This is a genomic window from Streptomyces sp. NPDC111606 (assembly GCF_055656945.1).
In genome coordinates, this window is the sequence record NZ_JBVKBY010000002.1 from 734,503 (window position 1) to 848,751 (window position 114,249).

Annotated in this window: 105 protein-coding genes and 1 tRNA gene (2 of these 106 cut by a window edge); 63 read left to right on the forward strand and 43 right to left on the reverse strand. The window is 70.2% G+C overall.

Features of this window, described 5'->3' with window-relative positions; all coding sequences use genetic code 11:
* The 6 genes in view from ACZ7M7_RS11205 to ACZ7M7_RS11230 are tightly spaced (at most 34 nt apart) and all read right to left on the reverse strand, a layout consistent with a single transcriptional unit that may run on beyond the window.
* Positions 1–2,386, reverse strand: partial view of a non-ribosomal peptide synthetase gene (locus tag ACZ7M7_RS11205; protein ID WP_472115023.1) — the 5' portion only. It extends 1,484 nt beyond the left edge of the window; only the first 2,386 of its 3,870 coding nucleotides appear in the window; the start codon lies at positions 2,384–2,386; its stop codon lies off the left edge, out of view.
* On the reverse strand, positions 2,386–7,098 hold the full coding sequence (locus ACZ7M7_RS11210) for an amino acid adenylation domain-containing protein (protein WP_472115026.1): 4,713 nt from the start codon (positions 7,096–7,098) through the stop codon (positions 2,386–2,388). Before ACZ7M7_RS11210 ends, ACZ7M7_RS11205 begins: the two co-directional genes overlap by 1 nt.
* A gap of 34 nt (positions 7,099–7,132) precedes the next feature.
* Entirely contained in the window at positions 7,133–8,200 is a 1,068-nt protein-coding gene (locus tag ACZ7M7_RS11215; protein WP_472115029.1) for a MupA/Atu3671 family FMN-dependent luciferase-like monooxygenase, read from the reverse strand.
* A complete protein-coding gene (locus ACZ7M7_RS11220; protein ID WP_472115032.1) occupies positions 8,191–11,748 on the reverse strand; it encodes an amino acid adenylation domain-containing protein in 3,558 nt (1,185 codons plus the stop codon). The genes ACZ7M7_RS11215 and ACZ7M7_RS11220 overlap by 10 nt, the downstream gene beginning before the upstream one ends.
* Positions 11,749–11,776: 28 nt before the next feature.
* A complete protein-coding gene (locus ACZ7M7_RS11225; RefSeq protein WP_383602703.1) occupies positions 11,777–11,983 on the reverse strand; it encodes an MbtH family protein in 207 nt (68 codons plus the stop codon).
* A gap of 2 nt (positions 11,984–11,985) precedes the next feature.
* Complete coding sequence (locus ACZ7M7_RS11230) at positions 11,986–13,488, reverse strand: MFS transporter (protein ID WP_451169515.1); 1,503 nt, start codon at positions 13,486–13,488, stop codon at positions 11,986–11,988.
* 414 nt (positions 13,489–13,902) lie between these two features.
* Here ACZ7M7_RS11230 and ACZ7M7_RS11235 point away from each other — a divergent pair, with 414 nt between their 5' ends.
* Positions 13,903–14,721 carry an SAM-dependent methyltransferase gene (locus tag ACZ7M7_RS11235; protein WP_383602698.1) on the forward strand — a complete coding sequence of 273 codons (819 nt, stop codon included), beginning with the start codon at positions 13,903–13,905 and terminating at the stop codon, positions 14,719–14,721.
* A gap of 47 nt (positions 14,722–14,768) precedes the next feature.
* On the opposite strand, the gene ACZ7M7_RS11240 is transcribed toward ACZ7M7_RS11235, so the two are convergent.
* Positions 14,769–15,689, reverse strand: coding sequence for a helix-turn-helix domain-containing protein (locus tag ACZ7M7_RS11240; RefSeq protein WP_383602695.1), 921 nt, complete (start codon positions 15,687–15,689; stop codon positions 14,769–14,771).
* A 139-nt stretch (positions 15,690–15,828) separates the two neighbouring features.
* Entirely contained in the window at positions 15,829–16,059 is a 231-nt protein-coding gene (locus ACZ7M7_RS11245; RefSeq protein ID WP_369273402.1) for a DUF397 domain-containing protein, read from the reverse strand.
* Positions 16,060–16,256: 197 nt separating this feature from the next.
* On the opposite strand from ACZ7M7_RS11245, the gene ACZ7M7_RS11250 reads away from it, so the two are divergent.
* Together ACZ7M7_RS11250 and ACZ7M7_RS11255 are read left to right on the forward strand one after the other, a co-directional pair.
* Complete coding sequence (locus tag ACZ7M7_RS11250) at positions 16,257–16,832, forward strand: ATP-binding protein (RefSeq protein WP_472115038.1); 576 nt, start codon at positions 16,257–16,259, stop codon at positions 16,830–16,832.
* Positions 16,833–17,090: 258 nt separating this feature from the next.
* A complete protein-coding gene (locus ACZ7M7_RS11255) occupies positions 17,091–17,441 on the forward strand; it encodes a hypothetical protein (RefSeq protein ID WP_383602689.1) in 351 nt (116 codons plus the stop codon).
* Between the two features lie 559 nt (positions 17,442–18,000).
* Here the strand turns inward: ACZ7M7_RS11255 and ACZ7M7_RS11260 are convergent.
* A tRNA-Arg gene (locus ACZ7M7_RS11260) sits at positions 18,001–18,072 on the reverse strand.
* A 103-nt stretch (positions 18,073–18,175) separates the two neighbouring features.
* Between ACZ7M7_RS11260 and ACZ7M7_RS11265 the strand changes: the two genes are divergently transcribed.
* The 9 genes from ACZ7M7_RS11265 to ACZ7M7_RS11305 all read left to right on the forward strand — a co-directional run bounded on the left by ACZ7M7_RS11265 (position 18,176) and on the right by ACZ7M7_RS11305 (position 30,848).
* Positions 18,176–18,745: a response regulator gene (locus tag ACZ7M7_RS11265; RefSeq protein WP_472115042.1), complete on the forward strand. Its 570-nt coding sequence runs from the start codon at positions 18,176–18,178 to the stop codon at positions 18,743–18,745.
* A 183-nt stretch (positions 18,746–18,928) separates the two neighbouring features.
* Positions 18,929–20,017, forward strand: coding sequence for an ArgS-related anticodon-binding protein NrtL (nrtL, locus tag ACZ7M7_RS11270; protein WP_472115045.1), 1,089 nt, complete (start codon positions 18,929–18,931; stop codon positions 20,015–20,017).
* Positions 20,018–20,034: 17 nt separating this feature from the next.
* Positions 20,035–21,426: a diaminopimelate decarboxylase gene (gene lysA / locus ACZ7M7_RS11275; protein WP_383602619.1), complete on the forward strand. Its 1,392-nt coding sequence runs from the start codon at positions 20,035–20,037 to the stop codon at positions 21,424–21,426.
* A gap of 148 nt (positions 21,427–21,574) precedes the next feature.
* Positions 21,575–22,867 (forward strand): homoserine dehydrogenase, encoded by a 1,293-nt coding sequence (locus ACZ7M7_RS11280; RefSeq protein ID WP_383602617.1) that lies wholly within the window; start codon positions 21,575–21,577, stop codon positions 22,865–22,867.
* A gap of 6 nt (positions 22,868–22,873) precedes the next feature.
* Positions 22,874–23,932 (forward strand): threonine synthase, encoded by a 1,059-nt coding sequence (thrC, locus tag ACZ7M7_RS11285; RefSeq protein ID WP_383602614.1) that lies wholly within the window; start codon positions 22,874–22,876, stop codon positions 23,930–23,932.
* A 307-nt stretch (positions 23,933–24,239) separates the two neighbouring features.
* Entirely contained in the window at positions 24,240–25,157 is a 918-nt protein-coding gene (gene thrB / locus ACZ7M7_RS11290) for a homoserine kinase (protein WP_383602611.1), read from the forward strand.
* A 408-nt stretch (positions 25,158–25,565) separates the two neighbouring features.
* Positions 25,566–27,566, forward strand: coding sequence for a transcription termination factor Rho (gene rho, locus ACZ7M7_RS11295; protein WP_383602607.1), 2,001 nt, complete (start codon positions 25,566–25,568; stop codon positions 27,564–27,566).
* A 133-nt stretch (positions 27,567–27,699) separates the two neighbouring features.
* A complete protein-coding gene (locus ACZ7M7_RS11300; protein ID WP_383603727.1) occupies positions 27,700–29,508 on the forward strand; it encodes a trypsin-like serine protease in 1,809 nt (602 codons plus the stop codon).
* Positions 29,509–29,714: 206 nt separating this feature from the next.
* A complete protein-coding gene (locus ACZ7M7_RS11305) occupies positions 29,715–30,848 on the forward strand; it encodes an LCP family protein (RefSeq protein WP_451169527.1) in 1,134 nt (377 codons plus the stop codon).
* Between the two features lie 22 nt (positions 30,849–30,870).
* Here the strand turns inward: ACZ7M7_RS11305 and ACZ7M7_RS11310 are convergent, their stop codons facing one another.
* Positions 30,871–31,338, reverse strand: a complete 468-nt coding sequence (locus tag ACZ7M7_RS11310; protein ID WP_383628341.1) for a hypothetical protein — start codon at positions 31,336–31,338, stop codon at positions 30,871–30,873.
* Positions 31,339–31,495: 157 nt separating this feature from the next.
* Here ACZ7M7_RS11310 and rpmE point away from each other — a divergent pair, with 157 nt between their 5' ends.
* The 17 genes from rpmE to ACZ7M7_RS11395 all read left to right on the forward strand — a co-directional run bounded on the left by rpmE (position 31,496) and on the right by ACZ7M7_RS11395 (position 46,755).
* Positions 31,496–31,720: a 50S ribosomal protein L31 gene (rpmE, locus tag ACZ7M7_RS11315; protein WP_093906598.1), complete on the forward strand. Its 225-nt coding sequence runs from the start codon at positions 31,496–31,498 to the stop codon at positions 31,718–31,720.
* Between the two features lie 104 nt (positions 31,721–31,824).
* Positions 31,825–32,901, forward strand: a complete 1,077-nt coding sequence (gene prfA, locus ACZ7M7_RS11320; RefSeq protein ID WP_383602601.1) for a peptide chain release factor 1 — start codon at positions 31,825–31,827, stop codon at positions 32,899–32,901.
* 84 nt (positions 32,902–32,985) lie between these two features.
* Positions 32,986–33,825 carry a peptide chain release factor N(5)-glutamine methyltransferase gene (gene prmC, locus ACZ7M7_RS11325; RefSeq protein ID WP_383603724.1) on the forward strand — a complete coding sequence of 280 codons (840 nt, stop codon included), beginning with the start codon at positions 32,986–32,988 and terminating at the stop codon, positions 33,823–33,825.
* Positions 33,826–33,886: 61 nt separating this feature from the next.
* A complete protein-coding gene (locus tag ACZ7M7_RS11330) occupies positions 33,887–34,534 on the forward strand; it encodes an L-threonylcarbamoyladenylate synthase (RefSeq protein ID WP_031485833.1) in 648 nt (215 codons plus the stop codon).
* Positions 34,531–35,211, forward strand: coding sequence for an arsenate reductase/protein-tyrosine-phosphatase family protein (locus ACZ7M7_RS11335; protein ID WP_383602598.1), 681 nt, complete (start codon positions 34,531–34,533; stop codon positions 35,209–35,211). Before ACZ7M7_RS11330 ends, ACZ7M7_RS11335 begins: the two co-directional genes overlap by 4 nt.
* A 74-nt stretch (positions 35,212–35,285) precedes the next feature.
* On the forward strand, positions 35,286–36,524 hold the full coding sequence (locus ACZ7M7_RS11340) for a serine hydroxymethyltransferase (RefSeq protein ID WP_472115053.1): 1,239 nt from the start codon (positions 35,286–35,288) through the stop codon (positions 36,522–36,524).
* Between the two features lie 140 nt (positions 36,525–36,664).
* On the forward strand, positions 36,665–38,008 hold the full coding sequence (locus ACZ7M7_RS11345; RefSeq protein ID WP_472115056.1) for an MraY family glycosyltransferase: 1,344 nt from the start codon (positions 36,665–36,667) through the stop codon (positions 38,006–38,008).
* 327 nt (positions 38,009–38,335) lie between these two features.
* Complete coding sequence (locus ACZ7M7_RS11350) at positions 38,336–38,782, forward strand: hypothetical protein (protein WP_389449952.1); 447 nt, start codon at positions 38,336–38,338, stop codon at positions 38,780–38,782.
* 210 nt (positions 38,783–38,992) lie between these two features.
* Positions 38,993–39,838 carry a F0F1 ATP synthase subunit A gene (atpB, locus tag ACZ7M7_RS11355; protein ID WP_472115059.1) on the forward strand — a complete coding sequence of 282 codons (846 nt, stop codon included), beginning with the start codon at positions 38,993–38,995 and terminating at the stop codon, positions 39,836–39,838.
* Positions 39,839–39,913: 75 nt separating this feature from the next.
* The gene (gene atpE, locus ACZ7M7_RS11360; protein ID WP_004925497.1) at positions 39,914–40,135 is read left to right on the forward strand and encodes an ATP synthase F0 subunit C; all 222 of its coding nucleotides are present in this window, start codon (positions 39,914–39,916) and stop codon (positions 40,133–40,135) included.
* A 53-nt stretch (positions 40,136–40,188) separates the two neighbouring features.
* Positions 40,189–40,725, forward strand: a complete 537-nt coding sequence (locus ACZ7M7_RS11365; protein ID WP_383603721.1) for a F0F1 ATP synthase subunit B — start codon at positions 40,189–40,191, stop codon at positions 40,723–40,725.
* Positions 40,722–41,537, forward strand: coding sequence for a F0F1 ATP synthase subunit delta (locus ACZ7M7_RS11370; protein ID WP_472115062.1), 816 nt, complete (start codon positions 40,722–40,724; stop codon positions 41,535–41,537). Before ACZ7M7_RS11365 ends, ACZ7M7_RS11370 begins: the two co-directional genes overlap by 4 nt.
* A 139-nt stretch (positions 41,538–41,676) precedes the next feature.
* Complete coding sequence (gene atpA, locus ACZ7M7_RS11375) at positions 41,677–43,266, forward strand: F0F1 ATP synthase subunit alpha (protein ID WP_472115065.1); 1,590 nt, start codon at positions 41,677–41,679, stop codon at positions 43,264–43,266.
* A 21-nt stretch (positions 43,267–43,287) separates the two neighbouring features.
* Positions 43,288–44,205: a F0F1 ATP synthase subunit gamma gene (locus ACZ7M7_RS11380; RefSeq protein ID WP_383602578.1), complete on the forward strand. Its 918-nt coding sequence runs from the start codon at positions 43,288–43,290 to the stop codon at positions 44,203–44,205.
* Positions 44,205–45,641 (forward strand): F0F1 ATP synthase subunit beta, encoded by a 1,437-nt coding sequence (gene atpD, locus ACZ7M7_RS11385; protein ID WP_389449939.1) that lies wholly within the window; start codon positions 44,205–44,207, stop codon positions 45,639–45,641. Before ACZ7M7_RS11380 ends, atpD begins: the two co-directional genes overlap by 1 nt.
* 129 nt (positions 45,642–45,770) lie before the next feature.
* The gene (locus ACZ7M7_RS11390; RefSeq protein ID WP_328423388.1) at positions 45,771–46,145 is read left to right on the forward strand and encodes a F0F1 ATP synthase subunit epsilon; all 375 of its coding nucleotides are present in this window, start codon (positions 45,771–45,773) and stop codon (positions 46,143–46,145) included.
* A gap of 163 nt (positions 46,146–46,308) precedes the next feature.
* Entirely contained in the window at positions 46,309–46,755 is a 447-nt protein-coding gene (locus ACZ7M7_RS11395) for a DUF2550 domain-containing protein (RefSeq protein WP_062709764.1), read from the forward strand.
* 4 nt (positions 46,756–46,759) lie between these two features.
* Here ACZ7M7_RS11395 and ACZ7M7_RS11400 read toward each other — a convergent pair whose 3' ends face one another.
* From ACZ7M7_RS11400 to ACZ7M7_RS11410, 3 genes are all read right to left on the reverse strand, one after another.
* Positions 46,760–48,580, reverse strand: coding sequence for a glycosyl hydrolase family 18 protein (locus ACZ7M7_RS11400; RefSeq protein ID WP_383602572.1), 1,821 nt, complete (start codon positions 48,578–48,580; stop codon positions 46,760–46,762).
* A gap of 124 nt (positions 48,581–48,704) precedes the next feature.
* The gene (locus ACZ7M7_RS11405; RefSeq protein WP_472115071.1) at positions 48,705–49,346 is read right to left on the reverse strand and encodes a response regulator; all 642 of its coding nucleotides are present in this window, start codon (positions 49,344–49,346) and stop codon (positions 48,705–48,707) included.
* Positions 49,343–50,593 carry a sensor histidine kinase gene (locus ACZ7M7_RS11410; protein ID WP_472115074.1) on the reverse strand — a complete coding sequence of 417 codons (1,251 nt, stop codon included), beginning with the start codon at positions 50,591–50,593 and terminating at the stop codon, positions 49,343–49,345. Before ACZ7M7_RS11410 ends, ACZ7M7_RS11405 begins: the two co-directional genes overlap by 4 nt.
* Before the next feature lie 89 nt (positions 50,594–50,682).
* On the opposite strand from ACZ7M7_RS11410, the gene ACZ7M7_RS11415 reads away from it, so the two are divergent.
* Positions 50,683–51,276, forward strand: a complete 594-nt coding sequence (locus tag ACZ7M7_RS11415; protein ID WP_362380514.1) for a hypothetical protein — start codon at positions 50,683–50,685, stop codon at positions 51,274–51,276.
* Entirely contained in the window at positions 51,273–51,461 is a 189-nt protein-coding gene (locus ACZ7M7_RS11420; RefSeq protein WP_383602563.1) for a DUF5708 family protein, read from the forward strand. The genes ACZ7M7_RS11415 and ACZ7M7_RS11420 overlap by 4 nt, the downstream gene beginning before the upstream one ends.
* Here the strand turns inward: ACZ7M7_RS11420 and ACZ7M7_RS11425 are convergent.
* Genes ACZ7M7_RS11425 through ACZ7M7_RS11435 form a run of 3 tightly spaced genes read right to left on the reverse strand, consistent with a single transcriptional unit; the run spans position 51,458 to position 53,587 of the window.
* Positions 51,458–52,030: a cob(I)yrinic acid a,c-diamide adenosyltransferase gene (locus tag ACZ7M7_RS11425; RefSeq protein ID WP_383602560.1), complete on the reverse strand. Its 573-nt coding sequence runs from the start codon at positions 52,028–52,030 to the stop codon at positions 51,458–51,460. The two genes, ACZ7M7_RS11420 and ACZ7M7_RS11425, sit on opposite strands and share 4 nt — an antisense overlap.
* Positions 52,031–52,043: 13 nt before the next feature.
* On the reverse strand, positions 52,044–52,793 hold the full coding sequence (locus tag ACZ7M7_RS11430) for an ABC transporter permease (protein WP_383602557.1): 750 nt from the start codon (positions 52,791–52,793) through the stop codon (positions 52,044–52,046).
* Between the two features lie 11 nt (positions 52,794–52,804).
* On the reverse strand, positions 52,805–53,587 hold the full coding sequence (locus ACZ7M7_RS11435) for an ABC transporter ATP-binding protein (RefSeq protein ID WP_472115079.1): 783 nt from the start codon (positions 53,585–53,587) through the stop codon (positions 52,805–52,807).
* A gap of 79 nt (positions 53,588–53,666) precedes the next feature.
* On the opposite strand from ACZ7M7_RS11435, the gene ACZ7M7_RS11440 reads away from it, so the two are divergent.
* The 4 genes from ACZ7M7_RS11440 (at position 53,667) to ACZ7M7_RS11455 (ending at position 58,663) form a co-directional block, all read left to right on the forward strand.
* The gene (locus tag ACZ7M7_RS11440; RefSeq protein ID WP_383633158.1) at positions 53,667–54,305 is read left to right on the forward strand and encodes a TetR/AcrR family transcriptional regulator; all 639 of its coding nucleotides are present in this window, start codon (positions 53,667–53,669) and stop codon (positions 54,303–54,305) included.
* Positions 54,306–54,444: 139 nt separating this feature from the next.
* A complete protein-coding gene (locus ACZ7M7_RS11445; protein ID WP_427839899.1) occupies positions 54,445–55,293 on the forward strand; it encodes a 3-hydroxyacyl-CoA dehydrogenase family protein in 849 nt (282 codons plus the stop codon).
* Between the two features lie 207 nt (positions 55,294–55,500).
* Positions 55,501–55,824 carry an STAS domain-containing protein gene (locus tag ACZ7M7_RS11450; protein WP_062717671.1) on the forward strand — a complete coding sequence of 108 codons (324 nt, stop codon included), beginning with the start codon at positions 55,501–55,503 and terminating at the stop codon, positions 55,822–55,824.
* Positions 55,825–56,083: 259 nt separating this feature from the next.
* A complete protein-coding gene (locus ACZ7M7_RS11455; RefSeq protein ID WP_472115083.1) occupies positions 56,084–58,663 on the forward strand; it encodes an ATP-binding protein in 2,580 nt (859 codons plus the stop codon).
* Positions 58,664–58,742: 79 nt separating this feature from the next.
* On the opposite strand, the gene nucS is transcribed toward ACZ7M7_RS11455, so the two are convergent.
* Complete coding sequence (nucS, locus tag ACZ7M7_RS11460) at positions 58,743–59,414, reverse strand: endonuclease NucS (RefSeq protein WP_369273432.1); 672 nt, start codon at positions 59,412–59,414, stop codon at positions 58,743–58,745.
* A 266-nt stretch (positions 59,415–59,680) separates the two neighbouring features.
* On the opposite strand from nucS, the gene ACZ7M7_RS11465 reads away from it, so the two are divergent.
* Positions 59,681–60,073, forward strand: a complete 393-nt coding sequence (locus ACZ7M7_RS11465; RefSeq protein ID WP_383602543.1) for an SCO5389 family protein — start codon at positions 59,681–59,683, stop codon at positions 60,071–60,073.
* Between the two features lie 102 nt (positions 60,074–60,175).
* On the opposite strand, the gene ACZ7M7_RS11470 is transcribed toward ACZ7M7_RS11465, so the two are convergent.
* A complete protein-coding gene (locus ACZ7M7_RS11470; protein WP_383602540.1) occupies positions 60,176–61,204 on the reverse strand; it encodes an LLM class flavin-dependent oxidoreductase in 1,029 nt (342 codons plus the stop codon).
* 223 nt (positions 61,205–61,427) lie between these two features.
* Here ACZ7M7_RS11470 and ACZ7M7_RS11475 point away from each other — a divergent pair, with 223 nt between their 5' ends.
* Complete coding sequence (locus ACZ7M7_RS11475) at positions 61,428–61,760, forward strand: ATP/GTP-binding protein (RefSeq protein WP_472115088.1); 333 nt, start codon at positions 61,428–61,430, stop codon at positions 61,758–61,760.
* A gap of 7 nt (positions 61,761–61,767) precedes the next feature.
* Here ACZ7M7_RS11475 and ACZ7M7_RS11480 read toward each other — a convergent pair whose 3' ends face one another.
* The 7 genes from ACZ7M7_RS11480 to mce all read right to left on the reverse strand — a co-directional run bounded on the left by ACZ7M7_RS11480 (position 61,768) and on the right by mce (position 71,520).
* On the reverse strand, positions 61,768–62,637 hold the full coding sequence (locus ACZ7M7_RS11480) for an ABC-2 transporter permease (protein ID WP_383602534.1): 870 nt from the start codon (positions 62,635–62,637) through the stop codon (positions 61,768–61,770).
* The gene (locus ACZ7M7_RS11485) at positions 62,634–63,935 is read right to left on the reverse strand and encodes an ABC transporter ATP-binding protein (protein WP_472115091.1); all 1,302 of its coding nucleotides are present in this window, start codon (positions 63,933–63,935) and stop codon (positions 62,634–62,636) included. Before ACZ7M7_RS11485 ends, ACZ7M7_RS11480 begins: the two co-directional genes overlap by 4 nt.
* A gap of 121 nt (positions 63,936–64,056) precedes the next feature.
* Positions 64,057–64,827 (reverse strand): ABC transporter permease, encoded by a 771-nt coding sequence (locus ACZ7M7_RS11490; protein WP_383602528.1) that lies wholly within the window; start codon positions 64,825–64,827, stop codon positions 64,057–64,059.
* Positions 64,828–64,829: 2 nt separating this feature from the next.
* Positions 64,830–65,792: an ATP-binding cassette domain-containing protein gene (locus ACZ7M7_RS11495; RefSeq protein WP_472115094.1), complete on the reverse strand. Its 963-nt coding sequence runs from the start codon at positions 65,790–65,792 to the stop codon at positions 64,830–64,832.
* Between the two features lie 86 nt (positions 65,793–65,878).
* The gene (locus ACZ7M7_RS11500; RefSeq protein ID WP_328879272.1) at positions 65,879–66,814 is read right to left on the reverse strand and encodes a coiled-coil domain-containing protein; all 936 of its coding nucleotides are present in this window, start codon (positions 66,812–66,814) and stop codon (positions 65,879–65,881) included.
* A gap of 183 nt (positions 66,815–66,997) precedes the next feature.
* On the reverse strand, positions 66,998–70,846 hold the full coding sequence (gene scy / locus ACZ7M7_RS11505) for a polarized growth protein Scy (RefSeq protein ID WP_472115097.1): 3,849 nt from the start codon (positions 70,844–70,846) through the stop codon (positions 66,998–67,000).
* Between the two features lie 233 nt (positions 70,847–71,079).
* A complete protein-coding gene (gene mce / locus ACZ7M7_RS11510; RefSeq protein WP_472115100.1) occupies positions 71,080–71,520 on the reverse strand; it encodes a methylmalonyl-CoA epimerase in 441 nt (146 codons plus the stop codon).
* Positions 71,521–71,667: 147 nt separating this feature from the next.
* Between mce and ACZ7M7_RS11515 the strand changes: the two genes are divergently transcribed.
* The 3 genes from ACZ7M7_RS11515 (at position 71,668) to ACZ7M7_RS11525 (ending at position 75,318) form a co-directional block, all read left to right on the forward strand.
* Positions 71,668–72,870, forward strand: coding sequence for an acetyl-CoA C-acetyltransferase (locus ACZ7M7_RS11515; protein WP_383602513.1), 1,203 nt, complete (start codon positions 71,668–71,670; stop codon positions 72,868–72,870).
* 34 nt (positions 72,871–72,904) lie between these two features.
* Positions 72,905–73,861, forward strand: coding sequence for a methylmalonyl Co-A mutase-associated GTPase MeaB (gene meaB / locus ACZ7M7_RS11520; RefSeq protein WP_363046224.1), 957 nt, complete (start codon positions 72,905–72,907; stop codon positions 73,859–73,861).
* Between the two features lie 179 nt (positions 73,862–74,040).
* The gene (locus tag ACZ7M7_RS11525; protein ID WP_472115103.1) at positions 74,041–75,318 is read left to right on the forward strand and encodes an MFS transporter; all 1,278 of its coding nucleotides are present in this window, start codon (positions 74,041–74,043) and stop codon (positions 75,316–75,318) included.
* Here the strand turns inward: ACZ7M7_RS11525 and ACZ7M7_RS11530 are convergent.
* Complete coding sequence (locus ACZ7M7_RS11530; protein WP_472115106.1) at positions 75,288–75,992, reverse strand: PepSY domain-containing protein; 705 nt, start codon at positions 75,990–75,992, stop codon at positions 75,288–75,290. The genes ACZ7M7_RS11525 and ACZ7M7_RS11530 overlap by 31 nt on opposite strands.
* Before the next feature lie 149 nt (positions 75,993–76,141).
* On the opposite strand from ACZ7M7_RS11530, the gene ACZ7M7_RS11535 reads away from it, so the two are divergent.
* Both ACZ7M7_RS11535 and ACZ7M7_RS11540 read left to right on the forward strand, forming a co-directional pair.
* Positions 76,142–76,810: a response regulator transcription factor gene (locus tag ACZ7M7_RS11535; RefSeq protein ID WP_451169568.1), complete on the forward strand. Its 669-nt coding sequence runs from the start codon at positions 76,142–76,144 to the stop codon at positions 76,808–76,810.
* A complete protein-coding gene (locus ACZ7M7_RS11540; RefSeq protein WP_472115109.1) occupies positions 76,807–78,276 on the forward strand; it encodes a sensor histidine kinase in 1,470 nt (489 codons plus the stop codon). The genes ACZ7M7_RS11535 and ACZ7M7_RS11540 overlap by 4 nt, the downstream gene beginning before the upstream one ends.
* Positions 78,277–78,291: 15 nt before the next feature.
* On the opposite strand, the gene ACZ7M7_RS11545 is transcribed toward ACZ7M7_RS11540, so the two are convergent.
* From ACZ7M7_RS11545 to ACZ7M7_RS11565, 5 genes are all read right to left on the reverse strand, one after another.
* Entirely contained in the window at positions 78,292–78,768 is a 477-nt protein-coding gene (locus ACZ7M7_RS11545) for a MarR family winged helix-turn-helix transcriptional regulator (RefSeq protein WP_383602498.1), read from the reverse strand.
* Between the two features lie 101 nt (positions 78,769–78,869).
* Entirely contained in the window at positions 78,870–79,625 is a 756-nt protein-coding gene (locus ACZ7M7_RS11550; protein WP_383603718.1) for an AIM24 family protein, read from the reverse strand.
* A gap of 44 nt (positions 79,626–79,669) precedes the next feature.
* Entirely contained in the window at positions 79,670–80,320 is a 651-nt protein-coding gene (locus tag ACZ7M7_RS11555) for an AIM24 family protein (protein WP_369276332.1), read from the reverse strand.
* Position 80,321: 1 nt separating this feature from the next.
* Positions 80,322–80,954: an AIM24 family protein gene (locus tag ACZ7M7_RS11560; protein ID WP_383603714.1), complete on the reverse strand. Its 633-nt coding sequence runs from the start codon at positions 80,952–80,954 to the stop codon at positions 80,322–80,324.
* An 83-nt stretch (positions 80,955–81,037) separates the two neighbouring features.
* Complete coding sequence (locus ACZ7M7_RS11565) at positions 81,038–81,352, reverse strand: DUF6191 domain-containing protein (RefSeq protein WP_451169572.1); 315 nt, start codon at positions 81,350–81,352, stop codon at positions 81,038–81,040.
* Positions 81,353–81,528: 176 nt separating this feature from the next.
* Between ACZ7M7_RS11565 and ACZ7M7_RS11570 the strand changes: the two genes are divergently transcribed.
* The 9 genes from ACZ7M7_RS11570 to ACZ7M7_RS11610 all read left to right on the forward strand — a co-directional run bounded on the left by ACZ7M7_RS11570 (position 81,529) and on the right by ACZ7M7_RS11610 (position 87,882).
* A complete protein-coding gene (locus ACZ7M7_RS11570; protein ID WP_383602493.1) occupies positions 81,529–81,873 on the forward strand; it encodes a DUF3817 domain-containing protein in 345 nt (114 codons plus the stop codon).
* On the forward strand, positions 81,870–82,163 hold the full coding sequence (locus tag ACZ7M7_RS11575) for an MTH1187 family thiamine-binding protein (RefSeq protein ID WP_383633185.1): 294 nt from the start codon (positions 81,870–81,872) through the stop codon (positions 82,161–82,163). The genes ACZ7M7_RS11570 and ACZ7M7_RS11575 overlap by 4 nt, the downstream gene beginning before the upstream one ends.
* Before the next feature lie 534 nt (positions 82,164–82,697).
* Positions 82,698–83,810, forward strand: coding sequence for a SchA/CurD-like domain-containing protein (locus ACZ7M7_RS11580; protein WP_472115113.1), 1,113 nt, complete (start codon positions 82,698–82,700; stop codon positions 83,808–83,810).
* Positions 83,811–83,854: 44 nt separating this feature from the next.
* Positions 83,855–84,319, forward strand: coding sequence for a cupin domain-containing protein (locus tag ACZ7M7_RS11585; RefSeq protein ID WP_383615622.1), 465 nt, complete (start codon positions 83,855–83,857; stop codon positions 84,317–84,319).
* Entirely contained in the window at positions 84,316–85,587 is a 1,272-nt protein-coding gene (locus ACZ7M7_RS11590; RefSeq protein ID WP_383615620.1) for a beta-ketoacyl-[acyl-carrier-protein] synthase family protein, read from the forward strand. Before ACZ7M7_RS11585 ends, ACZ7M7_RS11590 begins: the two co-directional genes overlap by 4 nt.
* Positions 85,584–86,831: a ketosynthase chain-length factor gene (locus tag ACZ7M7_RS11595; protein WP_472115116.1), complete on the forward strand. Its 1,248-nt coding sequence runs from the start codon at positions 85,584–85,586 to the stop codon at positions 86,829–86,831. Before ACZ7M7_RS11590 ends, ACZ7M7_RS11595 begins: the two co-directional genes overlap by 4 nt.
* A gap of 19 nt (positions 86,832–86,850) precedes the next feature.
* Positions 86,851–87,117, forward strand: coding sequence for an acyl carrier protein (locus tag ACZ7M7_RS11600; protein ID WP_383615614.1), 267 nt, complete (start codon positions 86,851–86,853; stop codon positions 87,115–87,117).
* A 1-nt stretch (position 87,118) separates the two neighbouring features.
* On the forward strand, positions 87,119–87,574 hold the full coding sequence (locus tag ACZ7M7_RS11605) for an SRPBCC family protein (protein WP_328423314.1): 456 nt from the start codon (positions 87,119–87,121) through the stop codon (positions 87,572–87,574).
* Entirely contained in the window at positions 87,559–87,882 is a 324-nt protein-coding gene (locus tag ACZ7M7_RS11610; RefSeq protein ID WP_383615611.1) for a TcmI family type II polyketide cyclase, read from the forward strand. The genes ACZ7M7_RS11605 and ACZ7M7_RS11610 overlap by 16 nt, the downstream gene beginning before the upstream one ends.
* A 90-nt stretch (positions 87,883–87,972) precedes the next feature.
* Here the strand turns inward: ACZ7M7_RS11610 and ACZ7M7_RS11615 are convergent, their stop codons facing one another.
* On the reverse strand, positions 87,973–88,938 hold the full coding sequence (locus ACZ7M7_RS11615; protein ID WP_472115120.1) for an amidohydrolase family protein: 966 nt from the start codon (positions 88,936–88,938) through the stop codon (positions 87,973–87,975).
* 41 nt (positions 88,939–88,979) lie between these two features.
* A complete protein-coding gene (locus ACZ7M7_RS11620; RefSeq protein ID WP_383615605.1) occupies positions 88,980–90,611 on the reverse strand; it encodes an FAD-dependent oxidoreductase in 1,632 nt (543 codons plus the stop codon).
* 157 nt (positions 90,612–90,768) lie between these two features.
* On the opposite strand from ACZ7M7_RS11620, the gene ACZ7M7_RS11625 reads away from it, so the two are divergent.
* The 5 genes from ACZ7M7_RS11625 to ACZ7M7_RS11645 all read left to right on the forward strand — a co-directional run bounded on the left by ACZ7M7_RS11625 (position 90,769) and on the right by ACZ7M7_RS11645 (position 95,090).
* On the forward strand, positions 90,769–92,037 hold the full coding sequence (locus ACZ7M7_RS11625) for a cytochrome P450 family protein (RefSeq protein WP_472115123.1): 1,269 nt from the start codon (positions 90,769–90,771) through the stop codon (positions 92,035–92,037).
* Positions 92,038–92,051: 14 nt separating this feature from the next.
* A complete protein-coding gene (locus ACZ7M7_RS11630; RefSeq protein ID WP_383615599.1) occupies positions 92,052–92,357 on the forward strand; it encodes an antibiotic biosynthesis monooxygenase family protein in 306 nt (101 codons plus the stop codon).
* A 74-nt stretch (positions 92,358–92,431) separates the two neighbouring features.
* The gene (locus ACZ7M7_RS11635) at positions 92,432–92,941 is read left to right on the forward strand and encodes a MarR family winged helix-turn-helix transcriptional regulator (protein WP_383615596.1); all 510 of its coding nucleotides are present in this window, start codon (positions 92,432–92,434) and stop codon (positions 92,939–92,941) included.
* Positions 92,942–92,984: 43 nt separating this feature from the next.
* Positions 92,985–93,317, forward strand: a complete 333-nt coding sequence (locus ACZ7M7_RS11640) for a DUF3817 domain-containing protein (protein WP_383615593.1) — start codon at positions 92,985–92,987, stop codon at positions 93,315–93,317.
* Between the two features lie 72 nt (positions 93,318–93,389).
* Positions 93,390–95,090: an acyl-CoA mutase large subunit family protein gene (locus ACZ7M7_RS11645; RefSeq protein ID WP_427839877.1), complete on the forward strand. Its 1,701-nt coding sequence runs from the start codon at positions 93,390–93,392 to the stop codon at positions 95,088–95,090.
* Positions 95,091–95,102: 12 nt separating this feature from the next.
* On the opposite strand, the gene ACZ7M7_RS11650 is transcribed toward ACZ7M7_RS11645, so the two are convergent.
* Complete coding sequence (locus tag ACZ7M7_RS11650; protein ID WP_383615587.1) at positions 95,103–95,720, reverse strand: TetR/AcrR family transcriptional regulator; 618 nt, start codon at positions 95,718–95,720, stop codon at positions 95,103–95,105.
* A 211-nt stretch (positions 95,721–95,931) separates the two neighbouring features.
* On the opposite strand from ACZ7M7_RS11650, the gene ACZ7M7_RS11655 reads away from it, so the two are divergent.
* From ACZ7M7_RS11655 to ACZ7M7_RS11675, 5 genes are all read left to right on the forward strand, one after another.
* A complete protein-coding gene (locus tag ACZ7M7_RS11655) occupies positions 95,932–96,906 on the forward strand; it encodes a tetratricopeptide repeat protein (protein ID WP_472115128.1) in 975 nt (324 codons plus the stop codon).
* 663 nt (positions 96,907–97,569) lie between these two features.
* Positions 97,570–98,208 (forward strand): DUF6230 family protein, encoded by a 639-nt coding sequence (locus ACZ7M7_RS11660; RefSeq protein WP_451169582.1) that lies wholly within the window; start codon positions 97,570–97,572, stop codon positions 98,206–98,208.
* A 141-nt stretch (positions 98,209–98,349) separates the two neighbouring features.
* The gene (locus tag ACZ7M7_RS11665) at positions 98,350–98,907 is read left to right on the forward strand and encodes a DUF6114 domain-containing protein (RefSeq protein ID WP_383615578.1); all 558 of its coding nucleotides are present in this window, start codon (positions 98,350–98,352) and stop codon (positions 98,905–98,907) included.
* The gene (locus tag ACZ7M7_RS11670) at positions 98,897–100,264 is read left to right on the forward strand and encodes a hypothetical protein (RefSeq protein WP_472115131.1); all 1,368 of its coding nucleotides are present in this window, start codon (positions 98,897–98,899) and stop codon (positions 100,262–100,264) included. The genes ACZ7M7_RS11665 and ACZ7M7_RS11670 overlap by 11 nt, the downstream gene beginning before the upstream one ends.
* A gap of 154 nt (positions 100,265–100,418) precedes the next feature.
* Positions 100,419–100,790 carry a hypothetical protein gene (locus ACZ7M7_RS11675; protein WP_451169586.1) on the forward strand — a complete coding sequence of 124 codons (372 nt, stop codon included), beginning with the start codon at positions 100,419–100,421 and terminating at the stop codon, positions 100,788–100,790.
* A 99-nt stretch (positions 100,791–100,889) separates the two neighbouring features.
* On the opposite strand, the gene pyk is transcribed toward ACZ7M7_RS11675, so the two are convergent.
* The 3 genes from pyk to pta all read right to left on the reverse strand — a co-directional run bounded on the left by pyk (position 100,890) and on the right by pta (position 105,743).
* Positions 100,890–102,320 carry a pyruvate kinase gene (pyk, locus tag ACZ7M7_RS11680; RefSeq protein WP_472115135.1) on the reverse strand — a complete coding sequence of 477 codons (1,431 nt, stop codon included), beginning with the start codon at positions 102,318–102,320 and terminating at the stop codon, positions 100,890–100,892.
* A gap of 82 nt (positions 102,321–102,402) precedes the next feature.
* A complete protein-coding gene (locus tag ACZ7M7_RS11685; protein WP_472115138.1) occupies positions 102,403–103,644 on the reverse strand; it encodes an acetate kinase in 1,242 nt (413 codons plus the stop codon).
* Positions 103,641–105,743, reverse strand: a complete 2,103-nt coding sequence (gene pta, locus ACZ7M7_RS11690; RefSeq protein WP_383615563.1) for a phosphate acetyltransferase — start codon at positions 105,741–105,743, stop codon at positions 103,641–103,643. Before pta ends, ACZ7M7_RS11685 begins: the two co-directional genes overlap by 4 nt.
* A 242-nt stretch (positions 105,744–105,985) precedes the next feature.
* Here pta and ACZ7M7_RS11695 point away from each other — a divergent pair, with 242 nt between their 5' ends.
* Together ACZ7M7_RS11695 and ACZ7M7_RS11700 are read left to right on the forward strand one after the other, a co-directional pair.
* Entirely contained in the window at positions 105,986–107,011 is a 1,026-nt protein-coding gene (locus ACZ7M7_RS11695; protein ID WP_369273476.1) for an ATP-dependent 6-phosphofructokinase, read from the forward strand.
* An 84-nt stretch (positions 107,012–107,095) separates the two neighbouring features.
* Positions 107,096–108,421, forward strand: coding sequence for a DUF3500 domain-containing protein (locus tag ACZ7M7_RS11700; protein WP_472115141.1), 1,326 nt, complete (start codon positions 107,096–107,098; stop codon positions 108,419–108,421).
* Between the two features lie 28 nt (positions 108,422–108,449).
* Here the strand turns inward: ACZ7M7_RS11700 and ACZ7M7_RS11705 are convergent, their stop codons facing one another.
* From ACZ7M7_RS11705 to ACZ7M7_RS11730, 6 genes are all read right to left on the reverse strand, one after another.
* Positions 108,450–109,187 (reverse strand): helix-turn-helix domain-containing protein, encoded by a 738-nt coding sequence (locus tag ACZ7M7_RS11705; protein WP_383628658.1) that lies wholly within the window; start codon positions 109,185–109,187, stop codon positions 108,450–108,452.
* 373 nt (positions 109,188–109,560) lie between these two features.
* Positions 109,561–110,400: a carbohydrate ABC transporter permease gene (locus ACZ7M7_RS11710; RefSeq protein WP_472115145.1), complete on the reverse strand. Its 840-nt coding sequence runs from the start codon at positions 110,398–110,400 to the stop codon at positions 109,561–109,563.
* A 6-nt stretch (positions 110,401–110,406) separates the two neighbouring features.
* Positions 110,407–111,342, reverse strand: coding sequence for a carbohydrate ABC transporter permease (locus tag ACZ7M7_RS11715; RefSeq protein ID WP_472115148.1), 936 nt, complete (start codon positions 111,340–111,342; stop codon positions 110,407–110,409).
* A 10-nt stretch (positions 111,343–111,352) separates the two neighbouring features.
* Positions 111,353–112,771, reverse strand: a complete 1,419-nt coding sequence (locus ACZ7M7_RS11720; protein WP_383628652.1) for an extracellular solute-binding protein — start codon at positions 112,769–112,771, stop codon at positions 111,353–111,355.
* Positions 112,772–112,907: 136 nt separating this feature from the next.
* A complete protein-coding gene (locus ACZ7M7_RS11725) occupies positions 112,908–113,612 on the reverse strand; it encodes a response regulator (protein WP_383615548.1) in 705 nt (234 codons plus the stop codon).
* A protein-coding gene (locus tag ACZ7M7_RS11730) for a sensor histidine kinase (protein ID WP_472115151.1) crosses the window boundary here: on the reverse strand, positions 113,609–114,249 show its end. The gene runs 1,663 nt beyond the window's last position; 641 of the gene's 2,304 nt are visible here — the last part of the coding sequence; its start codon lies off the right edge, out of view; it ends in the stop codon at positions 113,609–113,611. The genes ACZ7M7_RS11725 and ACZ7M7_RS11730 overlap by 4 nt, the downstream gene beginning before the upstream one ends.

The following is a 114,249-nucleotide window of genomic DNA, read 5'->3' on the forward strand; positions in this document are numbered from 1 at the left end:
CGGCGACGAAACGCTCGGCGGTCCGGCCGGGGCGGTTCAGGTATCCGTGGGCGAGCCCGGCACCGGCGACGTACAGCTCGCCGACCGTTCCCACCGGTACCGGGCGCAGGAGGTGGTCGAGGACGTGGGCGCGGGTGTTGTCGAGGGGCCGGCCGATCGGCACGGACGCGCCGACGTCACCGGTCACACCGTGGGCCGTGGCGAACACCGTGGTCTCGGTGGGGCCGTAGCCGTTGACGACCCGGGTGCCGGGGCACAGTTCACGCACCCGGCGCACCGCCTCGGGCGCGAGGACGTCCCCGCCCGCCCACACCTCACGCACACTGCCGAGCACCTCGGGTGCGATCTCCGCGACGGTGCGCAGGAGTTCGGCGGTGAGCCACACGGCCGTGACGCGCGCTTCGGGCAGCAGCCTCTTGAGCAGGTCAGGGGTGACCGGGCCGGGCGGGGCGACCACCACGGTGCCGCCGTTCAGCAGGGGCACCCACGTCTCGTAGGTCGCGGCGTCGAAGGTGTGCGGGCTGTGCAGGAGGACGCGCTCGTGCGCGCCGCCCGTGAAGCGGGAGTCGGCGGCGAGTTCGACGACGGCCAGGTGCGGGGTGACGATGCCCTTCGGTTCGCCCGTCGAGCCGGAGGTGTACATCACGCAGGCCGGAGACTCGGGCTGTACGGGGGGCGTCGGCGGGTGGGCGGTGGTGTCGGGTTCGCGAAGGTCCAACGTCCGTACGCCATCCGGGAGGTTCACCGCCGTGCCCACCATCGCCACCCGAGCGTCCGCCGCCTTCACCAGCGCCGCCAACCGTCCCGCCGGAGCCTCCGGATCCAGCGGCAGACAGCACGCGCCCGCCTTCAGCACGGCCAGCTGCGCGACGACCATGGACACGGACCGTGCCAGCGGCAGGGCCACGGTGTCGCCGGGACGTACCCCCGCCGCCCGGAGCCGACCCGCCAGCGCGTGGGACGCCGCGTCGAGACCGCCGTACGTCAGCACCTCGTCGTCGGACTCGACGGCGGGTGCGTCGGGCGTACGGGCCACCTGCTCGGCGAAGCGCCCGGGGATGCTCAACGTCTCGGGCGCCGGACGTACCGGCCCGTCGGAGAGGGCGAGCAGCTGCCGCCGCTCCTGTGGCGGGAGGACGTCGAGCCGGTCGGCCGGTGTCCCGTGCGCGCAGGTCAGCGCCTCCAGGGCGTGCGCCAGGCGGGCGCCGATCGTGGGCGCAGAGATGCCCCGGCGGCAGCTGACCCGCAGCAGCATCCGTTCGCCGGCGACGACGGCGACGGTCACCGGGTAGTGCGTCGCGTCCCGTGTCTCGACCAGCTCGACAGCTGGGGCGTGCCCTTCGGTACGCGGGAAGTTCTCGAACGCCAGGACCGTGTCGAAGAGTTCGCCCGCGCCGGCCGCCCGCTGCACCTGCGAGAGCCGCACGTGGTGGTACGGCGCCAGCCGCAGCTGCTCGTCCTGGACGCGGGCCAGCAGTCCGTCGACGTCTTCGCCGGTGCGCAGCCCGATCCGTACGGGCAGCGTGTTGATGAACAGCCCCACCATCCGCTCGACACCGGGCAGATCGTGCGGCCGCCCGGAGACGACCGCGCCGAACACCAGGTCCTCGGCGCCGGTCATCCGGGCCAGCACCAGGGCCCAGGCGGTCTGCGCGACGGTGTTGACGGTGACACCGGCGTCCGCGGCACGTCGGGTGACGGCCGCCGTCAGCTCGGGTGTCAGCTCGATGTCGACCGTGTCCTCGCGGCCGTCGGGCCCCTGCGGCGACAGCAACGCGGGCCGCGTCGGGCCGCCCAGTGCCTCGCGCCAGGCAGCCTCCGCGCGGACCTGGTCCTGACCGTTCAGCCAGACCAGGTACTGCTTGAAGGGAGCGACGGGCGAGAGCTCCCCGGTACCCGCCACCAGTGCCTCCAGATCCTGCGCGAGCAACGGCAACGACCAGCCGTCCAGCAGGATGTGGTGGAAGGTCAGCAGCAGATCCGCACCCTCGTCGTGCCGCACCAGGGTGGCCCGCACCAAGGGCGGCCGGGCCGGATCGAAGCGCCGGTGCCGGTCCTCGGCCATGAGGCGGGCAAGCTCCGCCTCCGTCTCCTCCGGTGTGCGCCCGGTGTGGTCGGTCTGCGTCCAGGGCAGCTTCACCGCACGCGGGATCACCTGCACCGGCCGGTCGACGTGCTCGTGCCTGAAGCACGCCCGCAGATTCGGATACCGCTCCAGCAGCCCGGCCACCCCGGCCCGCACCGCCTCGGCCGTGACACCGGGGGCGATCCGGAACCGCGCCTGCACCAGATACGGGTCGGGGCCCTCCGGATCACGCAGGGCGTGGAAGAGCAGCCCCTCCTGCGCGGGGGACAGCGGCAGCACGTCCGCGATACGGCCGCCCATCAGTCGTCCCCCTCGCTGTCCTCGTCGGCCGGCTCGAACTCCAAGTCGTCCTCCAGCAGGGCGAGTTGATCGGGGGACAGGTCGACGAGCGGGAAGTCGGAGCTGGTGTGGCCGCCCGTGCCGTCCCGGCGCGTGTGCTCGACCAGCACCTCGATCGCCTCGCACCACAGCCGGGCCAGCTCCAGGACCTCGTCCTCGCCGAGCTCGCCACGCGCGTACGAGAACCCGGCGCTGAGACACAGCCGCCCGGAATCCCGTTCCGTGACCAGCGCGTCGACTTCCACCGCGTGCCCGAGCGGCAGCGCCTCCGTGGCCATGCCGAGCAGCTCGCCGTCGGCCGTGTCGTCGCCGGAGAACCGGCCCAGGTAGTTGAAGCGCAGGTCGGGGACGGGCAGTGCGGCCAGCTTCGGGGCCGTGTCCGGGTTGAGGTGGCGCAGCAGACCCCAGCCGAGGCCGCCCGAGGGGACCGCCCGCAACTGCTCCTTGATCTGCTTGAGCGCCTCGCCGGCCGCGTCCCGCACGGGCTGCCAGAAGTCCGGGCCGAGCGCGCTGCCCGCGTCCACCCGGATCGGGTACTGGGTGGTGAACCAGCCGACCGTACGAGAGATGTCGGCCTGCGTGGAGAGTGGCTCACGGCCGTGGCCCTCCAGGTGGACCAGCAGACCGGAGCCCGCGCCCCGTCGCCGTACCGCGGCCGCGGCCAGCGCCGTCAGCAGCACGGCGTCCGGGCCGCAGTGGAAGGCCGCGGTCACCTCGGCCAGGACAGCCTCGGTGACCTCGGGGGTCAGCTCGACGGTGAGCACGGCACGGCTTGCCCCGACACCGCGCCCGCCGGCGATCCGTGCATCCGGGCCGGTCAGCATCCGCTCCCACCAGGCGGACTCCACATCGGCAAGCTCGGGCCGCACCGCCTCCTGCGCCAGCAGGCGGGCCCAGCGCGCGAAGGAGGTGCCCGTGCTCTCCGGCAGCCGCTCCCCGGCCAGCCCGGCGGCCAGTTCGGGACCCAGCAGCCGCCAGGACACCCCGTCCACCGCCAGATGGTGCACCGTCAGCAGGAGCAACCCCGACTGCCCGGCGGGAGCGGCCAGCCAGGTCGCCCGCAGCATCTCGCCCCGCTCCGGGTCGAGCCGCACCGACGCCGCCAACTCCTCGGCCGTTTCCCGCAGATCGGCACCGGCCGGCACTCCGACACGGTCGACGGCCGGCCCGGGAATGTCCTCGGGAACCTCCAACTCCCCGTCCACGAGCCGCATCCGCAGCACACCGTGCCGCTCGACCAGCCCGCGCACCGCCGCCTCGACACGCTCCGGGGTCACGTCCCGCGGCACCGGGAACACCATCGACTGCGTGAACGCCGCCGCGTCCCCGCCGCCCTGCTCGCGCCACCAGCGCATGACCGGCGTGAGCGGGAAACGCCCGGTGCCGGAGTCCGGGCCCGCATCGGTGCCGAGGCCCGTCACCTCCCGCGCCGTCACCGCCAGCGCGGCCGGCGTACGGGCCGTGAAGACGTCACGCGGCGTGATGCCGAGTCCCGCCCCCGAAGCCCGTCCGGCCAGCTGGATCGCCATGATGCTGTCGCCGCCGAGCCGGAAGAAGTCGTCATCCGCACCGACCCGTTCGACACCGAGCACGTCCTCGAACAGGGCGCACAGGGTGACTTCGCGAACGCCTTCCGGCGCCCGCCCGGCACCGTCGGGCCGGGTTCCCGGCGCGGGCAGCGCCCCCCGGTCCAGCTTGCCGTTGGGCGCCAGCGGCAGCGACTGAAGCACCACCACGTCGGCCGGCACCATGGCGGCGGGCAACCGCCCGGCGGCGTACGCCAGCAGGGCGTCCGGCGCCGGTTCCGTGCCGGCTGCGCCGACGACGTACGCGACGAGCCGCGGCCTGCCCGGCCGGTCCTCCCGTACGACGGCCACGGCCTGCTCCACCGACGGGTGCCCGGCGAGGACGGCCGCGATCTCGCCCGGCTCGATGCGCTGACCCCGGATCTTCACCTGGTCGTCGGACCGGCCCAGGTACTCCAGCTGCCCGTCGTCGCGCCGTCGGGCCAGGTCCCCGGTGCGGTACATGCGCGCGCCGGGCCCCCCGTACGGGTCGGCGACGAACCGCTCGGCGGTCGCCCCCGGCCGGCCCAGATAGCCGTACGCCACCCCCGGGCCCGCCAGATACAGCTCGCCGCTCACCCCGGGCGGCACCGGCCGCAGCCGCCCGTCGAGCACGTACGCCCGCGTGCCCGGCAGCGGGGCGCCGATGGGCGGGGGCGTGCCGTCGCCGGTCAGCGGGCCCGAGACGGTGGCCGCGACGGTGAACTCGGTGGGCCCGTAGGCGTTGTGGAACCGGCGTCCGCCGACCGCCCAGCGGGCCACCAGCTCCGGCGGGCACGCCTCCGCGCCCACGGCCAGCGACCGCAGCTGCGGGTACTTCCCGGTGGGCAGGGTCGCCAGCACCGACGGCGGCAGCATCGCGGCGCTGATCCGCAGCCCGGTCAGCACATCGGCCAGTCCTTGCCCGGCGAGCGGCCCCTCGGGCGGCACGACCAGCGTCCCGCCCGAGCCGAATGCCATGCACATCTCGGCCACGGAGATGTCGAACGCGGGCGACCCGAGCTGCAGGACCCGGCTCCCCAGGGGCAGCGCCAGCGAGTCCACGAGTCCTTGAGCGAGGGCGGCTAGACCGGTGTGGGGGACGACGACGCCCTTGGGACGCCCAGTGGACCCGGAGGTGTGTATGACATACGCCGGCGTCAGCGCCCCATGGGGGCGCGGGGAACTGCGCGACCAGCCACAATGGCGCGGCAGACGATTCACGACATGCCGCGGCACTTCCAGCAAATCGCTCAACACCAACGTCGGCACACCCGTGTCGACTGCGACCCCCCGCTCACCCACCACGACCAGCATCGGCTTCGCGTCCTCCAGCGCCCCCCGGATCCGCTCGCTCGGATAGTCCGGATCCACCGGCAGATAGGCGGCGCCGACCCGCTGCACGGCCAACAACGCAGGGACCATCGCCGCGGTGCGCCCCAGCGCAAGGGCCACGACCGCACCGGCCCCCACCCCGTGCTCGGCGAACACCGCGGCCAACCTGTCAACCCGGTCCATGAGTTCGGCGTAGGTCAGCGCCAGCGCCCCGTCCTCCAGCGCAGGCGCGTCCGGCGTACGGACCGCCTGCCGTGCCACCAGGTCGGGTAGCGACACCGGCTCGGGTGCGTCAGGGCCGACGCCGAGCCCCAGCAGCCGCGTCCGGTCGGCCTCCGGCACCAGGCCGACCTCGGCGAGCGGCACCTCGGGGTCGGCGGTGAAGCGGCGCAGCAGCTCCAGGTAGGCGTCCGTCCAGTGCCGTACGGTGTCGGCGCCGAAGAGGGCCGTACGGATCTCGAAGCTGCCGTCCATCGCGCCGTCGTCGGCGTCGCGGACGATGCCCACGAGGTCGTGCTCGCCGCCGGTGTGGATCCGCTCCGGCTCGCTGAACTCCCGCAGCGCGGCCACACTGCGCTGCTGGGTGAGGTGCATGAACACCCACTGGAACAGCGGGGAGCGCCCGGCGCTGCGGTCGGGGGCGACCGTCGAGACGATCCGGCCCACGGGCACGTCGGCGTTGGCCATCAGCTCGGGGAAGTCCGTGGCGAACCGGGACAGCACGTCGGCGAAGGAGTCCCCGGGCCGGATCCGCCAGCGGGTCGGGATGGCGTTCATGACATACCCGATGACCCGCTCCAGGCCCTTGGCGGCCCGGTTGGCGGTCGGGGTGCCGAGCACCATGTCATCGGCGCCGGTCAGGCGGTGCGCGAGGACCGCGAAGGCCGCCATCAGGACGACGTAGACGGAGGCGCCGCGCTCCCGGGCCAGGGCCCGAATCGCCCGGGCGGTCGGGGCGTCGACGCGGAAGGGGATCTGCGCGATGTCGTCGCCGGTGTCGTTGCGGCTGCCCGGCACGGTGAGCGGGCCCGGCGGCTCCGCCAGGTAGCGGCGCCAGAAGTCCAGCCGTGCCGCGAAGACGCCGGCCTCCTCCAACTCGCCCTGCCAGGACGCGAAGTCGGCGTACTGGATGAGGGGACGGGACGTGGTCGTACCGTCGCCGCTGCCGGTGGCGTGGTGGGCCTCGGCGAACTCGGCCTGGAGCACGTCGAAGGACCACCAGTCGGCGATGACGTGGTGCAGGCCCAGCATCAGCGTGGTGCGCCGCTCGTCGACGGTGACGAGGCGGGCCCGCATCAGCGGTCCGCCGGCCAGGTCGAAGGAGCGGCGCCGGAAGGTCTCGAAGGCCTCCGCGATGCTGGTGCCGGTGCCGCGTAGGTCCTCCCGCTCCAGGACGAAACGGTCCTCGGGCGGGAAGGTGACGTACAGGGCGCCAGGCTCGCCGCCGAGGCGCGCCCGCAGGATGTCGTGCTGGGACCGGACCAGGGTGAGCGCGGTCTCCAGCCGGTCCGGGTCGACCGGCTCGACCGTCTCGTCGAAGTGGTAGGCGCTGCACAGGTTGAGCGCGGGAGTGCCGGGATACAGCGACTCGTACACCCACAGGTCCTCCTGCGCGGGGCTGAGCCGCACCGGACCGTCCCCGTCCCGGCGCGGCACGACCGCCGGGATCAGACCCAGCTGCCCGGACTCCACGAGCCGGCGCATCAGCCGGACGCGCTGCTCACCGCTGAGCGCGCCGAACCGCTCGGCCATCGAGGCACCGGTCGCCCTGGCCGCCCCCGTTGTCCCCGTCACGCCACGTCCTCCCGGAGTCTCGCGAAATCCCCTGTCACGCCACGTCCTCCCGGAGTTCGGCCAGCCGGTGCAGCCCGGCCAGCACTTCGTCGCGGCCGAGGCCGAAGTCCACGAAGCAGGCGACCTCGTCGCAGCCCAGCTCGCGCAGATCGGCGAGCATCTTCCGGCAGGTCCCGGCGGAGCCGAGCAGGCTGCCCCAGGTCAGATAGCGGTGGAAGGCGAACTCGGCGAGCAGCGCGGTCTGCTCCTCGGTGAGCTCCGCCGTCGCCTTGTCCGCCGTGCGGTTGGCGGTCGTCTGGCGGACGTACGACTGCAGATACCGCTGCAGCGGTACGCCGGCCAGCCGCCGCGCCTCCTCGTCGTCCGCGCCGACGAACGTGTGCGCCATCAGCGTCACCCGGCCGTGCGCGTCGGTGCCGCCCTGGTCGGGGGCGGCGGCGCAGGCCGCGCGATAGCGGGCGATCTTCTCGGCCAGCTCGTCCCGGCTCTGCCCGACGGTCGCCCCGAGCACGCCGGTTCGCAGGCTTCCGGCGGCCTCCCAGGTCGCGGGGTTGCCGGAGCTGGTCAGCCACAGGGGCAGGGTCTCCTGGACGGGGCGGGGCTGCGGCAGGACGGCGACCGAGGTGCCGGTGCCGTCGGTGAACTCGGCGGCCTCGCCGGCCCACAGCCGCCGCAGCAGCGGGATGTCCCGGAGCGTCTGCTCGCGCCGGCCCTCGTAGTTGTCCGGGGCCAGCACGAAGTCGGTCGAGTGCCAGCCCGTGGCCGCCGACAGCCCGATCCGGCCGTGCGAGAGGTTGTCGACGACGGCCCAGTCCTCCGCGATCTGCAGCGGATGGTGCAGCGGCAGGATCACGCTGCCCGCCCGGATGTTGATCCGCTCGGTGGCCACCGCGAGCGCCGCGCTGAGCACCGGCGGGCTCGGGAACACCTGGCCCACCTGCTGGAAGTGCCGCTCGGGCGTCCAGATCGCGTGGAAGCCGAGCCGGTCCGCGGTGCGGGCGACCGTGAGGATGTCGTCGTAGGCCTCGCTGTGCCGCGGCACGCCGCCGGTCGGGCTGTCGGCGGGTGTGTCGGCGCCGAAGAACATCACACTCAGGTCCATGGCACCTCCTTCTGACTCGGGTCGTCGGTACGGCCTGTACCGGGGACGTCGGTACGGCTGCCGCGGCCCGGCTGCCGGGGGATGCGCGGTCGGCGCGGGATGGGCGCCGGGGCGGCGGGTGCCTCGGCCGGTGCCCGCTCCAGCTCGGCGGCGAGGGCGGCGACCGTGGGTGCGGTGAACAGCTGGCCGGCCGTCACCGGGCGCCCGGCGCTGGTGAGGCGGGCCGCGACCCGCACCGCACGCAGGGAGTTGCCGCCGAGCCGGAAGAAGTCGTCATCCGGACCGATGTGCTCGACTCCGAGCACGTCGGACCAGACGGCGGCGATCTCCCGGTGCAGCGCGGAGTCCGTCGGGACGCCTGCCGGGGGTGCGGGGGCGACGACAGCGTCCCGCGCCGCGTCCGCCCGCCGGAGCGGCTCCGGCAGCTCCAGCCGGGACAGCGGTACGTCCGGCTCGGCGGCCCCCGCCCGCAGCACCTCGACGAACGCGTCCGCCAGCCACTCGACGAACTCCGGCTCCAGACACGAGGTCCGGTACTCGAAGACCAGCGTCATGCCGTCCGGCCCGCCCGACGCCCCGTGGTCGTCGGTGACGTCGACCAGCAGCTCGAAGCGCGCGGTGCCGGTGCGCAGCGGCTCCACGCCGGACTCGGCGCCGGGCAGGTCCACCTCGGCCCGGGCGTTGTTCTGCAACGCCAGCACGACCTCGGTGAACGGCTGCCGCCCCGGGGGCCGTACGGGGTTGAGCGCTCCCACGACCTCCTCGAACGGCACGTCCTGGTGGGCGAAGGCGTCCAGCGCCGTCTCCCGGGTACGCGCGAGCAGCTGCCGGGCCGTGGGGTCGCCGGAGGCGTCGTTGCGCAGCACCAGCATGTTGACGAAGAACCCGACGACGTCGTCGACCGTGCCGTCGTGCCCCCGCCCGGCGATCGGCGAGCCGACCGCCAGATCCTCGCCGGCCCCCGCACGCACCAGCACGGCGGCGAGGGCGGCGTGCAACGCCATGAAGAGAGTGGCGCCCTCCGCCCGGGCCCCGTCGACGATCAGCGCATGCGCTCGGGCGTCCAGCCGCCGTACGACCGTGGCGGCTTCCCGGCCCGGCACGGCGGGCCTTCCTGGGCGCCGCGGGAGCAGGGGGCCACCGGTCGGAAGACCGGCCAAGGCCTTGCGCCAGAAGGTGAGGTGGGCCGCGGCGAGCGATCCCGGATCGTCCGCCGAGCCCAGCCGCCCCTGCTGCCGGCGGGCGAAATCGGCGTACGGCACCGGCAGCGGGGCGAGCTCCGCCGCGGAGCCGGAGACCCGGGCGGCGTAGGCGCGCGACAGGTCCCGGAAGAGCGGGGGCAGCGACCAGCCGTCACCCGCGACGTGGTGCAGCACAAGCAGCAGCGCGTGCTCGCCCGGCCGGTCCTGGATGCCGAACAGCACGGCATGCAGGGGAAGTTCGGCGGTGAGGTCGAAACGGTGCCGGGTGGCCTCCGTGACGGCCTTGTCCAACTCACCGGATGTCACGTCGACTTGCCGAAGCCGAGGCAGGGCATCGGCGCCGACCCGTACCCGCTGCCACGGCTCACCGTCGCGCTCCTCGAAGACCGTACGCAGCGCCGTCTGCCGGGCGGCCACGTCCCCGAGAGCGGCCCGAAGAGCCTCCGGATCGACCGTGCCGCGCAGCCGCACCAGCACCGGAAGCGTGTAGGCGTTACCCGCGTCGACCTGGTCGAGGAACCACAGGCGGCGCTGGGCGTACGACAGGGGCAGCGCATCCCCTTCCGCGACTGCGGGCTCCTCGACCCTCCCTGCCTCCGCCTTGCCGGCCTGCTCCACACACGGCACCAGCGCCGCCGGCGTCCGGCACTCGAACAGCGTCCGTACGCCGATCTGGGCGCCCAGCGTCGACTGGATCCGCCCCAGCAGCCGCGCCACCGTCAGCGAGTTGCCGCCGAGCGCGAAGAAGTCGTCCTCGGGGCCGATCGACGCCACCCCCAGCACCTCGGAGAACAGCCCGCACAGCGCCCCCTCGACCGGGCCGGACGGCTGTCGTGCCGACGCCGACGCGAGGGAGCCGGTGATGGGGCCGGGCTCCGGCAGGGCGGCGCGGTCCAGCTTGCCGTTGGGGGTGAGGGGCAGGGCGTCGAGGACCACGAAGGCGGCCGGGACGAGATAGTCGGCCAGTACACGCGTCGCGTGGTCCCGCAGTTCCGCTGCCGGCAACTGTTGCCGATGCCCTTCCCGAGGGACGACGTACGCGATCAGCCGCTTGTCACCCGTGGCGTCGGGACGGGCGACCACGGCGGCCCGGACCACGCCCGGATGGCCGGTCAGCACCGTCTCCACCTCGCCGGGCTCCACCCGGAACCCGCGGATCTTCACCTGCGCGTCGGCCCGCCCCAGATACTCCAGCACTCCGTCGGCCCGGCGCCGCACCAGGTCACCGGTGCGGTACATCCGGCCACCGGCGGGCCCGTACGGGTCGGCCACGAACCGCTCGGCGGTCAGCTCGGAACGACCGCGGTAGCCGAGGGCCACGCCCGCCCCGGCGGCGTACAGCTCACCCGTCTCACCGTCCGCGACCGGCCGCAGCCGCTCGTCGAGCACCCGGAGCCGCTTGCTGGCCAGCGGGCGGCCGATCGGCACCGGGCTGCCGTCCCGTACCTCCTCGGCGGTGACCGGATGGACGGTCAGGAAGACCATGCCCTCGACCGGGCCGTAGCCGTTGCTCAGCCGCAGCGCGGGGTGGCGCTCCAGGGCGCGGGCCGCGTGCGCGGGCGACAACGGTTCGCCTCCGACGATCAGTTCGCGTACACCGGCGAGGGCCCGCGGGTACTCGTCGACGATCACGTGGAAGAGGGAGGCGGAGAGGTACAGGGAGGTGACGGCGTGCCGCTCGACCAGACCGGCCATCACCACCGGGTCGGGGCGCCGGCCCGGGTGCAGTACGCACAGGCCGCCGTTCAGCAGCGGACCCCACAGCTCCATCGCGAACGCGTCCCAGGACACGGGGGAGCACTGCAGCCACACCGCGCCGGGCCCGAACGACGCGAAGTCCTGCCCGGTCAGCGTCCCGGTGATCGCGGCGTGGGAGGCGACGATGCCCTTCGGGCGGCCGGTGGAGCCGGAGGTGAACATCACGCAGGCCGGGTCCTGCGGCCGTACCTCCACGGTGCCGCGCCGAAGCGGCTCGGCCTGTTCGGCGTCCTCCACGGTCACCGACCCGACTGCGGATAAGGGCTGTTGGGAGCCACGCCGGGACACGACCAGCGCGACGCCCGCGTCGGCCGCCATGCCGCGCAGCCGTTCCGCCGGTAAGCCCGGGTCGAGCATCGCGTAGCCGGCGCCGGCCTTGAGCGTGCCGAGCAGTGCCACCACCATCTCGGCGGACCGCTCCAGATAGACGCCCACCAGGGCCCCCGGCCGTACACCGTGGCCCCGCAGCAGCCCGGCCAACCGGTCGGCCCGCGCGTCGAGTTCGCCGTAGCTCAGCCGCTCGTCGCCCGACACCAGCGCGGTCGCCGCCGGTGTCCGCCGGGCCTGTTCCTCGAAGAGTTCATGCACGCCGTGCAACGCCCCCGTTGCGTCCGTATCAGGCATCGGAGGCCGTGCGGGTGGGACATATGTCCGTCCAGCGGTCCTCGACGTAGGCGAGGCAGTCCGCGCGGCTGCTCGCGGTCAGGGCCACGTCCCACCCGTCCGGCACGGTGATCCCGTCGGGCCACAGCGAGAACTGACCCTCGGCGTTGGTGAGTACGAGATAGGTGCCGCTCTCGTCCTCGAACGGATTGGTGGTCATGGTCAGCCCTCCACGAGTTCTTTGTTCCCGGGGTTGTCGGGGTGGTCGGGGTTCTCCGGGTCCTCGGGATCGCCGGGGCGTCCGGAGCTGCCGGTGGCATCGATGTCGGTGGTGTCGATGTCGGCCGTGTCGGGGGAGTCGTCGGTGACATCGGGCAGCAGCGTGTCGATCTCCCGCACCGTGCGCCGCGTCATGCTCAGCACCCCGACGGCGATGCCGCACAGGCCGGCGATGAGCAGCATCGCGGCCATGCCGCTGCCCGGCCCGTCGCCCACGAGCGGCCCCAGCACCACGAAGATCCCGGTGCCCTCCGCGGCCTGCGGTTCGAAGACCTCGTCGGCGAGCGGCCCGGAGACGGCGGTCGCCAGCGGGACGGAGATCTGCGACAGGAACATCACGGCGCCGAAGACCCGGCCGTGCCACTCCTGAGGCACCTTGGTCTGCACGATCGCCTGCATCACGCCGTTGATCATCGGCATCAGCGCCGCGCCCACCAGAATGGCCGCGCACCAGCCGACCACGCCCCCCACGAGTGCCATCGCCACCTGGGCGGACAGACACATGCCGATGATCCCGAGCAGCATGCCCCGGGCCCGGTTCTTCGGCCCGCTCCACGCCGCCATCAGCAGCCCGCCCGCGACCCCGCCGACGCCGATCGCGGTGTTGACGCTCGCCAGCGCCGCGGTCTCACCGCCGGACCGGGCCAGAACCATGGGCTGTACGGCGGCGAAGCCGAAGACCATGACCAGGTTGACCACGCAGAAGGCCAGCATCAGATCGCGCAGGCTCGGATACCGGAAGAGGAATCGCATCCCCTCCATGGCCTCCGCGGTGAGCTTCTTGCGCGGCCCGCCCGCCGGTTTGCTCGCGGGACCGGTGTCCCCCCGCATCCGCACGACCCGGATGGCGACCAGCGCGAGAGCGAAGCTCACCAGGTCGGCGACGAGGATGAAACCGAGCCCGGAGAACGCCACCAGGAGCCCGCCCAGAGCGGGACCGCCGACGTCCGCCGTGCTCTTGGCGCTGGCCAGCAGACTGTTGGCCCGCTGCAGTTGGGCCTTGTCCACGAGCAGCGGCACCGAGGCGCCCAGCGCCGGGAACTGGAAGGCGGCGGCCGAGCCGAGCAGCATGACCGCCGCGTAGACCTCCCAGGTGTGCAGCCCGCCGGTGAAGTGCAGGACGCCGAGCAGCGCCACGATCAACAGCCCGCCGCCGTCCGCGACCTGCAGCGCAGTACGTCGCCTGACCCGGTCGACGAAGGCCCCGGCGAGCGGGCTCAGCAGTACCTGGGGGAGGAGGGCACACAGCGACAGCGTGGTCAGCGCCGTCGCGCGGCCGGTGGCCGACCAGGTCTCGAAGACGAAGGCGAAACGAAGGACGGAATTACCGACCAGCGATATCGCCTGCCCGCTCCAGACGAGCATGAAGGGGCCCATGCCGGTGAACCGGCCCGGCTTTCCCCCGTCCTGCGCGGTGTCGTCGAGCGAGCGCGCCGAATCGGCCACGTGCGTACCCCCGTCGAATGTGGCTTCCGACCGAGAACCCTAGTTCGAAGTGGCGCGCCGCACAGCCCCGATCTTGAAAGGCGTCCGAGAAGCCCTCACGGATGCGGCTCCATGACGGTGAGGGCGCGCTCTGACTGGCATCGAACTGGAGTGCCTCGTATACATCTACGAACCTTTGACGACACAACGACATCCGGGACGAGAGATGCTCTCTCCGGACAATTCCGTTGCCTCGCAGCCGGGTTGAGTCGCCCTCCGTCCGCCGCTTCCGCCGGCGGCCACTCGCCCGCCGCTCGCCGAGGGGGTCATTTCTCCGGCCATTGACCGATGGACTGGCCCCACCAACTGCCGCCTCCCTAGGATGTGTTGTCGGCGAGGTGATCTCCTCGGCCGGCCCTGTGACTGGGGGAAACGATGGAGCCTGGAAAGCAGCTGTCCACGTCGATCGATGCCGCGATCCCGACAGCCGCGCGCATGTACGACTACTACCTCGGCGGCAAGGACAACTACGCCTCCGACCGAGCCGCCTGCGAGGAGCTGGACAAGGTCGTCCCCAGCACCCGCGCCCTCGCCCTGAACAACCGCCGCTTCCTGCAGCGCGTGGTCAGGACGCTGGCCGAGGACCACGGCATCCGGCAGTTCCTCGACCACGGCTCAGGTCTGCCCACCCAGAACAACGTCCACCAGGTAGCGCAGTCCATCGACCCGTCCTCGCGTGTGGTCTACGTCGACAACGACCCGATGGTCCTGGTCCACGGCCGCGCCCTGCTGGAGCAGAACGAGAACACGGCCGTCATCCACGCCGACATGCGTGAGACCGACGCGATCTTCTCCCACACCGACACCGAGCGCCTGATCGACTTCTCGCAGCCGGTGGCGGTGCTGTTCAACTCCGTCTTCCACTGCATCCCCGACAGCGACACCGACGGGCCCCTCGCCGTGGCCCGCCGGGTGCGCGAGCACCTCGCGCCCGGCAGCTTCATGCTGATGTGCCAGCTGGTCAGCGAGGACCCCAAGGTCCGTGATTTCGTCACCGACTTCATGGACCAGGCGACCCAGGGGCACTGGGGCCGGGTGCGCCAGGAGAAGGACGTCGCGGAGTACTTCGAGGGTCTGGAGATTCTCGACCCCGGCCTGGTGGAGGTCTCCACCTGGCGCCCCGACACCGAGGTGGCGCCGCGTCAACTCACTCAGGAGTGGATCGAGTTCGGCGGCGTGGGCCGCCTGCCGTAACGAGGCCTCGCCGACGGGGCAGCAGTGCCCTACGGGGGTGCAGTGCCCTACGGGGCAGGGGAGTAGCGGGCCATCGTCTCGCGCAGCCGCTCCAGCGACTCGCGCGGGTTGAGGGCCTCGTCGCCGAGACGGTCCAGGGCGATCCGGTACTCCTCCGTCTCGTCCTGGTCCTCCAGGAACGCGGCGCTCTTGATGTGCTCCAGATAGACGATGTCGGCCAGATCGACGCCGCCGAAGCGCAGATAGGTGACGGGAATGGCCGGCGCGGACGCGTTGGTCACGTCCAGGGGCACGATCTGCAGGGTCACATGGGGGAGCTGCGCCATCTCCTCCAGGTACTCGAGCTGCTCGCGCATCACCTCGCGGCTGCCCAGCATCCGCAGCAGCACCGACTCGTCGACGATCGCCCACAGCTGAGGCGGGTCCGCGCGGTGCAGAAGCTGGCGCCGCCGCATCCGCAGCTCCACACGCCGCTCCACCTCACGGCCGGGCGCCGACGGCAGCCCGCGCTCCACCACGGCCCGTGCGTACGCCTCGGTCTGCAACAGGCCGGGCACGTACTGGATCTCGAAGGTACGGATGGCCGTCGCGGCCTCCTGCAGCCCGACCAGCCGGTCGAACCACTCGGGCATCAGCCGCTTGTCATAGCGCTGCCACCACCCCGGCTCACCGGCACGCTTCAGCAACTGCAGCAGCACCGAGGCCTCGTACTCCTCGGTCCGGTACTCGTTCAGCAGCAGGCGGACGTCGGCCTCCGTCGGCGGTCGACGCCCCTTGCCCGCCTCGATGCGCGACAGCTTCGCCGGACTGAAACCCACGGCACGCGCCGCCTGGTCCTGGGAGAGGCCCGCGTCGTCGCGGATACCCGCCAACTGGACGCCGACCAGCATTTTCAGCAGGGTCGGCGCGGGTTCGGTCCGGCTCAGGTACGGCTCGAGGCGGGAGATGCGAGGTGACTCGGCGGACATCCTGACTCCCCGTAGGCCGGCATACGACAGACCGCATTATCGCATCCCGCCGCCTCCTGCCGCCGGAACCGCAGCAATTAGAAGGCTCAACTTCCGCTTCCCGGCGGTGTTTCGCCTCCCGCCCGGTCCTCCGTCCAGGTCACACGAGGTGGTCGAACTCTCCCTCCTTGGCGCCCGCCAGGAACGCGGTGATCTCGGCCGGGGTGTACACCAGCGCCGGCCCCTCGGGGTCGCGGGAGTTGCGCATCGCGATGCTGCCGTCGCCCAGGCTCGCCACCTCGACGCAGTTGCCCTCGGCATTGCTGTGCCGGCTCTTGATCCAGCGGACGCCCAACGAGCTTGCCCGTACGCCGTTCTGTGCTGTTGGCACTGCACTCTCCTTGCTCACGTTCGGCCACGCGCGCACCCCGACGCCCCGCCGGACACCGGCCGCACCACGTGCTCTGCGTCGACACCTTCGCGCAATTTCCCGTGAAATTGCACGGAGGAGCCGTCGGCGTGGATAATAGTCCGTGGCGTCAACGGCAGTGCGGACGCCCCGTCCTGACCGTGTATCAGGGAGACGTTGTGTCCTTACCTGCGTACGAAGGGCTCCAACTGCCCGGCAGCGCTGCGCCACATGCGGGGCTGACGGTGACGCCGGAAGCACAGCGCGGCACCTCGGGCCTCCGTCGGCTCAGCAGCCCCGAGCCCCCGCGCACCTCGCCTCGTTCCGCCGCCCTGCGCCTGGTCGGTGCCGAACAGGGCTGCGGCCGAGCCCGCGACTTCGTCCGTCGCACGCTCGACGACTGGGCACTGGACCACTGCAGCGCCGACGCCCTCACGGTGGTCACCGAACTGCTCGCCAACGCCGTGCTGCACGCCGTAGCGCCGCCCTCGCCCTCCTCGGCCGACGCAGCCCCGTCGCGCCCCGAGACCGAGATCTGGCTGAGGCTCAGCCTCCGGCGCCCGGCCCACCTCGTCTGCGCCGTCGTCGACCCGAGCGACAACCTCCCTGTTTACCCGCACACCAGCGACCCCTTCGACGAGCACGGCCGGGGGCTGCGCATCATCGACGCCCTGTCCGAACACTGGGGCTGGACAAGACGCCAGCCGGCGGGCAAAACGGTCTGGGCGATGCTCCCGACGGCCAGGCAGGCCTGACCCGCCCTCCGGGATCCGGCGGTTCCGGTGCATGCGCAAATGTGCAGTAAATGTACGGCCGCACGCGCCTATTGAGGCAAGTACCCGAATAGGCCGCCATATTGCCGCTGTTTGGGGACGATCAGGGCAGCGGTGTAACACGGTCGCGTCCGCATGACGCAGAACCAGGCAGAAGCAGGTCATCCTCGACGTCCGATTCCGGTTTCGCGGGATGGCTTACACCTCTCCGCCCGGCAACGCGTCAGAACGGATTTCCTCGTGAACACCGACCCGATTCCCGGCTACCAGCCCTACGACCAGCCCCCACCCCCCGACCGCCCCCGGCGCAACCCGGACACCGCACGCAGAGCGGCCCTGACAATCTGCACGATCGCCGACGTCTCGGCAGGTCTGCTCGGTCTGTGGATAGTGCTGTACCTGCTCGACGCGAACCAAGGGAACGCGTTCGTGGAATTCGTGCACGGATCGGCGGACTGGCTGTCCGGATGGGCACAGGACATTTTCACGATGGACACAGAGGGCCTCCGAGTCCTCCTCAATTACGGCCTCCCGGCCGTCCTCTATCTGCTCCTCGGGCACGGAATTGCCGCCCGACTCAACAGGGCCTGACGGCATTACCCAGCGAAGGACCAGCTTTATGGCACCCACTCCCCGCACTCCCACCGGAAGCGATCACCTGCCGATCTATGAAGACCTGGTGCGCGAACGCGGAGACGCCGTGACGGAAGCGCAAATAGCAGCCGCACACACCCAGCACCAAGCGGCCGAACTACTGACCCCCGCGGAGCCTCCCCACCGGGACCACCACCACTTCGGCTGAACGATGACGGCGGGCCGGCCGGACCGAGGCTCGAACGGGTGGCAGCCACGCAGGAACACAAGCAGCGCACTGGCACCCCATTCGGAGACGCCGACGCCCGAGCAGGCACACCACGCGGCTCGCCACGGCCAGCCCCGGGCCGAGCCTCGGCGAGGTGCCGGCCACCCTCGGCGGGAGCTGCGGGTGGCCGGCACCGCGCGACGATCGTCCCGGTGGCCGCCTGGCGCCGGTGCGGGCCCTTGTCCCCGACATCGGGCCGCTCCGGGTGGCAAAACGCCTGCAGATACGCGAAGACCCCGTCCTCAGCGAACACGCTGATGGCGGGGTCTTTGGGCACCTCATGCAGGGTGCCCCCGGCAGGATTCGAACCTGCGCACACGGCTCCGGAGGCCGTTGCTCTATCCCCTGAGCTACGGGGGCGTGTCGGGCGCCTTGCTTGGCGGCGACGGGTAGAACCCTACCAGCTTCGGTGGGGTGTTCATGAACGGGTTTATGGGGTCGCGGCACGGGGTGTGACCTGGGGGTGGCTCGCTCGCAGGGGGCGGAAGTGGGGAAAACCCGGACGCGGTGGCCGGTCCGGACCTACTCTCGAGTTGTGCCAGGCGCGTCGGGCCGGGTGCTTGTTGTGGACGACAACAAGGTCATCCGGCAGCTGATCAGGGTCAATCTCGAGCTGGAGGGGCTTGAGGTGGTGACCGCGGCCGATGGTGCCGAGTGTCTGGAAGTCGTTCATCAGGTGCGGCCCGATGTGGTCACCCTGGACGTCGTCATGCCGCGCCTCGACGGGTTGCGCACCGCCGCTCGGCTGCGCGCCGATCCCCGTACCCGTGATCTTCCCGTCGCCATCATCAGCGCCTGTACGCAGTACGAGGTCGACACCGGCCTCGACGTCGGCGTCGACGCCTTCCTCGCCAAGCCCTTCGAGCCCGCCGAACTCGTCAGCCTCGTAGGGAGGTTGATCGAGGTGAGGAGGAACGCGGAACGGGCTCTGGAAAGGGGCGCGGAACGCGACGGCGGGAGCGAGGACACGGCCGTGTTCGGGGGCGTCCTGGGGGCAGCCGGCGAGGCCGCGGCCGGGCGCACCGGAAGCTGACGCCGAGGGGCGTTCCGGACCGGCATCCCGGTCGGGCAGACGCATCCCCGGGTGTACCCGACCCATGTCGGCAGCCCACCGGCACCCGCACCCACCCGTCGCCCCACCCCCCACCCGTCCACATCCCGGACCCTCCCCAAACCCATTCGCATACCCACCCCCCTCCTCCCATACGCTTGTCCCGTGACCCCCGTCGAGCTCTCCCGTACCGTGCTGCGCGCGGTGCGTCGTGCTGTCGATGACGGGGAGCTGCGGGTCGCCGTGCCGGAGCGCGTCGTGGTCACAGCCCCGGGGCCCGGGGGCTGTGGGGACTACGCCACCAACATCGCGCTTCAGCTCGCGCGCCCGGCCGGGCGGCCGCCGAGGGAGGTTGCCGAGATCCTGCAGGCCCTCCTGCTCAGCTGTGACGGCGTCAGCAGCGGCATCACCGGTGGCGCAACCGGCGGCATCACCGGCGGCATCATCGACGTCGTCATCACCGGCCCCGGTTTCCTGAACATCAGCCTCGGCGCCACCGCCTCCGCCGCCGTCGTCGAGGAGATCTTGCGGCGCGGCACGCGGTACGGGCACGTCAACGGCCCCTCGGCGGACTTCATCCCGCTGTACTGCCCCCACGAGGTACGGGCCGTCGTGGTGATGGACGCCCTCGCTCGGATTCTGCAGTCCCAGGGGGCCGCCGTCCGCACCGGATGCGAGGCGCCCCTCGATCCGCGCTGGGTCGACATCCTCGGCGTACGGGTCGACGGGCGTCGTATGCAGGACTCGCCCGCGCTGCCCTACTACGCCGTGCGTCCGGTGCCCGCCCCCGTCGACCCCCTCCCGCTCGGCCGTGACGCCGCACGCTGGGCCCTGCTTCACCCCGCCGGTCACGACCGGCCCCGTATGACGGACGAGCACCTCGTCCAGCGTGAGAGCAACCCTCTCTTCCGCGTCCGGTACGCCCACGCCCGCACCCGGGCTCTCAGCCGTAACGCCGCCGACCTGGGGTTCGACGCCGAACCCGGGGACGTACGGCACGACGTCGCCGTCCTGCTCGCGGATCACCCCCGCGTTCTGGCCCAGGCGGCAGCACACCGTGCCCCCGACCGTGTCGCCCGGCACCTCGTCACCGTCGCCGATGCCGTCCTGCCCCTGCTGCCCGCCGTCCTTCCCCGCGGTGCGGAGAAACCCTCGGCCACCCACCGCGCCCGGCTCGCGCTCGCCGAAGCCGCCGGGACGGTGCTGGCCGGTGGCCTGTCCCTGCTCGGCATCGACGCACCCGACCATCTCTGAGAGAGCCCACGAAAGTCATGAGCCGTTCCGCACACCCCGCCGGGCCCCGCCACGCCGACGTTTTTCCCGAGGGCCACTACTCCGCCCCGCCCGCCGACCTCAACACCCTCGACCCGAAGGTGTGGGCCGAGACCGTCGGCCGCAACGCCGACGGCGTCGTCACCGTCGGCGGTATCGACGTGAAGACCCTCGCCGAACAGCACGGCACCCCGGCCTACTTCATGGACGAGGCCGACTTCCGGTCCCGGGCCCGCGCCTGGCGCAGCGCCTTCGGGACCGACGCCGACGTCTTCTACGCCGGCAAGGCGTTCCTGTCCCGTGCCGTCGTGCGGTGGCTGCACGAGGAAGGGCTCAACCTGGATGTGTGCTCCGGGGGTGAGCTCGCCACCGCCCTCTCCGCCGGCATGCCCGCCGACCGCATCGCCTTCCACGGCAACAACAAGTCCGTCGAGGAGATCCGCCGCGCGATCACCGCAGGCGTCGGGCGTATCGTCCTCGACTCCTTCCAGGAGATCGTCCGCGTCGCGCATATCGCGCAGGAGCTCGGCAAGCGGCAGCGCGTCCAGATCCGTATCACCGTGGGCGTGGAAGCACACACCCACGAGTTCATCGCGACCGCCCACGAGGACCAGAAGTTCGGGATTCCGCTGGCCGGTGGGCAGGCCGCCGAGGCCGTGCGGCGGGCGCTCCAGCTCGAGGGGCTGGACGTCATCGGGATCCACTCGCACATCGGGTCGCAGATCTTCGACATGTCGGGCTTCGAAGTCGCCGCCCACCGGGTGGTCTCGCTTCTCAAGGACATCCGTGACGAGCACGGCGTGGAGCTGCCCGAGATCGACCTCGGCGGCGGGCTCGGGATCGCCTACACAAGTGACGACGACCCCCGTGAGCCGCACGAGATCGCCAAGGCGCTGACCGAGATCGTCACCCGTGAGTGCGAGGCCGCCCGCCTGCGGACCCCCCGTATCTCCGTCGAGCCGGGGCGCGCCATCGTCGGGCCGACCGCCTTCACGCTCTACGAGGTCGGCACCATCAAGCCGCTCGACGGGCTGCGGACGTACGTCTCCGTCGACGGCGGCATGTCGGACAACATCCGTACGGCGCTGTACGACGCCGAGTACAGCGTCGCCCTCGTGTCCCGGACGAGCGACGCCGAGCCGATGCTCGCCCGTGTCGTCGGCAAGCACTGCGAGAGCGGGGACATCGTGGTCAAGGACGCGTTCCTGCCGGCCGACCTGGCACCGGGTGACCTCATCGCCGTACCGGCGACGGGTGCGTACTGCCGGTCCATGGCCAGCAACTACAACCATGTCCTGCGGCCGCCCGTCGTCGCCGTGAACGACGGCGAGTCCCGGGTGATCGTCCGCCGGGAGACGGAGGAGGACCTCCTTCGTCTCGACGTCGGGTAACCCCGCAAAGACACCGGGGTGGAAGATCTCCTGTCTTCCGCCCCGGTAGAAATGAAATAGATATCTCACGATCCGGACGAAGGGCAGAAAGTCCCGTCCGGTGAGTGAGACTGGTGCAACCGTAGACGGTAAGAGGAAACGAGGTCGGATGATGCGTACGCGTCCGCTGAAGGTGGCGCTGCTGGGCTGTGGAGTGGTCGGCTCAGAGGTGGCGCGCATCATGACGACGCACGCCGACGACCTCGCCGCCCGGATCGGGGCGCCCGTGGAGCTCGCGGGCGTGGCCGTACGGCGGCCCTCCAAGGTCCGTGAGGGCATCGACCCGTCGCTGATCACCACCGATGCCACCGCCCTCGTCAAGCGCGGCGACATCGACGTCGTGGTCGAGGTCATCGGCGGCATCGAGCCCGCCCGTACCCTCATCACCACCGCCTTCGAGCACGGCGCGTCCGTCGTCTCCGCCAACAAGGCGCTCCTCGCCCAGGACGGGGCCACCCTGCACGCGGCGGCGGAAGCGAAGAGCAAGGACCTCTACTACGAGGCCGCCGTCGCCGGCGCCATCCCGCTGATCCGCCCGCTGCGCGAGTCCCTCGCCGGCGACAAGGTCAACCGGGTCCTCGGCATCGTCAACGGCACCACTAACTTCATCCTCGACAAGATGGACTCGACCGGCGCCGGGTATCAGGAGGCCCTCGACGAGGCCACCGCCCTGGGGTACGCGGAGGCCGACCCCACCGCCGACGTCGAAGGATTCGACGCCGCCGCCAAGGCCGCGATCCTCGCCGGTATCGCCTTCCACACGCGCGTGCGCCTCGACGACGTCTACCGCGAGGGCATGAACGAGGTGACCGCGGCCGACTTCGCCTCCGCCAAGGAGATGGGCTGCACCATCAAGCTGCTCGCGATCTGCGAGCGGGCCGAGGACGGCGCGTCCGTCACCGCGCGCGTGCACCCCGCGATGATCCCGCTGAGCCACCCGCTGGCCTCCGTGCGCGGCGCGTACAACGCCGTGTTCGTCGAGTCCGACGCCTCCGGCCAGCTCATGTTCTACGGCCCCGGCGCGGGCGGTTCTCCGACCGCCTCGGCCGTGCTCGGCGACCTCGTCGCCGTCTGCCGCAACCGGCTCAGCGGGGCAACGGGGCCCGGCGAGTCGGCGTACGCCGCCCTGCCCGTGTCGGGGATGGGTGAGGTTGTCACCCGCTACCACATCAGCCTCGACGTGGCGGACAAACCGGGTGTTCTCGCTCAGGTGGCGACCGTGTTCGCAGAGCACGGTGTCTCGATCGATACGGTTCGCCAGCAGGGCAAGGACGGCGAGGCCTCTCTCGTCGTCGTCACCCACCGTGCGTCCGACGCGGCCCTGGTCGGGACCGTCGAGGCGCTGCGCAAGCTCGACACCGTGCGGGGTGTCGCCAGCATCATGCGGGTTGAAGGAGAGTAACCAGCAATGACCCACCAGTGGCGCGGAATCATCGAGGAGTACCGGGACCGGCTGCCCGTCTCCGACACCACGCCGGTCGTGACGCTCCGCGAGGGCGGCACGCCCCTCGTGCCCGCGCAGGTGCTCTCCGAGCGCACGGGCTGCGAGGTCCACCTCAAGGTGGAGGGTGCGAACCCGACCGGCTCCTTCAAGGACCGCGGCATGACCATGGCCATCACGCGGGCCAAGGAGGAGGGCGCGAAGGCCGTCATCTGCGCCTCCACCGGCAACACGTCGGCCTCGGCCGCCGCCTACGCCGTCCGCGCGGGCATGGTTTCGGCCGTTCTCGTCCCGCAGGGCAAGATCGCGCTCGGCAAGATGGGCCAGGCCCTCGTGCACGGCGCGAAGATCCTCCAGGTGGACGGCAACTTCGACGACTGCCTCACGCTCGCCCGAGCCCTGAGCGACAACTACCCCGTGGCGCTGGTCAATTCGGTCAACCCGGTGCGTATCGAAGGGCAGAAGACGGCCGCCTTCGAGATCGTGGACATGCTGGGCGACGCCCCCGACATCCACGTCCTGCCGGTCGGCAACGCGGGCAACATCACCGCGTACTGGAAGGGCTACAAGGAGTACGCCGCCGACGGTGTCTCGAAGCGGACCCCCCGCATGTGGGGTTTCCAGGCCTCCGGCTCCGCGCCCATCGTGCGCGGCGAGATCGTCAAGGACCCGTCGACCATCGCCACCGCCATCCGCATCGGCAACCCGGCGTCCTGGCAGTACGCGCTCGCCGCGCGGGACGAGTCCGGCGGGTCCATCGACGAGGTGACGGACCGTGAAATCCTGCGCGCCTACCGGCTGTTGGCCGCGCAGGAGGGCGTCTTCGTCGAGCCCGCGTCCGCCGCGTCCGTCGCCGGTCTGCTGAAGGCCGCCGAGCAGGGCAAGGTCGACCCGGGCCAGCGCATCGTCTGCACCGTCACCGGCAACGGCCTCAAGGACCCCGACTGGGCCGTCGCCGGCGCCCCGCAGCCCGTCACCGTCCCGGTCGACGCGGCCACGGCGGCCGAGCGGCTCGGGCTGGCGTAAGCGCAGGCGTAAGCGGGCCACACCCCGTCGTACGGGGCTCGCGTCCGCGAGTACGAGGGCGCTTACCTGGGGAACTTCCCTACAGGGGGTGCACAGGGGGCATACGACACGCATCGTGCGCCTCCTGTGCGCCCTATGTCGCCACAGAACCTACCTTCGATAGGCTGTACCGAACCCGCCCGCCGCATATGCCTCCGCATGGGGTGCGGTGCCGCGCCGTCTCCGCGGCCCGGAAGCGGCCCCAGGGGTGTTCGTACGTCATCGAATGTCTTCGACAATCACGCAGTTCAAGGAGAGTCATCAAGCGATGGCCGGTCCAGCGTTCCGCGCCGCCGCCGTCCGGGTGCGCGTCCCCGCCACCAGCGCCAATCTCGGCCCGGGCTTCGATGCCCTGGGCCTGTCGCTGGGGCTCTACGACGACGTTGTCGTCCGGGTGGCCGACGCCGGGCTGCACATCGACATCGCGGGTGAGGGCAGCGAGACGCTGCCGCGTGACGAAAGCCACCTTCTCGTACGTTCCCTGCGTACCGCCTTCGATCTGCTCGGCGGCCAGCCGCGCGGCCTCGAGATCGTCTGCGCCAACCGCATCCCGCACGGCAGGGGCCTCGGTTCCTCTTCGGCCGCCATCTGCGCCGGCATCGTCGCCGCGCGCGCCGTGACCATAGGCGGCGAGGCCAAGCTCGACGACACGGCCCTGCTGGAGCTCGCCACCGAGATCGAGGGCCACCCCGACAACGTGGCGGCGTGTCTGCTCGGCGGGTTCACCCTCTCCTGGATGGAGGCGGGTGCCGCGCGAGCGATCAGGATGGAGCCGGCCGATTCCATCGTTCCGGTGGTTTTCGTGCCCGGGAAGCCGGTGCTCACCGAGACCGCGCGCGGCCTGCTCCCGCGCACCGTGCCGCATGTCGACGCCGCCACCAACGCCGGCCGTGCCGCCCTGCTCGTAGAGGCCCTGACCAGGCGCCCCGAGCTGCTGCTGCCGGCCACCGAGGACCGTCTCCACCAGGAGTACCGCGCGCCCGCCATGCCGGAGAGTGCGGCGCTGGTGGAGCGGCTGCGGGCCGACGGAGTGCCGGCGGTCATCTCCGGCGCGGGTCCCACCGTTCTGGCGCTGGCGGATCACGACAGCGCCGACAAGGTGGCTCATCTGGCAGGCGACGGCTGGGCCGCGAACCGGCTCGAGCTGGATGCCCAGGGAGCGAGCGTGCTGCCGCTTGCGACCTGACACTCGGTTGCCGGATTTCGAGAGGGGGAATGTTTGTTGGATCCGGTAGTGTTAACCTCAAGTCTGCACCCGACCCCACCATGGCGAGGTGCTTGTTGTCCCCGTCAGGGACAGACATTCTTCCGGGAGCCTCCCAAGCCGCACTGTGTTCCGTACGACGTACGCGGGCAGTACCTCGTACGCGGGCGCTGAGCGACTTGCCGGGCACGCTCCGGAACCGGCGATACCGAGCCGAGTGACACAGACACTCCGTGCCACGGCTCTGGGAACCGCCATCACCAGATATTTCTTCCGCCGCTTTGGCGGACCACCGCCCCGGCACGGTCCACACACCAGGGACCGAAGCCGGACAGCACAACCGGTCGCCGAGCCAGACAGGCCGACGTCCGCTCCAGGGAAGGACCCTTCGTGAGCGACACCACCGATCTGATGGGCGCACGTGTCGAGGAGACCGCTGCCGCGCCCGCCACGGACGCCTCCGCGCCTGCCAGCGGTGCCGGCTCCCGGCGGCGCCGCGGTACCGGCCTCGAGGGCATGGTGCTGGCCGAGCTTCAGCAGGTCGCATCCGGCCTCGGCATCAGGGGCACGGCGCGCATGCGCAAGAGCCAGCTGATCGAGGTCATCAAGGAGGCGCAGGCCGGGGGAGGTGCCGCGGCTCCGAAGGCGGAGGCCGCCACCGAGACCAAGCCCAAGCGCCGCGCCACCTCCAAGGCCCGTACCGGCGACGACGCCGAGAAGAAGGCGGAGAAGGCGGCTGAGGCCCCCGCCGAGAAGGCCGTGGCCCAGCAGCAGATCGAGATTCCCGGCCAGCCGGCCAGCGACGACGCCCCGGCCGAGCGCCGCCGTCGCCGTGCCACCGCCGATGCCGGTGCCCCCGCGGCCGCCCCCGAGACGGTCGCCTCCGAGGCGAAGAGCGAGCCGAAGGCCGAGACGCCCGCGCAGTCGCAGGGCGACGCCAAGGGCGACGCCGGTGAGGGCGGCGAGGGCCGTCGTCGTGACCGCCGTGAGCGCGGCCGCGACCGTGACCGTGGCGACCGCGGTGACCGCGGTGACCGCCGCAAGGGCGACGACCAGCAGGGCGGTGGCCGTCAGGACCGTGGCCAGCAGCAGAACCAGCAGCAGGGCGGCGGTCGTCAGGACCGTGGCCAGCAGCAGCAGGACGACGACGACTTCGAGGGTGGCCGCCGTGGCCGTCGCGGGCGCTACCGCGACCGTCGTGGCCGTCGCGGCCGTGACGAGATGGCCTCGGAGCCGCAGATCAACGAGGACGACGTCCTGATCCCGGTCGCGGGCATCCTGGACATCCTCGACAACTACGCCTTCATCCGTACGTCGGGCTACCTGCCGGGCCCCAACGACGTGTACGTCTCCCTCGCCCAGGTCCGCAAGAACGGCCTGCGCAAGGGCGACCACATCACCGGTGCGGTCCGTCAGCCCAAGGAAGGCGAGCGGCGCGAGAAGTTCAACGCGCTGGTCCGCCTCGACTCCGTCAACGGCATGGCGCCCGAACACGGCCGCGGCCGCCCGGAGTTCAACAAGCTCACCCCGCTGTACCCGCAGGACCGGCTCCGTCTGGAGACCGACCCGGGCGTGCTGACCACCCGCATCATCGACCTCGTGTCGCCGATCGGTAAGGGCCAGCGCGGTCTGATCGTGGCCCCGCCGAAGACCGGTAAGACCATGATCATGCAGGCGATCGCCAACGCGATCACGCACAACAACCCCGAGTGCCACCTGATGGTCGTCCTCGTCGACGAGCGTCCGGAAGAGGTCACCGACATGCAGCGGTCGGTGAAGGGCGAGGTCATCTCCTCGACCTTCGACCGTCCGGCCGAGGACCACACCACGGTCGCCGAGCTCGCCATCGAGCGGGCGAAGCGCCTGGTGGAGCTGGGTCACGACGTCGTCGTGCTGCTCGACTCCATCACGCGTCTGGGCCGTGCGTACAACCTCGCCGCCCCGGCCTCCGGCCGCATCCTGTCCGGTGGTGTCGACTCGACCGCGCTGTACCCGCCGAAGCGCTTCTTCGGTGCCGCGCGCAACATCGAGGACGGCGGCTCGCTGACCATCCTCGCCACCGCGCTGGTGGACACCGGGTCCCGCATGGACGAGGTGATCTTCGAGGAGTTCAAGGGCACCGGCAACGCCGAGCTCAAGCTCGACCGGAAGCTCGCCGACAAGCGCATCTTCCCGGCGGTGGACGTCGACGCGTCCGGTACCCGTAAGGAAGAGATCCTGCTGGCTCCCGACGAGCTTGCCATCGTCTGGAAGCTGCGCCGGGTGCTGCACGCCCTCGACCAGCAGCAGGCGGTCGAGCTGCTCCTCGACAAGATGAAGCAGACGAAGTCGAACGCCGAGTTCCTGATGCAGATTCAGAAGACGACGCCGACCCCCGGCAACGGAGACTGAGCACAGCGATCCCACAAGGCCGCTTCCCGTCAATCAGTGACGGGAAGCGGCCTTTTGGCGCTGATAGGGACGGGCGTATCAGTACGCCCCTTCCTACTCTTGTGTCTCTGGGGGGACCTACTTGAGCACCACCATGTCCGGCAGTGGTCGTCACAGACGCCGGATACGTTTCGGGCTGCCCGTCGCCGCCGCCGGTGTCGCCGCTGCCGTTGCCGCCGCGCTGCTGACCTCGTCCGCCGGGGCCGCGACCGCGCTGCCCAAGCCCACCGTGAAGCCCGCCACCAGCTCCGCCTCGCTCGCCGAGCTGGAGCGGCGGGTCGCGGGTGCCGTGGTCGGTGACGACACCGCGGGGGAGACGACAGGGAAGTCGTCGTTCGGCGCGAGCAGCAGCTCTTCCGATGACTCCACCGTGAGTCCCATGGTCATCGGCGGCACCACGACCGGCATCACCTCGGCGCCCTGGATGGCGCAGCTCTGGTACTACGACGACCAGGGCACCGCCGACGAGGCCGACGACCTCGGGTTCTTCTGCGGCGGCGCCGTCGTCGCGCCGACGAAGATCCTCACCGCCGCGCACTGCGTCAAGGGCTACGACTGGCACAACTTCGGCGCCGTCATCACCGGCACCGCCCAGCTGCCGACCACCGACGATGCCGGCAACAGCGACCTGCACGGCGGCACCGTCACACTGCCGCACCGGCAGTGGTACCACCCGTCGTACAACTCGACGACGATCGACAACGACATGGCCGTCATCACGCTGGCGAACGCGGTCAAGGCGACGCCGATCCGCATGACGACCGCCGGTGACACCGCCTCGTACGCCGCCGGGACCAGCGCCAAGGTCTACGGCTGGGGCCGTACCAGCTCCACCAGCTCGGACATCTCCCAGACGCTGAAGACGGCCACGCTGCCCATCCAGTCCGACACCACCTGCGCCGGCTATTACGGCGGCGGGTTCGTCAAGGGCCACATGGTCTGCGCGGGCAAGCCGGCGAGCGGCGCCGACAGCGGCACCACCTCCGCCTGCAACGGGGACTCCGGCGGGCCGCTCGTCGTGAACGGGCGGATCGTCGGCGTCGTCTCCTGGGGCGTGCGGGACTGCGTCGCCCAGGGCGCGTACAGCGTGTTCGCCAAGGTGACGAGCTATGTCGGTGCCGCCTACCCGCGCGTCGACGACACCAACCTCAGCGGGGACCACCGGGCCGACCTGTGGCTGCGCAACGCCTCCACCAGGACGGGCTACTCGAAGGACTCGACCGGCACCTCGTTCGGGGCGCGCGAGTCCTGGGGCAACTGGGACGGCGTCAACGTCGTCCTGCAGACCGACCTCGACCGGGACGGCTACGAAGACCTGGTCTACCGGCGCAGCTCCGACGGCGACCTGTTCTGGTCGCACTTCGTGCCCTCCAGCGGCAGTTGGGCCACCAAGCAGCTCGCCGACAACTGGAAGACCCGCACCCGCATCGTCACCCCGGGCGACGTCACCGGCGACTACCTGCCCGACCTGCTGTCGGTCGACTCCGGCGGCTATCTGTGGATCTACCCGGGCAAGGGCAACGGCACCTTCGGCTCCCGAGTGAAGGTCGGCTCCGGCTGGAACCAGTACAACTCCCTGCGCGGCCACGGCGACTTCACCGGCGACGGCAGAACCGACCTGATCGCGCGCAGCAAGACCGGCGGCCACGTCTACCTGTTCAAGGGCACCGGCAAGGCCGGCACCGGCGCCTTCGCGGGCCGCGTCAAGGTGCGCACCTGGGAGAGCTACACGGCCTTCGACGCCGTCGGTGACGTGACCGGCGACGGCAAGGCGGACTTCCTGGCCCGCAACTCCTCCGGAACGCTCTATCTGTACCCGGGTTCCGGCAAGGCCACGAGCGAGATCTTTACCACAGCAAGATCCGTAGGAACCGATTTCAAGCAGTACGACATCTTCGGCTGAAATCGCAGGTGAGGCCGGTTTGCCCGGTCTCTCCGACTACGGACCGTGCCCATCGCCTGTGAGCGGTGGGCACGGTCCGTTGTGCAACCCTTCTCCGAGTTTCCCCGTCTGACCGGACGGGGTGACGATGGTGTGGTACGGGCCAAATGGCCACGCCTGACCCTGAAAGCAGGGGGTAAGCGACCGGACGAGAACCGAGGAGCACAGTGTCTGCCGAGAGCACGCCGGAGCCTGCCATACCAGGCGAAACCGGCACCAAGGGTCCGAGTGGCCGCGCCAAGGGCCGCCGACGCAAGCCGCGCGACAAGCGCAAGGGCCTGCTGATCATGGCCTGGACGGCCGCCGGGATCGTGGTCCTGGGCGGCACCGGCGCGGGGTACCTGTACTTCAAGCTCAACGGCAACATCAAGAGCGTCGACATCGACCAGGCTCTCGGCACCGACCGGCCGGAGAAGGCCGACAACGGCTCGGAGAACATCCTCGTCCTCGGCTCGGACACCCGCTCCGGCAACAACAAGAAGCTCGGCGGCGGCGCCGACGACGGCAGCGCGCGCTCGGACACGGCGATGATCCTGCACGTCTACGAGGGCCACAAGAAGGCGAGCGTCGTCTCCATCCCGCGCGACACGCTCATCGACCGGCCCGACTGCACCGACACCGACGGCAAGACGTACCCGGCCGACTCCGACGTGATGTTCAACTCGGCGTACACGACGGGCGGTGCGGCCTGTGCGGTGAAGACGGTGGAGTCCATCTCCGGTATCCGCATGGACCACTACCTGGAGGTCGACTTCTCCGGCTTCCAGAAGCTGGTCGACAAGCTCGGCGGCGTCGAGGTCACCACCACCAAGGCCATCAACGACCCCGACAGCCACCTCAACCTCGAGGCCGGCACCCACCAGCTCACCGGCAAGCAGGCCCTCGGCCTGGTCCGCACCCGGCACGGCGTCGGCGACGGCTCCGACCTCGGCCGCATCCAGCTCCAGCAGGCCTTCATCAAGGCACTGATCAACCAGGTCAAGGACATCAACCTCTTCGGCAACCCGAAGAAGCTCTACGACCTGGCCAACACCGCCACCAAGACAGTGACCACCGACTCCGACCTGGGCTCGGTCAATTCCCTGATGTCGTTCGCAGGCGGCCTCAAGAGCATCGACTCCAAGAACATGACCATGGTCACGATGCCGGTCCAGTACGACCCGGCGGACCCGAACCGCGTGATCGTGGCCGAGTCGCAGGCCCAGCAGGTGTGGACGGCCCTGAAGAACGACAAGCCGATCCCGAAGTCCGCCACGAAGGGCACGGCGAAGGGCGACGCCAACAGTGTGGTGACGCCCTGAGGGGCGCGGGTTCGCGGCGGGGTCAGCCCACCCAGCGGGCGCTGTGACGATGTCGGCCCAGCCCCACGGCCGAGAACTCGTCGCCGCCGGCCCGTGCCACCGCACCCAGCCGGCGAAGAGCCTGGGAGATCGGGCTGCCGGCCACCGGGAAGCCCTGGTCCTCCCCGATGCCCAGCGGCCCCAGCACCAGGGCACCGTCGTCCCACACGGCCGCGCGCTGCTCGCCCACGCCACCGAAGTACTCGGCCTCCACGAAGGCGACCGGCCCCTCGGCCGACCAAGCGGCGAGGCGGCCCTCGAACCCCCCGGGCAGCCCCCGGAACCCCAGGGCCCGGGTGGTGTCGCCGTTCGTGGCGGAGTCGAAGAGGTCGCCCGTTATCGGCATCAGCGCCAGGCCCTGCTCAAGAGACGCCCGGGCGGCGGGCACATCCCTCGTCACCGTGCACAGCAGCTCCTCGCCGGCGATCACCGCCCGCAACTCGTAACTCATCCCCGCACCCCTCGCTCCCGGCCCCCGGGAATAGATCGCACCGCCCCCCGGTTTTGGGGGATGGCCCCAGTCCTGGCAGACTGGTACGTCGGCTCCGGTTCACGCTCTCGTATCCCGCGGCAGCGACCCGGCGCCCTCCCGAAACTAGGAGACACCCTTGAAGCGCGACATCCACCCCGAGTACGTCGAGACGCAGGTCAGCTGCACCTGTGGCGCGTCGTTCACCACCCGCAGCACGATCTCCAGCGGCACCATCCGTGCCGAGGTCTGCTCCGAGTGCCACCCGTTCTACACGGGTAAGCAGAAGATCCTCGACACCGGTGGCCGTGTGGCCCGCTTCGAGGCCCGCTTCGGCAAGGCTTCTGCCGGCTCCAAGAAGTAGCGAGCTCCCATTCGCCGGTCCACGGTCGCGCCCTACTCAGGCGCGCCGGGACCGGCGTTTTTGGTCGCCCGCCCTTCACAGACGTACCTACACAGGAGCCAAAGATGTTCGAGGCCGTCGAGGAGCTCGTCGCAGAGCACGCCGACCTGGAGACGAAGCTCGCCGATCCGTCGGTCCACGCGGACCAGGCGAACGCGCGCAAGCTGAACAAGCGCTACGCCGAGCTCACCCCGATCGTCGCCACGTACCGCTCCTGGAAGCAGACCGGCGACGACATCGAGACGGCGAAGGAATTCGCCGCCGACGACCCGGACTTCGCGGCCGAGGTCAAGGAGCTCGACAAGCAGCGCGAGGGGCTGACCGAGAAGCTGCGCCTGCTGCTCGTCCCGCGTGACCCGAGTGACGACAAGGACGTCATTCTGGAGATCAAGGCCGGGGCCGGCGGGGACGAGTCCGCGCTGTTCGCGGGCGACCTGCTGCGCATGTACCTCCGGTACGCCGAGCGCGTCGGCTGGAAGACCGAGATCATCGACTCGACCGAGTCCGAGCTCGGCGGCTACAAGGACGTCCAGGTCGCCGTGAAGACCAAGGGCGGCAACGGCGCCACCGAGCCCGGGCAGGGCGTCTGGGCCCGGATGAAGTACGAGGGCGGCGTGCACCGCGTGCAGCGTGTGCCGGCGACCGAGTCGCAGGGCCGTATCCACACGTCGGCGGCCGGTGTGCTCGTGACGCCCGAGGCCGAGGAAGTCGACGTCGAGATCAACCCCAACGACCTCCGCATCGACGTCTACCGGTCCTCCGGACCCGGTGGTCAGTCCGTCAACACCACCGACTCCGCCGTGCGCATCACGCACATTCCCACCGGAGTCGTCGCCTCCTGCCAGAACGAGAAGAGCCAGCTGCAGAACAAGGAGCAGGCACTGCGTATCCTGCGCTCCAGGCTGCTCGCAGCGGCGCAGGAGGAAGCGGAGAAGGAAGCAGCCGACGCCCGCCGCAGCCAGGTCCGCACCGTCGACCGCTCCGAGAAGATCCGCACCTACAACTTCCCGGAGAATCGCATCTCGGACCACCGCGTCGGCTTCAAGGCGTACAACCTGGACCAGGTCCTGGACGGCGAACTCGACGCGGTGATCCAGGCCTGCGTCGACGCGGACTCGGCAGCGAAGCTGGCGGCTGCGTAACGACGTACGTACGCACGTACGAGTACGACACGGAGGACTTGCGTGCAGCAATTCATTGGGGGGCGACCCTCAAGCCCCCGCAGCGTGCTGCTCGCGGAGGTGGCACAGGCCACCCAGCGGCTGGCCGACGCCGGCGTGCCCTCGCCGCGCACCGACGCGGAGGAGCTCGCCGCGTTCGTGCACGGCGTGAAGCGGGGCGAGCTGCACTCCGTGAAGGACTCGGACTTCGACGCCCGCTACTGGGAGGTCATCGCCCGCCGTGAGCAGCGCGAGCCGCTGCAGCACATCACCGGGCGGGCCTACTTCCGCTACCTCGAACTCCAAGTCGGGCCCGGGGTGTTCGTGCCCCGCCCCGAGACCGAGTCGGTGGTCGGGTGGGCCATAGACGCAGTGCGCGCGATGGACGTCGTCGAACCCTGCATCGTCGACCTGTGCACCGGCTCCGGCGCCATCGCGCTCGCCCTCGCCCAGGAGGTCCCGCGCTCGCGCGTGCACGCCGTGGAGCTGTCTGAGGACGCCCTGCACTGGACGCGCAAGAACGTCGAGGGGTCCAGGGTCGACCTGCGCCAGGGCAATGCCCTGGACGCCTTCCCCGACCTCGACGGCCAGGTCGACCTGGTCATCTCCAACCCGCCCTACATCCCGCTCACCGAATGGGAGTACGTCGCTCCCGAGGCGCGGGACTACGATCCCGAACTCGCCCTGTTCTCGGGCGAGGACGGCCTGGAGCTGATCCGCGGCCTGGAACGCACCGCACACCGTCTCCTGCGTCCCGGCGGCGTCGTCGTCATCGAGCACGCCGACACCCAGGGCGGCCAGGTGCCGTGGATCTTCACCGAGGAGCGGGGCTGGGCCGACGCGGCCGACCACCCCGACCTCAACAACCGCCCGAGGTTCGCGACCGCCCGCAAGGCACTGCCGTGACCGCCCCCGAGACTCTTTCCCCGCGTTACGTGTACTTCGTGTACGAGGAGGCCCGCTAGATATGGCACGGCGATACGACACCAACGACGCGACCGACCGCACGACCGGTCTGCGTGAAGCCGCGTCCGCCGTCCGCCGTGGCGAGCTCGTGGTCCTCCCGACCGACACGGTGTACGGCATCGGCGCGGACGCGTTCGCCAAGGAGGCCGTCGGCGATCTGCTGGAGGCCAAGGGCCGGGGCCGCAACATGCCCACCCCTGTCCTGATCGGCTCCCCGAACACGCTCCATGGTCTCGTCACGGACTTCTCCGAGCTGGCGTGGGAGCTGGTCGACGCCTTCTGGCCGGGCGCGCTGACGCTCGTCGCCAAGCACCAGCCGTCGCTGCAGTGGGACCTGGGTGACACCCGGGGCACGGTTGCCGTGCGCATGCCACTGCACCCGATCGCCATCGAACTGCTGACAGAGGTCGGCCCGATGGCGGTGTCCTCGGCGAACCTGACGGGCCACCCCGCCCCCGAGGACTGCGACGCGGCACAGGAGATGCTCGGCGACTCGGTGTCCGTGTACCTGGACGGTGGCCCGACCCCCGGCAACGTCCCGTCGTCGATCGTCGACGTGACGCGTGAAGTGCCCCTCCTCCTGCGTGCGGGCGCGATCTCCGCGGACGAGCTGCGGAAGGTCGTACCCGACCTCGAGGTGGCCAATTGACAGCCCCTGAAGCGGGGCGTGGCATAGGCAACGGGGAAAGCGCGGCGGAGATCACGACGACGTTCGTCGGCCTCCCGCGTGACAGCTTCCGCATCCTCCACGTCAGCACCGGAAATGTGTGCCGCTCGCCGATCACCGAGCGGCTGACCCGTCATTTCGTGGCGCAGCGACTCGGTGTGCTCGGCGGCGGGCTGATCGTGGAGAGCGCGGGCACCTGGGGCCACGAGGGCGCGCCCATGGAATCCAACGCGGAGACCGTCCTCGCCGACTTCGGCGCGGACGCCTCCGGCTTCGTCGGCCGTGAGCTCCTCGACGAGCACGTCATCCGGGCCGACCTGGTCCTGACGGCCACCCGTGACCACCGCGCCCAGGTCATCTCCATGGGCCATTCGGCGGGCCTGCGCACCTTCACCCTCAAGGAGTTCACCCGCCTGGTGAAGGCCATAGACCCGGCCACACTCCCTCCGCTGGAGGAAGGCGTGGTCCTCCGCGCCCGTGCCCTGGTCCGTGCGGCGGCCGCTCTACGCGGGTGGCTGCTCGCGCCGACGGCGGAGGCGGACGAGGTGTACGACCCGTACGGGGCACCGCTGACGTTCTTCCGGTCGGTGGGGGACGAGATACACGAGGCACTGGATCCGGTGGTGACGGCGTTGACGGGGGTTCGTGCGCGCGCGTGACAACACCGGGCGCGGCTGACGTCCCCGGCCTACATTGGACGTACGTCACCGTCGACGCACGCCCGGAGCCCACCATGTCGGTCACCCATACCCTCGAGGCCGATGTCCTGCGCCGACAGGACCCGCAGCTCGCCGACATCCTGCTCGGGGAGCTCGAGCGGCAGTCGACGACGCTTCAGCTCATCGCCGCCGAGAACTACACCTCGCCGGCCGTGCTGGCGGCGCTCGGGTCGCCGCTCGCCAACAAGTACGCGGAGGGGTACCCGGGCGCCCGCTACCACGGCGGGTGCGAGATGGTCGATGTCGCCGAGCGCCTCGCCGTCGAGCGGGCCAAGGCGCTGTTCGGCGCCGAGCACGCCAACGTCCAGTCGCACTCGGGGTCTTCGGCCGTCCTCGCCGCGTACGCCGCCCTGCTGCGCCCCGGCGACACCGTCCTCGCCCTCGGGCTGCCGTACGGCGGACACCTCACGCACGGTTCGCCCGCCAACTTCTCCGGCCGCTGGTTCGACTTCGTCGGCTACGGGGTGGACGCCGAGACCGGACTCATCGACTACGACCAGGTGCGCACGCTGGCCCGCAACCACCGGCCCAAGGCCGTCGTGTGCGGGTCCATCGCCTATCCGCGCCACATCGACTACGCCCTCTTCCGTGACATCGCGGACGAGGTGGGTGCGTATCTCATCGCCGACGCCGCCCACCCGATGGGGCTCGTCGCCGGGGGAGCGGCGCCGAACCCGGTGCCGTACGCCGATGTGGTGTGCGCCACCACCCACAAGGTGCTGCGCGGTCCGCGCGGCGGCATGATCCTGTGCGGCTCGGACCTGGCCGAGCGGATCGACCGCGCTGTGTTTCCCTTCACACAGGGCGGCGCCCAGATGCACACCATCGCCGCCAAGGCCGTCGCGTTCGGCGAGGCGGCAACCCCGGCGTTCGCGGTGTACACCCATCAGGTGGTCGCCAATGCCAGGACGCTGGCCGCCGGGCTGGCCGCGGAGGGGCTGGTCGTCACCACGGGCGGCACCGACACGCACCTCATCACCGCCGACCCGGCGCCCCTCGGCGGCGACGGCCGGGACGCGCGCGGACGGCTCGCGGCGGCCGGGATGGTGCTGGACTGCTGCGCCCTGCCGCACGGCGACGCCCGCGGCCTGCGCCTGGGCACGGCGGCCGTGACCACGCAGGGCATGGGGGAGGCGGACATGGTGTGGCTCTCCGCACTGCTGGCCAGTGTGCTGCGGGGGGAGACCGAAAGTCACAAGGCACGTGAAGAAGTGCGGGAGCTGGCCGCTAGATTTCTGCCGTATCCCGGCTGAGACAGGGTAGACGCACCTGCGCACACAGCCACACGTGCAACCATCGTCGCTACCCGGAAGTCCCCACACATATGCGTCGCGTATCTGTACGTCGCTAGGGTGTGGGGCTGAGATGGCCAGCGAGACTTGTGGGGAAGCCCGTGCGTGAATACCTGCTGACGCTCTGCATCACGGCCGCGGTGACGTATCTGCTGACAGGGCCGGTGCGTAAGTTCGCGATCGTGGCCGGAGCGATGCCGGAGATCCGGGCACGTGACGTGCACCGGGAACCCACTCCGCGGCTCGGCGGTATCGCGATGTTCTTCGGCCTGTGCGCGGGCCTGCTGGTCGCGGACCACCTGACCAACCTCAGTACGGTCTTCGAGAAGTCCAACGAACCGCGGGCGCTGCTCTCCGGAGCGGCGCTCATCTGGCTGATCGGCGTCCTGGACGACAAGTTCGAGATCGACGCCCTGATCAAGCTGGGCGGCCAGATGATCGCCGCCGGCGTCATGGTCATGCAGGGTCTGACGATCCTGTGGCTGCCGATCCCGACCGTCGGCAATGTCGCGCTGACCCAGTGGCAGGGCACCCTGCTCACCGTCGCCCTGGTCGTGATCACCATCAACGCGGTCAACTTCGTCGACGGCCTCGACGGTCTCGCAGCAGGCATGGTCTGCATCGCGTCGGCCGCGTTCTTCCTCTACGCCTACCGCGTCTGGGTGTCGTACGGCATCGAGGCCGCCGCCCCCGCCACGCTGTTCTCGGCGATCCTGATGGGCATGTGCCTGGGCTTCCTGCCGCACAACATGCACCCGGCGCGGATCTTCATGGGTGACTCCGGCTCGATGCTGATCGGGCTCGTCCTCGCCGCGGGCGCGATCTCCATCACCGGCCAGGTCGACCCGGATGCGCTGAAGCTGTTCGCCGGCTCCGAGAAGGCGGCGGTGCACCAGACGGTGCCGGTCTACATCCCTCTCCTGCTGCCTCTGACGATCATCGCGATCCCGGCCGCCGACCTGGTGCTGGCGATCGTCCGCCGCACCTGGAAGGGCCAGTCGCCGTTCGCCGCCGACCGCGGGCACCTCCATCACCGCCTGCTGGAGATCGGCCACTCGCACAGCCGCGCGGTGATGATCATGTACTTCTGGTCCGCCCTGATCGGCTTCGGAGCGCTCGCCTACTCGGTGAACTCGGCGTCCATGTGGATCGTGCTGAGCGTGGTCTTCCTGAGCGCCATCGGCCTGGCCCTGCTGCTGCTTCCCCGCTTCACACCGCGCGCCCCGCGTTGGGCCGAGGCCTTCGTGCCGCCGCGCTACCGCCGGGGCGGCACCATCGCGGAGCCGGCGGCCACCACACCGCAGTCCGGCGGCGCGGGAGAGGCCGGGTCCGAGCAGGAGCCGCGCACTCCGGTCGCCGCCGGCGCCTCGCGCGTCAACGGGGCGACCGCGATCGGCGCCCGTTCGCGGCTCCTGGACCGGCGGAAGGCCGGAACGTCGCGCTGACGGTCCGACCGTCAAGGCAAGGGCTGCTGGGCAAGGTAAGAATCTGACTAGAGCATTGCCAAGTCATGGGGGAGCGAAGCGCCCCAATACCAGACAAGTCGACCGAGGTCCCGCACAGACGCGCACCATCACTCTCATGTGTGACTCTGAGCACGCCCCCAGGTAAAGACCTCATCAAATAGTTTGTGATACGGTTCACGAGAACCCCCCGGACAGAGCCGAAGGGCCGTAGTGCGACGGTCCATTGGTGTGAGGTTCTCTCTCAGCCCGGGACTACGCTCGTCCATGACGACACCCTGCCCCCACCGTGAAAGCGGAGTTGCCGCCATGCCGTCCAATGACGCCCGGATCCTGCTCCAGGCTGCTGTGCCCACAGCCGCCGCCGGAGCTGTCGCAGCCGTGGTCAGTGGGGTGGTCGCCGGTGGCGATGGGGCTGTCGGGGCGGTTGTCGCGACACTGGTCGTGATCCTGTTCATGGGAATCGGTCTCTACGTTCTGCAGCGCACTGCCAAATCGCTTCCGCACCTGTTTCAGGCGATGGGCCTGATGCTCTACGCGGCCCAGATCCTGCTGCTGTTCGTCTTCCTCTCCATTTTCAAGAACACGACGCTGTTCAACCCCCGGGCCTTCGCGATCACGCTCGTGGTCGGCACTCTCGTGTGGATCGCCGCGCAGACGCGCGCCCACATGAAGGCCAAGATCCTCTATGTCGAACCCGATTCGGGCACCTCCTCGAAGGGTGATAAGCCCGAAAAGACGGGGCCCTCGTCGTGAGGGGTAGGGCCGGGATAAAGCCGCTTGAGAAGTCCTGCTATCGTCCGGTGCCAACTGCGGCATCGCGGGCGCGGGCATCTGAGCTGACGCCTGCTCAATCGCGAGGCGAGATGCCCCACAGCCGCCCCCCAATCCGTAACACCAGTCCCGTGCCGAACTGCGGCTGCACGCCGCGCCGACACAACGAGGTTGCCGTACCTATGCGCCACGATGAAGGAGCCCGCGGTGAGTGCTGACCCGACGCAGGTGCTCGCCTTCGACACGAACTGCCACCTCTTCGACGGATGTGGCTTCGACTCTGTCGCCCCGGGCCTGCACTCGTTCATGTTCGAGCCGCTCATGGGCGACGCGGACGGCAACGCCTTCTACTTCAACAAGCCGATGCTGCTCGCGCTGCTCGGTTCGATCATCGTGGTGGGCGTCTTCTGGGCCGCGTTCCGTAAGCCGACCGTCGTCCCGGGCAAGCTCCAGATGGTCGTCGAGGCCGGCTACGACTTCGTCCGCCGCGGCATCGTCTACGAGACGATCGGCAAGAAGGAGGGCGAGAAGTACGTCCCGCTCGCCGTCTCGCTGTTCTTCTTCATCTGGATGATGAACGTCTGGTCGATCGTCCCTGTCGCCGCCTTCCCGGTGACGTCGATCATCGCCTACCCGCTGGTCCTGGCCCTCATCGTCTACGTCCTGTGGGTCTCGCTGACCTTCAAGCGGCACGGATTCGTCGGCGCCTTCAAGAACTTCAGCGGCTACGACAAGTCGCTGGGCGCGGTGCTCCCGCTGTCCATGACGATCGAGCTCGCCTCGAACCTGCTGGTCCGTCCGTTCACGCACGCGGTGCGACTCTTCGCGAACATGTTCGCCGGTCACACCCTGCTGCTGCTGTTCACGATCGCCAGCTGGTACATGCTCAACGGCATCGGCATCGCGTACTCCGCCGTCTCGTTCGTGATGGTCATCGTGATGACGGCCTTTGAGCTCTTCATCCAGGCTGTTCAGGCGTACGTCTTCGTCCTCCTGACCTGCACCTTCATCCAGGGCGCGCTCGCCGAGCACCACTGAGCACCCCGATTTTCGAATCCCAGAGTCGTCCGGTGGCCAACCCCCGCCGGTCCGTTAAGAGAAGGAAGAACTGGCATGTCCAACCTCGCTGCTGTCACCGGTGACCTCGGCTCCGTCGGCTACGGTCTCGCCGCTATCGGCCCGGGCGTCGGCGTCGGCATCATCTTCGGTAACGGCACCCAGGCGCTGGCCCGTCAGCCCGAGGCTGCCGGTCTGATCCGTGCCAACCAGATCCTCGGCTTCGCCTTCTGTGAGGCGCTCGCCCTCATCGGTCTGGTCATGCCGTTCGTCTACTAAGACGAGCCTGACGACCGACTTTTTCGACGAAAGGCACTGACGTGAACGTCGCCATGATCCTGGCGCAGGAGGGGCACAAGGAGAACCCCCTCATTCCGCCGTGGCCGGAAGTTGTCATCGGCCTGATCGCCTTCGTCATCGTCTTCGGCTTCCTCGCCAAGAAGCTCCTCCCGAACATCAACAAGGTTCTGGAAGAGCGTCGCGAGGCCATCGAGGGCGGTATCGAGAAGGCGGAAGCCGCCCAGACCGAGGCCCAGAGCGTGCTGGAGCAGTACAAGGCCCAGCTCGCCGAGGCCCGGCACGAGGCCGCGCGTCTGCGCCAGGAGGCGCAGGAGCAGGGCGCCACGCTCATCGCCGAGATGCGCGCGGAAGGCCAGCGGCAGCGTGAGGAGATCGTCGCCGCCGGTCACGCCCAGATCGAGGCCGACCGCAAGGCTGCGTCCTCCGCGCTGCGCCAGGACGTCGGCAAGCTCGCCACCGAACTGGCAGGCAAGCTCGTCGGCGAGTCCCTCGAGGACCACGCCCGGCAGAGCCGTGTCATCGACCGCTTCCTCGAGGACCTCGAGGAGAAGGCCGAGGCCGCGCGATGAACGGAGCGAGCCGCGAGGCCCTGGCAGCCGCACGTGAGCGTCTCGACGCGCTGACGGACAACACGTCCGTCGACGCGGCCAAGCTCGCCGACGAGCTGGCCGCCGTCACCGCGCTGCTCGACCGCGAGGTGTCGCTGCGTCGGGTCCTCACCGACCCGGCGCAGGCCGGCGAGGCCAAGGCCGAGCTGGCTCAGCGCCTGCTCGGCGGCCAGGTCGGCGGCGAGGCCACCGACCTGCTGGCCGGCATGGTGCGTTCCCGCTGGTCGCAGTCCCGCGACCTGGTGGACGCGCTGGAGGAGCTGGCGAACACCGCCGACCTCACCGCCGCGCAGCGCACGGGCAAGCTCGACGATGTCGAGGACGAACTGTTCCGGTTCGGCCGGATCGTCGCCTCGAGCACCGAGCTGCGTGCCGCGCTGACCAACCGCGCCGCCACGGTGTCGGCCAAGAGCGAGCTGCTGCGCAGCCTGCTCGGCGGCCGGGCCAAGGCGACCACCGAGCGTCTGGTGACGCGTCTTGTGACCGCGCCGCGTGGACGTAGCCTGGAGTCGGGACTGGAGTCCCTGTCCAAGCTCGCCGCTGAGCGCCGGGACCGCATGGTGGCCATCGTCACCTCGGCGGTGCCGCTGAGCGACCCGCAGAAGCAGCGCCTGGGTGCCGCCCTCGCGAAGCTCTACGGCCGCCAGATGCACCTCAACCTCGACGTGGACCCCGAGGTCGTCGGCGGAATCCGGGTGCAGGTCGGTGACGAGGTCATCAACGGCTCCCTCGCGGATCGCATCGAGGACGCCGGCCGCCGACTGGCGAGCTAGCAGCAACTTCATAGCAAGAGCAGTACGTACTTACGACGGCCCATGTTGGGCCGTGCAGAGGATTCACCTCTTTTACGGGGGGAGTCCCCATCCCCCCAAAGTGAAACTTCGGGCCCAACAAGGAGAGCAGGGAACCCAGATGGCGGAGCTCACGATCCGGCCGGAGGAGATCCGGGACGCGCTGGAGAACTTCGTCCAGTCGTACAAGCCGGACGCGGCCTCGCGCGAGGAGGTCGGTACGGTCACCCTTGCCGGCGACGGCATCGCGAAGGTCGAGGGCCTGCCCTCGGCCATGGCCAACGAACTGCTGAAGTTCGAGGACGGCACCCTCGGACTCGCGCTCAACCTGGAAGAGCGCGAGATCGGCGCCGTCATCCTCGGTGAGTTCAGCGGCATCGAGGAGGGTCAGCCGGTCTCCCGTACCGGTGAGGTCCTCTCCGTGGCTGTCGGCGAGGGTTACCTCGGCCGCGTCGTCGACCCGCTCGGCAACCCGATCGACGGCCTCGGCGAGATCGAGACGTCCGGCCGCCGCGCCCTCGAGCTGCAGGCTCCGGGCGTCATGGCCCGTAAGTCGGTGCACGAGCCGATGGAGACCGGCTACAAGGCCGTCGACGCGATGACCCCGATCGGCCGTGGTCAGCGTCAGCTGGTCATCGGTGACCGCCAGACCGGCAAGACCGCCCTGGCCGTCGACACGATCATCAACCAGCGCGACAACTGGCGCTCGGGCGACGTGAACAAGCAGGTCCGCTGCATCTACGTCGCCATCGGCCAGAAGGGCTCGACCATCGCGTCGGTCCGCCGCGCGCTGGAGGAGAACGGCGCGCTGGAGTACACGACCATCGTCGCCGCCCCGGCGTCCGACCCGGCCGGCTTCAAGTACCTGGCGCCGTACACCGGTTCGGCCATCGGCCAGCAGTGGATGTACGAGGGCAAGCACGTCCTCATCATCTTCGACGACCTCTCGAAGCAGGCCGACGCCTACCGCGCCGTGTCCCTGCTGCTGCGCCGCCCGCCGGGCCGTGAGGCCTACCCGGGTGACGTCTTCTACCTGCACTCCCGTCTGCTGGAGCGCTGCGCGAAGCTCTCCGACGACATGGGCGCCGGTTCGATGACGGGTCTGCCGATCGTCGAGACCAAGGCCAACGACGTCTCGGCGTTCATCCCGACCAACGTCATCTCCATCACCGACGGCCAGTGCTTCCTGGAGTCGGACCTGTTCAACGCCGGTCAGCGCCCCGCGCTGAACGTCGGTATCTCCGTCTCCCGAGTCGGTGGTTCCGCGCAGCACAAGGCGATGAAGCAGGTCTCCGGCCGTCTCCGTCTGGACCTGGCCCAGTACCGCGAGCTGGAGGCGTTCGCCGCCTTCGGTTCCGACCTGGACGCTGCGTCGAAGGCGCAGCTGGAGCGTGGTTCGCGTCTGGTCGAGCTGCTCAAGCAGGCTCAGTACCAGCCGATGGCCACCGAGGACCAGGTCGTCTCGGTCTGGGGTGCCACCACCGGCAAGATGGACGACGTTCCGGTCAACGACATCCGCCGCTTCGAGAAGGAGCTCCTCGAGTACCTGCACCGCAAGGAGCAGGGCCTCATGACCTCCATCAAGGAGGGCGGCAAGATGTCGGACGACACCCTCACCGCTGTTGCCGACGCGATCGCCGACTTCAAGAAGCAGTTCGAGACCTCGGACGGCAAGCTTCTCGGCGAGGACGCCTCGGCCTCCGGCAAGTGACGTAAGGAAGGGACCTGACTCATGGGAGCCCAGCTCCGGGTCTACAAGCGTCGCATCCGATCCGTCACCGCGACCAAGAAGATCACCAAGGCGATGGAGATGATCGCCGCCTCGCGCGTCGTCAAGGCGCAGCGCAAGGTGGCGGCCTCCACGCCGTACGCGACCGAGCTCACCCGCGCGGTCACGGCGGTCGGTACCGGCTCGAACACCAAGCACCCGCTGACCACGCAGGCCGAGACGGTCACGCGGTCCGCGGTGCTGCTCCTGACGAGCGACCGCGGTCTCGCCGGCGCCTTCAACGCGAACGCCATCAAGATCGCGGAGCAGCTGACCGCGCGTCTTGAGCACGAGGGCCAGGAGGTCGAGATCTACATCGTCGGCCGCCGTGGTGTCGCCCACTACAACTTCCGTGAGCGCAAGATCGCGGAGTCGTGGAGCGGCTTCACCGACGAGCCGTCGTACGCGGACGCCAAGAAGGTCGCGGCGCCGCTGATCGAGGCGATCGAGAAGGACACGGCCGAGGGCGGCGTGGACGAACTCCACATCGTCTTCACCGAGTTCGTCTCGATGATGACGCAGACGGCCCTCGACGACCGTCTGTTGCCGCTCAGCCTCGAAGAGGTGGCCAAGGAGTCCGCGCCCTCGGGCGAGATCCGCCCGCTGTACGACTTCGAGCCCTCGGCGGAGGACGTCCTCGACGCCCTGCTGCCGCGCTACGTGGAGAGCCGTATCTACAACGCGCTGCTCCAGTCGGCCGCCTCCAAGCACGCCGCCACGCGGCGCGCGATGAAGTCGGCCACCGACAACGCGGGAGAGCTCATCGAGACGCTCTCGCGGCTTGCCAACGCGGCCCGCCAGGCCGAAATCACCCAGGAAATCAGCGAGATCGTCGGTGGCTCCGCAGCCCTGGCCGACGCGACCGCGGGGAGTGACAGGTAATGACGACGACAGTTGAGACGGCCGTTGCCACGGGCCGCGTCGCCCGGGTCATCGGCCCGGTCGTCGACGTGGAATTCCCCGTCGACGCCATGCCGGAGATCTACAACGCCCTTCACGTCGAGGTGGCCGACCCGGCCAAGGACGGCGAGAAGAAGACGCTGACCCTGGAGGTCGCCCAGCACCTGGGTGACGGCCTGGTCCGCACGATCTCGATGCAGCCCACCGACGGTCTGGTCCGCCAGGCCCCGGTCACCGACACCGGTGCCTCCATCACGGTGCCCGTCGGTGACTTCACCAAGGGCAAGGTGTTCAACACCCTCGGTGAGGTGCTGAACGTCGACGAGAGCTACGACGGCGAGCGCTGGGGCATCCACCGCAAGGCGCCGAACTTCGACGAGCTCGAGTCGAAGACCGAGATGTTCGAGACCGGCGTCAAGGTCATCGACCTTCTCACCCCGTATGTCAAGGGTGGAAAGATCGGTCTGTTCGGTGGTGCCGGTGTCGGCAAGACGGTGCTCATCCAGGAGATGATCTACCGCGTCGCCAACAACCACGACGGTGTCTCCGTGTTCGCCGGTGTCGGTGAGCGCACCCGTGAGGGCAACGACCTCATCGAGGAGATGGCCGAGTCGGGCGTCATCGACAAGACCGCCCTGGTCTTCGGTCAGATGGACGAGCCCCCGGGCACCCGTCTGCGCGTCGCGCTGGCCGGCCTCACCATGGCCGAGTACTTCCGTGACGTCCAGAAGCAGGACGTGCTGTTCTTCATCGACAACATCTTCCGCTTCACGCAGGCCGGTTCCGAGGTCTCGACCCTGCTCGGCCGGATGCCCTCCGCGGTGGGTTACCAGCCGAACCTGGCCGACGAGATGGGTCTCCTCCAGGAGCGCATCACCTCGACCCGTGGTCACTCGATCACCTCGATGCAGGCGATCTACGTCCCCGCGGACGACCTGACCGACCCGGCCCCGGCCACCACGTTCGCCCACCTCGACGCGACGACGGTGCTGTCCCGTCCGATCTCCGAGAAGGGCATCTACCCGGCCGTGGACCCGCTGGACTCCACGTCCCGGATCCTGGACCCGCGCTACATCGCGGCGGACCACTACAACACCGCCATGCGCGTCAAGGGGATCCTGCAGAAGTACAAGGACCTCCAGGACATCATCGCGATCCTCGGCATCGACGAGCTCGGCGAGGAGGACAAGCTGGTCGTCCAGCGTGCCCGCCGTGTCGAGCGCTTCCTGTCCCAGAACACCCACGTCGCCAAGCAGTTCACCGGCGTGGACGGCTCGGACGTGCCGCTGGACGAGTCGATCACCGCGTTCAACGCGATCATCGACGGTGACTTCGACCACTTCCCGGAGCAGGCATTCTTCCTCTGCGGTGGTATCGAGGACCTGAAGAAGAACGCGAAGGAGCTGGGCGTCTCCTGACGCACCGGTGCTTGTGAGCCTTGTGCTCTTGGTGAGGGGGCGGGGCACGTCCCGCCCCCTCTTCCATGCCTATTAGACTTGTAACCAACACCCGGCAGAACCCGCCGGGTGGTGACCCGAGGAGCCACCTTGGCTGCTGAGCTGCACGTCGCGCTGGTCGCCGCCGACCGTGAGGTCTGGTCGGGCCAGGCCACCCTGGTCGTCGCGCGTACCACGTCCGGCGACATCGGCGTCATGCCCGGTCACCAGCCGCTGCTCGGTGTGCTGGAGTCGGGCCCGGTGACCATCCGTACGAGTGAAGGTGGAACCGTCATCGCCGCGGTGCACGGCGGTTTCGTCTCCTTCGCTGACGACAAGCTGTCGCTGCTGGCCGAGATCGCCGAGCTGTCGGACGAGATCGATGTCCAGCGCGCGGAGCGGGCGCTGGAGCGCGCGCAGTCCGACGACGATGCCTCCGCCGAGCGCCGCGCGGAGGTCCGTCTGCGGGCGGCGACGGCGCGCTGACCCCTGGAGGTACCTCCCGGGCCCTTTAGGCTCTGGAGGGAGCGCACGCGAAGACGTCACTCAGCCGCGGCTGGGACCGGAGCAATCCGGTGCCGGTCGCGGCTGAGGCAGATATGGAAGTTTTTTCCGTTCCGTTACCTAGGAGACGAGGAGGTCGGTGTCGATGGTCCTCGCTCTGACTGTGTGCGGAATCGTCGTCGCCCTCGTGGTGCTGGGGTTGTTCGTCTTCGGCCTGCGCCGAAGGCTCATCCAGCGCTCGGGCGGCACTTTCGACTGTTCCCTGCGCTGGGACGTGCCGGAGAAACCCGATACCAGCGGCAAGGGCTGGAGCTACGGCGTCGCCCGCTACAACGGCGACCGTATCGAGTGGTACCGCGTCTTCTCCTACGCCTATCGCCCGCGCCGCATCCTGGAGCGTTCCGCCATCGAGGTGGCCGGCCGCCGGGTGCCCGACGGCGAGGAGGAACTGGCGCTGCTCTCCGATGCGGTGATCCTCACCTGTCTCCATCGGGGCACCCGCCTCGAACTCGCCATGAGCGAAGACGCGCTGACCGGATTTCTCGCGTGGCTGGAAGCAGCCCCGCCCGGTCAGCGCGTCAATGTTGCTTAAGGGCCTACTTCAGCCCGCTGTTGATGGCGGTCACCAGCTCACCGTTGCTGGTGTCGCCGCTGAACTCCCAGAAGAACGCGCCGCCGAGGCCCTGGTTCTTGGCCCAGGTCATCTTTCCGGCGATGGTCGACGGGGTGTCGTAGGACCACCAGTTGTTGCCGCAGTGCGCGTAGGCCGTGCCTGCGATGGTGCCGGTCGACGGGCACGAGTTCTTGAGGACCTTGTAGTCCTCGATGCCCGCCTCGTAGGTGCCGGGGGCCGCGCCGGTCGCCGAGCCGCCGGGGGCGGACTGGGTGACGCCGGTCCAGCCGCGGCCGTAGAAGCCGATGCCGAGGAGCAGCTTGGCGGACGGGACGCCCTTCGACTTCAGCTTGGCGATCGCGTCGGCGGAGTTGAAGCCCGCCTGCGGGATGCCGGCGTACGAGGTCAGCGGCGAGTGCGGGGCGGTCGGACCGTCCGCGTCGAAGGCGCCGAAGTAGTCGTACGTCATCACGTTGTACCAGTCGAGGTACTGGGCGGCGCCGCCGTAGTCGGCCGCGTCGATCTTGCCGCCGTTGGAGCCGTCGGCGGTGATGGCAGCGGTGACCAGGTAGTTGGAGCCGAACTCGGTGCGCAGGGCGGACATCAGGTTCTTGAACGCGGCAGGTCCTGAGGTGTCGCAGGTCAGGCCGCAGGCGTTCGGGTACTCCCAGTCGATGTCGATGCCGTCGAAGACGTCGGCCCAGCGCGGGTCCTCCACGACGGCCTTGCAGGACTTGGCGAACGCCGCCGCGTTGGCCGCCGCCTGGCCGAAGCCGCCGGAGTAGGTCCAGCCGCCGAACGAGTACAGCACCTTGATGTGCGGGTACTTGGCCTTCAGCTGGCGCAGCTGGTTGAAGTTGCCGCGCAGCGGCTGGTCCCAGGTGTCCGCGGCGCCGCTGACGGACTGGTCGGCGGTGTAGGCCTTGTCGTAGGCGGCGTAGGTGTCGTCGACGGTGCACTGACCGTTCTTGACGTTGCCGAAGGCGTAGTTGATGTGGGTGATCTTCGAGGCGGAGCCCGAGGTCACCAGGTTCTTGACGTGGTAGTTGCGGCCGTAGACGCCCCATTCGGTGAAGTACCCGAGGTTGATCTTCGCGCCGGGGTTCGGGTCGGTGCCGCCGCCGGTGGTGCGCACCGCGCGGGCGCCACTGGCCGGACCGGTCTGGTCGGCGGTGTCGCGGGCCTGGACGGTGTAGGAGTAGTCGGTGCCGGCGGTCAGACCGCTGTCGGTGTACGACGTGGCCGTCACCGTCGCGACCTTGGTGCCGTCGCGCAGGACGTCGTAGTTCTTGATGCCCTTGTCGTCGGTGGCGGCCGACCAGCTCAGCTTCACCGAGGTGTTGGTGATGTCGGAGGCGCTGGGCGTGCCGGGAGCGGACGGCGGGTTGTCGCCGGGGACGCTGCCGCCGTCACAACTGCCGCCGTTGAGCTTGCAGTTGGCGGGGGAGCCGGTGCCGGTGCCGTTGAAGCCGAAGGTGACGGAGGCGCCGGGGGCGAGGGAGCCGTTCCAGGACTTGTTCTTGGCGGTCCAGTGGGTGCCGGAGGAGGTGACGTCGGCGTCCCAGGCGGAGGTGACGGACGTGCCGGAGGGGAAGTCCCATTCGACGGTCCAGGAGCTGAGGGCGGTCGTGCCGGTGTTCTTCACCGTCCACTTGCCCTCGAATCCGGAGCCCCAGTCCTGGGTCTTGGCGTAGGTGGCGGTGGCGGACGTGGCGGCTTCGGCCGGGCTCGCGAGGCCGACCAGACCGGCCAGCGGGAGCAGCAGGGTCGCGAACCCTGCCACAGCTCTGTGTCTGAAGCGCATGCTGCGCCTCCTTGATGGGGAGTCACGGGGCGCGACTGAGCCTCACGCCCACTCATGGTGCGGTGAGAATAGAAAGGTCTGGACCACCGGTCAATAGGTCTGGACCAGTTCCGAGGCGTAAACCTCAGATCCCCAACTCCTGCGCCAATACGGCCGCTTGGACCCGGCTGCGCAGCTCCAGTTTCCCCAGCAATCGGCTGACATGTGTCTTTACGGTCGCCTCTGCCATGTCGAGCCGGGACGCGATGCCGGCGTTCGACAGGCCCTCGCCCAGGCAGGACAGCACCTCGCGTTCGCGCCGGGTGAGGCTGTCCAGGACGGACAGGTCGGCCTTCGGCTCCCGCACGGGCTTCGCGGCGAACTCCGAGATCAGGCGCCGGGTGACGGCCGGGGCGATGAGGCCCTCGCCGCGCGCCACCGTGCGTACCGCCTCCAGCAGGTCCTTGGCGTCGGTGTTCTTGAGCAGGAACCCGGACGCGCCCGCCCGCAGCGCCCCGAACACGTACTCGTCGAGGTCGAAGGTGGTCAGCACGAGCACGTCGGCCAGCCCCTCGGCGACGACCTGCCGGGTGGCCGACACCCCGTCCAGGCGCGGCATCTGTACGTCCATCAGCACCAGGTCGGGCCGCAGTTCACGGGCCCGGGCCACCGCCTGCTCACCGTCCGCCGCCTCGCCGACCACCTCGATGTCGGGCGCGCTGCGCAGGATGAGGACCAGGCCGGCGCGGACGGCGGACTGGTCCTCGGCGACGAGCACGCGGATCATGCGGGGTCTCCTTCGACCGTGTCGGTGACGGGGAGGGCGGCGCGTACGGCCCATACCTTGCCGTCCGGCGAGTCCTCGGGGCCGGCCTCGAAGGTGCCGTCCAGCAGCGCGACGCGTTCGCGCATGCCGACCAGACCGGCACCGGAGCCGGGGGCGCGCGGGCCGTCACGGTCGCCGTACGGGCTGGTCACCGTCACGGTGAGTGAGCCGTCCCGCCGGGCGAGGGACACGGTGACCCGGCCCGGGCCGGCGTGCTTGAGGGCGTTGGTCAGCGATTCCTGCACGATGCGGTATGCGGCGAGTTCGACGGGCGTGGGGACGGTGCCGGGGTCCGCGTCGAGGTGGACGTCGAGGCCGTTGGTGCGGGCGCCCTCGACCAGTGCGTCCAGGCCGTCGAGCGTGGGGGCGGCGACCGGCTCGGTGTCGCCACTGGAGTCGCGCAGGATGCCGATGAGCCGGCGCATCTCGGCGAGGCCCTCGACGCTGTTCTCGCGGATGACCGTCAGGGCGTCCCGGGAGGTCTTCGGATCGTCGAGGGAGAGCGCGGCGGTGGAGTGGATGGCGATGGCGGAGAGGTGGTTGGCGACCATGTCGTGCAACTCGCGTGCCATGCGCGAGCGTTCCGACGTCACGGCCTGCGTGCGGTCCATCTCGGCGAGCAGCGCGGTCTGTTCGGCGCGCAGCCGGGCGGCCTCGGCGGCGTCACGGTGGTTGCGCACGATCCAGCCCGTGGCGGCGGGCCCGTACGCCACGACTCCCACGACCACGCCGATCAGCAGCGCCTCCGGTTCGCGCCACACCGCGAACGGCACCAGTGTCGCGGCCACCGTGAGCAGGCCGGTGATCCACTGGATGCGGCGGGCCGAGGCGAGCGGGCCGTACAGCACGGCCGCGTAGACGATGTCGGTGAACATCAGGACCGTGGCCAGATTGCCCTGCGTCACGACGTCCGCGCAGATCGCGACCGAGCCGATCAGCAGGGCTGTGCGCGGGGCCGCCCGGCGCAGCAGCTCGCAGCAGGCCATGACAGCGAGCGGCACCATGATGGGCCAGGGGCCGTCGAAGAGCGTGATCGGGTCGTCGGAGGGCCGGGTGCCCAGGCCGATGCCCACCAGCAGCAGGCCGCCGAGCAGCCCGCCGACAGCGATGTACACGTCGAAGCGGCGGGGGCGGGGGAGGAGCATGGCTCCATCCAACACGGTGTGTGCGGTCCGCGCCTGATTCCCGGGAAGGGTCCTGGACTGCATCCTTCGATGTACCGCGAGTTCGTCAGTGGCGACGACGAAAGCCGCCGGTCCCGACGGGAGCCTGGAAGGGTGACCGAAGGGAGCAAGTTGTGATCGTCGCCCTCATCATCGCCTGCGAGGTCGGCTTCTGGGTGCTGCTGGCCCTGGGCCTCGCCGTCCGCTACCTGCTGAAGTGGCGCCGTACGAGCGTGGTGCTGCTGCTGTGCGAGCCGGTGCTGGAGCTGGTCCTGTTCGTCGCGGCCGCCATCGATCTGAAGAACGGCTCCGACCCGAGCTGGAAGCATGGCCTCGCGGCGCTGTACATCGGCTACACCGTGGCCTTCGGCCACTACACGATCCGCTGGCTGGACGGCCACGCGGCCCACCGCCTGGGCGGCGCCCCGCCTCCGCGCAAGCCTCCGCGTTACGGCAGCGCCCGCGCCCGCCACGAAGCCAAGCTGTGGATGCGGGCCGTGTACGGCGGCGCGGTGGCACTGGGCCTGCTCCAGCTCGCCGTCTGGTACGTCGGCGACGACGGCGACGTCAGCTCCCTGCGCAGCTTCCAGTGGGTGGCGATCCGTACGGTCGGCATCTACGGCCTGATCGCCCTGTCGTACACGATCTGGCCGCGTAAGGCGCCGGCCGGCGAGGAGGCGCGGGATCAGCTCACGACGGAGACGGAGAAGGAGCGGGTGGAGTCGTGAGCCAGGCGTCGAGGAACCTGCTGGAGGGCGCCGCCACCTTCTTGGTCGGCCTGCCGCTGTGGCTGTTCACCGAGGACGTGGAGGTTCCGGTGATCACCTTGACGAAGGTCGGCCTGGTGATGATGTGCGTCGGCGGCGCCCTGGTCGCACTGGGCCTGTTCCAACGGGCGCGAGCGAGCGCCTAGCGCTCCCCGCCCGGCACCCACAGCACGTCCCCGACCTCCTTGTTCGCCGTCCTCGCGAGGATGAACAGGAGGTCGGACAGGCGGTTCAGATAGGTCGCCGTCAGCGGGTTCATCACCTCACCGTGGACCTCCAGCGCCGCCCACGTCGAGCGCTCGGCCCGGCGTACGACCGTGCAGGCCTGGTGCAGCAGAGCGGCGCCCGGCGTGCCGCCCGGCAGGATGAAGGACCGCAGCTTCTCCAGCTGTTCGTTGAAGTGGTCGCAGTCGGCTTCCAGCTTGTCGATGTAGAACTGCTCGACCCGCAGGGGCGGGAACTCGGGGTTCTCGACCACCGGCGTCGACAGGTCCGCGCCCACGTCGAACAGGTCGTTCTGCACGCGGGTGAGGACCTTGACGACCTCCTCGTCGAGCCCGCCCAGCGCGATGGCGGTGCCGAGCACCGCATTGGCCTCGTTGGCGTCGGCGTACGCCGAGATCCGCAGATCGGTCTTGGCGACCCGGCTCATGTCGCCGAGGGCGGTGGTGCCCTGGTCGCCGGTCCTGGTGTAGATGCGCGTCAGATTGACCATGTGGCCAGCGTAGTTACGCTCCGGCGGTTCGGAACACGCGTGTGCCGACCGTCACGGCCAGTCCGGCGAAGGCGACGGCGACCAGGACGCCGTACAGCATGGGCGTCGTCGCGTACGAGCCGATGTACGCGTCGCGCACGGCGTCCACCAGATAGCGGAACGGCACGAAGTGCGACAACACGTCCAGCCACGTCGGTCCCAGTGTCATCGGCAGCATCAGGCCCGACAGCAGCATCATCGGCATCGTCATGGCGTTGATCGCCGGGCCGAACTCCTGCGGGGTGCGGACCTTCATGGCGAGCGCGTACGACAGCGAGGCGAGCGACACCGTCAGCAGCCCGACGAACGCGAAGCCGATCAGCACGCCGGGCAGGGGAGCCCTCAGGCCCATCACCAGCGCCGCGAGCACCAGCAGCACCGCCTGGAAGACGAACACCGTGGCATCGCGCAGCACCCGGCCCAGCAGCAGCGCGAGTCGGCTGACGGGCGTCACCCGCATCCGCTCCACCACCCCCTGGCCCTTCTCGATGATGATCGAGAACCCGGCGAACGACGCCCCGAACAGGCCGAGTTGAAGCAGCAGCCCCGGGACGAGGACCTGCCACGAACTGCCCTCCCCGCCCAGCGGCAGATCCGTCAGCAGCGGGCCGAAGAACAGCAGGTACAGCAGCGGCATCAGCACGCCGAAGAGCAGGGCGAAGCGGGAGCGCAGGGACTGACGGAGATAGCGGCCGTAGATCAGGGCCGTGTCGTGCAGCAGCATCAGAGGGGGTCCTAAACGGCTACGGGGGCGGCGTCGGCCGGGGCGGGACCGCGGCCGGTGATGGCGAGGAACGTGTCCTGGAGGCTTGCGTCGATCGAGCCGCCGTACTCCAGCTTCAGCGCGGTCGGCGTGCCCTCGGCCACGACCACGCCCCGGTCGACGACGACCAGGCGGTCGGCGAGGGCGTCGGCCTCGTCGAGGTAGTGGGTCGTCAGGAACACCGTGGTGCCCTGCTCGTCGCGCAGGCGCCGGATCAGGTCCCACAGGTCGGCGCGGCTGCCGGGGTCGAGCCCGGTCGTCGGCTCGTCGAGGAACAGGACCTTCGGGCGGTGCGTGAGTGCCATCGCGATGTCGAGGCGTCGGCGCTGGCCGCCGGAGAGGGCGCCGGCCTTGCGGTCGAGCAGGTCGGCCAGGCCCAGGTCGCGGGTCAACTCCTCGGCGCGCCCGGCCGCCTGCGCCTTCGTCAGGCGGTACAGCCGGCCCTGGGTGACCAGCTCCTCCCGCACGCTGATCTGCGGGTCGACCCCGCCCGACTGGGCCACGTAACCGCTCGCCCGCCGTACCCCGGCGGGGTCGGTCGCGAGATCGCAGCCCGCCACGGTGGCCGCGCCCCCGGTGGGCGCCAGCAGGGTCGTCAGCATCCGCAGGGTCGTCGTCTTGCCGGCCCCGTTCGGTCCCAGGAAGCCGAGGATCTCGCCCTCGCGCACGGTCAGGTCGATGCCGCGCACGGCCTCCACCGGGCCGAGCTTGGTCTGGAAGGTACGGGCCAGTCCGGCCGTACTGATGATTGGCATGGCCCCAGAAAAACAGACTCTCTTAAAGTTTGCAATGACCCCAAAGTTTTAGTGACCCCATCGAAGTTAGGATGGGGTCATGGCTGAAGGGCTCAGGGAGCGGAAGAAGCGCGAGACGAGGCAGCGGATCTCGGACATCGCCACCGGGCTGTTCCTGGAGCACGGCTTTGTGACCGTGACCATCGCGGAGGTGGCGGAGGCCGCCGACGTCTCCGTGAACACCGTCTACAACTACTTCCCGGCGAAGGAGGACCTCTTCTTCGACCGCTCCGCCGGTGTCGTCGATCAGCTCTCGCGCTGGGTGCGCGGCCGGGAGGACGGGGAGCCGGCCGTCCGGGCCGTACTGCGCGAACTGCGCGCCGAGGTCGAGGCGGTCTCGCCCCGGATCGGCCTCCTCGAGGGCTACGACCGCTTCATGCGCTGCATCCAGGAGGCGCCGCCGCTGCGCTCCCGGCTGTGGAGCATGCAGCAGGAGATCCACGACCACCTGGCGTCGACCCTGCGCGAGGAGACCGGCGCGGACGCCGCCGACCCGTTGCCGGGGCTGATCGCCGGTCAGATCGCCTGGATCCACCAGACGGTGTTCGTCCGCATCGGGCAGGAGATGGCCGCCGGGCGCAATCCGGGCAAAGTGTCACGAGAGATGCTGGTCCTTCTCGACGGCATCGAGGAGCTGTTGGGCGAGAAGGTGCTCAACTACGCCGTCCGTGGCGCGTAATGGCCCGTGCCGGTGTGATGTCCGTCAAGTGAGACGTGACTCGCGTTACTAACCGGTCACACAGTCCCTCACGAGCGCTAAGGTCCGCCGAAGAGCAACCTAAACAGGGTGTAAGGCGTTTCAAAGGGGAGTCGCAACAGTGGCACGGAAGCTTGCCGTCATCGGCGCCGGCTTGATGGGTTCCGGGATCGCTCAGGTCTCCGCTCAGGCGGGCTGGGACGTGGTCCTGCGTGACGTCACCGACGAGGCGTTGAAGCGCGGCACCGACGGCATCAAGGCGTCGTACGACAAGTTCGTCAGCAAGGGCAAGCTGGAGGCGCACGACGCCGACGCCGCCCTGGCCCGTATCACCGCGACCACCGACCTGGACGCCGCCGCCGACGCGGACATCGTCGTCGAGGCCGTCTTCGAGAAGCTCGAAGTCAAGCACGAGATCTTCCGCGCCCTCGACAAGGTCGTACGCGAGGACACCGTGCTCGCCTCCAACACGTCCGCCATCCCGATCACCAAGATCGCGGCCGCCACCGAGCGCCCCGAGCGGGTCGTGGGTGTGCACTTCTTCTCGCCGGTCCCGATGATGCAGCTGTGCGAGCTGGTCCGCGGTTACAAGACGAGCGACGAAACCCTCGCCACCGCACGTGAGTTCGCCGAGTCCGTCGGCAAGACCTGCATCGTCGTCAACCGGGATGTCGCCGGGTTCGTGACGACCCGCCTCATCTCCGCGCTCGTCGTCGAGGCCGCCAAGCTCTACGAGTCGGGTGTCGCCACCGCCGAGGACATCGACCTCGCCTGCAAGCTGGGCTTCGGTCACGCCATGGGGCCCCTCGCCACGGCCGACCTCACCGGCGTCGACATCCTGCTGCACGCCACCAGCAACATCTACACCGAGTCCCAGGACGAGAAGTTCGCCCCGCCGGAGCTGATGCGCCGGATGGTGGACGCGGGTGACATCGGACGCAAGAGCGGGCAAGGCTTTTACAGCTACTGAGGTTTCGTAGACCACCGCACAGCCCCCCGGCGCGTCACGCGATGGGGTGAATTCGGTATCGGTTCGCTTACAGACGGCAACCTCTGACCGCTCAACGCAGTCAGAGGTTGCATCACCGGCCACAACGAAGACTCATAGCCAACACAGACACAGGCACATACGCAGACAACACATCGCGGAGCACGAACGCACGCTTGGGGAGCGCATATGCACATCAGGGGCGACCACGCCGAACTGGTCGTCGGGGGCGTCCTCGACGTCCGCAGCGCGGCGGACGCCCGTACGGTCCTGCACTCGGCCGTCGATGACGGAGTCGGCGATCTGGTGCTCGACCTGTCCGAGCTGGTCTCCTGGGACGCCACCGGACTCGGGGTGATCATGGGGGCCCACCGGCGGGCCGGCCGCTGCGGCCGGCGCCTGGTGCTGCGCGGCGTACCGCCGCAGATGCAGCGCCTGCTGGTGGCCACCCGGCTGCACCGGATCCTGGCGATCGAGGGCGGCATCGGGGTGGAGTCCCTGCCCCGGGTGTGACACCCGGCACGGGTGGGGCGGGACAGGCGGACGTTCCGGTTGCGAATCGTACGTCGCGAACAATTCTCACGAGACTGTGATGTCTCGGGCGGCGCGGTACCCCGAGCTGTCGTAGATACTGTGCGAAGGTTTAGGGTTCGGCTGCCCGCTGCCTAGACAAACCCCTTCGAGCGGGCCCGGACCAGAAGCGACAGCGTGGTGTGCAAAGGCCGGGAGGGGCCGCAAACGCACACGAGACGCTTTTGGGGGGCTTGAACCGATGGACCCGAACACCCGGGGACCCGAGGAGCACGGCCATGACGGCGACGGCCAGTCGTCCCGCCAGCGCCCGCCCAGGGATCCCCTCACACCCGACTTCGGACAGCACTCGCCCGCACTGGCCCGCACGGTGCAGTTGGTCTCGGGCGACTTCCTGCTCACCGTCAACCCCGTCGACGGCAGCGAGATCGAGGCCTGCCCGCCGGCGGAGCGGCCCTCGCGGCCCGAGAAGCTGACCCCGGCCGAACGCGCCGAGGTCGACCGCGCCGCCAGACCACCCGTGCCGCCCGGCCCGACCCGTCCCGCCCAGCCGCTCCTGGCCCGCCAGGACGAGCGCGAACAGCTGGTACGGATGCTGGCCCGCGGCCGCTCCGTACGTCTGGTCGGCTCGCCGGGCGCCGGCCGCACCAGCCTCCTCGACCTCGTCGCCGAGGACTGCGAGGACCTCGCCCCCGACGGCGTGGTCCGCCTCACCGGCTACCGCCGCACGCCCGCCGATCTGCTGTACGAGCTCTTCTACTCCGTCTACGGCGCGCCCCTGCACCGTCCGGATCAGGACGAACTGCTCGGCTTCGTGCGTGAGATCGGCGCGGTCGTCGTCCTGGACGACATCGAGTTCGGCGGCGCCGCGTTCGACGAGCTGCTGGACGCGACCCCCGAGTGCGCGTTCCTGATCGGCGCAACGCCCGACATCCCCGCGCCCTCCACCGAGTCCGGCATCGAGGAGGTCGTCCTCGGCGGCCTCGAGCGTGCCGACAGCGTGGAGCTGCTGGAGCGCCAGGTCGGCCGGGTCCTCACCGAGGACGAGGCGAACTGGGCGGGCGACCTGTGGTTCGAGTCGGAGGGCCTGCCGCTGCGGTTCGTCCAGGCCGGAGCCCTGCTGCGGCAGCGGGACCGGCTGCGGGCCGGCGCGGACGCCGTCGACGAGTACGGCGTCTTCGAGGACGCGCGGCCGGTCGACGCCCCCTTCGACACGCCTGTCGACGGGCCGTTCGGCACCGAGAGCGGCGGCGTGGAGACACCTTTGCCGTCGCTCGGCGAGGCGGCAGGGCCCGCTCCGCTGCTCGCCTCACGGCTCAGCGCCTCGGCCCGCGCCACCCTGAAGTTCGCCGTCGCGCTCGGCGGTGAAGTGCCGCACCAGGCGCATCTGCCGGCCCTGGTCGGCGACACCCACGCGGACGCCGCCCTCGGCGAGCTGGCCGACTGCGGGCTGGTCACGCCGGTCGGTTCCCGCTACCGCCTCGCCGCCGGCGTACAGGCCCAGCTGGAGGCCGCCGGATACACCGAGGACGTCCGGGAAGGCGCCCTCGCCGCCGCGCGGCACTACGCCTGGTGGGCCGGGCACCCCTCGGTCACACCGGAGCGGGTCGCCGCAGAGGCGGACGCGGTGCTCGCCGCCCTCGCAGTCCTCGTACCGGGCACCACACCGCCCGCCGAGGGCGAGGAGAGCCCGACCGTGCAGCTGGCCCGCACGGCGGCGCCCGCGTTCGCGGCGGGGCTGTACTGGAGTGCCTGGGAGCGGGCCCTGCGGGCCGGCGCCGAGGCCGCGCGCCTGGCCGGTGACGTGACCGAACAGGCCTATTTCCACCACGAGCTGGGCATCCTCGCGCTCTGCGGCGGCCAGCTGGACCGGGCCCGCGCCGAGCTGGAGACCTCCATCGGCCTGCGCGGCGCCCTCGCCGACAAGCGCGGCACGGTCGCGGGCCGTCGCGCCCTCGCCCTGGTCTCGGACCGCTCCGGTACGACGCCGGGAGTGGCCGCGTTCGGCGCGACGGCGGGGGAGGAGGTGCCGGACGCGCGGTACGAGGAGTCGCAGTCGCCGCCCGGCGGCGTACCGGCCGCTTTCCTGCCCGCCGGTGACGCCACGACGCTGGTCACGCACCGGGCCTCGGCGGTGTCCCCGTCGTCCCCGGCCTCGCACAAGGGCCGCGGCGGTGTCCGGGGGTTCGCGCGTCGCAACCTCGTCGCGGCCGGCGCGGGCGCACTGCTCGTGGCCGTGCTCGGCACGGTGGTGACGCTCGGCGCCACGTCCGACAACGACCCCGACGGCCCGGCCACCCAGGTCGGCCCCAACCCGTCCGCCAGCCAGGGCGTCGGCGACGACAGCCTCGGCGCCGACAAGGCGGAGGGCGACGACGGGGAGGGCTCCGGCGACACGGGCACCCCCACCAGCCGCCCGACCGACCCGGGCCCCGACGGGACGTACGGCACCTCGGACGACCCGACACCGACCGACGGTGAGACGGATCCGTCGGACGACCCGAGCGGGACGCAGGGGCCGGGCGGCGGTCCGTCGAACTCGCCGAAGCCGCCGTCGTCGACGTCGAAGCCGCCGACCTCGCCCAAGCCGCCCACCGAGACGGAGACCGAGGACCCGACGGACCCGCCGACCGAGGAGCCGACCGACCCGCCGACCGAGACGCCGACGGACCCGCCGACCTCGCCGACGGACACCCCGACCAGCTCGACGTCGGCCAGCGGCCCGGCCTCCTCCAGCCCGGCGGAGACCACCAGTTCGGCATCTGCTCCGCAGAGCACGGACGAGGGCTCGCCCAGCAGCGGCTCCGACTCCCTGATCTGACGCCCGCTTCCGGACAAGAGGGCCGGGTCCATCCTCAGGACCCGGCCCTCTTCGTCGTACAACTGCCGAGAACGGCGCGTCAGAACAACCGCAGCTTGTCGTCCTCGATGCCCCGCATCGCGTCGTAGTCCAGCACCTGGCAGCCGATGCCGCGGTCCGTCGCCAGGACCCGGGCCTGCGGCTTGATCTCCTGGGCCGCGAAGATGCCGCGGACCGGCGCGAGATGGGGATCGCGGTTCAACAGCTCCAGATAGCGCGTGAGTTGCTCCACGCCGTCGATCTCGCCGCGCCGCTTGATCTCCACCGCGACCGTCCGGCCCTCGGCGTCCCGGCACAGGATGTCGACCGGGCCGATCGCGGTCATGTACTCGCGGCGGATGAGCGTGTAGCCCTCGCCGAGGGTCTCGATGCGGTCGGCGAGGAGCTCCTGGAGGTGCGCTTCCACGCCGTCCTTGATCAGGCCGGGGTCCACGCCGAGTTCGTGCGAGGAGTCGTGGAGGACTTCCTCCATCGTGATGATCAGCTTCTCGCCCGCTTTGTTGATGACCGTCCAGACGTCCTTCTGCTCGCCGTCACCCTCCTTCAGGGTGCAGGGCGGCGACATCCAGTTCAGGGGCTTGTAGGCCCGGTCGTCCGCGTGGATCGAGACGCTGCCGTCCGCCTTGACCAGGATCAGACGGGGCGCCGAGGGCAGGTGGGCGGTGAGCCGGCCCGCGTAGTCGACGGAGCATCGGGCAATGACGAGACGCATGGTCCGCAACGCTACTCGACGGGCCGGTGTCGACGCGATTCGCCCTGGGAGAGTCCGTAAGACCCCGGACTGCCCCTGTTCATTTCTGGCCGATTGTGCGCCTAACGAGGACCGCCCATGTACGCAATCTCCTGGTGCCGTCACCGTCTGTTGCCTACCGTATTAAACGGGAGGTCGCGAGGCGTGTACGCAGAGTGTTCGGTATCGCGAACTTCCCCTATCTGTCCGGCAACCCCCGCTGCTGCGGGGGTGCGAGAGGAGAACCCATGTCGCTCGACGTCTCACCGGCCCTACTCGAACAGGCCGAGCGAGGCGAGGTCGACGAAGCCGCCTTCGTCGACTGCGTCCGGACCTCCCTGCCCTATGCGTGGGAGATGATCAGCTCCCTGGTGGCCCAGCTGAAGGTCGACGGCGGCTCGTTCGCCGACAACCAGACGCCCCCGCCGGACGAGCAGGCACGTGGCCAGCTGCTGCGTGCGCTTGCGAGTGACGCGATACGCGGCGCGCTGCAGCGGCACTTCGGGGTGCGACTGGCCTTCCAGAACTGCCACCGGGTGGCGGTGTTCCCGCTTGACGCCTCGGTCGACGAGACGCTGACCCGCTTCACCTCGGTCCGCAGTCAGGTGATGAACCAGTCGCCGGAATTCAGGGACTGCTGACGCAGTAGCCGTTTGCTTGCCGCTCCGTACGCGGGAGGTGCGATCAGTACTGGGGCGGCAAGCCCTCTGACGGACCGGGACGTTGACTCGCGACCGGGCGATTCAGCCGAGGTGGGGGAGGACTTCGGCGCCCAGTCGCCGTACGTTCTCCTCGGTCGCCGCCAGATCGCCCGAGCCCTCGACCAGCAGGGCGAAGCGGGAGATCCCGGTCCGCTCGCTGGTCGCCGCCAGGCGGTCGGCGCACAGACGCGGGGTGCCCACCGGGTGCAGTCCGCAGAGCAGTTCGGTGTACGCCAGCGGGTCGCGCATCGCGCGATGACGGCCGTCCACCGTCACATGGGCCTCCAGGCCCTGCCGCAGCCACCCCGGCATCGCCTTCGTCAGCGCCTCGACCGCGTCCGTGCGCCGGTCCGCGATCTGGCAGACGCCGGCCGACACATGGGCCGCGCCCCGGATCTCGTCGGCGGGCCGCCCGGCCGCGCGGGCACACTCCCGCCACAGGGCGACCATCTCGGCCTTCTCCTCGTCGCCCACATGCATCCCGAGCAGCATCGGCAGCCCGCGCTCGGCCGCGAGACGCACACTGTGCGGTGACGTACACGCGACGACGACCTCGGGCCCCGTGGCATCCGTGAGGCACTCCGACGGCCTGGGTACGACGGGGACCTCGCGGAAGCTGAACTGCTCGCCGGCGGCCGCGACCGACGGTTCGCGCAGCCAGCGCAGCAGCAGGTCGAGTGATTCGGGGAACCCCTCCTCGTACGCCTGCAGACCCGAGCCGAACACTTCCAGGTCGACCCAGGGGCCGCCGCGCCCCACGCCCAGCGAGAACCGCCCGCCGGAGGCGATGTGCAGCAGCGCGGCCTGTTCGCCGAGGGTCACCGGGTGCGCGGTGGGCAGTACGCTGACCGCCGTGCCGACCCGCAACCGCCGGGTGCGGCCGAGCAGCAAAGCGGCCAGCGTGATCGCGGACGGACAGGTGCCGTACGGCACGAAGTGGTGCTCGGCCAGCCAGACCGTGTCGAGCCCCGCTTCCTCGGCGACCTCGGCGGAGCGGACCGCGCGGTGCAGCGCCTCCCCGTCGCCCTGTCCCGGGAACCGGGCCGCCAACACGAAACTACCTACGTGCATTGCCTTTTCCTGCTTCCTTGGCTCCGACGCGGAGCTCCCCCACCCGGCATAACCGTCTGACACGTGCCGAGGACACGGCTTGACGAAGAGATTTGCGGATTGTCTGCAGAATGCTTCGTCGGAGCGAGGGACTTGTGGGGGTTGGTGCCGTACGACTAGCCCTGACCGCGCCGCGTAGGCTGGACGCGGTTCCCGCATCCTGTATAGCCCCGTGAGGTGTTCCGTGTCCCCGCGTCGCAATCGACCCAAGGGAGTCGGCTCGTCCGGAAGCAGCGCCGAGGACGACCGTTCCGGCCGGTACGGCGGCTGGCAGTCCACGGAGAACTGGCAGGGCGAGGAGTGGAACGTGCGGCACGTGGCGGGCGCCAGCGCGCAGGGCAAGGCGTACCGCTGCCCGGGCTGCGACCAGCTGATCCCGGACGGCGTCCCGCATGTCGTCGCCTGGCCGGACCACGTCGGCGTCGACGACCGCCGGCACTGGCACAAGGCGTGCTGGAACGCGAAGGACCGCCGCACCACGCGGGTGCAGCGGTCCCGGAACTCGCCGAAATTCTGAGCCGGACCTACACGTCCCGCTTCTCCAGCAGCGCGTAGGCGCCGGCGAAAGCGACCGCCGTCACGGCGAGCATGATCCACAGCGGGTCCCAGCCGGACGGGCCGGTGTCGGTGAGGGACTGGGCGTAGAAGACGCTGAGCTGGTTCGGGATGGAGTACTCGAAGAGGGCCTGCTGAAGGTCCTGCAGGGACTCCGAGAACATGAACAGCGCGAGCACCAGCGGCGCCAGCACGACACCGATCATGATCGTGATCGCGCCCGCGGAGTGGCGGATGATCGAGCCGACGACCAGGGAGAGCAGGCCGAGCAGCGCGATGTAGAGCGAGATGCCGACCGTGCCCTTCAGCCACTCCTGGGTGCTGGGCTCACGCGCGTCCAGCATGGCCACGTCGGCGAGGGCGACGAGCACGGCCGACGCCAGCGTCACCACGAAAGCGACCGCGAAGAACACGATCGACTTCGCCAGCAGCACCCGGCCGCGGGTCGGGCAGGCGGTCATCGTGGTCCGGATCATGCCGGTGCCGTACTCCGAGGCGGTGGTCAGCACGCCGAGCGTGATGATGCAGATACTGCCGAGCAGCAGCCCGAAGAAGCCGAAGGCCAGCGGGTTCTCGCCGCTCACGCTGCCGTCGGAGGAGTTCGCGGCGACCAGAGCGGCGGCGGCCAGGCCGATGCCGATGACGAGCACCACGAAAACGCCGAGCGTCCACATCGTGGAGCGCACCGACCGGATCTTCGTCCACTCGGAGGCGAGCGCGTGCCCGAGGTGCGTGCGCACGACGGGGATCGGCGAGGTGTAGGTGGGGTACGACGAGCCGGGCGCCGCCTGCCAGTTCGGTGCGGCGGTCTGCGGCATCGGGGGCTGGGGCGTGCTCATCGGGCGTCCTCGGGCGTGGTCGGGGCGGAGGGGGCGACAGGCGGCTGAGCGGGCGCCTGCTGGGGCGCGGGCGCGGCGAAGGCCTGCGGGGCGGCGGGCTGGGCCGGAGGCGGCCCCTGGAGCGCCTGGGGCGCCTGCTGGGCGTACGGGTTGGCCGTACCGGCGCCCGGGGCGGTGCCGGGCGCCGCGGGAGCGCCGTAGGGACCGGCGGGCGCATGGCCCGGCGCGCCCGGCATCGGCTGACCCTGCGGCGCGGCGAACGGCTGCCCGCCCTGCTCGGGCGGCGGCGGGGCGTACCAGCCGGGCTGGCCCTGGCCCGGAACCGGCATCGGCGGCTGCGCGCCGGGCGCCAGCGGCTGCTGGAGCCCGGTCTTCTGGTCGACGGTCGAGCGGTAGTCGACGGCGCCCTGCGTCATCCGCATGTACGCCTCCTCCAGCGAGGCCTGGTGCGGCGACAGCTCCCACAGCCGTACGTCGGTGTCGTGCGCGATGTCGCTGATGCGGGGGAGCGCCAGCCCGGTCACCCGGAGCGCGCCGTCCTGCTCGGGCAGCACGTGCCCGCCCGCCTCGGCGAGCGCGCCGGCCAGCTTCTCGCGCAGCTGCGGCTCGGTGTCGGGCGTACGGACCCGGGCGAAGCCGGCGGAGTTCGCCGCGATGAAGTCCTTGACGCCCATGTCGGCCAGCAGCTGTCCGCGCCCGATGACGATCAGGTGGTCGGCGGTCAGCGCCATCTCACTCATCAGGTGCGAGGAGACGAAGACGGTGCGGCCCTCGGCGGCCAGCGACTTCATCAGGTTCCGCACCCAGAGGATGCCCTCGGGGTCGAGGCCGTTGACCGGCTCGTCGAACAGCAGCACCTGGGGGTCGCCGAGCAGCGCGGCGGCGATGCCGAGGCGCTGGCCCATACCGAGCGAGAAGCCGTTGGAGCGACGCTTGGCCACGTCCTGGAGGCCGACCACGCCGAGTACCTCGTCCACGCGCCGGGGCGGGATGCCGGACAGCTGGGCGAGCGACAGCAGATGGTTGCGGGCCGCCCGGCCGCCGTGCACCGCCTTGGCGTCCAGCAGCGCGCCGACCTGGCGGGGGGCGTTGGGCAGCCTGCGGTACGGGTAGCCGCCGATCGTGACGTGCCCCGCCGTCGGATTGTCCAGGCCGAGGATCATTCGCATCGTCGTCGACTTGCCCGAGCCGTTGGGGCCCAGGAAGCCGGTGACGGCTCCGGGCCGCACTTGGAAGGACAGGTTGTACACAGCGGTCTTGTCGCCGTAGCGCTTGGTCAGGCCGACTGCCTCGATCATGCTCCGCACCCATCGAAAGGTTCAGGACAGCGGGGCACACGCCCCCCGTAAGGGTTAGGAGGATACCGAGGCGCTGACGGTTCCACTCAAGAGCAAGTAAAACCTCGTGCCAACCGTGACCCTACGCGTCCCGTTTCTTCAGCGTGATGTAACCGCCCGCGAGCGATGCGATCACCCACAGCAACATGATCGCGAGCCCGCCCCAGGGGCCGTACGGCTTGTCGTCGTCGATCGGGGTGACCACCTGCATGATCCTGCTTCCGGCCTGGTCCGGCAGGTACTGGCCGATCTTCTCGGTGGCCGAGACGTTGCCGAGGATGTTGGAGACCAGGAAGAAGAACGGCATCAGGATGCCCAGCGACAGCATCGGCGAGCGCAGCATCGCGGCGACGCCCATCGAGAACATCGCGATCAGCGTCATGTAGAGCCCGCCGCCGATCACCGCGCGCAGCACGCCCGGGTCGCCGATCTCCGCCCGGTGGTCGCCGAGCATCGCCTGCCCCAGGAAGAAGGTGACGAAGCTGGTGGCCAGGCCGACGATCAGCGCGAGGCCGGTCGCCACCGCGATCTTGCTGGCCAGAAAGGTCCCACGCCGGGGCACCGCGGCCAGCGAGGTGCGGATCATGCCGGTGCTGTACTCGTTCGAGACGACGAGCACGCCGAACACGATCAGTGCGAGCTGACCGAGCGTCATCCCCGCGAAGCTGATGAAGGTCGGATCGAAGGAGAGCCTGTCCCGCTCGCTCATGTTGTCGAACTCGCTGTTCGACAGGCCCGAGATCAGCATCCCGAGGGCGATGGTGACGACCACCGCGAGGGACAGCGTCCACACGGTGGAGGCGACGGACCGGATCTTGGTCCATTCGGAGCGGACGACCTGCGTGGCTGCCATGCCTAGCTCCTCCTCCAGTCGTCGCCCCACTGCGGCCCCGGCTCGGGCAGCAGCGGCGCGCCGGTGTGCGCGTGGTACTCCACCGACTCAGCGGTGAGCTGCATGAACGCCTCTTCCAGGGAGGCCTGCTGCGGGCTCAGCTCGTGCAGCACGATCCCGTGCCGCGCCGCCAGCTCGCCGATCTGCTCGGCCTTGCTGCCATCCACTTCGAGGGTGCCGTCACCCGTCTGCACGGCAGTGATCCCGGCCGTGGGCAGGACGTCGAGCAGCCGCTCCCGCTGCGGGGTGCGGATCCGGACGTACGACCGCGAGTTGCGCTCGATGAAGTCGGCCATGGACGTGTCGGCCAGCAGCCGCCCCTGACCGATGACGACGAGGTGGTCCGCGGTCAGGGCCATCTCGCTCATCAGGTGACTGGAGACGAACACCGTCCGCCCCTGGGCGGCCAGGGACTTCATCAGGTTCCGGATCCAGTGGATGCCCTCGGGATCGAGCCCGTTGACCGGCTCGTCGAACATCAGGATCCGCGGATCGCCGAGCAGCGCGCCCGCGATACCGAGCCGCTGCCCCATGCCCATGGAGAAGCCCTTGGTCTTCTTGCGCGCGACCGCCGTCAGCCCGACCGTGTCCAGCACCTCGCGCACCCGGCTCCTCGGGATGCCGTTGCTCTGGGCGAGGCACAGCAGGTGGTTGTAGGCGCTGCGCCCGCCGTGCCAGGCCTTGGCCTCGAGCAGCGCGCCGATGTACGTCAGCGGGTCCTTGAGCTGGTCGTAGCGCTTGCTGTCGATACGGACGCCGCCGGCGGTGGGGTGATCGAGGCCCAGGATCATCCGCATGGTCGTGGACTTCCCGGCGCCGTTGGGGCCGAGGAACCCGGTGACGATGCCGGGTCTGACGGTGAAGGTGAGGTTGTTGACCGCCACCTTGTCGCCGTACCGCTTTGTCAGCCCCTCGAGCTCGATCATGCCGACCACGCTAAAACGCCGCAAAGCCCCCTGCCACCGGAGTGGCAAGGGGCTTCACAGATGTTCAGACGACGTACGCCGAACGGTTACCGGGTCTGCTGCGCCGGAACACCGCGGGAGATCGGCTCGTCCTCGGCCGGGGTGCCGGCGGCGGCCACCGCGGCGCCCGTGAGGGTCGCCAGCATCTCGCGGACGTTCGTCAGCTGAGCGTTGATGCTGTCGCGGCGGTTGGTGAGAGCCGCGAGCTCGCGCTCGGATTCCGAACGGATCCGGTCGGCCTTGGCGTTCGCGTCGGCCACGATGTCCTCGGCCTGGCGCTGAGCCGTCTCCACCGTCTGGCGGGCCCGGCGCTCGGCGTCCGTGCGCAGCTTCTCGGCCTCCAGACGCAGCTGCTCCGCGCGGTGCTCGATCTCCGCGAGGCGCTTCTCCGCCTTCTGCTGACGGGACGCCAGGTCGCGCTCGGACTGCTCGCGGCGCTTGGCGAGGTTCGTCTCGAAGTCGGCGGCGGCCTGCGCGGCCTTGGCGCGGGTCTCCTCGAAGAGGGCGTCGGCCTCCTCGCGCTTGGACTGCGCGTCCTTCTGGGCCTCGGCACGCAGCTGCGAGGCGTCACTCTTGGCCTTCTCGACGATGCGGACGCCCTCGTCCTCCGCCTTGGACTTGCGCTCAGCAGCGAACGATTCTGCGTCGTTGCGGACCTGCTGGGCCGCCGACTCGGCGAGCTCGCGGTGCTGCTCGGCGGCGCGGCGTGCCTCCTCGCGCAGATCCTTGGCCTCTTCCTCGGCGAGGCGGAGGATCTTCTCGACACGCGCGCCGAGACCGGCGTACGACGGCTCGGCGTCGGTTACCTGGGCCTGGGCGTTCTGCGTCTCGAGGTGGAGCTCCTCGATGCGCTTTTCCAGAGCGGTGATGCGGGCCAGAGCGCTGTCGCGGTCGGAGACGAGCTTCGAGATGCGTTCGTCCACCTGCGCGCGGTCGTACCCACGCCGCACAAGCTCGAAGCCGTAGGGGGAAGTGTCGCTCATGGGGTTCCTGTCGAATGAGACCGGTGAGGTGATAAGTGGAATCCTAGGGGCCGAAGCGGTGTGTCATCGAGCGGATACGTGTTTGATCTGGAGAATGAGACCCCTTTTGAGTGGCTAACCGTCGGACGGCTTGCCAAAAACTTGGTCAAAGGCCCCAGGAGACACCGGAACCCGCTCGGCCCGCTAGCTGTCTGACGACTTGCCACCCGATCGAGGGGCGCCCACTGTCGCACCTGCCTTGACCCCGTTGTCCTTGGCGCCGCCCGGTGTCTCGAAGGACTCCAACGCCTCCAGGACGTCCTGGACACGGGAGATTTCGGCGTTGATGTCCTCCCGGCGCCGGACGAGGACCTCCAGCTCGCGCTTGCCCTCCTCGACCGTGCGCTTGGCCTCGCGGATCGCCTCGGCCCTGAGCTCCTCGGCCTCCTTGATCAGCGAGGAGCGCTTCTGCTCGGCCTCCTTCAGCAGGCCCTCGGCCTTCTTCACGGCGGCGATGCGGACCTTGCCCGCCTCGGAGTTGGCCTCCGAGACCAGTTCCTTGGCCTTCGCCTGCGCCTTGGACAGCTGCTCCTCGGCGGCCTTGATGAGCGCGTCGCACCGGTCGCCGGTCGACTTCATCGTCTCGGAGGCCTCGCGGCGGGCCCGCTCGTGCAGCTCCTCGATCTCGTTCGTGATGCGGTCGCGCAGCTCCTCGGCGCGCTCCCTTATCGAGGTGGCGTCCCGGCGCGCGCCGACGAGCAGCTCGTCCGCGTCCGTACGGGACTTCTCCACCCGCGAGTTGCCCTCCACCGTCGCCTCGGAGACCAGCCGGTCGGCCTCCTTGCGGGCGGCGCCCACCATGGTGTCGGCCTGCGCCTCGGCGTCCGCGGTCGTCTTGTGCGCCTGCTGCTGCGCCTCGGTGAGCAGCTTGTCCGCCTCGGCGGTGGTCTCCGTGATGAGCTTGTCGACCTGCTCGGCCACGTCCTGGCGCCGCTTGCCCGCGTCCTTGCGGGCCTCGTCGAGGGTGCGCTCGGCCTCCTCACGGGCGGCGGACACGAGCCGCTCGGCCTCCGCGGCCGCCTCGGCCTTGACGCGCTCGGACTCGCTGCGGGTGCGCTCCGCGTGCTGCTGGGCGGACCCCACCGTCTCGGCGGCCTCGGCGCGCAGCCGCTCCGCGTCCGACGTGGCGTCCCCGACCAGCCTCTCGGCCTTGGCGAGCGCCTCGGTGCGCACCCGGTCGGCCTCCGTGACCGTCTCCGACTGCAGCCGCTCGGCCTCGGAACGTGCCTCGGTGATGAGGGTGTCGGCCTGCGTCGCCGCGTCCGAACGGATCCGGTTGGCGTCGTCGCGGGCGTCCGCGCGGGTGCGGGACGCGGCCTGCTCGGCCTCGGCGATCTTGTCGGAGGCCTCGGTACGGATCCGCTGCGCGTGCTCGGTGGCGTCCGACCGCAGCCGGTCCGCCTCGGCGATGGCCTCCCCGACGGTTCGCTCGGCGAGGGACTTGGCGGCGGCCGACTCCTCGTTCGCCTCGCGCCGGATGCGGCCCGCGTCCTCGCTGGCCCGCTCCCGCTCGGCGTAGGCGTCGGAGCGGACCCGGTCCGACTCCTCCTCGGCCTCCCGGCGGGTACGGTCCGCCGCGTGCTCGGCCGCGCTGCGCAGGCCGGTGATCTCCTCCTGGGCCTGCTCGTGCAGCCCGGACACGGCGTCGCGGACCTGCTGGGCGTGCTGCTCGGCCGCGGAGACCATCTCGGTGGCGCGCCGGTCGGCCTCCTCGACCAGCCGCACCGCCTCGGTCTGCGCCTCCTCCACCCGGCCCCGGGCGACAGCCAGCAGCTCCTCGCTCTGCTCGCGGGCCCGCTCGCGCTCCTGGTCGGCCTCGTGGCGGGCGGAACCGAGGAGGTCCTCCGCCTCGCGGCGGCGCCGGGTCGCCTCCTCCTGGGCGGCGGCCAGCGTCTCGGACGCCTCGGTGCCGAGCCGCTCGGCGGCGGCCTGCGCCTCCGCACGGACCCGGTCGGCGGTGTCCTGTGCCTCCGACTTCAGCCGCTCGGCCTCGGCCGCGGCCTCCGACCTGAGGCGTACGGCGACGGCCTCGCCCTCGGCCCGGGACGCGGACGCGTCCGACGCGGCCTCGTTGCGCAGCCGGTCGGCCTCCTCCTCGGCCTGCTGCTGGAGGGTGCGGATCCGCTCGGCCGCCTCGGCGCGCAGCCGGTCGGTCTCCTCGCCGGCCTCGCGCCGGATGCGCGCGGCCTCCTCGCGGGCGTCGGTGAGCGCCTCCTCGGCCGTCGCGAGCCGCTGCTCGGCGTCGGTGTGAAGGCGCGTCAGCTCCTCGGCGGCCTCGGCCCGGCGGGCGTCGACGCCGCGCTCGGTCTCCTCGCGCAGCTCACGGGCGGCCTGCTCGGCGTCGGCCTTGATGCCCTCGGCCTGCTCGACGACCTCGTCACGGTGCCGTTCGGCCTCCTGACGGGTGCGCTGGAGGGTCTCCTCGGCCTGCCGGCGCAGCGTCGTCGCCCGCTCGATGGCCTCGGTGCGGACCTTCTCGCTGTCCGTGGTGGCCTTCTGGCGTAGCTCGTCCGCGTCCTGCCTGGCCTTGGACAGCAGCTCCTCGGCGGTCTTGGCCGCCTCCTCGATCTGCTGGACGGCCTCCTTGCGGGCCTCCGCGCGGATCTTCTCGCCCTCGGCGACCGCCTCGGAGCGCAGCTGCTCGGCATCGCCGCGCAGCCGTCGGGCCTCCTCCTGGAGCTCGACGGTCTTGGCGCGGTACTCCTTGGTGTCGTCCTTCGCCGAGCCCTTGAGCTGCTCGGCGATGTCGTGCGCCTCGGCCCGCAGCCGGTCCGCCTCGGTTTCGGCCTCCGTGCGGATCCGCTCGGCCTCCTCGGCCGCGGCCTTGGTGGTGTTCTGAGCGTCTTCCTGCGCCTTGTTGAGGACGTCCTCGGCGGTCTTGGCCGCCTTCGACAGCTGGGTCGCGCTTTCCTCGGCGGTGAGCGTGCGGGCCTTCTCGGCGGCCTCGGCGACGATCTTCTCGGCCTCCGCGCGGGCGTCGGCGACGACCTGCTCGGCGTCCGACTTGGTGCTCTCGGCCTCCTTGGTGGCCTCGCTGACCAGCCGGGCGACCTGCTCCTTGGCCGTACGCATGCGCTGTTCGTTGGCCGATTCGGCGCTCGACAGGGCCTTCTCGGCGGCCGTCGTGGCCTCGGCGACCAGCTTCTCGGCCTCGGACTGCGCCTTGCGAAGCGCCTCCTCGGCCTCCGTCATGCGCTGCTCGGCGGCCCTGCTGAGCTCGGTGGCCTGGCGGCGGGCGCTGTCCGACTCGGTCGCCGTGGAGCTGCGCAGCTGCTCGGCGTGGTCGGTGGCCTCCAGGGCCTGCGTGGACGCAGCGTTCAGCAGCCGCTCGGCGTCCGTGCGGGCCCGGAGCAGGATCTGCTCGGCCTCGGCGCGGGCCTCCTCGGCCGCGCCCGTGAGGCGCTGCCGGGCCTCGCCGGTGAGCCGCTCGGCCTCGGTACGCGCGGCCGACATGGCCTGCTCGGCCTCGGCACGCGACTCGTCGAGGAGCCGGCGGGCCTGCGACTCGCTGCGGGCGCGCAGCTGCTCGGCCCACGCCACGTTCTCGTTGACGTGCGACTCGACGGTCTGGCGGCGCTCGGCCAGCTCCTGGTCGAGCTGCTGGCGGCGGGTCACCGCCTCCTGGTGCAGCTCGGCCTGAAGACGGGCCGCGTTCTCCGCGTGCTCCTGAAGGATCCGCTGGGTCTGCGCCCGGACCTGGCTGAGCTCGCGCTCGGCGTCCTGGCGGAGCTGGTCCGCCTGGACCTGGGCATTGCGCAGCAGCTGCTCGGCCTGATAGCCGATGTCCCCGCCGTCGAAGGCGGGCCGGGACATGATGGTCCGCCGCGCCTCGTGCAGCTTGGCGCGCAGCACCTCGACCTGGTAGCCGAGGTCCTCGGCGTGCTGGATCGCCTTTTCCCGCTCGGTCTTCAGCCGATCCATCTCGGCCTCGAACCGAGAGAGGTGGTCGACGTCAGCCGCCGGCTCTCGCTCCTGGCGTTCGTAGCCCCGCACTGCGCGGTCCCATCCGTCCCCTGGTCGCAAGTCTGTCCGTACGAGCACCGTCCATCCGCCGAACGGGGCCCCCGGGGAATGGTGTCAGATCAACGGCGGAGCACGGGCTGTTGCCCCACCCTCGCCCCCCGAAACCCGGACCCCGGCTCGGTCCCGCCGTCAAAAGGCAGGACCGGGTCGCCCTGGACTGAGCGGCGACCGCCCCCAACCCTACCGGCCCATATGTACGAGGGTCAGTGCTCAGGTGACTCAACGGGCGCCGAAGTGACCAGTTCTGTCAGTACGCCGTGGCAATCCTTCGGGTGCAGGAAGGTGATTCGTGACCCCATGGAGCCGCGCCGGGGCTCTTCGTACAGAACGCGTACGCCCTTGCCCTTGATGTCGGCGGCGTCGCCGTCCACATCCGCCGTACCGAAAGCGATGTGGTGGACACCCTCGCCGTTCTTGTCGAGCCACTTGGCGACGGTGGAGTCCGGGCGGGTGGGTTCGAGAAGCTGCAGGTAGGAGGCACCGCCGTCGGAGGTGCCGTTGATCTTGAGCATGGCCTCGCGGACGCCCTGCTCCTCGTTGACCTCGGAGTGGAACACCTCGAAGCCGTAGGTGGCCCGGTAGAACTCCACGGTCTTGTCCAGGTCGAAACAGGCGATCCCGATGTGGTCGATTCGCGTCAGCATGGAATTCAGTGCAGCGCGACGGCGATGGTTACGCAACGTGCCAGCGATCACACCGACGGCCCGGTGACGGCACGGAGTGCCATCAGTACATTCGAAGTAAACCCTCGTTCACTCCTCGGCAGTGCAGCCGGAAGGGGATCGCACCTCATGTCTGGAACGAACAGCAGTACCTCGGTGATCGTCGCGGGGGCCCGTACGCCCATGGGACGGTTGCTGGGCTCGCTGAAGTCCTTCTCCGGAGCCGACCTCGGCGGCTTCGCGATCAAGGCCGCCCTCGACCGTGCGGGGATCGGCGGCGACCAGGTGCAGTACGTGATCATGGGCCAGGTGCTGCAGGCCGGGGCGGGGCAGATCCCGGCGCGCCAGGCCGCGGTCAAGGCCGGCATCCCGATGAACGTCCCGGCGCTCACCATCAACAAGGTGTGCCTGTCGGGCCTCGACGCGATCGCGCTCGCGGACCAGCTGATCCGCGCCGGCGAGTTCGACGTGATCGTCGCGGGCGGTCAGGAGTCCATGACCAACGCCCCCCACCTGCTGCCGAAGTCCCGTGAGGGCTTCAAGTACGGCGCGATCGAGATGCTCGACTCGATGGCGTACGACGGTCTGACCGACTCCTTCGAGGGCATCGCCATGGGCGAGTCCACGGAGAAGCACAACACCCGCCTCGGCATCCAGCGCCCCGCGCAGGACGAGATCGCCGCCCAGTCCCACCAGCGCGCCGCCGCCGCGCAGAAGAACGGCCTGTTCGAGGCCGAGATCACCCCGGTCGAGATCCCGCAGCGCAAGGGCGACCCGGTGCTCTTCAGCAAGGACGAGGGCATCCGCGGCGACACCACGGCGGAGTCCCTGGGCAAGCTGCGCCCCGCCTTCTCCAAGGACGGCACGATCACGGCGGGCTCGGCCTCGCAGATCTCCGACGGCGCCGCCGCGGTCGTCGTCATGAGCAAGGCCAAGGCGCAGGAGCTCGGCCTGGACTGGATCGCCGAGATCGGCGCCCACGGCAATGTGGCGGGTCCGGACAACTCGCTCCAGTCCCAGCCCTCGAACGCCATCGAGCACGCCCTGAAGAAGGAGGGCCTGGAGGTCGCCGACCTCGACCTGATCGAGATCAACGAGGCCTTCGCCGCCGTCGCGGTGCAGTCAATGAAGGACCTCGGGGTGTCATCGGAAAGGGTGAACGTCAACGGCGGAGCCATCGCCCTGGGTCACCCGATCGGCATGTCCGGTGCGCGGCTCGTCCTGCACCTGGCCCTCGAGCTGAAGCGGCGCGGCGGCGGCGTCGGCGCGGCCGCCCTGTGCGGCGGTGGCGGCCAGGGTGACGCGCTGATCGTGCGGGTACCAAAGGCCTGAGAACTCGTACGTTTCCTTTCTGAACGGAGCAGTGATGCAGGACGTCTCCACACTCGTCGCCCAGGCGAGGGAGGGCCGGCCGCGGGCCGTGGCCCGGCTGATCTCCTTGGTGGAGGGGGCGTCCCCGCAACTCAGGGAGGTCATGGAGGCACTGGCGCCGCTCACGGGCAACGCGTATGTCGTCGGGCTCACGGGTTCGCCCGGAGTCGGCAAGTCGACATCCACGTCGGCGCTCGTGACGGCGTACCGCAAGCAGGGCAAGCGGGTCGGCGTCCTGGCCGTCGACCCGTCCTCGCCCTTCTCGGGCGGCGCGCTGCTCGGCGACCGGGTCCGGATGTCGGACCACGCCTCCGACCCCGGCGTCTACATCCGCTCGATGGCGACGCGCGGCCACCTGGGGGGCCTTGCGTGGGCCGCCCCGCAGGCGATCCGCGTCCTGGACGCCGCGGGCTGCGACGTGGTGCTCGTCGAGACGGTCGGGGTGGGCCAGTCGGAGGTGGAGATCGCGTCCCAGGCGGACACGAGCGTCGTCCTGCTGGCCCCGGGCATGGGTGACGGCATCCAGGCGGCCAAGGCGGGCATCCTGGAGATCGGCGACGTGTACGTCGTCAACAAGGCCGACCGTGACGGCGCCGACGCCACCGCCCGCGAGCTCAACCACATGCTCGGCCTCGGCGAGTCCCGCGGACCCGGCGACTGGCGCCCGCCGATCGTCAAGACGGTCGCCGCCCGCGCCGAGGGCATCGACGAGGTCGTGGAGGCCTTGGAGAAGCACCGCGCCTGGATGGAGGAGCGCGGGGTCCTCACCGAACGCCGCCGTGCTCGTGCCGCCCGCGAGGTCGAGACCATCGCCGTCACCGCCCTGCGCGAACGCATCGCGGACCTGCACGGCGACCGCAGGCTCGGGGCACTGGCGGAGAAGATCGTCGCCGGCGAGCTGGACCCGTACCGGGCGGCGGACGAACTGGTGGAAGGGCTTACGGGGGCCTGACCTCCGAAGCGCCCCGGGAGTTTCCCCATGGTCAACTGCCGCCCTCCGCTGCTAGGTTGACCCGCATGTACCTCCTCATGGCATAGGGCACGCCTGCCCGCGCACGGTGAACGACCGCTCGGTCGTGACCGGCGCGGCGATACGGCGTCCCCTTTTCCGCCTCGAGTCGAGGAACTCCCGTGTCTTCCACGCATGTCGTGCGGCCTTCGTATGCCGCCGTTCTCCGGATCCCCCATGCCCGCCGTACCTTCGTCGCAGCCCTGATCGGCCGGCTGTCGTACGGCATCGCCCCGCTGTCCGTGATGCTCGCCGTGACCCGGGCCTCCGGGTCGTACGCGGTGGCGGGCGTGGTGATGGCGCTGTTCTCCGCGACCAGCGTCTTCCTGTCGCCCGCGAGGGCGGCCCTCATCGACCGGTACGGGCCGCGCAGGGCGCTCGTGCCGATGGTCGCGGCCCACACCGGGCTGCTCGGTCTGCTGGCGGTGCTCCTCTGGCGTCCCGGCGCCGCCTCGCCCCTCGCCGTCGCTGCCGTCAGCGGCCTCGCCGGTGCCTGCACTCCGCCGCTCGGGCCCACCATGCGGGCCGTGTGGGGGCGGCTGGCGCCGGACCGGGCGATGATGCAGCGGGCATACAGTCTCGACGCCGTCGCGGAGGAACTGCTCTTCGTCTCGGGGCCGTTGCTGGTGGGCCTGCTCGTCGGGTTCGCTCCGCCGGCGGCCGGCATCGTCGTGGGCGCGGCGCTGATGGTGGTGGGAACCGCCGGGTTCGTGTCGTCGCCCGCGGTGAGTGCCGTGCCGGCCGGCGGGCGCGAGCCGGGGTCGGACGCGGCCGGGCGGCGGGTGCTGCGCGGACTGGGCCGGCCGGTGATCGCCGCGGCGGCGGTCGGCCTGGCACTGGGCGTGGCCGATCTGCTGGTCGTGGCCTTCGCGGAGGGGCACGGTCACGGCGCCGGCGGCGCGGCCTGGGTGCTCGCCGCCCTGTCCGCCGGAAGCGCCGTCGGCGGGCTGCTCAACGGGGCCGTCGAGTGGCGGGCCTCAGCCGGGACCAGGCTGTCCGTGCAGGCGGCCGGACTGGGGCTGGCGCTGTGCGGTGCCGGGCTGGCGCAGGGGCTCGGCACCCTGGCCGTGGCGGTCGCGGTCGCCGGTGTCTTCGTGTCCCCGCTGATCACCACCGCGTACCTCATCGCCGACGAGACCGCCGCGCCCGAGGCCCGGGTCCAGGCCGGGGCCTGGGTCAACACGGCTGTCAACGCGGGCATCACGGGCGGTGCCGCGGCGGCCGGCGTGCTCGTCGGGTGGCTGCCGGCGGGGGTGTGCTTCGCGGTCACCGGTGCGCTGATGCTGGTGACGGCGGTGGCCGTGGCCCGCGGCGCGGCACGCGAAAAGGGGTACGGGACATCCCGTACCCCTGGTATGACGCGCCGACGTCAGTCGTCGTCGCCGTCGCGGTCGTCCTGACCGTTGTCCTGGGCGGTGTCGTCGTCGTGGTCCTGGGTGACCTTGCCGGTCTTGAGGTCGACCTTCCACTCGCCCTTCGTGGTCTCCACGCTCCACGCCGCGGGCCCGTCGTCGTCCAGGTCGACGTCGGTCACGGTGCCCTTCGCCGCGCCGGCCTCGGCGGCCTCGCGGGCGTCCACGCTCGCGCCCTTCAGCGCGGCGAGGTCCTCGCGGCCGTCGTTGTCATCGTCGTCGTCGCGATGGGCGCCGACGACCTTGGCGGTGTCGGGGGAGACCAGGACGCTGTACTCGGTGCCGTCGCCCTTGACGACGTTCACGTCCCAGGCGCCGGCGCCGGCGCCGTCGTCGTCCCGGTCGGCGGAGACGGCGGTGCCTGGCGTGTTCTTCAGCGCGGCGGCGATCGCGTCGGCGGCCGTGATCTTGGAGCCGCGGGCCTCGGTGGCGTCGTCGTTCCGGTCGTCCGCGGTGTCGTTGCGGTCGTCGGTCGCGTCGTCCCGGTCGTCGGCCGCTTCATTGCGGTCATCGGCGTCGTCGTTACGGTCGTCGGCGATCCGGACGCTCGTCTGACGCTGGGTGGGCGCGTCGCCGTCGTCGGCCGACGCGTAGGCCGCGACGGTGCCGCCGCCGATCAGAGCCGCGGCGGTGACGGTGGCGATGACGATGTTGCGCTTCATGGGGTTCCCTCCCGGGCGTTGCGTTTCGCGTCGTTTCGTGTGACTTCATGTCGCTTCGTTTCGACGAGAACCAATCTGCCGAACCGACGCTGAGAGGAACCTGAAACCCCCTGAAGAGATCTTCAGCTTCGCTTTGCCAGGCTGTACGCATGCGCCTGTTGATCGTGGAGGACGAGAAGCGGCTGGCCCTGTCGCTCGCCAAGGGCCTGACCGCCGAGGGATACGCCGTGGACGTCGTCCACGACGGCCGGGAAGGGCTGTACCGGGCCTCGGAGGGGGCGTACGACCTCGTGATCCTCGACATCATGCTGCCCGGCATGAACGGCTACCGCGTCTGCGCCGCCCTGCGCGCCGCCGGCCACGACGTGCCGATCCTGATGCTCACCGCCAAGGACGGCGAGTACGACGAGGCCGAGGGGCTGGACACCGGCGCCGACGACTACCTGACCAAGCCGTTCTCGTACGTCGTCCTCGTCGCCCGCGTCAAGGCGCTGCTGCGGCGCGGGGGCCAGGGTGCCGGGGCCTCGCCCGTGCACGTCCACGGCGACCTCAAGGTCGACACCGCCGCCCGCCGGGTCTTCCTCGGCGACGACGAAGTGTCCCTCACCACCAAGGAGTTCTCGGTCCTGGAGCAGCTCGTGCTGCGGGCCGGGCAGGTGGTGTCCAAGGCCGAGATCCTGGAGCACGTCTGGGACTTCGCCTACGAGGGCGATCCGAACATCGTCGAGGTGTACGTCAGCACCCTGCGGCGCAAGCTGCGCGCGGGGCTCATCAAGACGGTCCGCGGCGCCGGGTATCGGCTGGAGGCGCAACGATGAGACGGCTCTTCGGCTCGGTCCGGTCACGGGCCACGCTCGCCGCCACCCTCGTGGTGGCCGTGGCGCTCGTCGCGGCCGGCGCGGCGGTGCTGCTGTCGCTGCGGTCCAACCTGATCGACCAGGCGGGCAACGACGCGGAGCGCACGGCGCAGAACGTCGTCGCCCAGCTCACCGCAGGGAAGCCGTACGACCAGCTGGACATCGACGACGACAGCCCGGTCCAGGTCGTCGACGCGAACGGCACGCTGCTCGCGGCCACCGAGGACCTGGAGCGGGTCAGCGGCACGGGCACCGACGCCGTGAAGCCGCAGCCGCGCAAGGGTGACACGGGGGGCACGGGCACCACCGCCGGTTCGGGTGGCGAGGACGCCGACGACGACGCGGACGACGACAAGGGTGACGCCTCGGGCGACGACACCGCCCAGGACGCCGGCGAGATCGGCGAGGTGAGCGAGCTCACCGACGGCTCCGCGACGATCGACGGCGACACCGCCGACTACCGCTTCGCCGCCGTCCCGGTGGACACCGACGACCGGGGCAAGCTCACCGTCTACGCCGGCGGCTCGCTGGAGGCCGAGCAGAGCGCCGTGAACACCGCGCTCACCGTCATGCTCATCGGCTTCCCACTGCTGCTCGGCGTCGTCGCGGCCGTGACCTGGCTGGTCACCCGGCGCGCACTGCGCCCGGTCGAGGGCATCCGGCGCGAGATGGCCGCGATCACCGCGTCCGAGGACCTCGCCCGGCGCGTGCCGGAGCCGGACACGCACGACGAGGTCGCCAGGCTCGCCCGCACCACCAACGAGACGCTGGCCGCGCTGGAGACATCTGTGGAGCGCCAGCGCCGGTTCGTCGCCGACGCCTCGCACGAGCTGCGCAGCCCGATCGCGTCCCTGCGCACCCAGCTCGAAGTGGGCGTCGCCCACCCGGAGTTGCTGGACGTGCCGGGCGCGGTGGAGGACACCGTACGACTGCAGCGCCTGGCCGCCGACCTGTTGCTGCTCGCCCGCCTGGACGCGGGGGAGGGGCCCGGCGACAAGCGGGTCGACCTGGGTGAGGTGGCGCGGCGGGAGGCGCGGGGACGGGAGAACGTGACCGTCGAGGCGGAGGTCGTCGAAGTGGCCGGGTCACGGGGACAGCTGGAGCGGGTCCTGGGGAACCTGCTCGACAACGCTCAGCGGCATGCCCGAGAGGCGGTCACCGTGTCCGTCGGGCGGGACGGGAACTGGGCGGTGGCGGCTGTGGCGGACGACGGGGACGGGGTGGCCGAGGCCGACCGGGAGCGGATCTTCGAGCGGTTCGTACGGCTGGACGAGGCCCGCACCCGCGACGACGGCGGCGCCGGGCTCGGACTCGCCATCGCCCGGGACGTGGCCGCACGCCACGGCGGCACACTCACGGTCCGCGACGCCCCGGCAGGCGGCGCCCTGTTCGAACTCCGCCTGCCGCTCGCCCAGATCCGTCAGTGAGGACTTACCCGGGTGTCACGGACGTCCGCGCTGCCCGCGCAGGTGCTCCGCGATCGGCTTCAGGCCCTTGTCGAGCTCCCCCAGGGCGTCGGTGGACAGCAGGTCGATGAAGTGCCTCCGCACGGACGCCACATGGTGCGGCGCGACCTTCTTCATCGTCTCCATGCCGTGCTCGGTGAGCACTGCGTAGAGCCCGCGGCGGTCGGACTCGCAGTTCTCACGTCGAACCAGGTTCGCGTTCTCCATGCGGGTGATCTGGTGGGAGAGGCGGCTCTTGGACTGGAGGGTGGCCGACGCGAGGTCGCTCATCCGCATCCGTACGTCCTCCGACTCGGACAGGTTCACCAGGATCTCGTAGTCGTTCATTGTCAGGCCGAACGGCTGCAGGTCTTTTTCGAGCTGGTACGTCAACAGCCTGTTGACCTCCAGGTGGGTGCGCCAGGCGCACTGCTCCGCATCGGTCAGCCAGCGGGTGGCCGTCTCGGTCTCCATGAATGAAGTCTACCTAAAAAGTTGAAAGGCGAACTAGTGAGGGTTTTCTGTGACACGACTGTGTGCGCACACGTTCGATGTCACACTCCGCAGACTACCGCTCACAGCCCGAAGCGACGCTGGAGGTCTCCCAGCTGTCCGGGAAGGCGCGGTGCCCCGGCCTGATGTGAAGGGCCTGTGTGCGTCCCTCCGGAACCAGGCACTCCGGGCTCCGGTGGAACCGCCCCCGTGGCCTGCTCGGCCATGAGGGTCTCGCTCGACTGGAGCAGGACCGTACCGGCTCCGACGAACTCGAACTGATGCTCCTCTCCGGAGGCCCCGCCGAGGCCTGTCAGTGCACGTAGACCGCCCATCACGCCGGTCATGTAGCCATGGTCGTAGTGATGGCACGGGGAGGGGCAGTCGGCCCAGCCGACGAGTGCCTGTGGGTCCACCCGGATCGGGGGTTCCATGAACACCACCGGACCGTTAGATGCGGCCACGAACTTTCCGGTTCCGATGAGTGTCAGAAAACCCGGCACGATCGATTGCTTGAGAGCAAGAGTTGGCTGAAAAGCGAGCAGGTTGCCGGAGCGAATGGTCAGGTTGCCGTCTTCGAGGTCGTACGAATTGACGTCGAAGGCCCGGTCGGCCAGCAGCATCTTCCCGCTGCCCTCCGCCACGACCCAGTCGCTCGCGTGCAGTGGCGAATGGAAGGACGTACGGACAAGTCGGTCGAGTCGGCCGTGTCCGACGCCGTTGAAGTCCATCGAGCCGTAGTAGGCGATCATCTTCCCCTTCTGCAGGAACCACTGGCTCCCCTTGAGCTCCACGCAGAAGGTGTAGGCGTTGACGTTGTCGTCGGACGGCAGCGTCATCGGGTCGAGGACCGCGGGGCCGCCGGGGGTTCCGTAGGGGGCGCTCACAGTTTCTCCTCAGACGCCTGGACATACACCGCACCGTTGCCGCTGAGCTCCAGCTGGAAGGCCTCGCCGGAGCCGCGGCCCACCATGTCGCGCCAGCCCAGGGCCGTGGACAGCTTGTTGCGTACGTCGCCGTGGTGGGCGACGTAGGCCTGGGGGTCGACGTGCACGGGGCGCTGCGGGGTGATCGGGATCTCGAAGACGCCCCCGTGCGCCATGACAGCCACGGCCCCGTGCCCCTTGAGGGTGGTCGTGAACAGCCCCTGCCCGCTGATCTGCCCGCGGACCATGCCCATCACCCCGCCCTGCGAGCCGAGGAACATCGTGCCCTGCTGAAGGGTGCCCTCGAAGGCGAGGAGGCGGTCCGCCTCGACGCACAGGGTGTCGCCGGCGAGGTTGATCACCTGGACATGGTGGCCGCCGTGCCCGAAGAGCACCGTGCCGTTGCCCTCGACGGTCATCAGCGGGGTGTCCTCGTTCGCCACCCGGCGCCCGATCATCGACATGATCCCGCCCTGGCCACCGGCCGTGTTCGGGGTGAAGGACACCTCGCCCTTGTAGGCGAGCATCGCACCGCGCTGACTGAACAGCCGCTGCCCCGACATGACGGTCGCCTCGACCATCTTGGAGTTGATCTCACGGAAGGTCATCTCAGACATCCCCCGCGATCGTATTCCGCTCACTCGGCTGTACGTACACCAGCCCGTCTCCCTCGAACCGGATCTGGAATGCCTCGCCACCGCCCTCGCCCAGGAGGGTGCGGAAGGTCACACCGGACTGGAAGGACTGCCGCAGATTCCCCTGGTGGGCCACGTAGGCTCCCGGATCGACGGTCAGCGGATACTGCGAGCTGACCCGCAGCACGACGGCCGGCCCGTCCGACATGATCGCCGCCTGGCCGTGCCCCTCGACGGTGGTCGTGAACAGCCCGTTGCCCTGCGAGGCGCCGCGCATCCCCGTGAAGGACGTGCCGGTCCGCAGCCCCCCGTCGGTCGCGAGCAGATTGCTCGACTCCACGTAGAGCTTGTCTCCCTGGAGGTTCACGAGATTGATCTCGGAGGCACGGTCCGCGAACCAGCACGTCCCATGCCCCTTCACCTCCATCAGCGTCATCTGCTCACCGGTGAGCCGCCGGGTCACCATGCCCCGGATGCCCTCACCGCCGCCGCTCATCTTCTTGAAGGCCATCTGCCCGTCGTACGCGACCATCGAGCCGTTCTTCGCCTTCACGGCATCGCCTGTCATGTCGACGGCGAGCACCTTGCTGCCTTGCAGTCGGAACATCGCCACGCAGCGAAGGTAGCCGCCGGGGCCTGCCGCCAACAGATCCCGGAGACGGACTTCACCCCTGACGGCTCCCTGAGAGGTCAGCGGTCCCGTCGCAGCCGTATGACCGCCGTGCCCCTCCCCAGATCGACGGTCGACCGCGGTGGCGCCCCGTCCTCATCCTCGTCCCGCATCACCAGGGCGCTGCGCCGCTCCTCCAACTCGCTCTGCTTCCCCGGCGAGAAGGACGCGTGCAACTGCTCGAAGCCGGTCGCGGAGATCTGCCCCTGCCGCGCGACGTTCCGCCAGGGCAGCCACCCGGCCCGCCCCGCCCGCAGCGCCAGCTGATCCAGGAAGGCGAGCACGGTGAGCAGCAGAACAAGACCCGGCAGAGTCATGAAGAAGAGAAACTGCACGCGAACCCCCTCGCCCGTCGTCAGGGACCAGCCTCCCCGGCCGCGCGGACGTTGTCACCCACCCGATGCGGACCCGGTGGCCGACGTTTGCTTCAATGGGTGAAGTTTGTGCTTGTGTTCACAAGCTGATCCGAGCCGACCGACGTCACTCCCACCGAACCCACCGAAGGTGACCCGTGGACATCAAGACCGCCACCGCCCTCCGCCGCCTCCGCCTCGTCTCGGCCCCCGAGGCGGTGTCGTTCCTGCTCCTGCTCGTCTGCTCGGTGCTGAAGCGGACCACGGACTTCAACGCGGTGCCTGCAATGGGCATGATCCACGGCGTTCTCTTCATCCTGTACGTGATCTTCTGGGCGGACGCCTGGAACCGCACCAAGTGGTCCCTGAAGACCGCCGCGCTCTACTTCGTCCTCTCCGTCCTGCCGACCGGCGGCTTCTTCGCCGACCGCAAGCTCAAGCGCGAGGCCGAGAACGCGGTGATCGCCACCCGCGCCCGCAAGGAAGGAATCGTCGGCGCATGATCGTCGCGTTTTCCGTGACGCCGCTCGGCGTCGGCGAGGACGTGGGGGAGTACGTCGCCGACGCCGTCCGCGTGGTCCGCGAGTCGGGCCTGCCCAACCGCACCGACGCGATGTTCACCTCGATCGAGGGCGACTGGGACGAAGTCATGGACGTGGTCAAGCGCGCCGTGGCAGCCGTGGAGGAACGGGCCCCGCGCGTATCACTGGTCCTCAAGGCAGACATCAGGCCCACCGTGACGGACGGCCTCACCTCCAAGGTGGAAACGGTGGAACGCCACCTGGCCGGGTAGCCGCCGGGGCAGCCCCCGCGGCGCGGCCCCGCGTACGGCGCGAAGGGGACGTGCCGGGGGTGTCCGCCCGCAGTGGCCGGCGTCAAGAAACGGCACTTCTCTGCCCGCCCCCAGCCGCCGGTCCGAGGACGGACACCCCCCGGCGCGGCCCCGACCCCCAACGCACCGTCAGGCGCCACGCGAACCCCCACTCAGCGCCACGGGCCGCCGCAGGCATCCCGGCGCAACCGCCCCGGGCATCCCGGCGCAACCGCCCCGGGCCGCCGCAGGCACCCCGGCCAACCGCCGGAGGCGACCCGCGCCTCCCCACGAACTACGCCCCGACACCCCCTTCTTGGCCCCCACCCCCGCCCCCGCCTGACGCAGCGTCGGCGGCCGGCGGACGCACGCACGCGGCCAGTTCCCCCCTTTGGCCCGCGTGGCTCGCGGACCCCAGAGCCCTGACCCACGATGAAGGCTCAGGGCCGAAACCCGCGTTCGCGCTGGTGGACACGGACGGCCGCCGCTTGCTCCCGCGAAGGAAGGGTCTGCCGGATGACCACTTCGCCCTTTACATCCCAGTCGGCGTTCGACGGCTCCAGGATGCGAGTCCTCCTTCTCGTCGACCTCCACGAAGGTGCCGAGCAACAGTTCCTGGACGCCTACGAGCACATGCGCGACCGAGTCGCGTCGGTCCCCGGTCACCTCGGTGACCAGCTGTGCCAGTCCCTGGAGAACCCGTCCCAGTGGGTCATCACGAGCGAATGGGCCACCGCCCCGCCGTACCTCGCCTGGGTGAACAGTGATGAGCATCTCGAGACGGTCCGGCCCCTGCAGAGCTGCGTCCGTGAGCTCCGCTCGATGCGGTACGGAATCGTCTGCGAGACCGGCGGCGCCCGCCCGGAAAAGGCCGGCGGACTCCAGACGGCCGTAAGGGTGGGCGACGGTGTGATCCGCCACGCCCTGACCTTCACCGTCAAGCCCGGCTCCGAGTCCAAGGTCGCGGAGATCCTCGCCGGATACGCACCGCCCGAGGCCCGCGTCGACGACACCACGCGGCTGCGCCGCACCACCCTCTTCATGCACGGCAACCGGGTCGTCCGCACAGTCGAGGTGGAGGGCGACCTGATGGCGGCCCTGCGCCACGTCTCGCGCCAGCCCGAGGTGCGGGCCGTCGAGGAGGCCCTCAACCCGCATCTGGAGCAGCACCGGGACTTGTCCGACCCCGAGTCGGCCCGGACGTTCTTCATCCGCGCCGCCATGCCGCCCGTCCACCACGTGGCCCGCGGCGGCCCGGAGCCGGACGACATCAAGCGGCACGCCCTGTACTACCCGGCCCGCAAGGGCTGCGGAATGGCGCTGGCCCGGTTGCTCTCGCAACAGGACGAGACCGCGGCGGCCGACCCGGCCGGCCCCGTGCACCGCAGCACCGTCTTCCAGCGCGAGGACATCGTCGTCCGTCTCATCGACGTACGGGGTGATCCCGAGACCGACCCGGTCATGGCGCTCGGCATCCATGGCCCGAGGAAGGCCGCCGTGCTGGCCCGGCTGCTCGACACCGACGCGCTCGGCGTGGCCGGTCCGTTCACCGGCCAACGCGAGGCGACCCGCCTCCTGACGCACGCCGACATGGCGCTGATCACCGACCGCAGGGCTGCGCAGTCCTGACCGCGCAGGGACCACCACCCCACCGAACGACCTGGAGACAGACCATGGACAAGATGCGCCCGCGCGTCGTGGACCTGAAAGAGATCGAGCCCAACCGCAAGCGCGGCGGCGACCTGCGCACCCTGCTCACCCCGGTCACGGTGGGTGCCACGAGCGGCTTCATGGGCCTGGCCATCATGCGGCCCGGCGAACGCATCAGCGAGCACTACCACCCGTACTCCGAGGAGTTCATCTACGTCGTCGAGGGGAGGCTGGAGGTCGACCTCGATGGAGAAACGTTTTCCCTGCGCTCCGACCAGGGCCTGATGATCCCCATCGACATGCGGCACCGCTTCCGCAACGTCGGTGACGAGGAGGCCCGCATGGTCTTCCACCTGGGCCCGCTCGCGCCGAACCCCAAGCTCGGCCACGTCGACACCGAGGCGCCGGAGCTCAGCGACGACATCAAGGCGTACCCGCTCGTCCAGGAGGAGGGCGGGCAGCCCGAGCGACCCGGAGTGCTCTCGTGACCCGGCGCGTGGCGGTCACCGGTATAGGTGTGGTCGCCCCCGGCGGGATCGGAGTTCCGGCGTTCTGGGACCTCCTCTCCCACGGCCGTACGGCGACCCGCGGCATCACCCTGTTCGACCCCGAGGGCCTGCGGTCCCGGATAGCCGCCGAGTGCGACTTCGAGCCCCTCGCGCACGGCCTCGAACCCGGCATCGCCGAACGCGCCGACCGGTACATACAGTTCGCCCTGGTCGCCGCACAGGAGGCCGTCACCGACAGCGGTGTCGACTTCGCCGCCGAGAACCCCTGGCGCGTGGCCGTGTCCCTGGGCAGCGCGGTGGGCGGCACGACCCGGCTGGAGCACGACTACGTCCTGGTCAGCGAGCGCGGGCAGCGCTGGGACGTCGATCACCGCAACGCCGAGCCGCAGCTGCACCGGGCGTTCTCGCCCAGCACGCTCGCGGCCGACGTCGCCGAACGGTTCGGAGCCCAGGGCCCGGTGCAGACCGTGTCCACCGGCTGCACCTCCGGACTCGACGCGGTGGGCTACGCCTTCCACACCGTCGAGGAGGGCCGCGCCGACATCTGCATAGCCGGTGCGTCGGACTCGCCGATCTCCCCGATCACCATGGCCTGCTTCGACGCCATCAAGGCCACGTCGCCCAACAACGACGACCCCGAGCACGCCTCCCGCCCCTTCGACGCCCACCGCGACGGATTCGTCATGGGCGAGGGCGCCGCCGTACTCGTCCTGGAGGAGCTGGAGCACGCCCGGGCGCGCGGCGCGCACATCTACTGCGAGATCGGCGGCTACGCCACCTTCGGCAACGCGTACCACATGACCGGACTCACCAGTGAGGGCCTGGAGATGGCCCGCGCCATCGACGACACGCTCGACCACGCGCGCGTGGACCCCACCGAGATCGACTACGTCAACGCGCACGGCTCGGGCACCCGCCAGAACGACCGGCACGAGACCGCCGCGGTGAAGAAGTCGCTGGGCTCCCACGCCTACGACACCCCGATGAGCTCGATCAAGTCCATGGTGGGCCACTCGCTCGGCGCGATCGGCGCGATCGAGGTCGTCGCCTGTGTGCTCGCGCTGGCCCGGCAGGTGGTACCGCCGACGGCGAACTACGAGACCCCGGACCCCGAGTGCGACCTGGACTACGTCCCGCGCACCGCTCGCCCCCGCAGGCTCGACAACGTGCTCTCCGTGGGCAGCGGCTTCGGCGGGTTCCAGTCCGCGGTGCTCCTGACGGGGCCGACTGGGAGGAGACGACGATGAGTGGTCAACGCACCCGGCGCACAGCGGTCACCGGAATCGGTGTGATCGCGCCCAACGGCCTGAACGCGGACACCTACTGGAAGTCCGTCAAGGAGGGCGCGAGCGTACTGGACCGGGTCACCCGGGAGGGCTGCGAGCACCTTCCGCTCCGCGTCGCCGGAGAGGTCCGCGGATTCGACCCGGCGGCGCTGATCGAGGAGACCTTCCTCGTCCAGACCGACAAGTTCACCCACTTCGCACTGGCCGCCGCCGACGCCGCCCTGCAGGACGCGGGACTCAGCAGCAGCGCCGCCGACTCGCCGTACTCGGTCGGTGTGGTCACCGCGGCCGGGTCCGGCGGCGGCGAGTTCGGCCAGCGGGAACTGCAGAAGCTGTGGGGCAAGGGATCCCGGTTCGTCGGGCCCTACCAGTCCATCGCCTGGTTCTACGCCGCCAGCACGGGCCAGATCTCCATCCGCAAGGGCTTCAAGGGCCCCTGCGGGGTGGTGGCCAGCGACGAGGCGGGCGGCCTGGACGCCGTCGCGCACGCCGCGCGGGCGGTGCACCGGGGCACGGACGTGGTAGTGGTCGGCGCCGCCGAGGCGCCGCTCGCCCCGTACTCGGGGGTCTGCCAGCTCGGCTACCCCGAGCTCAGCACCGTCGAGGACCCGGCCCGCGCCTACCGTCCCTTCACCACGGCGGCCTGCGGTTTCGTGCCCGCCGAAGGCGGTGCCGTGCTGGTCGTGGAGGACCTGGACCGGGCACAGCACCGGGAGGCGGCCGTCCGGGCCACCGTGGCGGGACACGCGGCCACATTCACGGGTGCCTCGCGCTGGGACCTGTCGCGGGAGGGCCTCGCGCAGGCCATTCGCGTCGCCCTCGACGAGGCCGGCTGCGCGCCGGAGGAGATCGACGTGGTCTTCGCCGACGCGATGGGCGTGCCCGCCGCGGACCGTGCGGAGGCGCTCGCCCTCGCCGACGCCCTCGGCCGGCACGGCACCCAAGTGCCGGTCACCGCCCCCAAGACCGGCATCGGGCGGTCGTACTGCGGGGCGCCCCTGCTGGACATCGTGGCCGCGGTGCAGGCCATGGAGCACGGGCAGATACCGCCGACGCCGGGCGTCTTCGACATCTGCCACGACATCGACCTGGTGACCGGCACGGCACGCCCGGCAGAGCTCCGCACGGCCCTGGTCCTCAGCCGGGGACTGATGGGCTCCAACGCGGCGCTGGTCCTTCGCCGGGGCCCCGAATCCTCCGCATAGAACGACAAGGAGAACCCTCATGACCACCGGAGTCACCCAAGTGACCGTCGCCGAGCTGGCCGCGCTGATGAAGCAGGCCGCCGGCGTGTCCGTCGACCCGCAGGAGCTCGAAGCGCGGGCGGAGACGCCCTTCTCCGAGTTCGGGCTCGACTCGCTCGGCCTCCTCGGCATCGTGGGCGAGCTGGAGAACCGGCACGGCCAGGCGCTGCCCACCGACGCGGAGCGCTGCAAGAGCCCCCGCGCCTTCCTCGCCCTCGTCAACGGCAGCCTCACGACAGGAGCCTGAAGTGGCCGGACACACCGAGAACGAAATCACCATCGCCGCTCCCGTCGACCTCGTCTGGGACATGACGAACGACCTGGCGAGATGGCCCCAGCTGTTCAGCGAGTACGCGTCCTGCGACGTGCTGTCCCGCGAGGGCGACACGGTGACCTTCCGCCTGACCATGCACCCCGACGAGAACGGCAAGGTGTGGAGCTGGGTCTCGGAACGGGTGGCCGACCGCGAGAAGCTCGTCGTGCGCGCCCGCAGGGTCGAGACCGGCCCCTTCGAGTACATGAACATCGTGTGGGAGTACGAGGAGACCCCGGCCGGCACCCGGATGCACTGGACGCAGGACTTCGCCATGAAGCCCGACGCGCCGGTGGACGACGCCGGGATGACGGACATCATCAACCGCAACTCACCCATCCAGATGGCGCTCATCCGCGACCGTGTGGAGGCCGCATGCACCACGCACTGATCGTCGCCAGGATGGCCCCGCAGTCCGCCTCGGACATCGCGGGCGTCTTCGCGGCCTCGGACCGCGGCGAACTCCCGCACCTCGTCGGGGTGACCCAGCGTTCGCTGTTCCAGTTCGGCGATGTGTACATGCACTACATCGAGGCCGAGCAGGACCCGGGCCCCGCCATCGCGAAGGTGGCCGGGCACCCCGAGTTCGTCGACATCAGCAGGAAGCTCGAGGCGTTCGTCAGCCCGTACGACCCGCAGACCTGGCGGAGTCCGAAGGACGCGATGGCGCAGCGTTTCTACCACTGGTCGAGGGACTGAACGTCGAGGGACCGCACCTCGCGGACCTGAACGGGGAAAGCCGCCGCCCGCGCCGAACAGGCGCGGGCGGCGGCTTTGTCGTGCGGCCGGTCACCGACGGGCGAGCCCCGGCATCAGCCGCAGCGCGTTCTCCCGGTTGATGCCCTGGAGCTGCTGCTCCGTGAGGAAGGGGTCGGCGTCCAGCGCGGGTGTCACGCTGTCGGTGATGACGTGAGCGGGCGTGGGCGGCCAGTCCGTGCCGAAGAGGATGCGGTCGGGGTCCACCGTCGCCAGCAGGGTGGGCGTGGCGGACGGTGACATGGGGCCGGCCGTGTCGAAGTAGAACCGGTGCAGGTAGTCACGGACCCGGCCGGGCTCGATCGGGGGGTTGATGCGGGCACCGAACAGGTCGAGACGGGTGGCCATGTAGGGGAGGAAGCCCCCTCCGTGCGGCAGGACGAAGCTGAGGTTCGGGTAGCGGTCCAGGGTGCCGTTGCGGATGAGGTTGATCGCCGCGCGGGTGGTGTCCAGCAGGAAGTCGCACACGAAGGGCGGCATCCCCGGCAGCCCCGCCTCGCCGTCCTTGCCGGCCTGCACCTCCATGGGGTGCGTGCTGATGACCGCCGAGCGCTCGTTCAGCTCCTGCAGGAGCCGGTCGTGCGACTCGTCGCCCAGGAAGACGCCGTTCACGCTCGTGCGTGTGCTCACCCCGATGGCACCGAGCTCGTCGAGGCCGTGGCGCACGCTCCACGAGGAGAGTTCCAGGTCGTCGAGGAAGACGGGCGTGAAGAAGGCGAAGCGGGCGGGGTGGGACTCGACGACGTCGGCCGCCGCCCGCAGGGCGACGCGTGCGCTCTCCTGGCGCTCGGCCCGCTCACGGAGCCGGCCCAGCATCGCGACGGTCATCACGGACGTGCCGATGCCGTTCTTGTCCATGACCTCCAGCGCCGTGTTCAGGTCCCAGCGGGTCCACCAGGGCAGCTTCTCGCGGCTGACGACACCCCGTTCCTCGGCCCAGTCCAGCCAGGCCGGGGCGGTGAAGTGGTGGTGGACGTCGATGCGTCCGGCAAGGGTCATAACAACGTCCTCGGTGTGGGTTGTTCAGGGGTGACGGGGGTTCAGTCGCGGCAGAGCAGGGTCTGCAGCACGTTCGTCAGGACGCGGTCGGCGTCCGGCATCGCGGCGTCCGCCCGCCAGGCGACGAAGCCGTCCGGGCGTACGAGAACGGCGCCGTCCTCGGCCGTGCCGTGCAGCTCCGCCCAGTCGGCGTCCGTGTCGGGGACGAGGTCGTGGTCGGGTCCCGTACCCACGAGGTACGCCTCGACCGGGACGCCCAGGTTCAGGGAGGCCTTCTCCACCGCGGTCCGCCACTTCTGTCCGCCGGAGCCGGCGAGGAGCACGAAGGAGCGCTCGTACAGATCGAGCGTGGAGATCCGGCCGCCCCCTCGCATGACCCACATGTGCGGCGCACGGCTGCCCGGTTCGCCGCCCAGCTGGAAGGTGTCGGGCACGATCGGCTGCTCCGGGTGGGCACCCACCACGGCGTTCGACGCGTACCGGTAGCACAGGGCGACGGTCATCAGGTCCGCCGGGTCGTTGTTGCGGCCCGCGGCGGGGCTGAATCCCGGGTGCTGTTCGTCGGCCGCCTGGACGCATGCGCGGGTGCCGGTCGCGAGGGCGACGGGCCGCCGTTCCTGCTCGTAGGAGTCGAGCAACGGCCGGCCGGCCCAGCCGCGCAGCACCGAGGCCAGCTTCCAGGCGAGGTTGTGGGCGTCCTGGATTCCGGTGTTGGAGCCGAACGCCCCGGTGGGCGGCATCTCGTGGGCCGAGTCGCCGGCCAGGAAGACCCGGCCCTCGCCGTAGCTGTCCGCGACCCGCTTCGACGCGTGCCACGGCGCCTTGCCGGTGATCTCGACGTCGATGTCCGATGCGCCGACGGCGGCGCGGATGTGGGCCGCGAGCCTCTCGTCGGTGAAGTCCTCCAGCTCCTCACCCCGGTCGGGATACCAGGGAACGTGGATCACCCAGCGCTCCTTGTTGTCCACCGGCAGCAGGGCGCCCTCCCCGTCGGGGTCGGTGACGTAGCAGACAACGAATCGTTTCTCTCCGACGTACTCCTTCAGTGCCCTGCTGCGGAACGTGACGCTGACGTTGTGGAACAGCTCGCCCGGCCCCGACTGGCCGATCCCCAGGTGCGTGCGGATGGGGCTTCTGGGGCCGTCGGCGGCCACCAGGAAGTCGGCGTTCACGGTGTAGGTCTCACCGGTCTCGCGGCGCCTGACCCGGGCCTGCACTCCGTCCGCGTTCTCCGTGAAGGAGAGCAGCTCCGAGTTGAAGCGGATGTCGGAGCCCTGCTCGCGGGCGTAGCTCAACAGCACCGGCTCGAGGTCGTTCTGACTGCACAGGCACCAGTCCGCGGAACTGACCCGGGAGATGTCCATGCCGCCGGAGATGTCCCCGATGATCCAGCGGCGCTCCTGCCCGGTGAGCTTGTCCACCTGGAGGATGCCGTCGTTCCCGGAGAGAACGCGGGCCGCCTCCCGGATGCCCGACTCCAGGCCGGCGGTCCGGTAGATCTCCATGGTGCGCACGTTGTTGCCACGGCCACGCGGGTGCGTCGATGTCCCGGCATGCCGCTCCACGAGCATGTGCTCAATTCCGAGGCGTCCCAGGAAAACCGAAGTGGAAAGACCCACCAGGGAGCCGCCGACGATAAGAACTGGTACCGATTCCGCTTCGTGTCCGCTCACGTCGTCGATATTTACCAGTTCGGACTCCGGTCCACACGTCCTCAGACGACCCGACCCATTTGGCGCAGTGCCGTTTGCGGCGTGGTGCCGCCCGGGAAACGGTGGCACTGACCGACGGAATCCGACCGCCGGAATCCACGCCTACCCGGGGACAGTCATGACGCAAGCGTTCGCATCCGAGGAATCCGGGGCACTGTCGCCCGAAGAGGCCGCGGCCGCGGCCTCGGCGTGCAGCCGGGAGTTCCGCGCCAATCCGCATCCCGTGTACGCCACGCTGCGGGAAACGGCACCCGTCTGCCCGATGAAGCCGCCGCACGGCGTCGAGACGTACCTCATCACGCGGTACGACGACGGCCGCGCCGCGCTGGCCGACCCCCGGCTGAGCAAGGACATGTACGGCGCCATCGACGCCTACCACCGCATCTTCGGTGACTCGTCGATCGCGCTGGACGACAACATGCTGTTCTCGGACCCGCCGAAGCACACGAGGCTGCGCAGGATCGTCGGCAGTACGTTCACTCCGAAAAGAGTGGAATCGCTGCGCACCCGGATCCAGGAGATCACCGACGGGCTGCTGGACCAATGCCCGACGTCGGGTCCGTTCAATCTGCTCCCGGAGTTCTGCTTCCCGCTGCCGCTGCAGGTGATCTGTGAACTCCTGGGCGTCCCGGAAAACGAGCGCAAACAGGCGCAGGAATGGTCGGCGACCGTCGCGCAGACCGGTTTCGGACCGGAGGCGAGAAAGGCGCTGGAAATCGCCGAGGGAAATCTCCGCGAGTATCTGGTGGAGCTGTGCGCACGAAAGCGGAAGCAGCCGGACTCGGGCCTGCTCAGCGCGCTCGTGACGGCCAAGGACCAGGAAGGCGCGCTCACCGACAGCGAACTCGTGTCGACGGCGTGGGTGCTCCTCTTCGCGGGCCACAAGACGACGGCGTACCAGATCGGCAACACCGTCTACCACCTGCTCAGCCGCCCGGAGCAGAAGCGGCTGGCACTGCGGGACGACGCCTCCCTGGCCGCGGCGATCGAGGAGATCTTCCGCTTCGAGAGTTCCGTGGAGAACTCCACCTTCCGCTGGGCGAAGGAGGACATCGTCATCCGCGACCAGCTCATCCCCAAGGGTGCGCTCGTCCAGATCTCGATCACCGGCGCCAACCGTGACCCTGAGGTGTTCGCCGACCCGAACGAGCTGGACGTCCAGCGTCCGAACGCCCAGGCCGCGCATCTCGCCTTCGGCTACGGCCCGCACTACTGCGCCGGCGCACCGCTGGCCCGGCTGGAGATCCAGCTCGCCCTCGGCACCCTGTTCCGGCGGCACCCGCAGATGGCCCTGGCCGTGGCACCGGAGGAAGCGCGCTGGATGACCGTACCGTTCCCCGCTTTCCGCGGACTTGCGGAACTGCCGGTCGTCCTCGACCCGTCCTGACGGGAGCACCTCGGATGGAACGAGTGCGGGTCATTCGGCTGCTCCATGTGCGCGAGGGCCGGGAAGCGGACTTCGTGGACTCCTACCAGGGCGTGCTCGAACGTGCCGTGCGTGCGCCCGGGCACCTCGGCGAACAGTTGTGCCGCTCCCTCGACGATCCCGCTCGATGGCTGCTGACCAGCGAGTGGGAGAGCATGGACTCCGTCAAGCGGTGGCGGACCGACCCCGACCACCAGACGCTGGTCGAGCCGATGAACGCCTGTCTGCACGACGACCGGTGGACGGGGGTCTTCCAGGTCCGGGACCTGGTGGCCGAGTAGAGCGGCGGCAGGGCAGGGGACCGAAGGGCGAGACGGGGCTGACCAGCATGTGACCGGCCGGTAAGGTCGGTCCCGTGCCGAAGCCGCTCAGTCTTCCCTTCGACCCCATCGCCCGCGCCGACGAACTCTGGAAGCAGCGCTGGGGAAGCGTGCCCTCCATGGCCGCCATCACCTCGATCATGCGTGCACAGCAGATCCTGCTCGCCGAGGTGGACGCGGTGGTCAAGCCGTACGGGCTGACGTTCGCGCGGTACGAGGCGCTGGTGCTGCTCAACTTCTCCAAGGCCGGGGAACTGCCGATGTCCAAGATCGGCGAGCGGCTCATGGTGCATCCCACGTCCGTGACGAACACGGTCGACCGGCTGGTCAAGTCGGGTCTGGTCGACAAGCGGCCCAACCCCAACGACGGGCGCGGCACACTCGCCTCCATCACCGACAAGGGCCGGGAGGTCGTCGAGGCGGCCACCCGCGACCTGATGGCCATGGACTTCGGCCTCGGGGCGTACGACGCCGAGGAGTGCGCGGAGATCTTCGCGATGCTGCGCCCGCTGCGGGTGGCGGCCCACGACTTCGACGAGAGCTGACCCCCGGCAAGATCTCCCGGAACGCCTCGTTACGCTCTTACGCATGAAGAAGAGCGTCCTGACCCGCTACCGGGTGATGGCCTACGTCACCGCCGTGATGCTGCTCGTGCTGTGCACCTGCATGGTGTTCAAGTACGGCTTCGACATGGGCGAGGACGTCACCTTCGCCGTCTCCCAGGTCCACGGCTTCCTCTACATCATCTACCTGGTCTTCGCCTTCGACCTCGGCTCCAAGGCCAAGTGGTCGTTCGGCAAGCTGCTGTGGGTGCTGCTCTCCGGGACGATTCCCCTCGCCGCCTTCTTCGTCGAGCGCAAGGTCACCCAGGAGGTCGAACCCCTGGTCAGCGACCCGGCTCCGGCTGTCGCCAAGGCCTGACGCCACCGCCGTACGTGCGCGTACGGCGGTCTGCCATCGACATTTACTTGGACGTCCTAGTAAATTTGAAGCATGGACGCTGACGCCATCGATGAGGGCCGCCGTCGCTGGCAGGCCCGGTACGACTCCGCGCGCAAGCGCGACGGTGATTTCACCACGCTCTCCGGGGACCCCGTGGAGCCGGTGTACGGGCCCAGGCCCGGGGACAGGTACGAGGGCTTCGAGCGGATCGGGTGGCCCGGGGAGTACCCCTTCACGCGCGGGCTGTATCCGACCGGCTACCGAGGGCGGACGTGGACCATCCGGCAGTTCGCCGGGTTCGGGAACGCCGAGCAGACCAACGAGCGGTACAAGATGATCCTCGGCAACGGCGGAGGCGGTCTCTCGGTCGCCTTCGACATGCCGACGCTCATGGGCCGCGACTCCGACGACCCGCGTTCGCTGGGCGAGGTCGGGCACTGCGGTGTCGCCATCGACTCGGCCGCCGACATGGAGGTCCTGTTCAAGGACATCCCGCTCGGCGACGTGACGACCTCCATGACCATCAGCGGTCCGGCCGTTCCCGTCTTCTGCATGTACCTGGTGGCGGCCGAGCGCCAGGGTGTCGACCCGGCCGTGCTCAACGGCACGCTGCAGACCGACATCTTCAAGGAGTACATCGCCCAGAAGGAGTGGCTCTTCCAGCCCGAGCCGCACCTGCGCCTCATCGGCGACCTCATGGAGCACTGCGCGGCCGGCATCCCCGCCTACAAGCCGCTGTCCGTCTCCGGCTACCACATCCGCGAGGCCGGAGCGACGGCCGCGCAGGAGCTGGCGTACACACTGGCGGACGGCTTCGGGTACGTCGAGCTGGGGCTCTCGCGCGGGCTGGACGTCGACGTGTTCGCGCCCGGACTGTCCTTCTTCTTCGACGCGCACCTCGACTTCTTCGAGGAGATCGCCAAGTTCCGCGCCGCCCGCCGCATCTGGGCGCGCTGGATGCGGGACGTGTACGGGGCGAAGAGCGACAAGGCGCAGTGGCTGCGCTTCCACACGCAGACCGCCGGTGTCTCGCTGACCGCCCAGCAGCCGTACAACAACGTCGTACGTACGGCCGTGGAGGCGCTCGCCGCCGTCCTCGGCGGGACGAACTCGCTGCACACCAACGCCCTCGACGAGACCCTCGCCCTGCCGTCCGAGCAGGCCGCCGAGATCGCCCTGCGCACCCAGCAGGTGCTCATGGAGGAGACCGGGGTCGCCAATGTGGCCGACCCGCTGGGCGGTGCGTGGTTCGTCGAGCAGCTGACCGACCGGATCGAGGCCGATGCCGAGAAGATCTTCGAGCAGATAAGGGAGCGCGGGCTGCGGGCGCACCCCGACGGCCGGCACCCGATCGGGCCGATCACGTCCGGGATCCTGCGGGGCATCGAGGACGGCTGGTTCACCGGCGAGATCGCCGAGTCGGCGTTCCGGTATCAGCAGTCGCTGGAGAAGGGTGACAAGAGGGTCGTCGGGGTCAACGCGCACACCGGCTCCGTCACCGGCGACCTGGAGATCCTGCGGGTCAGCCACGAGGTGGAGCGGGAGCAGGTACGGGTGCTGGGCGCCCGCCGGGACGCCCGGGACGACGCGGCCGTACGCACGGCGCTCGACGCGATGATCGCCGCCGCCCGCGACGGGTCCAACATGATCGAGCCGATGCTGGACGCGGTACGGGCCGAGGCGACGCTGGGCGAGATCTGCGGCGTGCTGCGGGACGAGTGGGGGGTGTACACGGAGCCGCCGGGGTTCTGACCCCGCACAGCTCTACGCGGCGCCGGTGAGGCCGAGGAGCAGCACGCGCGTGAAGCCGTGCACCCACTCCTCGTCGGCGGGCTCCGCGCTGACCAGGGTGCGGTGCACCACCGCACCCGCCACCACGTCGAAGATCAGGTCCGCGGTGCGCGCGGCTTCCTCCGGGTCCGTCTCCGGGGGAAGCTCGCCGCGTTCCTGGGCCCGGGAGCGGCCCTGCATGACCAGGCCCTTCTGACGCTCGACGATGGAGTGGCGGATGCGCTCGCGCAGAGCGTCGTCGCGCGTCGATTCGGCGACCACCGCCATCAGCCCGCTCTTCGCCTCGGGGCGCGCCAGAATCGCCGCGAACTGCAGGACCACGCCCTCGATGTCGGCGGCCAGGGAACCTCGGTCGGGGAGCTCCAGCTCGTCGAAGAGCTCGGCCACCGCGTCGACCACCAGCTCGTTCTTGCCGGACCAGCGGCGATAAAGAGTCGTCTTTGCAACCCCCGCGCGTGTTGCCACGTCTCCCAAGGTGAGCTTGGACCAGCCCAGTTCGACCAGAGCCTCACGCGTCGCGGCCAGGATCGCGGTGTCCGCGGCGGCGCTGCGCGGGCGGCCGGGACGGGGGGCGGCGGTGCGGCTCTGCATCCCATGACCATATCCGGGCAGTTCCTGTGTGGTCGTGAGGGAGATCACGGGATGGTGGTGTTCCGGAACCCCGCACTGCCATTACGCTACGAGTCGTAGCGAAAGCGATGACCACTGACGCCGGGTGGGGACCCGGCGTCGAACAGCAGCGGGCCGGACCGGCTTTCGGGCCGTTTTCACATGCGCGGGCGGAACGGGGGAGGATAGACGCATGCAGCCACGGAACATGTCCATGAGCGGAGTCGTCGACCTCGCCGCGGTGAAGGCGGCCCAGGAGGCCAAGGCGAAGGCGGAGCAGGCACGTGCCGAGTCCGCCCGGCAGGGCGGGGGAGGGGCCGTGTCGCCCGCGGACCTCGTCATCGATGTGGATGAGGCGGGGTTCGAGCGGGACGTCCTGCAGCGGTCCGCCGAGGTGCCCGTCGTCATCGACTTCTGGGCCGAGTGGTGCGAGCCCTGCAAGCAGCTCAGCCCACTGCTGGAGCGCCTCGCCGCCGAGTACGCCGGGCGGTTCATGCTCGCCAAGATCGACGTCGACGCCAACCAGATGCTGATGCAGCAGTTCGGTGTGCAGGGCATTCCGGCCGTGTTCGCCGTCGTCGCCGGACAGGCGCTGCCCCTCTTCCAGGGCGCGGCCGGTGAGGCGCAGATCCGCGAGACGCTGGACCAGCTCGTCGCCGTCGCCGAGCAGCGCTTCGGCCTGACCGGCCTCACAGTCGACCCGGACGCCGAGCACGGGAGCGCCCAGTCCGCTCCCGCCGTGCCGGCCGGTCCGTACGACGCGTTGCTGGAGGCCGCCGTACAGGCCCTGGACGCGGGCGACTTCGGCGGCGCCGTGCAGGCGTACAAGAACGTGCTGAGCGAGGACCCGGCCAACATGGAGGCCAAACTGGGTCTGGCGCAGGCCGAGTTGCTGCAGCGCGTGCAGGGTGTCGACCCGCAGCAGGTGCGCAAGGACGCCGCCGAGAAGCCGGCCGACGCGCAGGCGCAGATCGCCGCCGCCGACCTGGACCTCGTGGGCGGCCATGTCGAGGACGCTTTCGGACGGCTCATCGAGACCGTGCAGCGCACGGTGGGTGACGACCGGGACACCGTACGGATCCGGCTGCTGGAGCTCTTCGAGGTCGTGGGCGGCGAGGACCCGCGCGTGGCGGCGGCCCGCAGGGCGCTGGCGCGCGCCCTGTTCTGACCGGGGCTTCGAGCGGGGCGGTGGCCCCGTTCTGACCAGTAACTAAACGCGAGGGCGCGTGTTGCCCGAGTGAAGGATTTTGCCGACAGGGCATCAGAGCGGCCGCGCTTTACCAAATCTTGGTAATCGCGGCCGCAGTTACTGCGGGTAAGTCAAAGCCGTCGTTCTGTCGGATTCTGTCCGGTGATTAATGGACTTGTCCGGCCACCTGGAACCACCCTGAGTCGCTGTCCGAGACCGGCAGGTCGTTGTTCGGTTATCCGCCCGTTACTACCGAGTAACGAAGCCCCTTGTGCGGGCGGCGAGAATGCACCACGATCGGCCACGCTCGGTCCATTCCCGCACCCCGACAGCCGGTTGGGTCACGGGAGTTCCTGGGTCCCCACCGAGCAGAGTCGGCGGCAGTGGCGCCGGCTCTTGGACAGGGGGGTCTTCGCCCACCCGGCGAAGCCTGTCCAGCAAGGTTGTGCGTGATGCGTGTCAGGCGCGACCAGTGGTTGTCGCTCGGGGGTGATCGCCGGTGATTCGGGCGCGGTTCGCGCCACCGAGTGCAGGCGCTCTCCTTCCCGAGGACGTAGCACTTCTCCCATCCCTGCCCGGCTGAGCCGTCGAGCCGACAGCGGCAGTCAGGGCCAGGAGATGTACGTCCGAGAAGGAGGAAATATGGAGTCCCAGGTGCGTGGCGGGACCAGATGGAAGCGGTTCGCTGTGGTCATGGTGCCCAGCGTCGCCGCCACGGCTGCGATAGGTGTCGCCCTCGCGCAGGGCGCTCTCGCCGCGTCGTTCAGTGTCTCCGGCCAGTCGTTCAAGGTCACTACCGACAAGCTCGTCGGTAACGGTTTCTCGCAGTACGGCGCTCTTGACGAGGGTTACACGCTCTCCGGCAAGAAGACGGTTCACCCCGTCGCCGTCTCGGGATTCAAGACCGCGACGATCAACAGCCTGTGCCAGTCCGTGGTCACCCCCGACGTCCCGATCCTCGGGAGCGTCAGCCTGATCCTGCGGGCCGGCCAGGACCCGAACAAGCCGGTCGAGGCCAAGAACCTCTACATCGACGTCGCTGATCTCGAGGCTGATGCCACGTTCGAGAACATCGACATCGGTGTGGCCGCCAAGGACGCCAGCAAGGGTCCGGGCATGAAGGGCGGCGGCGAGCAGGCCAACCCCTTCGGCTTCGCCCAGCAGGCCGACAAGGCCACGCTGGTCGGCGTGAAGCAGACGGCGTGGGCGACCACGGCCGGAACCTTCAAGCTCAGCGGTCTGAAGATGTCGCTGTCGACGGGTGTCAAGGAGTGCTACTAAGCACTCTCTGACGGGCGGGGGAGCCGATGGCGCCCCCGCCCGTCCACTCTCCGCCCGCTTTCTTCACAAGCGGTCACATGCACCACAACTCACCACCACCGCACCACCATCACAGCAAGCCGTAGCAGGGAGCTGTTTTCCATGAGCGCCGAGACTCCTGCCGTATCCGGCCAGTTCACCCTCCGCAGGACGCAGTTCCGTGCCTGGCGGGGCGCGCGGCCGTTCTGGGCCGGTCTGTTCGTCATGCTCGGCGGACTCCCCATCGCCTACTTCCCATACGCGAACCTCCAGATCGGCCACCTGACGCTGGCGATGCAGACCGCGGGGGGCTCCAGCTCCCTGATCATCGGTGTGCTGCTCGTCGTCCTGGGCTTCACTCTCTGGTTCCAGAAGCACGTCCGCACCTTCGCGGGCGTCGCGGCGATCCTGCTGGCGCTGGTGTCCATCCCGCTGTCCAACCTTGGCGGCTTCCTGATCGGCTTCCTCTTCGCCCTCATCGGCGGGGCAATGGCCGTGTCGTGGGTGCCGGGTCAGCCGGCCGAATCGGAGCCGGCGGAGCTGCAGATGACGGGAGCGGGGGACGCGCCCGAAGCTGCGGACCCCGACACCACGATCCTCAAGCCCGTGGTGGGCGAGCCGAACGATCTGTCAGGAACGAGCCCGGCGAACGGGGCGAACGGGAGGCACAGTGCCGGCTGACGAGGTGACCCACGGGACTGAGGTGGACAAGTCCCGTGTGAGAACCGGGCCGCGTCACGCGGCGCCCAAGAAGCCGCTGTTCACCAGGTTTCAGATGCCGGCCGGCAAGGCGATAGCCCTGGCGGCGATGCCGACGGCGGTCCTCATGGGCATGGGCTTCACGCCCACGCTCGCGCAGGCCGACAGCGACAACGCCACGAAGCCGACGTCCAACAGCCTTACCGCGGACGAGTACAAGGAGTGTGTGGCGGCCCTGGAGGACGACGCCTCGGCGTCCCCGTCCCCCAGCGCCAGTGAGTCCACGGAGAAGGACGAGACGGCCGAGCCGACGCCGTCGGCCTCCTCCGGCCAGGACTCCTCGGACTCCTCCGGCTCCTCGGACACGTCGGGTTCCTCGGACTCCGCGGGCGACTCCTCCTCGTCGGATTCAGGTTCCGACGACGCGGCCGAGCCCACGCCGACCCCGTCGCCGAGCAAGGCGGGCGAGGCCCAGTCCGGCGACTCGGCCACGGCGTCCCCCTCGCCGTCCGAGAGCGGCGGCAACGTGCTGGAGGAGATCGGCGACGCCATCGAGGGCATCTTCACGGGCGGCTCGAAGGACGAGGAGTCCGCGAGCCCGACGCCGGCGCCCTCCGCGAGCGCGAGCGAGGAGACGTCCTCCGGATCCGCCGATTCCGGCACGTCCGGCAAGGAGACCTCCGAGGCGTCCGACCCCGTCGAGGAGACCGCCGACAAGGCCACCGACGCGGTGAAGGACACCGTCGAGGGCGCCACCGACAAGGCGTCCGAGGCGGCCGAGGACACCACCGAGGCGGTCCAGGAGGCGGCCGACGAGGCCACCGCCACGCCGAGCCCGTCCGCGAGCTCCACCACGGACCCGGAGAACTGCCCGGCCGCCACGGACGAGGAGGGCGGCGTCGACAACCCCGTGCCGCTGCCCGACGAGCCGTGGTTCCTGAACGCCAGCTCGCTGCTGCTGAAGGGCGCCGACTACCAGGGCATCGTCAAGGTGAAGACGGCCGACGGCAAAATCAAGAAGGTGCTGAAGTACGTCATCTCCGACGGCACCGACATCGGCGACCTGCACCAGACGGTCCAGGACAAGCAGTCCGGCAAGACCTACCACGTGCAGGCGGCCGAGGGCTCGACGTCCACGATCCGCAACGGCAAGACGGTGATGTACACCGAGAGCATCTCCGGCAACCTGCTGGGTCTGATCCCGGTCACGTTCGACCCGGAGCACCCGCCGCCGCTGAACATCCCGCTGATCTACTTCACGAAGGTGAAGGTCACCCAGGCCGGCCAGTTCGGCGGCACCCTGCACGTACCCGGACTGCACAACTTCGTGACCGACTGAGCCGGGCGCCTCGATCAGACGCCCCCACAGACCCGTTCGGGAGCCGCACAACCGGCCGTGGCCGGGTCCTCCATGCGAGGGCCGGGCCACGGCTGTGCACGGCTCACGCCAAGACCACCGGGGGAAGCAGAGCGGTTTGAGAACCCAGTTGAAAGTGACCCGCGACGGCGACGCGTTCGTCGCCCGGCTCACGCCCCGTCAGGTGGCGGCGATGTACGAGGCGCTGAGCCATCTGCGCGATCGGGACCGCGGCGACACGGAGCTGACCCTGTTGGTCGGCGCGGGCCGGGAGGCGGTCGACGCCCTCGTGGGGCGCCTGGCCGGACGGCACACGGAGTCACGCGACGTCCGCCTCACCATGGCGGAACTCCACATGGTGCACAGCGCGCTGACCGCGGCGCCCATCATGTTCGTCGAACGCGGTGGCGTCTTCCCGCAGGAGCCCTTCCACATCCGGCTGGGCTTCTACCGGGAGAACTTCGACGCCCTCGCGCATGCCGTCGTCCGGGCGGTGGCCGAGGCATGACTCCCGGTGCGGGCCACTGAGCACACATGGACGAGGGCGCCCCCTGCGAGCAGGGGGCGCCCTCGGTGCCGTACCAGGGCCTCACAGCGGCCGGTGCGGTCAGTCCCGCGGGCGGCCGCCGAGGTGGTGGACGCGGACCATGTTGGTGGTGCCGGGGATGCCGGGCGGGGAGCCGGCGGTGATGACCACGATGTCGCCCTCGTTGAACAGGCCGAGCTTGACGATCTCCTGGTCCACCAGGTCGACCATCTCGTCGGTGCTGTTGACGAACGGGACGACGTGCGGCTCGACGCCCCAGCTGAGGGTCATCTGGTTGCGGGTGGACTCGTCCGTGGTGAACGCGATGATCTGCTGGGCCGCGCGGTAGCGGCACAGGCGGCGGGCGGTGTCGCCGGACTGGGTGAAGGCGACCAGGCCCTTGCCGCCGAGGAAGTCGGCGATCTCGCAGGCGGCACGGGCCACCGAACCACCCTGCGTACGGGGCTTCTTGCCCGGCACCAGCGGCTGCAGGCCCTTGGACAGCAGCTCCTGCTCGGCCGCGGTGACGATCTTCGACATCGTCTTGACGGTCTCGATCGGGTACGCGCCCACGCTCGACTCCGCGGACAGCATGACCGCGTCGGCGCCGTCCAGGATCGCGTTGGCCACGTCGGAGGCCTCGGCGCGGGTCGGACGGGAGTTGGTGATCATCGACTCCATCATCTGGGTCGCCACGATCACCGGCTTGGCGTTGCGGCGGCACAGCTCGATGAGTCGCTTCTGCACCATCGGGACCTTCTCGAGCGGGTACTCGACGGCCAGGTCGCCACGCGCGACCATTACGGCGTCGAACGCCAGCACGACGTCCTCCATGTTCGCCACCGCCTGCGGCTTCTCCACCTTGGCGATGACCGGGACGCGGCGGCCGACCTCGTCCATGACCTTGTGCACGTCCTGCACGTCGTTGGCGTCCCGGACGAAGGACAGCGCGACCATGTCGCAGCCCATGCGCAGCGCGAACCGCAGGTCCTCGACGTCCTTCTCGGACAGCGCAGGCACGTTCACGGCCGCGCCGGGCAGGTTGATGCCCTTGTGGTCGGAGACGACGCCGCCCTCGATGACGATCGTCCGCACCTGCGGGCCTTCGACGTCCAGGACCTTCAGCTCGACGTTGCCGTCGTTGATGAGGATCTGGTCGCCGCGCGAGACATCGCCCGGCAGGCCCTTGTAGGTGGTCCCGCAGATGGCCTTGTCACCAGGGACGTCCTCGGTCGTGATGACGAACTCGTCACCGCGCTCCAGCTCGACCGGGCCCTCGGCGAAGGTCTCCAGGCGGATCTTGGGGCCCTGCAGGTCGGCGAGCACACCGATGGCACGCCCGGTCTCCTGGGCGGCGGCCCGGAGGCGCTCGTACCGCCCCTGGTGGTCTTCGTGCGTGCCGTGGCTGAAGTTGAAGCGGGCCACATTCATGCCCGCCTCGATCAGCGCGACGAGCTGGTCATGGGAGTCGACCGCGGGGCCGAGAGTACAGACGATTTTCGAACGGCGCATGGGGCGATCCTATCGGTTTGTTTCGCTACGGAATATTCCGTCTGGCGGAAGATACAAATGAGCTGCGCATTGCTCAGCCGTGTTACTCGGCGGTGTTACGCGGCGGAGCCGCATAATCGATGCGGCCGACCAGTGCGTAGGTCTGCGTCGCGATCTCCAGTTCTTCATCCGTCGGCACCACCGCGACCGCCACCCGCGCGCCCGTGGGCGAGATCAGCCGCGGCTCGTCACCGCGTACGGCGTTCAGCTCGGCGTCCACCGTGAGGCCCAGTTGTTCCATGCCCGCCACGGCGGCTTCCCGCACCGGTGCCGCGTTCTCGCCGACGCCGGCCGTGAACGCGATCGCGTCCACCCGGCCGAGCACCGCGTAATAGGCGCCGATGTACTTCTTCAGTCGGTGAATGTAGATGTCGAAGGCCAATTGGGCCCGCTCGTCACCCTCGTCGATCCGCCGGCGGATCTCCCGCATGTCGTTGTCGCCGCACAAGCCGATCAATCCGCTCTTCTTGTTGAGGAGAGTGTCGATTTCCGCAATGGACATTTCGCCAACACGCGCCAAATGGAAGATGACGGCGGGATCGGTGTCACCGGATCGCGTACCCATCACGAGTCCCTCCAAAGGCGTCAGCCCCATGGAGGTGTCCACGCACTTGCCGCCCCGTACTGCGGACGCGGACGCGCCGTTGCCGAGGTGCAGCACGATGACGTTCACGTCCTCGGGCGCCCTGCCCAGCAGCTTCGCCGTGGCCCGGGAGACATACGCGTGCGAGGTGCCGTGGAAGCCGTACCGGCGTATCCGGTGCCGGTCCGCGGTCTCCACGTCGATCGCGTAGCGGGCGGCCGACTCCGGCATCGTGGTGTGGAACGCGGTGTCGAAGACGGCGACCTGGGGCAGGTCGGGGCGCAGACCCATGGCCGTACGGATGCCGGTGAGGTTGGCCGGGTTGTGCAGCGGGGCCACCGGGATGAGCCGCTCGATCTCGGCGAGTACGGCGTCGTCGATGACGGTCGGCTCGGTGAACCGCTTGCCGCCGTGCACCACCCGGTGGCCGATCGCGGCCAGCTCGGGCGAGTCGAGCCCGAGGCCGTCCTTGGCGAGCTCCGCCGCGACGGCCTTCAGGGCGGCGTCGTGGTCGGCGATGGGCGCGGTCCACTCGCGGGTCCCGCCGCCGCTCGCCAGCGGCGTGTGCTTGAGCCGGGACGTCTCCTCGCCGATGCGTTCGACGAGGCCCACGGCCAGCCGGCTGCTGTCGCGCATGTCGAGCAGCTGGTACTTCACCGACGAGGAGCCGGAGTTGAGGACGAGGACGCGGGTCGCGGTCACTGGGCGGTGGCCTTCTCGTTGGGGGACAGGGCGGGGGTCTGGGCCTGGATGGCGGTGATCGCCACGGTGTTCACGATGTCCTGGACCAAGGCGCCCCGGGACAGGTCGTTGACCGGCTTGCGCAGACCCTGCAGCACCGGGCCCACCGCGATCGCGCCGGCCGAGCGCTGCACGGCCTTGTAGGTGTTGTTGCCGGTGTTGAGGTCCGGGAAGATCAACACGCTTGCCTGGCCGGCGACTTCGGACTCCGGCAGCTTGGTGGCCGCGACCGACGGCTCGACGGCGGCGTCGTACTGGATGGGTCCCTCGATCTTCAGGTCGGGACGCCGCTCGCGCACCAGCTCCGTCGCCTCGCGCACCTTGTCGACGTCGGCGCCCGAGCCGGATGTACCCGTCGAGTACGACAGCATCGCGATCCGCGGCTCCACGCCGAACCGCTGGGCGGTGGCCGCCGACTGGATGGCGATGTCGGCCAGCTGCTCGGCGTTCGGGTCGGGGTTCACGGCGCAGTCGCCGTAGACGAGGACCCGGTCGGCGAGGCACATGAAGAAGACGGACGAGACGATGTCGGCGTCGGGATTGGTCTTGATGATCTCGAAGCCGGGCCGGATCGTCGCGGCAGTCGAGTGCACGGACCCCGACACCATGCCGTCCGCGAGGCCCTCCTGCACCATCAGCGTGCCGAAGTAGTTCACATCGGAGACGACGTCGTACGCCAGCTCCACCGTGACGCCCTTGTGGGCGCGGAGCTGGGCGTACTGCTCGGCGAAGGTGTCGCGCAGCTCGCTGGTCGCCGGGTCGATCAGCTGGGTGTCGCCCAGGTCGATGCCGAGGTCGGCGGCCTGCTTGCGGATCCGGTCGACCGGACCCAGGAGCGTGAGGTCGCAGACGTTGCGGCGCAGCAGCACCTCGGCGGCGTGCAGGACACGCGGCTCGGTGCCCTCGGGCAGCACGATGCGGCGCATGTCCGAGCGGGCCTGCTCCAGCAGCTTGTGCTCGAACATCATCGGCGTGAGCCGGTCGCTGCTCGGCGCCGAGACCCGCTTCAGCAGGTCGCCGGTGTCGACGTACCGCTCGAAGAGGCCGAGGGCGGTCTCCGCCTTGCGCGGGGTCGCCGCGTTCAACTTCCCCTCCAGGGCGAAGAGCTGCTCGGCGGTGGGGAAGCTGTAACCGGGCACCGAGAGCACCGGGGTGCCCGGGGCGAGGCGGGCGGCGAGGGTGAGGATCTCGTCGCCGGGGCGTTCGTTCAGCGTGAGCAGGAGGCCGGCGATCGGCGGGGTGCCGGCGCTGTGCGCGGCCAGCGAGCCGACGACCAGGTCGGCGCGGTCGCCCGAGGTGACGACCAGGCAGCCCGGGGTCAGGGCCTTGAGGAAGTTCGGCAGCATCGCGCCGCCGAACACGAAGTCCAGGGCGTCGCGTGCGAGCCCCGAGTCGTCGCCGAGCAGGACCTTCGCGTCCAGGGTCTGGGCGATCTGCCAGACCGTCGGCGCGGCGAGGGCGGGCTCGTCCGGGACGACGTAACAGGGCACCGGCAGCCGCGACCGCAGCGACCGGGCGATCTCGTCCCGGTCGTCCCGGGCGACCCGGTTGGCGACCATGGCGAGCACATCACAGCCCAGGCCCTCGTATGCCCGGAAGGCGTTGCGGGTCTCGGCGAGCACCGACTCGGCGGCCTGCTTGCGCCCGCCGACGACGGGGATCACGGACGCGCCGAACTCGTTGGCGAGCCGGGCGTTGAGGGAGAGCTCGTCCGGGAGCTGGGTGTCGGCGTAGTCGGTGCCGAGGACGAGGACCACGTCGTAGTCGCGGGCGACGGCGTGGAAGCGGTCGACGAGCGTGGAGACCAGCTCGTCCGTGCCGCGCTCGGCCTGCAGGGCGGACGCCTCGTGGTAGTCCATGCCGTAGACCGTCGCCGGGTCCTGGGTGAGGCGGTAGCGGGCGCGCAACAACTCGAACAGGCGGTCGGGGACGTGGTGGACCAGCGGCCGGAACACCCCCACCCGGTCGACCTGCCGGGTCAGGAGCTCCATCACTCCCAGTTCGACGATCTGGCGGCCGTCGCCGCGGTCGATGCCGGTCACGTACACGCTGCGCGTCACGCGTGCTCTCCGTTTCGTCTTCTTCGTCGTCGTCTTCGTGCTTGTCTGCGTCTGTCGAGCGTCCGTCGGCGGCCTGGCGGAGCCTGCACAAAATCGCCCACCAGGGTGAGCGAAACCCTCTTGACAATACCCTTGCCGATAGATAAGGCGCCCGTCAGGTTCGTGGGCCCGACATCCCCCTCGGGACATGAAACAATCGGACTGGCTCACCGGTATCAACAGCGAGCAGGAGACACAGCACGATGCGTATCGGAGTTCTCACCGCAGGCGGCGACTGCCCCGGCCTGAACGCCGTGATCCGGTCGGTCGTGCACCGTGCCGTCGCACAGTACGGCGACGAGGTGATCGGCTTCGAGGACGGGTACGCGGGCCTGCTGGACGGCCACTACCGCAGCCTCGACCTGGAGGCGGTCAGCGGCATCCTGGCCCGCGGCGGCACCATCCTGGGCTCGTCCCGGCTGGAGCGCGACCGGCTGCGCGAGGCCTGCGAGAGCGCCCCCGACATCGCCCGCGACTTCGGCATCGACGCGCTGATCCCGATCGGCGGCGAGGGCACGCTGACTGCGGCCCGCATGCTGTCGGACGCGGGCCTGCCCGTGGTCGGCGTACCGAAGACCATCGACAACGACATCTCGTCCACGGACCGGACGTTCGGCTTCGACACGGCGGTCGGCGTCGCCACGGAGGCCATGGACCGCCTGAAGACCACCGCGGAGTCCCACCAGCGCGTGATGGTCGTCGAGGTCATGGGCCGCCACGCGGGCTGGATCGCGCTGGAGTCCGGCATGGCCGCCGGCGCCCACGGCATCTGCCTCCCCGAGCGGCCCTTCGACCCCGCCCTCCTCGTCAAGATGGTCGAGGAGCGCTTCGCGCGCGGCAAGAAGTTCGCGGTGATCTGCGTCGCCGAGGGCGCCCACCCGGCCGACGGCAGCATGGATTACGGCAAGGGCGAGATCGACCAGTTCGGCCACGAGCGCTTCCAGGGCATCGGCACGGCACTGGCCTTCGAACTGGAGCGTCGCCTCGGCAAGGAGGCCAAGCCGGTCATCCTCGGCCACGTCCAGCGTGGCGGTGTGCCGACGGCGTACGACCGTGTCCTCGCCACCCGCTTCGGCTGGCACGCGGTGGAGGCCGCCCACCAGGGGCATTTCGGCAGGATGACCGCGCTGCGCGGGACCGACATCGTGATGGTGCCGCTGGCGGAGGCGGTGACCGAGTTGAAGACGGTGCCGAAGGACCGCATGGACGAGGCCGAGTCCGTCTTCTGAGGGGTTGCACCGACCCCAGGACTGATGGCCCGCTCACAGACTGTCCATCGGGGCGCTTCAGGTGCGTGGCCGAGGTTGGGGTCCATGCACGGACACCGACAACGCACCCCTGAGGCCGAACACGGCCGCCGCTGGTTCATGAACAAGGCGCTGCTGGCCGGCGGCGTCGCCGCGATGGCCACCATGACCGGCTGCTCCAGCGGCTCGTCCGACTCGACGGGCACCGCGTCCGCCGCCCCGAGCGCCATACCCTCGGGCGGGCCAGGTGGAGGCGGAGGCCTGGGCCCCGGAGCCACCCAGGTCAAGTACGCCGACGTCAAGGGCGTCACCACCGACGGCACCGTCGTCGAGGACCTGTTCTCGGTCCACTCCACCGGTGTTTCCACGGACGCGCTGGTCAAGGCGGCGCAGGCCTTCCTCGACGGGCTGTCCACCAAGGAGCGCCGGTCCTGCACGTTCGACGTCGACGCCGACGAATGGACGGCCTGGAGCAACGTCGACGGCTACGAACGCAAGGGCGTACGGGTGGGCGACCTGACCACCGAGCAGCGTGACCTCGGCTACGCCCTGCTCGGCGCGGCCCTGTCCGCCGAAGGCCTCAAGCAGGCCCGCGGCATCATGAAGCTCAACGGACTTCTCGGCGAATCCCGGGGCGGGGGCCAGGAGACCCTCACCGAGGGCCACTACTTCTTCACCTTCATGAGCACCCCGTCGACGACGAAGCCCTGGGGCTTCCAGTTCGAGGGCCACCATGTCGCCATCAACTACTTCGTCCTGGGCGACCAGGTCGTCATGACGCCGACCTTCATGGGGTCGGAGCCGACCTCGGCCACCTACCAGGGCGAGAAGATCACCCTGTTCCGTCCGGAGACGAAGGCCGGCCTGGCCATGGTGCGCTCCCTGAACACGACCCAGCGGACCAAGGCGGTCTCCTCACAGGCCAACGGCAACGACGACATGAAGTCCGGCTCAGGCCAGGACAACCTGACGCTCGCCTACGAGGGTCTGCCCGGGGCCGACCTCACCTCCCCGCAGCGGCAGAAACTCCTGGACCTCGTCGGTGTGTACGTCGGTTACGTCAACGAGGGGCACGCCGAGGTCAAGATGACCGAGGTCGCGGAGCATCTGGACGACACGTACTTCTCCTGGATGGGTGAGACGAAGGACGACTCCGCCTTCTACTACCGGGTGCACAGCCCGGTCGTCCTGATCGAGTACGACGCGCAGGCCCCGCTCTTCTGGAACGAGAACTCCTCGGCCGGCGCCACTGCGGGCTCCGGCTCGGGCGGCGGCATGGGCATGGGCGGCGGGGAGCCTTCCCAGCAGCACATCCACACCATGATCCGCACGCCCAACGGCGGCGACTATGGCGTGGACCTGCTGAAGCTGCACCTGGAGAACGACCACTGAAACCACCACTGAAACGACCACTGGGACGTCAGGGCGCATCCCCCTGGATGGTCCTCCAGAAGTGCTCCACGATCCGGTCCAGGAACTCACGGCCGGCCGCGCTGGAGTCGCCCCCGCCCCCGCCCCAGCTGAGCGTGGCGGTCATCTGCCCCTGGTAGTTCTGGTGCAGCTCCTGAAGGGCGTCCTCCAGGAGCCGCCGGTCCAGGGGCACCATCTTCCCGACGGGGCGCACGTACGCCTGCCAGCGCGTCGTCACGGCACTGCGCAGCAGGTCGGCGAGGTTCGCGTCACGGCCGGTGACGGTGATGAAGTCCGGGACCGTCAGGCCGAGGACGTCGGCGAGGGCGGCGGACTGACGGTCGGTGCCCTGCCAGTCGTCACTCTCCTCCATGCGGAGGTACGTGCCGAGGTCGTGCCCGACGGTGCGGGCCACGTCCTCGGGGGCGAGGCCACGGGCGATGCGGTGTTCGCGCAACGTCCGGGGCTTGCCGAGCAGTTCACTGGGCGAGCACCACAGCACGCCCGCCAGAGCGGTCAGCTCGCTGCTGTCCGGGGCCGCGATCTCGCGCTCCCAGGCGAGGACGAGGTCCTCGGTGACGTAGGGGAGTCCGTACGAGGTTCGCATGCCGTAGGCGACGTGCTCGGGCCGCATGTTGAGGGCGGCGCGCAGTCTGCGGGCGGCGGGGGCGTTGAAGGGGGGAGTGGGCGGGGTACGGCGGCTGGAGCGGTTGTGGGGCTGGTTCGGTTGGGCTTGGGGTCGGCGCACGGGGCACAACGTAGGGCGGCCGGAGTGGGGTGACTACGGTCTGTTCGGCCAGGATCACGGATTGTAGGAAGCTACGGCTACTGGCGGGTTCGAGGCCGAGCGGGCTCCCGCCGGAGGTGGACGGGTGATGGGCGGGTGATGGCTCCGGCGGGTGGTGGCATTCCACGAATGGCAACCTCGGTGGGCATATTCGCAGGCGCCGTGCGGTGTCGACCCCGGGACGCCCGGCGGTGGTGCGGCGGGAGGGCGTGGCGTGGGGGTCGGTCGTGCGGGCGGGCGTCGAAGATGCGTACGCCCGCCGGTGCGGGGATCGGCCGCGTGGCGATGGGCGCCAGGCGGCTCAATCCCGACGCTCGCCGCGCGGGACGCTCGCCTACCCCTTGACGGCCCCGCTCAGGGCGAACCCTCCGCCCAGCCGCCTCGCCACCAGGACATAGAGCAGAATCACCGGCGTCGAGTAGATGATCGAGAACGCCGCCAGCTGCCCGTACACCACCGTCCCCCGGTTCCCGAAGAACTCATTGATGCTCACCGCGGCCGGCATCTGGTCCGGCGTGAGCAGCAGCATGAACGGGACGAAGAAGTTCCCCCACATCATCACGAACGAGAACACCGTCACCACCGCCACCCCGGGCCCCATCAGCGGCAGCACAACCCGCAGCAACGACTGGAGCGACGACGCCCCGTCCGTCCAGGCCGCCTCCTCCAGCTCCTTCGGCACCCCGTCCATGAAGTTCTTCATCAGCCAGATGGCGAACGGCAGTTGAGAGGCGGCGAAGAAGAAGATCGTCCCTTCCATGGTGTCGATGAGGTTCACCTGCACGAACAGGGCATACACCGGCACCATGATCGCCGTGATCGGCAGGCTCGTCGCGAACAGGATCGTGAGCAGGAACGGGCGGTTGAAGCGGGACCGGAACCGCGACAGCGGGTAGGCGGCGAGCGCCGCGCACGCGACCGTCAGTGCCGTGCCCCCGCCGCACAGCAGCAGGCTGTTGAGCAGCGGTGTGAAGGTGATGTCCGGGGTGAGGACCGCGTCGAAGTTGTCCAGCGTGACGCCGTCCGGGACCTTCACCTGGAGGTCGGCGTTCGTGTCCAGCGAGGACAGGAGCACCCACGCCAGCGGGAGCACGAAGGCCGCGGCCACCATCAGGAGCCCGGCGTCGGCGGCCAGACGGTGAGAGGCGCGTCGGGACGAGAGAGTGCGAGGCATACGGCGTCACACCTCCGTTCGCAGCAGACGCAGGTAGACCACGGAGAACAACGAGCCCACCACCAGCAGCAGGAGGGCGACCGCCGTGCCGTAACCGATCATGCTCTTCTGGAACGCCTCCTCGTACATGAACAGCGGCAGCGTCTGGCTCTTGCCGCCCGGGCCGCCCCTGGTCATCACCCAGATCAGGCCGAAGACGGACAGGGTCTGGAGGGTGATCAGCATCAGGTTGGTGCCGATGGAGCGGCGGATCATCGGGAGGGTGATGTGCCACATACGGCGCCAGCCGCCGGCGCCGTCCACCTCCGCCGCCTCGGTGATCTCCTTGGGGATCTCGTTCAGCGCCGCCGAGTAGACCAGCATCGAGAACGCGGTGCCGCGCCAGACGTTCGCGAACGACACCGCCAGGATCGGGAGTGTGAACAGCCAGTTCTGGGTGGGGAGATGGAGCCAGTCCAGGACGGCGTTCAGGGTGCCCTCGCGGCGGAAGAAGGCGTAGAGCAGGAAGCCCGCGACGACCTCCGGCAGGACCCACGCCGTGATGACGATCGCGCCCACCAGGGTGCGTACGGGCTTCGACGCGCGCTGCATCAGCGCGGCCAGGGCCAGGCCCAGCGTGTTCTGGCCGAGCAGGGCGGAGATGACGGTGAAGACGAGGGTCAGCCAGACCGCGTTGCGGAACGCCTCGTCGTCGAACGCCGTACGGAAGTTGTCGAAACCGACGAACGAGTCCTCGGCCTGGCCGGTGAGCTGGAGGTCGGTGAAGGCGATGTAGGCGCAGTAGGCGATGGGGCCGGCGAGGAAGAGGACCAGGAGGACGACGGCGGGCGTGACGGGCAGGGCCCGTAGGAACGGGATGTGACGAGGGCGGGCGCCCGGTGCGGCCGGTGCGGGGGCCCGGCCCGGCCTCTTCGCGAGGCCGGGGCCGGTGGCGGTCTTCATGAGCGATGACTCACTTCTCGATCACCTGGTCGTCCGTCGCGGATTTCAGCTCCTCGTCGTACGACTTGGCCGCGTCCTCGACCGAGGCGTCACCCGTCGTCACGCCCTCCATCGCCTCCTGGATCGCGGTGGAGACCTTCGGGTACGCCGGGTAGGCGGGCCGGTAGTGCGTCGACGCGACCAGGTCGGTGAAGAACTTGATGCCGGGCTGGGCGTCGACGTACGCGGGATCGGCCGCGACGTCCTTGCGCACCGCGATGCCCGAGTTGGCGATGTACCACTTCTGGGCGTTCGCCTTGGTCTGCATCGTCTTGACGAACTCGAAGGCCAGGTCGGGGTTGCCCGCCTTGGCCGGGATGGACCAGGTCCAGCCGCCGGACATGCTCACCTTGCCGGGGGCCTGGCCGTTCTGGGTGGGCATGTGGGCGAGGCCCAGCTTCTGCGACCACTCGGGCCATTCGTGGCCGCTGCCCTCCAGCCAGTCCTGCGGGAGCCAGGAGCCGTCCAGGTCGATGCCGAGCTTGCCCTCGGGGAGCAGTTCACCGCGCACGCGGGTACCGAAGTTGGGGTCGAGGGCGTCCGAGACGTCCGGGCCCAGCTTCTCCTTGTACACCGTCTCCACGAACGTGAGCGCGTCCTTGAACCCCTGGCTGCCGGCGATCCACTTCTTGGACGCCTTGTCATAGAGCGGGTCCGTGGTGCCGTCGTTCGTGCCGTAGAGCAGCATCTCGAAGCCCTGCATGGTCGCCGCCTCGCCGGCGGGCTTCCCGGTGTAGACGTTGAGGGGGGTGACACCCGGGACCTTCTTCTTGATCGCTCGGGCGGCCTCGAGGACGTCGTCCCAGGTCTTCGGCTGCCAGTCGGCGGGCAGACCGGCCTTCTTGAAGATGTCCTTGCTGAACCACAGGCCCCGGGTGTCCGTCCCGTCCGGGATGCCGTACGTCTTCCCGTCCTCCCCCTTGGCCGCCGCCTTCGCCGTGTCGATGAACTGGCCCCAGTCCTTCCACTTGGCGAGGTAGGGGTCGAGCGGCTTCAAGTACCCGCTGGTGATGTCCGAGTTGATGAGGAACGTGTCCTCGTAGACCAGGTCCGGGGCGGTCTTGGGGGACCGGAGCATCTGCTGCAGCTTGGTGTAGTACTCCGAGTCCGGGGCCTTGATCGGCACGAACTCGACCTTCTTGCCCGGGTTCGCCTTCTCGAACTGCTTCTTGATGTCCGCGAGGTAGGTGTCCATCACCTTGATGGAGTTGTCCGTGGACTGCTTGAAGGAGACCTTGAGGGTGTCGGGGTCGCTGCCGGAACCCCCGCCACAGGCGGTGAGCGTGCCTGCGCCGGCGAGGGTGAGGGCGAGGAGTGCGGGGAGGGCGGGGCGAGTTCGGCGGGTGGTTCGAGCGGCTCGGACGGGGCGGGCGGTGGGGCGCACGGGCATGACCTCCTGGGGCCTACGTCGTTGTGGCCTGGGGTTGTCTGCCCGGTGAACCTAAGAGGAGTGGTCTAGTCAGGTCAATGAGTGTGCGTGGGATTGGACGGTGGTTCGGGAAGCTGCTTGCGCCGCGGTCACGCCGCTACCGGCCGGACCCCGCCCCCGGAACCCACCGATACACCAACTCCGGCCTACCCACCTGCCCATAGACCGGCGCCCGCTCGGCCCGCCCCGCCTCCACCAGATGCTCCAGATACCGCCGAGCCGTGATCCGGGAAATCCCCACGGCCTCGGCCACGCCCGCCGCGGTGAGCCCCTCCTCGGCCTCCCGCACGGCCCCGGTGACACGCTCCAACGTCGGCCCGCTCAACCCCTTCGGCAACGCCGCCGGCCCCGGCGCCCGCAGTGACGCCAGGGCCCGGTCCACCTCGTCCTGTCCGCTCGCTTCGCCGACCGCCGCATGGAACTCGGCGTAGCGCACGAGGCGGTCCCGGAGCGTGGCGAACGTGAAGGGCTTCAGTACGTACTGCACGACCCCCAGCGACACCCCCTCCCGCACCACGGCGAGGTCCCGAGCCGACGTCACCGCGATCACGTCCGCGTGGTGCCCGGCCGCTCGCAGGGACCGCGCCAGCTGCAGCCCGTGCACGTCCGGCAGGTGCAGGTCCAGCAGCAGCAGATCCACCGGCGTACGCTCCAGCGCGCGCCGCGCCTCCGCACCGGTGTGCGCCTTGCCGACCGCGACGAAGCCCGGCACCCGGCCGACGTACATCATGTGCGCGTCCGCCGCGACCGGATCGTCCTCCACGACCAGGACACGAATCGCCTGCTCGGCCGCCGCAGTCATACGTCACCTCTCGAAACCACCGCACCACCGGAACCCGCCCGGGGCTCGGACTGCCGGGACGGCTGAGATCGCCGGGATTGCTGCGCAGGCCCGGCGTCCGGCAGGGCCTCGCCGCCTGGCCGACGCTCCCCGTCCGGTTGGGGCTCCGCGCCCGGCAAGGGCTCGGCGTCCCCGGGGGGCACTGTGCGCGGCTGGGGCCTGCGGTCCGGTTGGGGCTCGGTGTCCAGTTGTGGCTCCGCGCCCGGCGAGGTCTCGCCGTCCGGCAGCGGCTCGGCGCCCGGGTGCGGCTTCGTGTTCGGTTGGGGCTCGGTGTCCAGTTGTGGCTCCGCGCCCGGCAAGGTCTCGCCGTCCGGCGGAGCCTCGGCGCCCCCGAGTGGCTCATGTCGTCCGCCGAGGCCTGCGGGTAGGTGTGGGCGGCGGCCTGCGGCAGATCCCGGCTGTGGCCCGCCACGCGGCAGCGGCTCGCCGTTCGGTTGGGGCTCCGTGCTCGGTTGGGGCTTGCCGCTCGGTTGGGGCTCGGGGGCGAGCAGCGGCTCCGCTCCCGGCAAGGTCTCGCCGTCAGGCGGGGGCTCGGCGCCCGACAGGAGCTCAGTGCTCGACAAGGGCTCGGCACCCGACAGGGCCTCCGCGCCCGGCA

Coding starts and splice junctions, on each gene's coding strand:
- ACZ7M7_RS11215 (WP_472115029.1), bottom strand. CDS start 8,200: ATGGACCTGAGTGTGATGTTCTTCGGCGCCGACACACCCGCCGACAGC.
- ACZ7M7_RS11225 (WP_383602703.1), bottom strand. CDS start 11,983: ATGACCACCAATCCGTTCGAGGACGAGAGCGGCACCTATCTCGTACTC.
- ACZ7M7_RS11235 (WP_383602698.1), top strand. CDS start 13,903: ATGGAGCCTGGAAAGCAGCTGTCCACGTCGATCGATGCCGCGATCCCG.
- ACZ7M7_RS11240 (WP_383602695.1), bottom strand. CDS start 15,689: ATGTCCGCCGAGTCACCTCGCATCTCCCGCCTCGAGCCGTACCTGAGC.
- lysA (WP_383602619.1), top strand. CDS start 20,035: ATGAGCCGTTCCGCACACCCCGCCGGGCCCCGCCACGCCGACGTTTTT.
- ACZ7M7_RS11280 (WP_383602617.1), top strand. CDS start 21,575: ATGATGCGTACGCGTCCGCTGAAGGTGGCGCTGCTGGGCTGTGGAGTG.
- thrC (WP_383602614.1), top strand. CDS start 22,874: ATGACCCACCAGTGGCGCGGAATCATCGAGGAGTACCGGGACCGGCTG.
- thrB (WP_383602611.1), top strand. CDS start 24,240: ATGGCCGGTCCAGCGTTCCGCGCCGCCGCCGTCCGGGTGCGCGTCCCC.
- ACZ7M7_RS11300 (WP_383603727.1), top strand. CDS start 27,700: ATGTCCGGCAGTGGTCGTCACAGACGCCGGATACGTTTCGGGCTGCCC.
- ACZ7M7_RS11310 (WP_383628341.1), bottom strand. CDS start 31,338: ATGAGTTACGAGTTGCGGGCGGTGATCGCCGGCGAGGAGCTGCTGTGC.
- prfA (WP_383602601.1), top strand. CDS start 31,825: ATGTTCGAGGCCGTCGAGGAGCTCGTCGCAGAGCACGCCGACCTGGAG.
- ACZ7M7_RS11330 (WP_031485833.1), top strand. CDS start 33,887: ATGGCACGGCGATACGACACCAACGACGCGACCGACCGCACGACCGGT.
- ACZ7M7_RS11340 (WP_472115053.1), top strand. CDS start 35,286: ATGTCGGTCACCCATACCCTCGAGGCCGATGTCCTGCGCCGACAGGAC.
- ACZ7M7_RS11350 (WP_389449952.1), top strand. CDS start 38,336: ATGCCGTCCAATGACGCCCGGATCCTGCTCCAGGCTGCTGTGCCCACA.
- atpB (WP_472115059.1), top strand. CDS start 38,993: ATGAAGGAGCCCGCGGTGAGTGCTGACCCGACGCAGGTGCTCGCCTTC.
- atpE (WP_004925497.1), top strand. CDS start 39,914: ATGTCCAACCTCGCTGCTGTCACCGGTGACCTCGGCTCCGTCGGCTAC.
- ACZ7M7_RS11365 (WP_383603721.1), top strand. CDS start 40,189: ATGATCCTGGCGCAGGAGGGGCACAAGGAGAACCCCCTCATTCCGCCG.
- ACZ7M7_RS11370 (WP_472115062.1), top strand. CDS start 40,722: ATGAACGGAGCGAGCCGCGAGGCCCTGGCAGCCGCACGTGAGCGTCTC.
- atpA (WP_472115065.1), top strand. CDS start 41,677: ATGGCGGAGCTCACGATCCGGCCGGAGGAGATCCGGGACGCGCTGGAG.
- ACZ7M7_RS11380 (WP_383602578.1), top strand. CDS start 43,288: ATGGGAGCCCAGCTCCGGGTCTACAAGCGTCGCATCCGATCCGTCACC.
- atpD (WP_389449939.1), top strand. CDS start 44,205: ATGACGACGACAGTTGAGACGGCCGTTGCCACGGGCCGCGTCGCCCGG.
- ACZ7M7_RS11395 (WP_062709764.1), top strand. CDS start 46,309: ATGGTCCTCGCTCTGACTGTGTGCGGAATCGTCGTCGCCCTCGTGGTG.
- ACZ7M7_RS11400 (WP_383602572.1), bottom strand. CDS start 48,580: ATGCGCTTCAGACACAGAGCTGTGGCAGGGTTCGCGACCCTGCTGCTC.
- ACZ7M7_RS11405 (WP_472115071.1), bottom strand. CDS start 49,346: ATGATCCGCGTGCTCGTCGCCGAGGACCAGTCCGCCGTCCGCGCCGGC.
- ACZ7M7_RS11410 (WP_472115074.1), bottom strand. CDS start 50,593: ATGCAGTCCAGGACCCTTCCCGGGAATCAGGCGCGGACCGCACACACC.
- ACZ7M7_RS11425 (WP_383602560.1), bottom strand. CDS start 52,030: ATGGTCAATCTGACGCGCATCTACACCAGGACCGGCGACCAGGGCACC.
- ACZ7M7_RS11430 (WP_383602557.1), bottom strand. CDS start 52,793: ATGCTGCTGCACGACACGGCCCTGATCTACGGCCGCTATCTCCGTCAG.
- ACZ7M7_RS11435 (WP_472115079.1), bottom strand. CDS start 53,587: ATGCCAATCATCAGTACGGCCGGACTGGCCCGTACCTTCCAGACCAAG.
- ACZ7M7_RS11440 (WP_383633158.1), top strand. CDS start 53,667: ATGGCTGAAGGGCTCAGGGAGCGGAAGAAGCGCGAGACGAGGCAGCGG.
- ACZ7M7_RS11450 (WP_062717671.1), top strand. CDS start 55,501: ATGCACATCAGGGGCGACCACGCCGAACTGGTCGTCGGGGGCGTCCTC.
- ACZ7M7_RS11455 (WP_472115083.1), top strand. CDS start 56,084: ATGGACCCGAACACCCGGGGACCCGAGGAGCACGGCCATGACGGCGAC.
- nucS (WP_369273432.1), bottom strand. CDS start 59,414: ATGCGTCTCGTCATTGCCCGATGCTCCGTCGACTACGCGGGCCGGCTC.
- ACZ7M7_RS11465 (WP_383602543.1), top strand. CDS start 59,681: ATGTCGCTCGACGTCTCACCGGCCCTACTCGAACAGGCCGAGCGAGGC.
- ACZ7M7_RS11470 (WP_383602540.1), bottom strand. CDS start 61,204: ATGCACGTAGGTAGTTTCGTGTTGGCGGCCCGGTTCCCGGGACAGGGC.
- ACZ7M7_RS11480 (WP_383602534.1), bottom strand. CDS start 62,637: ATGAGCACGCCCCAGCCCCCGATGCCGCAGACCGCCGCACCGAACTGG.
- ACZ7M7_RS11485 (WP_472115091.1), bottom strand. CDS start 63,935: ATGATCGAGGCAGTCGGCCTGACCAAGCGCTACGGCGACAAGACCGCT.
- ACZ7M7_RS11490 (WP_383602528.1), bottom strand. CDS start 64,827: ATGGCAGCCACGCAGGTCGTCCGCTCCGAATGGACCAAGATCCGGTCC.
- ACZ7M7_RS11495 (WP_472115094.1), bottom strand. CDS start 65,792: ATGATCGAGCTCGAGGGGCTGACAAAGCGGTACGGCGACAAGGTGGCG.
- ACZ7M7_RS11500 (WP_328879272.1), bottom strand. CDS start 66,814: ATGAGCGACACTTCCCCCTACGGCTTCGAGCTTGTGCGGCGTGGGTAC.
- mce (WP_472115100.1), bottom strand. CDS start 71,520: ATGCTGACGCGAATCGACCACATCGGGATCGCCTGTTTCGACCTGGAC.
- ACZ7M7_RS11515 (WP_383602513.1), top strand. CDS start 71,668: ATGTCTGGAACGAACAGCAGTACCTCGGTGATCGTCGCGGGGGCCCGT.
- meaB (WP_363046224.1), top strand. CDS start 72,905: ATGCAGGACGTCTCCACACTCGTCGCCCAGGCGAGGGAGGGCCGGCCG.
- ACZ7M7_RS11530 (WP_472115106.1), bottom strand. CDS start 75,992: ATGAAGCGCAACATCGTCATCGCCACCGTCACCGCCGCGGCTCTGATC.
- ACZ7M7_RS11535 (WP_451169568.1), top strand. CDS start 76,142: ATGCGCCTGTTGATCGTGGAGGACGAGAAGCGGCTGGCCCTGTCGCTC.
- ACZ7M7_RS11540 (WP_472115109.1), top strand. CDS start 76,807: ATGAGACGGCTCTTCGGCTCGGTCCGGTCACGGGCCACGCTCGCCGCC.
- ACZ7M7_RS11545 (WP_383602498.1), bottom strand. CDS start 78,768: ATGGAGACCGAGACGGCCACCCGCTGGCTGACCGATGCGGAGCAGTGC.
- ACZ7M7_RS11550 (WP_383603718.1), bottom strand. CDS start 79,625: ATGACGCTGCCGTCCGACGACAACGTCAACGCCTACACCTTCTGCGTG.
- ACZ7M7_RS11555 (WP_369276332.1), bottom strand. CDS start 80,320: ATGACCTTCCGTGAGATCAACTCCAAGATGGTCGAGGCGACCGTCATG.
- ACZ7M7_RS11560 (WP_383603714.1), bottom strand. CDS start 80,954: ATGTTCCGACTGCAAGGCAGCAAGGTGCTCGCCGTCGACATGACAGGC.
- ACZ7M7_RS11575 (WP_383633185.1), top strand. CDS start 81,870: ATGATCGTCGCGTTTTCCGTGACGCCGCTCGGCGTCGGCGAGGACGTG.
- ACZ7M7_RS11580 (WP_472115113.1), top strand. CDS start 82,698: ATGACCACTTCGCCCTTTACATCCCAGTCGGCGTTCGACGGCTCCAGG.
- ACZ7M7_RS11585 (WP_383615622.1), top strand. CDS start 83,855: ATGGACAAGATGCGCCCGCGCGTCGTGGACCTGAAAGAGATCGAGCCC.
- ACZ7M7_RS11595 (WP_472115116.1), top strand. CDS start 85,584: ATGAGTGGTCAACGCACCCGGCGCACAGCGGTCACCGGAATCGGTGTG.
- ACZ7M7_RS11600 (WP_383615614.1), top strand. CDS start 86,851: ATGACCACCGGAGTCACCCAAGTGACCGTCGCCGAGCTGGCCGCGCTG.
- ACZ7M7_RS11610 (WP_383615611.1), top strand. CDS start 87,559: ATGCACCACGCACTGATCGTCGCCAGGATGGCCCCGCAGTCCGCCTCG.
- ACZ7M7_RS11615 (WP_472115120.1), bottom strand. CDS start 88,938: ATGACCCTTGCCGGACGCATCGACGTCCACCACCACTTCACCGCCCCG.
- ACZ7M7_RS11625 (WP_472115123.1), top strand. CDS start 90,769: ATGACGCAAGCGTTCGCATCCGAGGAATCCGGGGCACTGTCGCCCGAA.
- ACZ7M7_RS11630 (WP_383615599.1), top strand. CDS start 92,052: ATGGAACGAGTGCGGGTCATTCGGCTGCTCCATGTGCGCGAGGGCCGG.
- ACZ7M7_RS11640 (WP_383615593.1), top strand. CDS start 92,985: ATGAAGAAGAGCGTCCTGACCCGCTACCGGGTGATGGCCTACGTCACC.
- ACZ7M7_RS11645 (WP_427839877.1), top strand. CDS start 93,390: ATGGACGCTGACGCCATCGATGAGGGCCGCCGTCGCTGGCAGGCCCGG.
- ACZ7M7_RS11650 (WP_383615587.1), bottom strand. CDS start 95,720: ATGCAGAGCCGCACCGCCGCCCCCCGTCCCGGCCGCCCGCGCAGCGCC.
- ACZ7M7_RS11655 (WP_472115128.1), top strand. CDS start 95,932: ATGCAGCCACGGAACATGTCCATGAGCGGAGTCGTCGACCTCGCCGCG.
- ACZ7M7_RS11660 (WP_451169582.1), top strand. CDS start 97,570: ATGGAGTCCCAGGTGCGTGGCGGGACCAGATGGAAGCGGTTCGCTGTG.
- ACZ7M7_RS11665 (WP_383615578.1), top strand. CDS start 98,350: ATGAGCGCCGAGACTCCTGCCGTATCCGGCCAGTTCACCCTCCGCAGG.
- pyk (WP_472115135.1), bottom strand. CDS start 102,320: ATGCGCCGTTCGAAAATCGTCTGTACTCTCGGCCCCGCGGTCGACTCC.
- ACZ7M7_RS11695 (WP_369273476.1), top strand. CDS start 105,986: ATGCGTATCGGAGTTCTCACCGCAGGCGGCGACTGCCCCGGCCTGAAC.
- ACZ7M7_RS11700 (WP_472115141.1), top strand. CDS start 107,096: ATGCACGGACACCGACAACGCACCCCTGAGGCCGAACACGGCCGCCGC.
- ACZ7M7_RS11710 (WP_472115145.1), bottom strand. CDS start 110,400: ATGCCTCGCACTCTCTCGTCCCGACGCGCCTCTCACCGTCTGGCCGCC.
- ACZ7M7_RS11715 (WP_472115148.1), bottom strand. CDS start 111,342: ATGAAGACCGCCACCGGCCCCGGCCTCGCGAAGAGGCCGGGCCGGGCC.
- ACZ7M7_RS11720 (WP_383628652.1), bottom strand. CDS start 112,771: ATGCCCGTGCGCCCCACCGCCCGCCCCGTCCGAGCCGCTCGAACCACC.
- ACZ7M7_RS11725 (WP_383615548.1), bottom strand. CDS start 113,612: ATGACTGCGGCGGCCGAGCAGGCGATTCGTGTCCTGGTCGTGGAGGAC.